104 protein-coding genes and 2 tRNA genes (1 of these 106 running past the window's edge) are annotated in these 115,343 nt (G+C 68.4%); 49 read left to right on the top strand and 57 right to left on the bottom strand.

All coding sequences use genetic code 11. The features are described 5' to 3' along the window. The 4 genes in view from R2910_08830 to R2910_08815 are tightly spaced (at most 1 nt apart) and all read right to left on the bottom strand, a layout consistent with a single transcriptional unit that may run on beyond the window. Positions 1-1,842, bottom strand: partial view of a PAS domain S-box protein gene (locus R2910_08830; protein ID MEZ4413072.1) — the 5' portion only. Its footprint begins 1,425 nt before the window's first position; only the first 1,842 of its 3,267 coding nucleotides appear in the window; the start codon lies at positions 1,840-1,842; the stop codon falls past the left edge of the window. Further along, positions 1,839-2,738: a diacylglycerol kinase family lipid kinase gene (locus R2910_08825; GenBank protein MEZ4413071.1), complete on the bottom strand. Its 900-nt coding sequence runs from the start codon at positions 2,736-2,738 to the stop codon at positions 1,839-1,841. The genes R2910_08830 and R2910_08825 overlap by 4 nt, the downstream gene beginning before the upstream one ends. A gap of 1 nt (position 2,739) precedes the next feature. Then, a complete protein-coding gene (locus R2910_08820; GenBank protein ID MEZ4413070.1) occupies positions 2,740-7,155 on the bottom strand; it encodes a translocation/assembly module TamB domain-containing protein in 4,416 nt (1,471 codons plus the stop codon). Beyond that, on the bottom strand, positions 7,155-9,269 hold the full coding sequence (locus tag R2910_08815; protein ID MEZ4413069.1) for a BamA/TamA family outer membrane protein: 2,115 nt from the start codon (positions 9,267-9,269) through the stop codon (positions 7,155-7,157). The genes R2910_08820 and R2910_08815 overlap by 1 nt, the downstream gene beginning before the upstream one ends. Before the next feature lie 155 nt (positions 9,270-9,424). On the opposite strand from R2910_08815, the gene R2910_08810 reads away from it, so the two are divergent. The 13 genes from R2910_08810 to R2910_08750 all read left to right on the top strand — a co-directional run bounded on the left by R2910_08810 (position 9,425) and on the right by R2910_08750 (position 24,190). Continuing rightward, positions 9,425-10,957, top strand: coding sequence for an ABC transporter substrate-binding protein (locus R2910_08810; protein MEZ4413068.1), 1,533 nt, complete (start codon positions 9,425-9,427; stop codon positions 10,955-10,957). After that, positions 10,954-11,874, top strand: a complete 921-nt coding sequence (locus tag R2910_08805; protein MEZ4413067.1) for an ABC transporter permease — start codon at positions 10,954-10,956, stop codon at positions 11,872-11,874. Before R2910_08810 ends, R2910_08805 begins: the two co-directional genes overlap by 4 nt. After that, positions 11,867-13,354, top strand: a complete 1,488-nt coding sequence (gene dacB / locus R2910_08800) for a D-alanyl-D-alanine carboxypeptidase/D-alanyl-D-alanine-endopeptidase (GenBank protein MEZ4413066.1) — start codon at positions 11,867-11,869, stop codon at positions 13,352-13,354. The genes R2910_08805 and dacB overlap by 8 nt, the downstream gene beginning before the upstream one ends. A gap of 1 nt (position 13,355) precedes the next feature. Continuing rightward, on the top strand, positions 13,356-14,744 hold the full coding sequence (locus tag R2910_08795) for an FAD/NAD(P)-binding protein (GenBank protein ID MEZ4413065.1): 1,389 nt from the start codon (positions 13,356-13,358) through the stop codon (positions 14,742-14,744). Next, positions 14,741-15,286, top strand: coding sequence for a cob(I)yrinic acid a,c-diamide adenosyltransferase (locus tag R2910_08790; GenBank protein MEZ4413064.1), 546 nt, complete (start codon positions 14,741-14,743; stop codon positions 15,284-15,286). Before R2910_08795 ends, R2910_08790 begins: the two co-directional genes overlap by 4 nt. A gap of 2 nt (positions 15,287-15,288) precedes the next feature. Beyond that, complete coding sequence (aroB, locus tag R2910_08785) at positions 15,289-16,380, top strand: 3-dehydroquinate synthase (protein MEZ4413063.1); 1,092 nt, start codon at positions 15,289-15,291, stop codon at positions 16,378-16,380. Between the two features lie 284 nt (positions 16,381-16,664). After that, positions 16,665-17,558 carry an RNA polymerase sigma factor RpoD/SigA gene (locus R2910_08780; protein ID MEZ4413062.1) on the top strand — a complete coding sequence of 298 codons (894 nt, stop codon included), beginning with the start codon at positions 16,665-16,667 and terminating at the stop codon, positions 17,556-17,558. A gap of 105 nt (positions 17,559-17,663) precedes the next feature. After that, positions 17,664-18,329 (top strand): LON peptidase substrate-binding domain-containing protein, encoded by a 666-nt coding sequence (locus R2910_08775; GenBank protein MEZ4413061.1) that lies wholly within the window; start codon positions 17,664-17,666, stop codon positions 18,327-18,329. Positions 18,330-18,331: 2 nt separating this feature from the next. Then, positions 18,332-19,741 carry an FAD-linked oxidase C-terminal domain-containing protein gene (locus tag R2910_08770; GenBank protein MEZ4413060.1) on the top strand — a complete coding sequence of 470 codons (1,410 nt, stop codon included), beginning with the start codon at positions 18,332-18,334 and terminating at the stop codon, positions 19,739-19,741. Then, the gene (locus R2910_08765; GenBank protein ID MEZ4413059.1) at positions 19,738-20,952 is read left to right on the top strand and encodes an FAD-binding oxidoreductase; all 1,215 of its coding nucleotides are present in this window, start codon (positions 19,738-19,740) and stop codon (positions 20,950-20,952) included. Before R2910_08770 ends, R2910_08765 begins: the two co-directional genes overlap by 4 nt. After that, positions 20,949-22,217: a heterodisulfide reductase-related iron-sulfur binding cluster gene (locus R2910_08760; protein MEZ4413058.1), complete on the top strand. Its 1,269-nt coding sequence runs from the start codon at positions 20,949-20,951 to the stop codon at positions 22,215-22,217. Before R2910_08765 ends, R2910_08760 begins: the two co-directional genes overlap by 4 nt. 9 nt (positions 22,218-22,226) lie before the next feature. Beyond that, the gene (locus R2910_08755) at positions 22,227-23,204 is read left to right on the top strand and encodes a hypothetical protein (GenBank protein MEZ4413057.1); all 978 of its coding nucleotides are present in this window, start codon (positions 22,227-22,229) and stop codon (positions 23,202-23,204) included. Further along, positions 23,201-24,190 (top strand): NAD-dependent epimerase/dehydratase family protein, encoded by a 990-nt coding sequence (locus R2910_08750; GenBank protein MEZ4413056.1) that lies wholly within the window; start codon positions 23,201-23,203, stop codon positions 24,188-24,190. Before R2910_08755 ends, R2910_08750 begins: the two co-directional genes overlap by 4 nt. 18 nt (positions 24,191-24,208) lie before the next feature. Here R2910_08750 and R2910_08745 read toward each other — a convergent pair whose 3' ends face one another. From R2910_08745 to sseA, 12 genes are all read right to left on the bottom strand, one after another. Then, the gene (locus R2910_08745; protein MEZ4413055.1) at positions 24,209-24,403 is read right to left on the bottom strand and encodes a hypothetical protein; all 195 of its coding nucleotides are present in this window, start codon (positions 24,401-24,403) and stop codon (positions 24,209-24,211) included. Positions 24,404-24,410: 7 nt separating this feature from the next. Beyond that, positions 24,411-25,070, bottom strand: a complete 660-nt coding sequence (locus tag R2910_08740; GenBank protein ID MEZ4413054.1) for a cytidylate kinase-like family protein — start codon at positions 25,068-25,070, stop codon at positions 24,411-24,413. Between the two features lie 23 nt (positions 25,071-25,093). Further along, the gene (locus R2910_08735; GenBank protein MEZ4413053.1) at positions 25,094-26,323 is read right to left on the bottom strand and encodes an MFS transporter; all 1,230 of its coding nucleotides are present in this window, start codon (positions 26,321-26,323) and stop codon (positions 25,094-25,096) included. Between the two features lie 19 nt (positions 26,324-26,342). After that, the gene (locus tag R2910_08730; GenBank protein ID MEZ4413052.1) at positions 26,343-27,806 is read right to left on the bottom strand and encodes a M48 family metalloprotease; all 1,464 of its coding nucleotides are present in this window, start codon (positions 27,804-27,806) and stop codon (positions 26,343-26,345) included. Continuing rightward, positions 27,806-29,911 carry a S46 family peptidase gene (locus R2910_08725; protein MEZ4413051.1) on the bottom strand — a complete coding sequence of 702 codons (2,106 nt, stop codon included), beginning with the start codon at positions 29,909-29,911 and terminating at the stop codon, positions 27,806-27,808. Before R2910_08725 ends, R2910_08730 begins: the two co-directional genes overlap by 1 nt. Before the next feature lie 59 nt (positions 29,912-29,970). Further along, entirely contained in the window at positions 29,971-30,531 is a 561-nt protein-coding gene (locus R2910_08720; GenBank protein ID MEZ4413050.1) for a hypothetical protein, read from the bottom strand. 78 nt (positions 30,532-30,609) lie between these two features. Beyond that, on the bottom strand, positions 30,610-31,122 hold the full coding sequence (locus R2910_08715) for an FKBP-type peptidyl-prolyl cis-trans isomerase (GenBank protein MEZ4413049.1): 513 nt from the start codon (positions 31,120-31,122) through the stop codon (positions 30,610-30,612). Beyond that, a complete protein-coding gene (gene dauA / locus R2910_08710) occupies positions 31,122-32,915 on the bottom strand; it encodes a C4-dicarboxylic acid transporter DauA (GenBank protein MEZ4413048.1) in 1,794 nt (597 codons plus the stop codon). Before dauA ends, R2910_08715 begins: the two co-directional genes overlap by 1 nt. After that, the gene (locus R2910_08705; protein ID MEZ4413047.1) at positions 32,912-33,445 is read right to left on the bottom strand and encodes a DinB family protein; all 534 of its coding nucleotides are present in this window, start codon (positions 33,443-33,445) and stop codon (positions 32,912-32,914) included. Before R2910_08705 ends, dauA begins: the two co-directional genes overlap by 4 nt. Before the next feature lie 17 nt (positions 33,446-33,462). Further along, positions 33,463-34,698 carry an aminoacetone oxidase family FAD-binding enzyme gene (locus R2910_08700; GenBank protein ID MEZ4413046.1) on the bottom strand — a complete coding sequence of 412 codons (1,236 nt, stop codon included), beginning with the start codon at positions 34,696-34,698 and terminating at the stop codon, positions 33,463-33,465. After that, a complete protein-coding gene (locus tag R2910_08695; protein ID MEZ4413045.1) occupies positions 34,695-35,234 on the bottom strand; it encodes a GNAT family N-acetyltransferase in 540 nt (179 codons plus the stop codon). Before R2910_08695 ends, R2910_08700 begins: the two co-directional genes overlap by 4 nt. After that, complete coding sequence (gene sseA / locus R2910_08690) at positions 35,231-36,079, bottom strand: 3-mercaptopyruvate sulfurtransferase (protein ID MEZ4413044.1); 849 nt, start codon at positions 36,077-36,079, stop codon at positions 35,231-35,233. Before sseA ends, R2910_08695 begins: the two co-directional genes overlap by 4 nt. A 77-nt stretch (positions 36,080-36,156) precedes the next feature. Between sseA and R2910_08685 the strand changes: the two genes are divergently transcribed. Beyond that, positions 36,157-37,752 (top strand): O-antigen ligase family protein, encoded by a 1,596-nt coding sequence (locus tag R2910_08685; GenBank protein MEZ4413043.1) that lies wholly within the window; start codon positions 36,157-36,159, stop codon positions 37,750-37,752. Between the two features lie 54 nt (positions 37,753-37,806). On the opposite strand, the gene R2910_08680 is transcribed toward R2910_08685, so the two are convergent. Beyond that, positions 37,807-39,912, bottom strand: coding sequence for an acetate--CoA ligase family protein (locus R2910_08680; GenBank protein MEZ4413042.1), 2,106 nt, complete (start codon positions 39,910-39,912; stop codon positions 37,807-37,809). Position 39,913: 1 nt separating this feature from the next. Continuing rightward, positions 39,914-40,423, bottom strand: coding sequence for a hypothetical protein (locus R2910_08675; GenBank protein ID MEZ4413041.1), 510 nt, complete (start codon positions 40,421-40,423; stop codon positions 39,914-39,916). Positions 40,424-40,707: 284 nt separating this feature from the next. Between R2910_08675 and R2910_08670 the strand changes: the two genes are divergently transcribed. Together R2910_08670 and R2910_08665 are read left to right on the top strand one after the other, a co-directional pair. Next, a complete protein-coding gene (locus R2910_08670) occupies positions 40,708-42,465 on the top strand; it encodes a hypothetical protein (GenBank protein MEZ4413040.1) in 1,758 nt (585 codons plus the stop codon). A gap of 114 nt (positions 42,466-42,579) precedes the next feature. Then, the gene (locus R2910_08665) at positions 42,580-43,503 is read left to right on the top strand and encodes a hypothetical protein (GenBank protein MEZ4413039.1); all 924 of its coding nucleotides are present in this window, start codon (positions 42,580-42,582) and stop codon (positions 43,501-43,503) included. Between the two features lie 55 nt (positions 43,504-43,558). On the opposite strand, the gene R2910_08660 is transcribed toward R2910_08665, so the two are convergent. Continuing rightward, positions 43,559-44,320 (bottom strand): TIGR00730 family Rossman fold protein, encoded by a 762-nt coding sequence (locus R2910_08660; GenBank protein MEZ4413038.1) that lies wholly within the window; start codon positions 44,318-44,320, stop codon positions 43,559-43,561. Between the two features lie 140 nt (positions 44,321-44,460). Here R2910_08660 and efp point away from each other — a divergent pair, with 140 nt between their 5' ends. The 5 genes from efp to R2910_08635 all read left to right on the top strand — a co-directional run bounded on the left by efp (position 44,461) and on the right by R2910_08635 (position 50,354). Further along, a complete protein-coding gene (gene efp / locus R2910_08655; protein ID MEZ4413037.1) occupies positions 44,461-45,018 on the top strand; it encodes an elongation factor P in 558 nt (185 codons plus the stop codon). Positions 45,019-45,116: 98 nt separating this feature from the next. Continuing rightward, a complete protein-coding gene (locus R2910_08650; GenBank protein MEZ4413036.1) occupies positions 45,117-46,892 on the top strand; it encodes a sodium:solute symporter family protein in 1,776 nt (591 codons plus the stop codon). After that, positions 46,889-47,698, top strand: coding sequence for a nucleotidyltransferase family protein (locus R2910_08645; GenBank protein ID MEZ4413035.1), 810 nt, complete (start codon positions 46,889-46,891; stop codon positions 47,696-47,698). Before R2910_08650 ends, R2910_08645 begins: the two co-directional genes overlap by 4 nt. After that, on the top strand, positions 47,695-48,978 hold the full coding sequence (locus R2910_08640; protein MEZ4413034.1) for a galactokinase family protein: 1,284 nt from the start codon (positions 47,695-47,697) through the stop codon (positions 48,976-48,978). Before R2910_08645 ends, R2910_08640 begins: the two co-directional genes overlap by 4 nt. A 20-nt stretch (positions 48,979-48,998) precedes the next feature. After that, positions 48,999-50,354 carry a Gfo/Idh/MocA family oxidoreductase gene (locus R2910_08635; protein MEZ4413033.1) on the top strand — a complete coding sequence of 452 codons (1,356 nt, stop codon included), beginning with the start codon at positions 48,999-49,001 and terminating at the stop codon, positions 50,352-50,354. On the opposite strand, the gene R2910_08630 is transcribed toward R2910_08635, so the two are convergent. Then, complete coding sequence (locus R2910_08630; protein ID MEZ4413032.1) at positions 50,351-51,013, bottom strand: copper homeostasis protein CutC; 663 nt, start codon at positions 51,011-51,013, stop codon at positions 50,351-50,353. The genes R2910_08635 and R2910_08630 overlap by 4 nt on opposite strands. Before the next feature lie 134 nt (positions 51,014-51,147). Here R2910_08630 and R2910_08625 point away from each other — a divergent pair, with 134 nt between their 5' ends. Beyond that, positions 51,148-51,708, top strand: a complete 561-nt coding sequence (locus R2910_08625) for a chalcone isomerase family protein (protein MEZ4413031.1) — start codon at positions 51,148-51,150, stop codon at positions 51,706-51,708. A gap of 100 nt (positions 51,709-51,808) precedes the next feature. Here the strand turns inward: R2910_08625 and R2910_08620 are convergent, their stop codons facing one another. After that, complete coding sequence (locus R2910_08620; GenBank protein MEZ4413030.1) at positions 51,809-54,961, bottom strand: protein kinase; 3,153 nt, start codon at positions 54,959-54,961, stop codon at positions 51,809-51,811. Between the two features lie 124 nt (positions 54,962-55,085). Between R2910_08620 and R2910_08615 the strand changes: the two genes are divergently transcribed. Together R2910_08615 and R2910_08610 are read left to right on the top strand one after the other, a co-directional pair. Next, positions 55,086-55,955, top strand: a complete 870-nt coding sequence (locus tag R2910_08615) for a protein phosphatase 2C domain-containing protein (protein MEZ4413029.1) — start codon at positions 55,086-55,088, stop codon at positions 55,953-55,955. A 72-nt stretch (positions 55,956-56,027) separates the two neighbouring features. Further along, positions 56,028-56,471: a hypothetical protein gene (locus tag R2910_08610; GenBank protein ID MEZ4413028.1), complete on the top strand. Its 444-nt coding sequence runs from the start codon at positions 56,028-56,030 to the stop codon at positions 56,469-56,471. Between the two features lie 72 nt (positions 56,472-56,543). On the opposite strand, the gene R2910_08605 is transcribed toward R2910_08610, so the two are convergent. After that, positions 56,544-57,554 carry a PDZ domain-containing protein gene (locus R2910_08605; protein ID MEZ4413027.1) on the bottom strand — a complete coding sequence of 337 codons (1,011 nt, stop codon included), beginning with the start codon at positions 57,552-57,554 and terminating at the stop codon, positions 56,544-56,546. Between the two features lie 172 nt (positions 57,555-57,726). On the opposite strand from R2910_08605, the gene R2910_08600 reads away from it, so the two are divergent. After that, the gene (locus R2910_08600) at positions 57,727-57,918 is read left to right on the top strand and encodes a type II toxin-antitoxin system Phd/YefM family antitoxin (protein MEZ4413026.1); all 192 of its coding nucleotides are present in this window, start codon (positions 57,727-57,729) and stop codon (positions 57,916-57,918) included. A gap of 69 nt (positions 57,919-57,987) precedes the next feature. Here R2910_08600 and R2910_08595 read toward each other — a convergent pair. Continuing rightward, positions 57,988-58,060: transfer RNA gene (locus R2910_08595), tRNA-Gln, on the bottom strand. A 37-nt stretch (positions 58,061-58,097) separates the two neighbouring features. Next, positions 58,098-58,170, bottom strand: a tRNA-Ala gene (locus R2910_08590). A 179-nt stretch (positions 58,171-58,349) separates the two neighbouring features. Here R2910_08590 and R2910_08585 point away from each other — a divergent pair. Beyond that, positions 58,350-59,858: a serine/threonine-protein kinase gene (locus R2910_08585; GenBank protein ID MEZ4413025.1), complete on the top strand. Its 1,509-nt coding sequence runs from the start codon at positions 58,350-58,352 to the stop codon at positions 59,856-59,858. A gap of 50 nt (positions 59,859-59,908) precedes the next feature. On the opposite strand, the gene R2910_08580 is transcribed toward R2910_08585, so the two are convergent. Then, positions 59,909-60,604 (bottom strand): DUF4397 domain-containing protein, encoded by a 696-nt coding sequence (locus R2910_08580; GenBank protein MEZ4413024.1) that lies wholly within the window; start codon positions 60,602-60,604, stop codon positions 59,909-59,911. 155 nt (positions 60,605-60,759) lie between these two features. Here R2910_08580 and R2910_08575 point away from each other — a divergent pair, with 155 nt between their 5' ends. Beyond that, a complete protein-coding gene (locus R2910_08575) occupies positions 60,760-62,262 on the top strand; it encodes a deoxyribodipyrimidine photo-lyase (GenBank protein ID MEZ4413023.1) in 1,503 nt (500 codons plus the stop codon). Here R2910_08575 and R2910_08570 read toward each other — a convergent pair. Both R2910_08570 and rnz read right to left on the bottom strand, forming a co-directional pair. Next, positions 62,180-62,752 (bottom strand): DUF2238 domain-containing protein, encoded by a 573-nt coding sequence (locus R2910_08570; GenBank protein MEZ4413022.1) that lies wholly within the window; start codon positions 62,750-62,752, stop codon positions 62,180-62,182. The two genes, R2910_08575 and R2910_08570, sit on opposite strands and share 83 nt — an antisense overlap. Positions 62,753-62,802: 50 nt before the next feature. After that, entirely contained in the window at positions 62,803-63,735 is a 933-nt protein-coding gene (gene rnz, locus R2910_08565; protein MEZ4413021.1) for a ribonuclease Z, read from the bottom strand. Positions 63,736-63,846: 111 nt separating this feature from the next. On the opposite strand from rnz, the gene folE reads away from it, so the two are divergent. Next, positions 63,847-64,437 carry a GTP cyclohydrolase I FolE gene (gene folE, locus R2910_08560; protein MEZ4413020.1) on the top strand — a complete coding sequence of 197 codons (591 nt, stop codon included), beginning with the start codon at positions 63,847-63,849 and terminating at the stop codon, positions 64,435-64,437. Positions 64,438-64,444: 7 nt separating this feature from the next. Here folE and R2910_08555 read toward each other — a convergent pair whose 3' ends face one another. The 3 genes from R2910_08555 to R2910_08545 are packed head-to-tail and all read right to left on the bottom strand — an operon-like array spanning position 64,445 to position 66,882. Then, positions 64,445-65,329 (bottom strand): MlaD family protein, encoded by an 885-nt coding sequence (locus R2910_08555; protein MEZ4413019.1) that lies wholly within the window; start codon positions 65,327-65,329, stop codon positions 64,445-64,447. Positions 65,330-65,335: 6 nt separating this feature from the next. Next, positions 65,336-66,088: an ATP-binding cassette domain-containing protein gene (locus R2910_08550; protein MEZ4413018.1), complete on the bottom strand. Its 753-nt coding sequence runs from the start codon at positions 66,086-66,088 to the stop codon at positions 65,336-65,338. Beyond that, positions 66,085-66,882, bottom strand: coding sequence for an ABC transporter permease (locus tag R2910_08545; GenBank protein ID MEZ4413017.1), 798 nt, complete (start codon positions 66,880-66,882; stop codon positions 66,085-66,087). The genes R2910_08550 and R2910_08545 overlap by 4 nt, the downstream gene beginning before the upstream one ends. A gap of 20 nt (positions 66,883-66,902) precedes the next feature. Here R2910_08545 and R2910_08540 point away from each other — a divergent pair, with 20 nt between their 5' ends. Then, complete coding sequence (locus R2910_08540) at positions 66,903-67,592, top strand: hypothetical protein (GenBank protein ID MEZ4413016.1); 690 nt, start codon at positions 66,903-66,905, stop codon at positions 67,590-67,592. 42 nt (positions 67,593-67,634) lie between these two features. Here R2910_08540 and R2910_08535 read toward each other — a convergent pair whose 3' ends face one another. Genes R2910_08535 through R2910_08510 form a run of 6 tightly spaced genes read right to left on the bottom strand, consistent with a single transcriptional unit; the run spans position 67,635 to position 72,856 of the window. Further along, positions 67,635-68,888 carry an aminotransferase class V-fold PLP-dependent enzyme gene (locus R2910_08535; GenBank protein ID MEZ4413015.1) on the bottom strand — a complete coding sequence of 418 codons (1,254 nt, stop codon included), beginning with the start codon at positions 68,886-68,888 and terminating at the stop codon, positions 67,635-67,637. After that, entirely contained in the window at positions 68,888-69,346 is a 459-nt protein-coding gene (locus tag R2910_08530) for a hypothetical protein (protein MEZ4413014.1), read from the bottom strand. Before R2910_08530 ends, R2910_08535 begins: the two co-directional genes overlap by 1 nt. Before the next feature lies 1 nt (position 69,347). After that, positions 69,348-69,788, bottom strand: coding sequence for a DUF2203 domain-containing protein (locus R2910_08525; GenBank protein MEZ4413013.1), 441 nt, complete (start codon positions 69,786-69,788; stop codon positions 69,348-69,350). Beyond that, positions 69,781-70,620, bottom strand: a complete 840-nt coding sequence (locus tag R2910_08520) for a patatin-like phospholipase family protein (GenBank protein ID MEZ4413012.1) — start codon at positions 70,618-70,620, stop codon at positions 69,781-69,783. Before R2910_08520 ends, R2910_08525 begins: the two co-directional genes overlap by 8 nt. Next, entirely contained in the window at positions 70,617-71,081 is a 465-nt protein-coding gene (locus R2910_08515) for an acyl-CoA thioesterase (GenBank protein MEZ4413011.1), read from the bottom strand. The genes R2910_08520 and R2910_08515 overlap by 4 nt, the downstream gene beginning before the upstream one ends. 11 nt (positions 71,082-71,092) lie before the next feature. Then, positions 71,093-72,856, bottom strand: coding sequence for an NAD+ synthase (locus R2910_08510; GenBank protein MEZ4413010.1), 1,764 nt, complete (start codon positions 72,854-72,856; stop codon positions 71,093-71,095). A 72-nt stretch (positions 72,857-72,928) separates the two neighbouring features. On the opposite strand from R2910_08510, the gene crcB reads away from it, so the two are divergent. From crcB to R2910_08495, 3 genes are read left to right on the top strand one after another with little or no spacing between them, the layout of a single operon-like run. After that, positions 72,929-73,318, top strand: coding sequence for a fluoride efflux transporter CrcB (gene crcB, locus R2910_08505; protein ID MEZ4413009.1), 390 nt, complete (start codon positions 72,929-72,931; stop codon positions 73,316-73,318). Positions 73,319-73,328: 10 nt separating this feature from the next. Then, complete coding sequence (locus tag R2910_08500) at positions 73,329-73,670, top strand: DUF190 domain-containing protein (protein ID MEZ4413008.1); 342 nt, start codon at positions 73,329-73,331, stop codon at positions 73,668-73,670. Beyond that, positions 73,667-74,143: a hypothetical protein gene (locus tag R2910_08495; GenBank protein ID MEZ4413007.1), complete on the top strand. Its 477-nt coding sequence runs from the start codon at positions 73,667-73,669 to the stop codon at positions 74,141-74,143. The genes R2910_08500 and R2910_08495 overlap by 4 nt, the downstream gene beginning before the upstream one ends. 768 nt (positions 74,144-74,911) lie before the next feature. Here R2910_08495 and R2910_08490 read toward each other — a convergent pair. Together R2910_08490 and R2910_08485 are read right to left on the bottom strand one after the other, a co-directional pair. After that, the gene (locus tag R2910_08490; protein ID MEZ4413006.1) at positions 74,912-76,531 is read right to left on the bottom strand and encodes a DUF4384 domain-containing protein; all 1,620 of its coding nucleotides are present in this window, start codon (positions 76,529-76,531) and stop codon (positions 74,912-74,914) included. 149 nt (positions 76,532-76,680) lie between these two features. Further along, on the bottom strand, positions 76,681-77,100 hold the full coding sequence (locus R2910_08485; GenBank protein ID MEZ4413005.1) for a nuclear transport factor 2 family protein: 420 nt from the start codon (positions 77,098-77,100) through the stop codon (positions 76,681-76,683). 55 nt (positions 77,101-77,155) lie between these two features. On the opposite strand from R2910_08485, the gene R2910_08480 reads away from it, so the two are divergent. Then, a complete protein-coding gene (locus tag R2910_08480; GenBank protein MEZ4413004.1) occupies positions 77,156-79,744 on the top strand; it encodes a hypothetical protein in 2,589 nt (862 codons plus the stop codon). Between the two features lie 38 nt (positions 79,745-79,782). Further along, positions 79,783-81,357 carry a tetratricopeptide repeat protein gene (locus R2910_08475; GenBank protein ID MEZ4413003.1) on the top strand — a complete coding sequence of 525 codons (1,575 nt, stop codon included), beginning with the start codon at positions 79,783-79,785 and terminating at the stop codon, positions 81,355-81,357. An 18-nt stretch (positions 81,358-81,375) separates the two neighbouring features. On the opposite strand, the gene R2910_08470 is transcribed toward R2910_08475, so the two are convergent. The 6 genes from R2910_08470 to R2910_08445 all read right to left on the bottom strand — a co-directional run bounded on the left by R2910_08470 (position 81,376) and on the right by R2910_08445 (position 86,476). Then, positions 81,376-82,731 (bottom strand): Nramp family divalent metal transporter, encoded by a 1,356-nt coding sequence (locus tag R2910_08470; GenBank protein MEZ4413002.1) that lies wholly within the window; start codon positions 82,729-82,731, stop codon positions 81,376-81,378. Next, the gene (locus R2910_08465; protein ID MEZ4413001.1) at positions 82,728-83,411 is read right to left on the bottom strand and encodes a metal-dependent transcriptional regulator; all 684 of its coding nucleotides are present in this window, start codon (positions 83,409-83,411) and stop codon (positions 82,728-82,730) included. Before R2910_08465 ends, R2910_08470 begins: the two co-directional genes overlap by 4 nt. A 169-nt stretch (positions 83,412-83,580) precedes the next feature. Next, a complete protein-coding gene (locus R2910_08460) occupies positions 83,581-84,153 on the bottom strand; it encodes a CoA pyrophosphatase (protein MEZ4413000.1) in 573 nt (190 codons plus the stop codon). A 10-nt stretch (positions 84,154-84,163) separates the two neighbouring features. After that, positions 84,164-84,649 carry a DUF4440 domain-containing protein gene (locus tag R2910_08455; protein MEZ4412999.1) on the bottom strand — a complete coding sequence of 162 codons (486 nt, stop codon included), beginning with the start codon at positions 84,647-84,649 and terminating at the stop codon, positions 84,164-84,166. 22 nt (positions 84,650-84,671) lie between these two features. After that, positions 84,672-85,511, bottom strand: coding sequence for an alpha/beta hydrolase family protein (locus R2910_08450; GenBank protein ID MEZ4412998.1), 840 nt, complete (start codon positions 85,509-85,511; stop codon positions 84,672-84,674). 2 nt (positions 85,512-85,513) lie between these two features. Beyond that, positions 85,514-86,476 carry an LD-carboxypeptidase gene (locus tag R2910_08445; GenBank protein ID MEZ4412997.1) on the bottom strand — a complete coding sequence of 321 codons (963 nt, stop codon included), beginning with the start codon at positions 86,474-86,476 and terminating at the stop codon, positions 85,514-85,516. A gap of 71 nt (positions 86,477-86,547) precedes the next feature. Between R2910_08445 and R2910_08440 the strand changes: the two genes are divergently transcribed. The 3 genes from R2910_08440 (at position 86,548) to R2910_08430 (ending at position 88,548) form a co-directional block, all read left to right on the top strand. Continuing rightward, positions 86,548-87,081: a hypothetical protein gene (locus R2910_08440; protein MEZ4412996.1), complete on the top strand. Its 534-nt coding sequence runs from the start codon at positions 86,548-86,550 to the stop codon at positions 87,079-87,081. Between the two features lie 5 nt (positions 87,082-87,086). Further along, the gene (locus R2910_08435; protein ID MEZ4412995.1) at positions 87,087-88,232 is read left to right on the top strand and encodes a glycosyltransferase family 2 protein; all 1,146 of its coding nucleotides are present in this window, start codon (positions 87,087-87,089) and stop codon (positions 88,230-88,232) included. A gap of 64 nt (positions 88,233-88,296) precedes the next feature. Next, positions 88,297-88,548 (top strand): hypothetical protein, encoded by a 252-nt coding sequence (locus R2910_08430; protein MEZ4412994.1) that lies wholly within the window; start codon positions 88,297-88,299, stop codon positions 88,546-88,548. Here the strand turns inward: R2910_08430 and R2910_08425 are convergent. Continuing rightward, positions 88,545-89,024 carry a Rid family hydrolase gene (locus R2910_08425; GenBank protein ID MEZ4412993.1) on the bottom strand — a complete coding sequence of 160 codons (480 nt, stop codon included), beginning with the start codon at positions 89,022-89,024 and terminating at the stop codon, positions 88,545-88,547. The two genes, R2910_08430 and R2910_08425, sit on opposite strands and share 4 nt — an antisense overlap. A gap of 159 nt (positions 89,025-89,183) precedes the next feature. Between R2910_08425 and R2910_08420 the strand changes: the two genes are divergently transcribed. The 10 genes from R2910_08420 to R2910_08375 all read left to right on the top strand — a co-directional run bounded on the left by R2910_08420 (position 89,184) and on the right by R2910_08375 (position 102,215). Further along, positions 89,184-92,207: a type IIL restriction-modification enzyme MmeI gene (locus R2910_08420; protein ID MEZ4412992.1), complete on the top strand. Its 3,024-nt coding sequence runs from the start codon at positions 89,184-89,186 to the stop codon at positions 92,205-92,207. 196 nt (positions 92,208-92,403) lie between these two features. Beyond that, positions 92,404-94,380 carry a DEAD/DEAH box helicase gene (locus tag R2910_08415; GenBank protein ID MEZ4412991.1) on the top strand — a complete coding sequence of 659 codons (1,977 nt, stop codon included), beginning with the start codon at positions 92,404-92,406 and terminating at the stop codon, positions 94,378-94,380. Further along, positions 94,381-94,671: a hypothetical protein gene (locus tag R2910_08410; protein ID MEZ4412990.1), complete on the top strand. Its 291-nt coding sequence runs from the start codon at positions 94,381-94,383 to the stop codon at positions 94,669-94,671. Positions 94,672-94,703: 32 nt separating this feature from the next. Then, positions 94,704-95,351, top strand: a complete 648-nt coding sequence (locus R2910_08405) for an HAD-IA family hydrolase (GenBank protein MEZ4412989.1) — start codon at positions 94,704-94,706, stop codon at positions 95,349-95,351. 111 nt (positions 95,352-95,462) lie between these two features. Next, positions 95,463-96,083 carry a DUF47 family protein gene (locus R2910_08400; GenBank protein ID MEZ4412988.1) on the top strand — a complete coding sequence of 207 codons (621 nt, stop codon included), beginning with the start codon at positions 95,463-95,465 and terminating at the stop codon, positions 96,081-96,083. 2 nt (positions 96,084-96,085) lie between these two features. Further along, positions 96,086-97,114, top strand: a complete 1,029-nt coding sequence (locus R2910_08395) for an inorganic phosphate transporter (GenBank protein ID MEZ4412987.1) — start codon at positions 96,086-96,088, stop codon at positions 97,112-97,114. Between the two features lie 43 nt (positions 97,115-97,157). Further along, the gene (locus R2910_08390; protein ID MEZ4412986.1) at positions 97,158-97,772 is read left to right on the top strand and encodes a nucleotidyltransferase family protein; all 615 of its coding nucleotides are present in this window, start codon (positions 97,158-97,160) and stop codon (positions 97,770-97,772) included. Beyond that, positions 97,769-99,295 (top strand): SRPBCC domain-containing protein, encoded by a 1,527-nt coding sequence (locus R2910_08385; GenBank protein MEZ4412985.1) that lies wholly within the window; start codon positions 97,769-97,771, stop codon positions 99,293-99,295. Before R2910_08390 ends, R2910_08385 begins: the two co-directional genes overlap by 4 nt. A gap of 33 nt (positions 99,296-99,328) precedes the next feature. Then, on the top strand, positions 99,329-101,011 hold the full coding sequence (locus tag R2910_08380; protein MEZ4412984.1) for an AarF/UbiB family protein: 1,683 nt from the start codon (positions 99,329-99,331) through the stop codon (positions 101,009-101,011). A 4-nt stretch (positions 101,012-101,015) separates the two neighbouring features. After that, positions 101,016-102,215 carry a 1-acyl-sn-glycerol-3-phosphate acyltransferase gene (locus R2910_08375; GenBank protein ID MEZ4412983.1) on the top strand — a complete coding sequence of 400 codons (1,200 nt, stop codon included), beginning with the start codon at positions 101,016-101,018 and terminating at the stop codon, positions 102,213-102,215. Here the strand turns inward: R2910_08375 and R2910_08370 are convergent. From R2910_08370 to R2910_08360, 3 genes are all read right to left on the bottom strand, one after another. Continuing rightward, positions 102,192-103,448, bottom strand: coding sequence for a patatin-like phospholipase family protein (locus tag R2910_08370; protein MEZ4412982.1), 1,257 nt, complete (start codon positions 103,446-103,448; stop codon positions 102,192-102,194). The two genes, R2910_08375 and R2910_08370, sit on opposite strands and share 24 nt — an antisense overlap. Before the next feature lie 11 nt (positions 103,449-103,459). Next, entirely contained in the window at positions 103,460-103,885 is a 426-nt protein-coding gene (locus R2910_08365) for a phasin family protein (protein MEZ4412981.1), read from the bottom strand. 67 nt (positions 103,886-103,952) lie between these two features. Next, a complete protein-coding gene (locus R2910_08360; protein MEZ4412980.1) occupies positions 103,953-104,435 on the bottom strand; it encodes a polyhydroxyalkanoate synthesis regulator DNA-binding domain-containing protein in 483 nt (160 codons plus the stop codon). Positions 104,436-104,656: 221 nt separating this feature from the next. Between R2910_08360 and R2910_08355 the strand changes: the two genes are divergently transcribed. Beyond that, positions 104,657-106,198 (top strand): hydroxymethylglutaryl-CoA reductase, encoded by a 1,542-nt coding sequence (locus tag R2910_08355; protein ID MEZ4412979.1) that lies wholly within the window; start codon positions 104,657-104,659, stop codon positions 106,196-106,198. A 7-nt stretch (positions 106,199-106,205) separates the two neighbouring features. After that, the gene (locus R2910_08350) at positions 106,206-107,222 is read left to right on the top strand and encodes an XdhC/CoxI family protein (GenBank protein ID MEZ4412978.1); all 1,017 of its coding nucleotides are present in this window, start codon (positions 106,206-106,208) and stop codon (positions 107,220-107,222) included. Between the two features lie 4 nt (positions 107,223-107,226). Here R2910_08350 and R2910_08345 read toward each other — a convergent pair whose 3' ends face one another. From R2910_08345 to R2910_08305, 9 genes are all read right to left on the bottom strand, one after another. After that, complete coding sequence (locus tag R2910_08345) at positions 107,227-107,592, bottom strand: hypothetical protein (GenBank protein MEZ4412977.1); 366 nt, start codon at positions 107,590-107,592, stop codon at positions 107,227-107,229. 30 nt (positions 107,593-107,622) lie between these two features. Next, on the bottom strand, positions 107,623-108,075 hold the full coding sequence (locus R2910_08340) for an arginine repressor (GenBank protein MEZ4412976.1): 453 nt from the start codon (positions 108,073-108,075) through the stop codon (positions 107,623-107,625). Continuing rightward, positions 108,072-109,469, bottom strand: coding sequence for an argininosuccinate lyase (gene argH, locus R2910_08335; GenBank protein MEZ4412975.1), 1,398 nt, complete (start codon positions 109,467-109,469; stop codon positions 108,072-108,074). Before argH ends, R2910_08340 begins: the two co-directional genes overlap by 4 nt. Then, entirely contained in the window at positions 109,466-110,461 is a 996-nt protein-coding gene (locus R2910_08330; GenBank protein MEZ4412974.1) for a M20/M25/M40 family metallo-hydrolase, read from the bottom strand. The genes argH and R2910_08330 overlap by 4 nt, the downstream gene beginning before the upstream one ends. A 58-nt stretch (positions 110,462-110,519) precedes the next feature. Continuing rightward, a complete protein-coding gene (gene argB / locus R2910_08325; GenBank protein MEZ4412973.1) occupies positions 110,520-111,455 on the bottom strand; it encodes an acetylglutamate kinase in 936 nt (311 codons plus the stop codon). After that, entirely contained in the window at positions 111,452-112,471 is a 1,020-nt protein-coding gene (locus R2910_08320; protein ID MEZ4412972.1) for an N-acetylornithine carbamoyltransferase, read from the bottom strand. The genes argB and R2910_08320 overlap by 4 nt, the downstream gene beginning before the upstream one ends. Continuing rightward, positions 112,468-113,616, bottom strand: a complete 1,149-nt coding sequence (locus R2910_08315) for an aminotransferase class III-fold pyridoxal phosphate-dependent enzyme (GenBank protein MEZ4412971.1) — start codon at positions 113,614-113,616, stop codon at positions 112,468-112,470. The genes R2910_08320 and R2910_08315 overlap by 4 nt, the downstream gene beginning before the upstream one ends. Continuing rightward, positions 113,610-114,638 carry an N-acetyl-gamma-glutamyl-phosphate reductase gene (gene argC / locus R2910_08310; GenBank protein ID MEZ4412970.1) on the bottom strand — a complete coding sequence of 343 codons (1,029 nt, stop codon included), beginning with the start codon at positions 114,636-114,638 and terminating at the stop codon, positions 113,610-113,612. The genes R2910_08315 and argC overlap by 7 nt, the downstream gene beginning before the upstream one ends. After that, positions 114,635-115,343: hypothetical protein (locus R2910_08305; protein MEZ4412969.1), on the bottom strand; the 709-nt coding region annotated here is incomplete at its 5' end. The genes argC and R2910_08305, both read right to left, overlap by 4 nt.

Below are 115,343 nucleotides of genomic sequence, written 5' to 3'. Positions count from 1 at the left end.
CCCCTCGGGGAGTGGCGTGGCCGTCACCACCAGCGACCGGCCGTCCGCCGACTCCAGCAGGGTGGTCACCCCCGAGCCCGTCTTCGCCGAGAGCGCGACGGGATCTTCCCGCGCTTCGTCGCCCTCGACAAAGAGCCCGTGAAACGACCGCCCGACAATCTCCGTCACGGCCACACCGGCCAGGTCGGCGACAAACCGGTTGGCCCGCGCGATCTGGCCCTGTGCGTCGAGGATGGCGAGCCCGGTGGCGGCGGCGTCAAAGGCCGTCTCCCACTCTCGCCGGCTGCGGCTGACCAGGTCGAAGAGGCGGCTCTTGCCAATGGCCAGCGCCGCCTGGTCCGCAAACGCCACCGCCAGGCGGCGTTCCTCCGACAGGTATTCCCGGGGCCGATCGTGAAAGAAGGCCAGTACCCCGATCGTCTCGTCGGCAAAGACCAGTGGAAGGAAGGCCACCGACGCGTACCCCTCCGCCTGCACCGCCGCCGCCATGGGCGAGGCGAAGTCGCTCCGGGCGTGCTCCACAAAGACGGGCCGCCCGTCGAGGAGGGTCGACGCGGCCGGCAGGGCATGGAACTGCCGCTCGAGCGCCTGGGCATACTCCGCGGAGAGGTTGATGCGAGCGAGGCAGGACGCCGTCCGCGCTTTCCTGTCGAGGAGGAAGACGGCGGTGCGTTCCGCGTTGAAGACTCGCATCCCCTCTTCCACCAGGAAGTGCGTCGTGCGGTCGGCGTCTTCCACGCCGGTCAGCGCATGGGCCACCCGCCCAAGCGCGTCAATCTGGTCGAGGCGCGTCAGGAGTTCGCCCCGGAGCCGCAATCCGCTGATGGCCGCCGCAACCTGGTCGCCCACCGCCTGAAGCAGCAGAAGCGCATCGGGCGATGGGATGGACCATGCCCCGTCGGGTCCCGACACCGTGAGGACCCCCGTGACCACGGAACCGAACCGCATCGGGACCATCGCTCCGGGCCGGTGTGGGCGCGGCCGCCGCGGGTCCGGCGCCGCTTCCGGCTCACCTTCGAGGTCCTCGCTCGAGCGGAGCTCGCCGCTGCGGGAGACGGCCACCTGCGGATCACGCTCGCCGAGGACGTCGCCGACCCGGTAGAGGCGCGCCTCCCGCCCGAGGGCGCCGAGCACGACCAACCCCGGCAACTGCTCGCCCGGCCGTCCGGCGATCATCGCCCCGGCCGCCTGCCCGATGGTGAGCGCCGCCTGCAGCCCACGTTCGACCATCGCGTCGAGGGTGCCGAGGGTGGAGAGGTCGTGGGCCAGGGCGCGGAGCGCCTCGCTGCCGGCGATCGTGGCCACCGCCATGGCCTCCGCGGCCCGGGTGCTGTCGACGGTGCGCGTCGCCTGGATGGCGATGGCCGCGTGTGCCGCCACCGCGGCCACCACGTGGACGGCGTCGTCGTCGTACGCATCGGCGCGGTACGATTGCGTGGACAGCACCCCGATCACGCGGTCGCCCAGCATCATGGGGGCATGCACGGCCGATTGACTCGGCTCGGCGGATCCGAATGCATTGCCCCGCGTGGCTTCCATGGCCTCGGGGCGCCCGAGCGCAAGCACTCGCCGGTGACGCACCACCCAGCTGGTCGGCCCCCGGCCGAGGGGCGCCTCCGAGGGAGGCAGGCGCTCCCCGCGATCGGTGTGCGCCACGAATCGGAGGCGCTCGGCGGCAGGTTCGTAGAGCGCCACGTAGAACGCATCGCAGTCCACGAGGCTGGCGACCTGCTCCCGCAGCACCTCATAGAGGGCCTCCGGCGGCAGCAGGCGCGCCGTCGCCTCGGCGATGGCGGCCAGCACCTCGACCGGCAGCGATCCGCCGCGATAGGGGCGGCTCATGCGGGCGCCGGCACCATGACGCGAATCGCGCCGGGGACCACCGTCGCCGTGAACGGCGTCTGTCCGCCGAGGTCGCCGTCGAGTTCCACCGGGACCACCGCGTCGGTTTCGATGTGTATCTCGCGCCCCCGCACGTGGCCGACCCGGGACTCGGGTCCGTCGGCGCGGCGGAGGAAGTGCCAGATCGCCTGGACCCCATCCGCCAGCCCGTCCGCGCGCAGCACGACCACGTCCAGCAATCCGTCATCGGGACGGACGCCCTCACCAAAGCGGAGGATCGGCGGCAGCACCTCGGCACAGTTGGCCACCATCACGACCGCCGCATTCGCCTCGTACTCCACCCCATCCACCCGGATGTGATAGCAATGGCTCCGCATCTGGCTGATCAGCCGCAGCGAGGTTGCGATGTAGGCGCCCACGCCCCAGCGCTGTTTCAGCGCGCTGGAGGTCTCCGCCATGATCTGCGCATCGAATCCGGCCCCGCACGCCACCGCGAAGTAATGCGGGACGCCGGTGGCGTCGTCGAGGCGTCCGAGGTCGAGCTGCTTCGAGACGCCCCGGACCAGCACCTCGGCCGCCCGACCCGCCACGAACGGGATGCGGAGGTTACCCGCGAGGAGATTGCCGGTCCCACCGGGGATGAGCGCCAGGGCAACGTCGGACCCCACCAGCGACGAGGCGGCCTGCATCGTCGTGCCATCGCCGCCGAACACCGCCACCGCGTCCATGCCCGCCGCCACCGCTTCGGCGGCCAGACGGCGGGCGTCGCCCGTGCCCCCGGTTGCCACCACCTCGGCGTGCCACCCGCCACGTCGCAACACGTCGCGCACGTCGCGCACGGTCTTCGGCTTGGTCCGCGCGGCGGCGGGGTTGGTGATGACGAGGGCACGTGGCACGCTAGAACTCCTGCTCCCAGAGGACGTCGAGACCGGCCTGGTACCTGTCGTTGGTGGAGAGCGGCGCCGTCTGCTGGTCGGCGGTGCAGGACGCCGACGGCTCGAAGCTCGCGAGGAAGCGAAAGCCACGCGCAAAGCGATACTCGAAGCTCGCCCCGATGTTCTTGTAGCTGGTGGCGCCGCCGGTCGTGCAGATGCCGGCGCTGAACGTGAGGAACGTCTTGCGACCGATCTGCCACCCGGCGGCCAGCTGGGTGGCGGTCGAGGAGCCGTAGGCGCCCCCGGCCGTGCCAGGCCGCAGTTCAATGTAGTCCACCGGCACCCGCAGGTCGGTCACGAGCGCCCGCTGGAGTTCGCTCGTCACGGCGCTCGAGAGATAGGCCAGCCCCAGGTTCAGCGCCTGTTGCTGATCGCCGGGCGCGCCCCCGGTGGTCTGCAGCGTCGAGGCCGGCCGGCGGAACATCAGATAGGAAACCAGGTTCGTCTCGGAAATCGGCGGCAGGATCGTGGACGTCAACTCGAGCTTGGGCTCGAGCAGCGTCCCGGTGATGTTGGCGATGACGGGCACATCCTGGCTCCCGTCGAGGGGCCGCACGGTGTGCTCGGCCTTGATGTTGAGGTCGGCGTTCAGGTCCGGCGTGCCGAGGAAGCGCACCTGCCCCTGCTGCACCTTGAAGTCGCGCCGCACCGGCCCGATGACCAGCGTGTAGTTGCCCCGGAGCGCGTCCATCCGCCCGTCCACCCGGTACTCGCGGCGGAGCTTGTCCACCCGGACCTGGCCCCCGAGCTGGATGTTCGCCTCGTTGGAACGAAGCCAGAAGGCGTCGCCCACCCGGACGGTGAGGTTGTCCACCCGCAGCGAATCGATGAACCGGTTGCGGGTCGTGTATCCGCGCTGCAGCATCCGCTGGAACCGGGCGTCGAGCAGGTCACGGAACTCGGGATCGTCGAGGTCGACCACGTCCTTCGAGACGAGGTCGGCAAAGTACAGGGCGCCGCTGTTGGCGGTCACACCGCCCGTCAGCGTCGGTGAACTGAACGGGCCGGTCAGGCGCATCCGGCCCGAGCCATTGAGCGTCAGGAAGCCGCGGATGTCGGTCGCCAGGAAATCGGCCGCCAGCAAACGAATGTCGAGGACCGGGTTTGTCAGCGGCCGGAAGCGAACGCTGCCGCTGGCACGCAGCGACCCGTCGTTGGGAGCGCTGCGGAGCAGGAGGGAGTCAAGGGCGAGCGAGTCGCCCATGAACCGGGCGTACCCCACGATGCTCGAGTATCGCACACCCAGGCTGGGCACCGAGCCGCGCCCGTTCCGGATATCGAGGAACCCGTCCAGGGTCGGCGCCTCCCAGGTGCCCGCCACCCGGACGTCGGCGCTCATCACTCCCGACATGCTGCGGACACGGGTCGTAAACGCCTCGAGCGTCCCGAGGTCGAGGCTGTCGGCGCGCGCACGAATCATCAGCGGGCCGTCGATCTGACGCCGCGGGACGGCGGCCAGCGCCAGGTCGAGGGGCAGCGCCACCTCGATGCCAAGGATCCGCTGGCCGGTCTTCCAGATGGAGAGGTTCCCCTCGAGACGACGATTCTCGTAGTGCAGGATTCCCTGGATGAAGGGAGAGCGGAAGTCGCCGAACACCGCATCACCAAGGGACGCGGTCCCCTGGATGACTGGCGAGAGGCGCGTGCCTGCCACTTCAAGGTCGGCGCCGATGGAGCCGGACACGCCGGTGGTGTCGCCCCGGAAGAGTCCCGAGACATCGCGAAGATCCAGACCGTACGCGTCGAGACGGAGGTTGCCCGGCAGGTCGCCGGGGATAGTCCCGGACATGTTGATCGCGCCGGAACCGTCCGCCGTCTCGAGCCGGACCGGCGACAACGACTGCCCAGAGTCGGTCGAGCGCACCACCACCGGGGCGAGCAAGTTCCAGCGATGGCCGGTCAGCGCCATCGACATCGAGTCAATCGTCGTGATCCGCGTGTCGCCCGTGGCGACATGACTTCCGCGCGCGCCGACCGCCGCCCCTTCGCCCCCCTCGAACGACCCCGACCATTCCAGGGAGTCGGTCCAGCCGACGGTTCCGATCCGCACGTTGCTCGTCACCAGCCGTCCGAACGAGATGGTGTCGGCCAGCATGGTGAAGCTCAGCGAGGTGCGCGCGCCGCCCATCCAGCCGAACGTGGCGGAAAGCGAGTGGAGCCGCCCGCCGCGAAAGGTGAGATCGGAGGCGTCGGCAAATCCGGACGCCGTGAGCGAGTCGAGCGACCCTGAGAGGGAAAAGTCCAGCCGACCGCGACCGGCGAGCTCGGCTCCGGCAGAATCCGGCCCCAGTCCCAGTTTCGCCACGAGCAGGGAGTCGAGGCCCTGCAGGCTGTCGAGCTGTACCGTCAGCTCCATCTGCCCTTCATGCGGCGCCGTCCATCCGAGCGAGCCCCCGGCCCCCAGCTGGCCACCGCGCCAGTCGACACCAAGGGTGTCGACGACGAGGACGCTGTCGCGCACCGCGATCCGCGCCATCGCAGTGTCGATCCGGAACGCGTCGAACCGACCCGGCCCGATTGCCCCGGCAATTGAGCCTTCGGGCGCCACCAGCGTGTCGATCGTACCGGTGATCAACACGCCACCGGTGAGGTCGGAAGTCGGACCGGTGCCCCGGAGCGCGTGCAGGTCGAGGTGGCGGAAGTCGATCTGGAGCGAGTCGCCACCCCAGCGGGGAGGCGTCACGGTCGCCGGCCCCACCACCCGGAAGTCGCCGATCTCGCCGCGGACGCTGGCATCGAGGTCCATCCGCTCCATGGTCCCTGCCAGGCGCACCTGCCCGGTGATCGAGCCCAGGCTGGGCAACGTCGGATAGCCGGCACGAATCCCTTCGAACGACAGGGTGTCGAGCCGCAGATCGCCGTCGAACGCGGTGACCAGTGTGCGCGTATCGAGGCGGACCCACCCGTCGACGACGCTCACGGGGCGTTCCCCGTCCCGGTGCCGCATCCCGCCGGTGAAGAGCACGTTCCTCCACGGGCCGTCGAGGGTACCGGCGAGCTGGGCGCGCCCCTCCAGCGTGACGGTGGGCGTCATGAGCTGCACCGTCCGCAGGTCGACGTCGGAGGACGCGAGGGCAAAGTTCCGGAAGGTCAGCCCGTCGGCGTTCCCGGTGAGGATGCGGCCCTCTCCCTCGAAGCTGCTCGTTGCGCCGCCGGGCACGCCGATGTCCGTGACCTGCACGTCGAGCGACAGCTGGAGGTTGGACAGCAAACCGGTGCCGGCCACCCGCCCCGAGATGCTGCCGCGGAGCGGCAGGGTGTCGAGGTAGGGCCGCGCGGCCTCTAGGTCGAGGCGCTCGATCGTGAGGTCCATCCCCCGGACGCCGAGGCCCCGCCGCACGTCCGTGAGCACAACCAGCTGTCCGTCAATGCGGGTGGTGTCGTTCTCGAGGTGGAGGTTCGTCAGGTCGAAGCTGGCCCGATCCGCGTCCTGCGACTTGCCAACCACGTCGGCCCGGCCATGCAGCGCGGGGAAGTCGGGGGAAATCCAGCGCAGGTCCACGAGGTCGAGCGCACTGAATCGCATGCCAAAATCGAGCAGCAGCGGTCCCTCGGGAAAGGTCACCACGCCGGCGCCCTGAAAACGGGAGCCTGGCAGGGCACCCCGCGTGATTTCGAAGATGAGGCTGTCCCGGTGCACCCGGGCTTGGCCGCGCACCTGCTGGACCCGGACCCGGGGATCGCTGACCCGCGCGCCGAGGGTGTCGATGACCATCGAGAGGGGATCACGATTCGGGGTGCTGACGGTGAGGCGCGCGAGCCTGAGGTCGAGGCTGTCGAGCCGTCGGACCTGTTCGAGCCCTTCGTCTCCCTCCACGATGACTCGCCCAGGGAACGCGCGCTCCGCCGCGAGGACCGAGTCTCGCGCGCTGGCGCGGATTCGACCCGGGGGATTCCAGGGCAGTCGCAGGGTGAGGGTGCCGCCATGGATCTCGAGGTTGTGAAACTCGATCAGCGGGGGTTGGCCGGTGCCGGCTCCCTCGCCGAGGTGCAGCACTTCCTCGTAGTTCATCCGGCCATTGCGACGGCGGACCAGGTCGATGACGGGCGATTCGGCGCGCAGCGAGGAGAAGTCGAACCGCCCGGCCAGGAGGTTCGGGAGCTGGTAGCTGATATCCAGCCGAGGGAATTGCGCGACCACCGCGCCGCTGCTGTCCGTGAGGACCACCCCGCGCAGCGAGAGCCGGGTCAGGAAGTTGCCCGACACCTCGCCGATAGTGAGGTGGCCGCGAAAGATCCGGTCCGACAGGTCAGTGACCGTCCGCGCGAGCAGCCGGCGGCCCGGGGGTGCCACCGTCAGTGCGGCGAGCAGGCCTACCACGAGCGCGACCGTCCCGACCCCGGTCACGAACACGATGTGGGCGAGCCGGCGACGCATCAGAACGGCTGCCCGACGGCAAAGTGGAACACGAACCGATCCGGATTTCCCGAGGGCGTGTAGCTGTCGCGGATCCGGACCACCGCATCGTTCTGGCTCAGGTAGAGCGCGCCCGGCTGCTGGGAGTATCCATTGTACCCGACGTCGAGCCGGACCGGCCCGAGGGGAGTGACGAGCCGGATCCCAACGCCGGGCGTGACGCGAACCTCCGGGGTGTTCTGGTACCGATCCCAGAGCACCCCGGCGTCGACGAACATCACCCACCGGAACACCCGGCCCAAGATCGGGGAGGGGAGCCGCAGTTCGACGTTCCCGACCCCAAGCATGTTGCCGCCGATCGGCGAGTAGCTGACCTGGCCGTCAGGGATCGGCGTATTGCCGGGGTTGGTGGTGTCGATCGTCGCAGAGTCGTTGACGATCAGGTAGTTGATCGGTCCGAGTCCGTTGAGCTGGTACCCGCGGACGTCGTTGGGTCCGCCGGCATAGAACCGGTTGGCCGGCGGGATGTAGTTGGACTGCTCCACCCCGCTCAACGAGGTGAGGGGCGCCCACATGGCGCCGGCGCGCAGCCGGAAACTCAGCACCGCCTGCCGCGACAGCGTCCGGTACCAGGCGCGATTGGCCACCAGCTGGACAAACTGCTGCGATTCACTGGATCCGAGGAGCTGGGCGCTCACCGTCGCCTGGACGGTGGTGCGATGGCCGCGAGTCGGGTTGATGGGATTGTTGACCGACGGGAAGGTGGCCGACGCGCTCAGCGCGCCGAGCCCCTGGTTCGAGCTCAGTTGCGCGATGTCCTCGGCGCTGCAGACCAGGAGCGACACGCAGAAGCTCGCGGGGCTCGCCTGGGTATTGCCGTAGGTGAAGGAATAGGTCAGCGAAAGCTTCGCCTCGCGGAGGGTCTCGCGGTTGAGGCTCACCCCCGCACCCACCTCCTGTCGCAGGTACACCAGGTAGTCGGAGCGCCGGTCGGCAAAGACCGTGGTCGAGAGCGTGTTGTGCGGCGACAGGAACGCCGGCCGTCGGAGGGAGGCGGCCAGGCTGTAGTTCACCTGGCTGGAGCCGAGGGTGTCGGGCTTCAGCTGGGAGCACAGGAACCCGTCCTGCATGCCCCAGTCCGTCGGTGAGCCGACGCCGATTTTTGAGAGCCGTCCGCTGAGGTCCAGCACCCGGCCGCCGCCCAGGAAATTCCGGAAGGTAATGCCGGCGCCGACACGGAAGCAGTCATCCGTGGCGTAGCCGACACTCCCCCGCGCCCGCCGCGGCTTGCTCTCCGCCACCCGTACGGTGAGCGGGACCGAATCCGAGGCCGGGTCGTAGGCCGCACTGTCGATCCCCACGGCGGCGAAGCTGAAGAGCTCGGAGCGGTAGAGGTTGCGCTGGCTCCGATACAGATCCTCCTGCGAAAACTGCTGGTCGGGACGGGTGGCGAGGAGCGAGCGCACGACGTCCGGCGACACCCGCTTCGTGCCTGTGATGGCGATGCTGCTGACGTCGGAGAGCGGCCCGGTCTGGAGGTCGATCGCCGCGTTGGCGCTCAGGTCGGTCTTGTCGCGCTCGAAGCTCTGGAAGGCGATCGCATCGGGGTAGCCCCGGTCCCGCAGCCGGCGCACGAGGGTGTCGGACGTCGCATCGAGGAGGATGCGACTGAAGGGATCGCCCGCGCGCAGCGGGAGATCACGAACGATGAGCGCCGGCTTGGCGACGGAGTCCAGACCGAGGACCCCGAGCGAATCGAGAATGACCGGCGGCCCCTCGTCGATGAGGAAGGTGATGTAGATGTCCTTGTCGGTCCGGCGCACCGCGGTGTCCACCACGGCGTTCATGTACCCGCTCTTCCGGTACAGCAGCGTGATCCGAAGGACGTCGCGGTCGAACTCGACCTGGTCGAAGGTCCGCTTTTCCCCGAGGCCGATCCAGCGCACGAGTCCCGAACGCGCAAACCAGGAAGAGTTCGTCGTCGAGATGGCGGCCGAAAGTTGCAAGGCGTCCAGCGCGTGATTGCCCTTGAAGGACAGCTCGCGCACGATCAACGGCTCGTCTTGCGCGCGGAGTGGCGCGACGGCGAAAAGGGTGGCAACCACCACGAGGAGCGCGCCTCGCGGCACGCTCACGCGGCGTCCCCCTCTGAGACGGGGGCGCTCATGATTGACGGCATGCTGTAAGATGCCTAGTTTCTTCACCTTACGCCACAGCGGAGGAGCCCCCCGCTCCCCCCTCCTTCCGGTGCGCGGACCACCCGTCTCCAACCCGGCCTGGCCACCTGCCAATGACGCGCTTGCTGCTCGCCGCCGTGCTGGTCCTGACCGCCTGTGGCGGTGAGGGGGGACCCCGTTCGATTACCTACTATTTCACCGCCGACCCCCGGTCGCTGGACCCCGCCTTTTCGACCGATGTGCCAAGCGGCGAAATGATCGCGATGCTCTTCGACAACGTGACCCAGTTTAACGCCGCCGGGCGGCTGGTCCCCGGTATTGCGGCCCGCTGGGAGGCGGACTCCAGCGGCGCGGTGTACACCTTCCACCTGCGGACGGACGCGGTCTTTCACGACGGGACGCCGATCTCCGCGCAGACGGTCCGGGCCTCGTTCCGGCGCGTGCTCTCCCTGGCGTCCAAGGGCGCCCGCACCTGGACCCTCACGCCGATCAAGGGCGCGGCGGCCTTCGCGGCCGGCGCCACCGCCGACATCGAGGGGATCGCGGTCCCGGACGATTCCACCCTCGTGATCACCCTCGAGGAACCGCTGAACGTCTTCCCGAAGCTGCTGGCCATGCCCGCCTCCGCCATCGTGCCGGAATCGATCGGGCCCGACTTCAGCGAGCGCCCCGTCGGGAGCGGGCCGTGGCGCTTTGTCGAGTGGTCGCACGACGACGCCCTGCTCCTCTCCGCCAACGAGGAGTATTGGGGAGGGCGGCCCCGCTCCGACACGCTCCGGGTCCGCATCATCCCTGAGCCGCTTACGCAGGCGGCGGAGTTCGAGTTCGGGCAGCTGGCGGTGGTGGAGGTGCCCTTCAGCGAGACGGCACGATGGGAACGGGAACACAGCGCGGAGCTGCAGCGGCGCCCGGCCCTGCGGGCGCTGTACGTGGCCATCAACACCCAGCGCGGCCCCCTGCAGGATGTCCGGGTGCGGCGGGCGCTGAACCTGGGCGTGGACGCCGGCACCATGCTCCGGACCATCATGGCGGGGCGCGGGGTCCGGGCCGCCGGGGCGATTCCGCCGGGGCTCGAAGGCTACGACAGCACCCGCCCCCCCTATGCCTACGACCCCGCCGCGGCGCGCGCACTCCTCGCCGACGCGGGCTACCCCGACGGCATTACCCTGAAGCTCTGGCGCACGCAGCGCTCCGAGCTCGCGCGCATCGCGCAGGCCATCCAGCAGAGTCTGGCCCTGGCGGGAGTGACGATCGAGATCGTCGAACGTGACGCGTCGAGCGCCCGCGCCGCCTCGTCCAAGGGCGAGGCCGACCTCTTCCTCACCGACTGGTACGCCGACTACCCCGACCCGGAAAGCTTCAACTACCCGACGTTTTATTCGAAGAACGCCGGCAGCGGCGGCAACCGGGCATTCTACGCCGACCCGACGACCGACCGGATGATCATGCTGGCGCGAAGCACTCCCGACCTGGAGCTGAAGGACAGCCTCAGCCGAGCCATCGACCAGCGGATCTTCGAGGCCGCGCCCTGGATCTTTCTCTGGTTCCCGGTTGACCTCTGGGCCGAGCGCGCCGACGTGACCGGCTGGGAAATTCCGGCGATCTTCAATGGGCAGCGCTGGCGGAACGTGGAGCGCGTCCAGTGACCCGGTTCCTGGTCTGGCGCCTGCTCGTCGTGCTGCCGACGCTCTTCGGCGTGCTGGTGGTGGCTTTCCTCCTCCTCCACGTGGCCCCGGGCGACCCGGTGCAGGCGATGGTGGGGGAACGCGCCGATTCCGCCACGATGGTGCGCCTCCGCGCCGAGCTGCACCTCGACGAGCCGCTGCCGAAGCGGTTCGTCCTCTACACTGCCGGCATCCTCAAGGGCGACCTCGGCAAGAGTTACATCACCGGCCGGCCGATTCTCGGCGAACTGCTGCACCGCTTCCCGTACACCCTGCGCCTCGCCCTCGCCGCCATGCTCTTTGCCGTGACCACCGGCCTGATCGTCGGGATCTTCGGTGCCTGGCGCCCCGGCAGCTGGTTCGACCGGATCATGACCCTCGGCGCCTACCTCGGCGTCTCCTTCCCGGTGTACTGGGTCGGCCTGCTCCTGATCCTGATCTTTGCGGTGCAACTCCACTGGCTCCCGCCCTCGGGGTCCGGCGGCCTCGCGTTCCTGGTCCTCCCCGCCCTCACGCTGGGCATGCGGTCGGTGGCGGTCATCGCGCGCATGACGCGCGCCGCCATGCAGGAGGTGCTGCAGGCGGACTACATCCGTTCGGCGCGGGCCATCGGCCTGGGAGAGTCGCGCGTCGTACTCCGCCACGGGCTCCGGAACGCGCTGCTCCCGGTCATCACCGTCATCGGCCTCGATTTCGGCAGCTACCTGACTGGCTCTATCTTGACGGAGACCATTTTCTCGTGGCCGGGGGTGGGACGGTATGTCCTCACCGCCATCAGCAAGCGGGATCTCCCCGCGGTGCAGGGCAGCATCCTGTTTCTCAGTGTCGTGTTCGTCCTCGTCAACCTCATCACCGACCTCGTCTATGCCAAAGCCGACCCCAGGATCTCCTATGACTGAAGTCTTTCGGCGTGTTTGCGTGCTCGTGGCGTTGGCCGCCCTCATCGCGGCGGGCCCCGCCGGGGCACAGTCGCTCTCGAAGCGTATTAACACCCGCCTCGCAGCGCCTCCGCTTGACCACAATCTCTGGGGCGTGATCCTGGTGGGTGCCAACGGCAAGGTGATGTACGGCCAGAACGCGGACCGGATGTTCATCCCGGCCAGCAATACCAAGCTCGTGGTGAGTTCGGTGGCGGCAGCGCTCCTTCCTCCCGACTGGACGGTCAACACGAGTGTCTATGCCGACGGCTCGATCCGCGACGGCGTCGTCGAGGGCGACCTGATCCTCTACGGGCGCGGCGACCCGACGATGAGCTCCCGCTGTTACGCCGTGGACACCACCGCGCCGGGCGCCTGCGACACCGACTCGTTTCTCCGCCTCCGCGACCTGGCGGGCCAGCTGCGGGCCCGGGGCATCACCACGGTGCAGGGCGACCTCGTCGGCGACGGGAGCTGGTTCGACGACGAGATGGTCAACGGCGACTGGGAGATCTACGACCTCAACTGGTGGTACGCCGCCCCCGTGTCCGGCCTGGGGTTCAACGACAACAGCATTGACTTCACCTACGCCCCGGGCCCGTCCGTCGGTGGGCCGGCCACCATCTCCTTCACGCCGGACTTCGGCACCGTCGCGTTCGAGAACCGGACACGCACGGTGCCGGCGGGCCAGCCGACCACCATCGACTTCTTCCGTGAACCCGGCACCATGCACGTCTGGGCCGAGGGCGACGTCGCGCTCAGCTCCCGCGGCGGCAAGGAATACTTCGCCCTCCCCGACCCCGACCTGTACACGGCGTGGGCGTTCCGCGCGGTACTGGCGGACAGCGGCATCGCCGTCCTGGGGACCACGCGCTCCACGCGGGATTCCACCGAGTTCCGGCCCGCACGACAGGGCGCCGCGCTCGCCGAGGCCGCGTCGCGGCCGCTCAAGGACTGGATCTTTCCGATCCTGAACACCAGCCAGAACTGGTACGCCGAGATGCTGCTCAAGCAGCTCGGACGTCAGTTCGGAGACGGCGGGTCGTGGAAGGGGGGACTGGAGGTCGAACGGCGGTTCCTGATCGACTCGATGCACGTGGATTCGCTGCAGTTTTCGCTCAGGGACGGCTCCGGCCTCTCCAGCTCGAACCTGGTGTCGCCGCGCGCCTTCGCGACGCTGCTCGCCTGGATGCGCGCGCATCCGCGATTCGCGTCGTTTGCGGCGGGGCTCCCCCAGTCCGGTCAGCGCGGCTCGCTCAAGTCACGGTTCATCGGCACCCCGCTCGAAGGCCAGGTGCACGCGAAGACCGGCAGCATCAGCCGGGTGAACACGCTGTCGGGATACATCGAGCAGCCGGGGCGCACCCTGATATTCTCGGTGGAAACGAACAACCACACGTTGGGCAGTCGAGTGATGATCCCGCAGATCGACAGCCTCGTGGTGCAGATGGGGAAGAAGTAGCGTGACTGCCGGTCCATTGCGCATCGCCATCATCGGCGCCGGACCTTCGGGGTTCTACGCCGCGGATCACCTCCTCAAGCAGGACCGCCGGATCGAGGTGGACCTGTTTGACCGGCTCCCGACGCCGTTCGGGCTGGTGCGGGGGGGCGTGGCGCCGGACCACCCGAAGATCAAGTCCGTCACCCGGGTGTACGACAAGGTGGCGGCCCACCCGGCGTTCCGTTTCTTCGGCAACGTGACCGCCGGTCGGGACCTGTCGGCCGGCGAACTCCAGCGGCACTACCACGCCGTCGTGTGGTCCGTGGGCGCGGAGTCGGACCGCACCCTCGGCATCCCGGGCGAGGAACTGCCCGGCAGCCACACCGCCACCGAGTTCGTCGGCTGGTACAACGGGCATCCTGATTTCCAGGACCGCCGCTTCGACCTGACGCAGGAAGCCGCGGTGGTGGTTGGCGTCGGGAATGTGGCGATGGACGTGACCCGGATTCTCGCGAGCGATCCCGACGACCTCGCCAAGACCGACATCACGGCCTCCGCCCTGGCGGCACTGCGCGCCAGCAAGGTGCGGACGATCTACCTCCTCGGCCGCCGGGGACCCGCGCAGGCGGCGTTCACCAATCCGGAACTCAAGGAGCTCGGTGAGTTGCCGCTGACCGATGTGGTGGTCCGGCCCGAGGATCTCGAGCTGGACCCGGCGACGGTCGCCTCCCTCGCGGCGACGCCCAACCGGGAGGCGGAGAAGAACCTCAAGACCCTCCGTGGCTTCCTCGAGCGCGGCGTCGAAGGCCGGCCCCGCCGCATCGAGCTCCGGTTCTCGACCTCGCCGCTCCGCATCGAGGGAGACGGGCGTGTCGAGCGGGTGATCGTCGGCGCCAATCGCCTTGAGCCGGGGCCACGCGGCGTGCAGGCCGTTGCCACCGGAGAGGAAACCTCCCTGACGGCGGGCCTGGTCTTCCGCTCGGTCGGCTACCGCGCGCTCCCGGTGCCCGGGGTCCCGTTCGACGAACGCCGCGCCGTGATTCCCAACCAGCATGGACGCGTGCTCGCCGCCGCCGACGGCGCCCGGGTGCCAGGTTTCTACGTGGCGGGGTGGATCAAGCGGGGACCAAGCGGCATCATCGGCACCAACAAACCCGACGCGGTTGAGACGGTCGGCAGCCTGCTCGAGGATGCCGACGCCGGCGCGCTCCCAGAACCGGCCGTGGCCGACGGTAGCGCCATCCTGGCACTCCTCGAGGCCCGCGGGGTACAGGTGGTTCGGTGGGGCGACTGGCAGGCACTCGATGCGCACGAGTGCGCGGCCGGCGCCGTGCGCGGAGCTCCGCGGGAAAAAGTCACCGATACCGGCGAGATGCTCGCCGTCATCCGTCGCGCGAGACAGGGAACATGAAGATCTACACACGGACAGGTGACCACGGCGAAACCGGCCTCTTCGGCGGCGGGCGGGTGCCGAAAGACCACGAGCGCGTCGCGGCCTACGGTGACGTGGACGAGTTGAACGCCGTTCTCGGCGTGGCGCGGGCCGCCGCCCCCGACGCCAGCTTCGACCCGCTCCTCGAAACCGTGCAGAGCGACCTCTTCAGCATCGGCGGGTACCTGGCCACCCCGGATCCCGCCAAGGTCGAGGCCGCGCTGGCCAAGGCGGAGCTCCCGGCAACGCGAATCGGCGAATTCGAAGCCGCGATGGACGCGGCGGATACCGAGTTGCCACCGCTGCGCGCCTTCGTCCTCCCGGCAGGGACGGCGCAGGCCGCCGCCCTCCACCATGCCCGGACCGTATGCCGGCGGGCGGAACGCAGCGTCGTCCACCTGTCGCACAGCGCTGCCGTTCCCCCGCTCCTGATCACCTACCTCAATCGTCTCTCCGACCTCCTGTTCACCCTGGCGCGCCTGGCCAACCATCGGGCCGGCGTGGCCGACAAGACCTGGTAGCCGTGCCAGACTTCAGGGTGGCGCACGCCCTCGGGGAATACACCGTGACGGTCCGCGCCGGGGTGCTGGACGAACTCCCCGCGCGCATCGAATCGCTCTGGCCCGGCCGGCCGGTGGCGGTCATCACCGACGAAACCGTCGGCGCCCTGCTGGCCGATCGCCTGGCCACGGGCCCTTGGGCGCTGACGCTCACCGTCCCACCCGGCGAATCGTCGAAGACGCGGGCCCGCTGGGAAGCGCTCACCGACGCCCTCTTCTCGGCGGGGCTGACCCGCAACGCCGCCATCGTGGCGCTCGGCGGCGGCATGGTGGGAGACCTCGCCGGCTTCGTGGCCGCCACCTACGCGCGAGGCATTCCCTTCCTCCAGGTACCCACCACGCTCCTCGCCATGGTGGACTCTTCCGTTGGCGGGAAGACCGGAGTCGACACGCTGCTGGGGAAGAACCTGGTCGGCGCCTTTCACCACCCCGCCGCCGTCCTCGCCGATCCCCTGCTCCTGCGCTCGCTCCCGCCGCGGCACCTCCGCTGCGGGCTCGCCGAAATGGCAAAGCACGGCATCATTGCCGACGAGGCCTACTGGACCGAGCTGGGGACGCACGCGGAACCACTCCAGGCGAGGGACCCGGAGATACTCACCAGGTTCATTGCGCGCAGCGTCGAACTGAAGGCGGCGGTCGTGATGGAAGACGAGCGCGAGACCGGTCGCCGCGCGACCCTGAACGCCGGGCACACCGTGGCGCACGCCGTCGAGCACTCCTCGAACTTCACCGTCTCCCACGGCGATGCCGTGGCCATGGGCCTGGTGGCCGAGGCCCACCTGGCCGAGGCGATCGGCGTGGCCGTCCCCGGTCTGGCCGACCAGATAACCGCCGGTTTGCGGCTGCTCTCCCTTCCGACCCGGCTCCCCGTCGAAATCGACGCCGTCGAACTCTTCGAGGCGATGCGCCTCGACAAGAAACGCTCCAAGAACGAGCTCCGTTTCTCCCTTCCCCACGACATCGGCACCATGGCACGCGATGGAACGCAGTGGACCATCCCGGTGCGCGACACGCAAGCGATTGTGCACGCCCTCCGCGCCACCGGCGCCGCCTGAACCCACAGCCCTCCACAAATCCGCAATTTTATGTTGATTTGTAAGTGACTATTTAACAGTCACTTACATGAAATTGTCCACCTTTGTTGGCAACTATCATTCAGGGGAAGTGGACGGAATTTCCAAGTCGTTACAGGATGTGATTTTGTGATGTGGAAAGAAAATTTTGCTTGACCAGTTTCTAGTCGTGTCCTATATTCGCACACCTGATGGCTCGCCGCGCGCCGTCGGCTCCTACAACAATTCGCTGTATCCTGCTCGCGCCACGACCCACGGGGATCGCCATGGCTCACGGTAGTGCCACCAAGCCCAAAGCCCTCTTTCGCGCCGTACCGACCGGGGCATTCGACCAATACCTCCACGACATCCAGAAGCTCCCCATGATTTCGGACCCCGCCGAAGAGAAGCGCCTTGCGCGGCTGGCCCAGGATGGGGACGCCAAGGCGGCCGAACGCCTGGTGACCGCCAACCTCCGGTTCGTGATCTCCTACGTGAAGAAGTACCAGGGGCACGGGCTCGATCTCTCGGAGCTGGTCGCCATCGGCAACGAGGGGTTGCTGAAGGCGGTGCGGAAGTTCGACCCCGATCACGGCGTCAAGTTCATCTCCTACGCGGTCTGGTGGGTGCGTCAGGCCGTGCTCAAGGCTCTTGCTGAACAGACCCGCAGCGTCCGTATTCCCCTCAATCAGAATTCTGCCCTCATCAAGATGTCGCGTGCGGAGAGCTTCCTGGCGCAGGAAATGGGTCGGGAGCCGACGGACCGGGAAGTGGCCACCGCCCTGAACGAAACGGTGGAGAATGTGCGGCTGGCGCGACGGATGAGTTCTGGAGAGATGTCACTCGACGCCCCCGTGGAGCGGACGGACCGGGGCTCGAGCACCTTCGGCGACCGGTTCCAGGGTTCGGGAAGCGCCGATATCGAGGAGCAGACCGATGCCCGGCTCACCCGCGAGTTTATCGACCGCCTCTTCGATCAGTACCTCACCCCCCGCGAACGCAAGATCCTCTATCTCTACTACGGACTCGAGGAAGGCTCCGACGCCCTCACCCTGGAGCGCATCGGCGAGCTGCTCGGCGTCACCCGCGAGCGGATTCGCCAGATCCGCGAGCGCGCGTTCGAGAAGCTCCGCCAGGCTCCGGACGTCAAGGGCCTGAACGGCATGTGGGGCGCCGCCTAGGGCGGACACCGCCCGGCATTCTGGGGAGACCGCGGTGCGGCCTCCCCATGGCCGCACCGGGTCGGGCGACCGTCCCCTGCAGCCGGAAATGCGCTACATTCCTGCATGCCATCCCGGCTCCCGCTCTTCCCGCTCGAAGTGGTGCTGTTCCCCGGGACCCCGCTCCCGCTCCACATCTTTGAGCCCAGGTACCGTACCATGCTCACCGACTGCCTCGCAGCCGACGAGCGGTTCGGGCTCCTCCCCCCCTCGCGCGATGGTGGCACTCCCCGGTCCGGCACCGTCGGGTGCATCGCCCGCATCCGCGCGTCGCACCAGCTTCCCGACGGCCGCAGCAATATTGTCGTGGTGGGCGAGCGGCGGTTCCTCCTCCGGCAGACGCTCGCCGCGGAGACGCCCTACCTGATCGGTCTCGTGGACACCTTCGAGGATCTCGCCGGGCCGGACGTGCCCGAGGAAGCGCTGACCGCGCTCCGGGAAGTGGCGACGAGCTACCTCGCCGCGATGGATCTGCTCGGGGGAAGCAGCGAGCACTCCCCGTGGGCGGAGCAAGCCGAGCCGCTCTCCTTCCAGGTGGCGGCCGCGGTGGATTTCGAGTTCGAGGTGAAGCGGAGGCTGCTGGAGTTGCGCACCGCCTCCGAGCGGATCGCCCTGCTGCTGGAACTCCTGCCGCCCCTGGCCGCCGAGGCCGCGGTTCGCGCCAGGGTCCACTCCCGCGCCCAGACCAACGGGAAGGGCGGGCCTCACCCCGACATCGCCATCGCGCAGTGAGCGTGGCGCTCGCCACCGAACTGGGCCGGATTGTCGGAGCCCGCTGGGTCCGTGCCCGCCCCGCCGAGCTCGCCGTCTACGAGGCGGACGGCCTCCCCACCCACGCTTCCCGTCCCGCCCTCGCCGTCCTACCCGGCACCCGACAGGAACTCATCGAGGTCATCCGCCTCCTCCACCTCGCCAGTGTGCCCTTCGTGGCGCGCGGCGCCGGCACCGGACTCTCCGGCGGGGCCCTGGCGGGGAAGGAAGCGGTACTGGTGGTCCTCACCCGGCTCAACCGCATCCTGCAGCTCGACCCGAAGCACCGGCGCGCCGTGGTCGAGCCCGGTGTGGTCAATGCACGCCTCTCGGAGGCGGCGCTGCCGCATGGCCTGCACTACGCCCCCGACCCCTCGAGCCAGAGCGCATGCACGCTGGGCGGCAACGTCGCAGAAAACGCCGGCGGGCCGCACTGCCTGAAGTACGGGGTCACGACCAACCATGTTGTGGAGCTCGAGGTCCTGCTGCCAAACGCCGAACTGGTGCGCATCGGCTCCTCCAGCAGCGACGCCTGGGGCCCCGACCTGGTCGGGCTCTTCGTGGGAAGCGAGGGCATGTTCGGGATTGCAACCGAGATTACCCTCCGGCTCGAGCCGCTCCCCGCGGCCGTCCGTACCCTCCTCGCCGCCTTCCCGTCCATCCGCGCCGCGAGTGAAGCCGTGAGCGCCATCATCGCCGACGGCATCGTCCCCGCCGCCATGGAGATGATGGACCAGGCCTGCGTGCGCGCGGTGGAGGCCTCGATCTACGCCGCGGGCTATCCAGTGGAGGCCGCGGCCGTCCTCCTCGTCGAGCTCGACGGGACCGCGGAGGCCGTCGCCGCCGAGGCGGCACAGGTGGATGCCCTGCTCCGGTCGCACCAGGCCACCGAGGTCCGCACGGCATCGACCGCCGCCGAGCGCGCGAAGCTCTGGCAGGGACGGAAGAAGGCGTTCGGGGCCATGGGGCGGATCTCCCCCGACCTCGCGGTCCAGGACGCCGTGGTGCCGCGGAGTGCCCTCCCCGATATCCTTGACCGGGTGGCGGCCATCGCGGCGCATTACCGACTCGACGTCGCGAACGTGTTCCACGCCGGCGACGGCAATCTCCATCCGAACATCAGTTTCGACGGCCGCGACCCTGACATGGTCGCCCGTGTCCATGCCGCCAACCACGACATCATGCACGCCTGCCTCGCGGTCGGCGGAAGCATCACCGGCGAGCATGGCGTCGGGTCCGACAAGCTGGCCTATATGCCGGACGCCTTCGATGCGGAAACGCTCGGCGCCATGCGAGCGGTGCGGCTCGTCTTCGATCCGGGCGCGCGGGCCAACCCGGGCAAGGTCATTCCCTATCACGCCTGTCGCGAGTGGCGCCGGGGAGGTACGGTATGAGCCATGACGTTCTCGATCGCCTGCGGGCCCTCCTCGGCGCCGCGGCGGTCAGCCGCGATCCCGACGGGATTCCGCGGGCGGTCCCCGATTCCACCGACGCCGTCGCCGCCACACTCCGGTTGGCCGAGTCTTCCGGGTGGCGCGTCCGGCTGGAAGGGCATGGGAGCTGGGTGCCCGCCGACGCCCCGGCCGACCTCGCCCTCACCACGCGCGGGCTCGACCGCCTCGTGACGGTCCAGCCCGCTGACCTCGTCGCGACCGTCGAAGCCGGCGTGTCGATGGACGACCTGCAACGGCGCCTGGCAGCCGAGGGGATGTGGCTCGCCATCGATTCCCCCGGTCGCCCGGAGCGGACCGTCGGCTCGATCGTCGCCACCGCGACAGCCGGCGCGCTCCGGGCCGGTTTCGGCCCCGTGCGTGATCACATCCTCGGGTGTACTGCCGTCACCGGCGACGGACGAGTCGTCCGCCCGGGCGGCACCGTCGTCAAGAACGTGGCGGGCTACGACCTCACCAAGCTGCAGGTCGGCGGGTTCGGCGCCTTCGGCGTGCTCACGACGCTTCACCTCCGACTCCGCGCCCTTCCGAATGCGGACACCACGCTCGTGGCGCGCGCCCCGCGCGATCACCTGACCAGCGCGGCGCGCGACCTGGCCGACGCCGGAGTCCAGCCACAGGCCCTGGAACTCCTTTCCCCCGCCGTGGCCGCGGACTCGGACTGGATCCTTGCCGCCCGGTGTATCGGTTCCGAGGGAGGCGTCGCGGGAGACACCGCCCGAATCCTCGATGCCGCCGATCTCGCCTGGAACCGCCTGGATTCCGACAGCGCCCATGCCTTCTGGCACCTGGTGACCCACGCCGGCAGCGGCGCGACGATGACCGTCCGCCTCGGTGTGCTGGCCCCCGGCCTCGACGACCTGCTCGATCTCGTCGGCCAGCATCTCGATGAAGGGCTTGTCTGGGCGGGGGCCTCACAGGGCGGAATGCGCTGGGCCGGCGATGCCACGGCGGACAGCCTGCGCACCCTCAGGCGTCTCGCCGCGGAGCGCGAGGTGCCGCTCACCCTCGAGCGCGCGCCATGGCCCCTGCGCCAGGCGGTGGGGCACTTCGGTGCATACCGGGAAGGCGTCGGGCCCCTTGTCACGCAGTTGCGCGACGTGTTCGACCCCGGTGGGCGGCTTGTCGTCGCGCTGGACGGGGCGGAACCGTGAAGGCCGAAGCCGCCACCGGGATCCTCGAGCCACTCGCGCCGTGCGTGCACTGCGGGTTCTGCCTCCCGGCCTGCCCCACCTACCTCGTCACGGGAGACGAGAACGACAGCCCGAGGGGACGCATTGTCCTGATGCGCGCCCTTGCCTCCGGCGCGCTCGCGCCCACCGATCCCTCGCTCGGCAATCACCTCGACCGCTGTCTCGGCTGCCGCGGCTGCGAGCCCGCCTGTCCCTCCGGCGTCGCCTATGGCGCCGGGCTGACCGTGGCGCGGAAGCAGCTCGCCGAAGCCAGGGGCCTCCCGTGGGTGGCGCGGATCATCCTGCGCATCTTCTCCACCCCGTTGCTCTGGCGCCCCCTGCTCACGATGGCCCGGTGGTTCCGGGCCACCGGCATCCCCCGCGCCCTCTCGGGGGCCGGACGGCTCTCCTTCTCGATGGGCATGCTCGCCGCCACTTCGCCGCCTCCCGGCCCCCCCGTCTCCCTGCCGCGCCGCCGTCGGGCATTGCCCGACGGGCCGACCGTCGCGCTCTTCACCGGCTGCGTGATGGACACGCTCTTTTCACATGTGCACGACGCCGCGCGGCGGACGCTCGAGGCCAACGGCTATCGCGTGATCGAAGTCCGGGCACAGGAATGCTGTGGCGCGTTGCACGAGCACGCAGGGGATCACGCGGGCGCGGTCCGGCTCGCGCAGCGGAATCTCGCGGCGTTCGGAGACGCCGCGGACCTCATCGCGATCGACAGCGCCGGCTGTGGCGCGCTGCTCAAGGAGTACGGTCACCTCCTCGGAGGCGAAAAGGCCTCGGCATTCTCGGCACGGGTGAGGGATGTGACGGAACTGCTGGCGGCCAGGGGCCCCCGCCCCGCTGGCCCGCTGGCGGTGGACGTCGCGTACGACGCCCCCTGCCACCTGCAGCACGCGCAGGGCGTACACGCTGCCCCGCTGGCGGTGCTGCGCGCCGTCGAGGGCCTGGGCGTTCGTGAACTGCCTGGCGCCGATCGATGCTGCGGGAGTGCGGGCATCTACTCCCTCCTGGAACCCTCGCTCTCCCGCGATGTCCTCGCGACCAAGCTCGCCGCGATTCGGGACGCCGACCCGGTGCCCGCGGTGGTCGCGACCGGCAACCCCGGATGCCTGATGCAGATCGGTGCCGGCCTCATCGCCGAAGGCCTGGCCGTGCGAATCGCCCACCCCGTCGAATTGCTCGACGCGGCTTACCAATCGAGCGGCATCTACGAGCCGCCCGATCCCGCGTCCCGCTAGGTTTCACGCATGATCACTGTTGCCCTCCCCGATTTCCAGCGGCTCCACCTGCTGCGCGGTGGCGCCATCGTCGCGGGCGCCCCTGCCGCCGTCTTCCGCATTACAGGGGCCGGAGCGCTGACCTGCCTTCAGGGGCTCTGGACCAACGACCTCGTCGAACCCGGTCAAATGTCGGTCACGTACGGCGCGCTGCTCACCCCGAAAGGGATGATCATCACCGACGGCTGGGCGCTTCGCACCGGGGAGGCGGTGGACCTGATATTCCCGCCGCAGGCACGCGACGCGGTGGACCAGATCTTCCGTCGCTCCCTTCCGCCGCGACTGGCCACCGCCACCGACCTCTCCGACTCCGTCGTCGTGACACACCTCCTCGGAGATGCCGCCGCGGAACGCTGGCCGGTGGTGCCGTTAGGCCGCCTTCCGGACGCGGGGATGGTATCGCGGTGCGAGGTTGCCGAAGGGGAATTGCTGGTTGCGACCCCGGTAGCCGGACCGTTCGAGGGACTCCTGATCGGGCCCCGCGCAGCAATCGGGGGCGCGGAGGCCTTGCTCGAGGTCGCGGGAATGAAGGCCGGAGATGATGCCGACCGGGAGACGGCGCGGATCCTCTCCGGCTGGCCGGCGGTTGGCGCCGAAATCGAGGAGCGCACCCTCCCGCAGGAAGTCCGGTTCGATGAACACGCCGGCGTGTCGTACACCAAGGGCTGCTATACCGGCCAGGAAACGGTGGCACGGCTGCACTTTCGCGGACACGCCAACCGGGTGCTGCGCGGCCTCCGCTGGATCGGACCGCCGGCGGACGGAGACGAGATCCGTGCCGGTGAGAAGCCCGTGGGCCGTGTAGGCTCCCTCCTGAGGCTGCCGGACCGCGCCCTCGGCCTCGCGGTGCTCCGTCGCGAGGTTCATCCGGGCAATCGGGTCACAATCGGGGGCTCCCCCGCGGTCGTCACGGAGGTGCCGTTCGGGCCCGAGGATATCGAAGGGTGAGGGTACTCGTCACGGGGGGAACCGGCCTGGTCGGCGAACCCGTGATTCAGGCGCTCCTGGCGCGGGGAGATTCCGTCGTCGCCCTGGTCCGCAGCCGTGAGGCCGCCAAGCGGGTGGCCGCACTCGGCGCCTCACCGCTGCCCGGCACCGTCGAGGATCCACGGACCTGGGAGGCGATCAGCGGGATCGACGGCATTGTCCACTCGGCAGCGCTGGTGGCCGCGCGCACCCAGTGGCAGAATTTCTTCCAGGTCAACGTCGAAGGCACCCGCCTGGCCGCCGCCACCGCACGCCGCCTGCGTGTGCGGCTGGTGCATATCTCGTCGGTGGCCGTGTACGGACGGCAGGCGGCCGATGAGCCGCAGGGCAGCCGCGGCGAGCACGCGCCCTTCGGTCCGCTCGAGGAGCACGACTTCTACGCGCGCAGCAAGCGGCTCGCCGAGGAGATGGTGCGTTCAGAGGTGGCGGTGGGGCTGGAGGCGGTCATGCTCCGGCCCTGTGTCGTCTATGGAGAGGGCGATCGCCTCTTCCTGCCAAGGATGGCGAAAGTGGCCCGGCTGGGCTGGCTTCCCCGCATCGGTGCCGGCGATCAGGCAATGGCTCTCGTCCACGCGGAGAGTGTGGCGGATGCCGCCGTGCGGGCCCTCGACACCCCCCGCGCCGCGAGCCGCATCTACCAGGTGACCAACGACGGCGGCATCACGCCGCGTGCGTTCGTGGCAGCGCTCTCGGAGGGCCTCGGACGGCGGATCAGGACGGTGCCCCTGCCGGAACCCGCCGCCCTCGCCCTCGCGCACGGCGCGCAGGCCGTGCTGCGCGTGGTGGGCCCCGGTCTCTATCCCGGTACCATCACCAGCGCCGTTCGCTTCTGGCGCGGCGGCAATCCCTACACCTCGGCTCGAGCCGAGACGGAACTCGGTTGGAAGCCAACGGTCCCGCATCAGGCGCGGATCGCCGCACTCGCGCGCCGCTACGCGACGGCCTGACCGTCCCCTCCCGTACCCTTACATCGTCCGGGCGGTGTCCCGGGCCATCACGGAGTCCGCAAGCGGACTTTCCTTCGCTCCCGGCGCAGGCGCGGTGCTGTCCCGGACCGGAGCCACCACCGTGGTGTCCGTCGGGGCGCCGCCGGTGCCGGGCTGTTCGCGCGTACAGGCGGACAACAGCACCAGCGCCGCGATCCCAATCAGCGTTCGCATCCCGTCCTCACTTTCCTGAATCGTTCGGCGTCACGGGGGCCACGGTCCACCCCAGGCGCCGCGCCCGATCAACGATGACATCCCCCGCCCCGTCATATCCCAGTAATCCGGTGTTCAACACCAGGTGAAAATGCGTGGGGTCGGCCCAGTCACGGTCGTAGTACTCGCGGTGATAGCGCTTCCTGTTCTCGTCGGTGTCGTCCATCAACCGTTCCGCCTCCGCGGGCGCCAGGCGCTGCCGGGCCATGACAGCGCGGATCCGGTCGGCGCGTGGCGCCACGACCCGAACGTGCAGGCCGTCCTCCTTGCGCGCCAGCACTGCGGGTGCCGCCCGCCCGACCAGGATTACCCGGCCTTCATTGGCGAGGTCCGCCACGACACCCTCCGTCACCTTCACCAGCGCGGCCTCCTCGAGTTCGGCGGGCCGAAGCGGCGACGGCGGCGTGATCAGTTCGGGGGCCGCGCGGGACAGCGCGCGCAAGAGCCACTCCCGGAATCCGGGCGCCCGCTCATCCCGCATCGCGACCATGGCCTCCGGCAAACCGGCGCGCGCCGCCACCCGTGCCACGAAGTCGTTGTCGACCAGACGCCACCCGAGCGCGCGCGCGACCTGTTCCGCCACGAGTGAGCCGCCGGCCCCGAATTCACGAGAGATGGTAATCAGCATCGCCGCTCCATCCAGAAGGGAGTCTACGCCGCCGCCGGTGCCGGTGGCCGGCGCGTGCTCCGCCAGGCGAGCAAGGCCGCGATCGAGCAGACGGCGCCGCCCACCGCAAGCGACGTCTGCACTCCGAAGTGTTCCGACACCCAGCCGGCCTGCAGGGCGCCCAGGGGCGCCATGCCAACCACCATGAAGGAATAGAACCCCATGACGCGACCCCGGAGATGATCGGGGGCCTTGGTCTGCAGCAGGGTGTTCGTGAGGATGCTGGTCAGCGCCCAGGCGCATCCCGCGAGGGTGAGCAGGGCGAGCGCCGGGGCAAAGTGACCAACCGTGCTCGTGATGACGAGCACCGCGCCAAAGAGGGTTCCGAAGACAAACACCCGCCCTTCCTGCTGGACCCGGTGCCCCATGGCCGCCACGAACAGCGCCGCCGCCGCGGCACCGACGCCGACGCCGGACATGAGGATACCGTAACCGGTGGCGCCGGCGCCCAGCACTTGGGAAGCGTACACCGGAAGCATTGGGGCAAAGGAGAACCCGAAGACGCTGAACGTGATGGTCAGCATCGTCAGCAGGCGCGGCTCCGCAGTGTCAGCGATGTAGCGCCAGCCATCCCGGAAGGTCGACCGGCCGGTCGGCGCCTCACTCGCCCCGAGGAACGGGGGTCGCATGATTGCCAGCATCCAGAGAACCGCCAGGTAGCTCGCCGCGTTGACGAAGAAACAGGCAGCGATACCGATCGCGGCGATTACCACGCCGGCGACGGCGGGGCCGATGACCCGCGTGACGTTGAAGACGGATGAGTTGAGGGCGATCGCCGTCATCAGGTCTTCGCGCCCGGTCATCTCGACGAGGAACGACTGCCGTGCCGGAATTTCGAACGCCGCCAGCAGTCCCTGCGCGGCCGCCAGCACCATGACCCACCCGACGGTGACGCGCCCGGTGGCGGTCAGCAGTGCGAGTGCGAGCGCCTCGAGCAGCATCAGCGACTGCAACACGAGGAGGAAGCGCCGCTTGTTGACCCGATCGGCCACCACGCCGCCGTAGAGGGTAAAGAGGAGGACCGGCAGGGTGTTGACGGTGGTGACAAGCCCGACCTGGAAGGCGGAGTGGGTCAGCTGGAGCACCAGCCACCCCTGCGCCACGGTTTGCATCCAGGTGCCGCTCAGGGAGACGAACTGCCCCCCAATGAAGAGGCGGAAGTTCCGGTGCCGAAGGGCCCCGAAGGCGGGACGCGGGACCGCGGCGGTGCTCACCGCGAGGCGGCCCGCACGCCTACTTGACCACCCGCTTGACGAGCTTTCCTGCAGGGAAGCTGCCGTCCACCGCAACGCCGTTGAGCAACGCCACCTGCCCGATCGGCACCGTGGAGGGGTACTTGGCGTTGAACGCCGACACCGTCATCGGGGCACTGAGCTTCACGATCCGGATGCGGGCGGGGCTGACGTTGAGCCTCGCCGCGTCCGTGAGGGGACGAAAACTGCGGATCCAGCCCTGGATGATCGGGTCGTAGGCCGCCGCCTGCGCCTCCTTCGCAATGCCCATCAGGCGGTAGCTCCGGCCGCCGTAGCTGAGAATCGCGATGCGACCGCGGACAGGGGATCCGTCCTCGAGGGTCGCGCTGAAAGGCGCGGAGACCGCGGGAAGCCCGTTGATCGATGCGCTGCTGGTGCTGCCCGGCGTGACCCCTGGCTGGGCCAGGAAGGCCTGCAGCTGCGTTGCGATCGCGTCCGTGCTGCCGAGCTCGAGCTGCAGGAGCCCGTCCTGCTGCTCCGCCAGGCCCGTCACCGCCGAAAAGCCGTTGTTGGTCCGCCAGCCGGCAGGAAAGAGCAGCTGAAGCTTCAACTCCGGATGGTAGAACGCCTGGCCATCGAAGTACCCCTGACGGGGATCGGCGCCGTACACCATCCCGTCAAGCTGCCGGACGTACGTCTCCCGGTTCCAGATCAGCCCCGTGGAGCTCACCTTGGCGCTGTCGAGCATTCGCTGCGTCTGGGCCAGGCGGTTCTCCGGGTACGGGTGCGTCACGGCCCAGGCGGGAAGCCGCTCCTGCCCGCTGGCTGATTCCACGCCCTCGAGCATGGTGAACAGGTCGAGCATCGCATGCGGATCGTACCCCGAGCGCAGCGAGTACCGAAAGCCGAGCATGTCGGCCTGACTCTCGTCGTCACGGGTGTACTTCAGGAAGAGGAGTTGCAACCCGGCGCCGGCCACTCCCATGTACTGCTGGAGCTCGGGACGGAGGACGGCGCCGAGGCCCAGGCCCAACTGTGCCAGTTGGGCCCGGCTCATCTGGGTGGCGGAGTGACGCGCGGTGACGTGCCCGATTTCGTGGCCGAGCACGCCGGCCAGCTCGGCCTCCGAATTCATGTTCGCAAGAATACCGCGGGTGATGTAGATGAACCCGCCGGGCAGCGCGAAGGCGTTGACCTGCGGGTCGTCCACCACCGTGAACTTCCAGGGAAGTTGCGGCCGCTCCGAGCTGGCGGCCAGCTGCAACCCCAGTTTCGAGACGTACGGCTGCCAGACCGGATCCTCGTACGGCCCCATCTGGACGGCCACCTGCTGGGCCGCCTCCATCCCCATCGCGACTTCCTGGCTCTCCGACACCAGGTTGAACTCGTTCTGGCCGGTGGCCGGGTTCATGGCACAGCCGGCCACCAGGACCCCGGCCAGCGCCACCGCGAGGCGGCGGCGACCGAGATCCGTGATGCGCGCCTGGGGCGCCGTCTGCTTCATCAGTTGCCGGTCATCTCGTCGGCGAGCGGCCCGGCGCCGTACACCTGGCGTAGCGCCTCGATGATCGCACGGCTGTCCACCCAGACGGCTCGCGCGACCCGTTCGGTGTACAGGAACCGGTTCGGGAGCATCTCGATGTTGCCGTCGAAGATCAGCCCGACCACTTCGGCGTTCTTGTTGATGATGGGGCTGCCGGAGTTCCCGCCAATGATGTCCACCGTGCCCGCCACGTTGAACGGCGTCGCCAGGTCAAGCGCGCCGCGGTTCGTCACCCACCGCGAGGTGAGGTTGAACGGCGGGACACCGTTGAAGCCGGCCGACCGGTCGTACAACCCGTAGAAGGTGGTGAACGGCTGGGCGATGGTGCCGTTGTAGGGATACCGGAGGATCTCGCCATCGGAAATGCGGAGGCTGAAGGTCGCATCGGGGGCGACGCTGTTCCCGTACACCGCCAGCAGTGCGCGCGCCACGAGCTCGTCCTGCTCGGCTTCACGGTCGGCCAGGTCGGCCCACTTCGTCTGCACCGCCCGGTCAAGGGGATCGATCGTGACGGCCAGCTTGATGAACGGGTCGTTCGACGCCGCGATGGCCGATGCGCCGCCCGCCATCAACGCCTCACGCTGTGCGGCCGTGGAAATTTGGGAGCCGCGGACCATCGCCGCCGCCGCGTCGGCCGGTGTGCGGCCGGCCAGCGCCGCCTTCAGGACCGGATCGGTCGCGGGGAGCGCCGCCTGCATGGCCTCAAACCACTGGGCCAGGAGCAGACGCTCCTGCAGCGTGTCGATCGGGGTGGTCGAGCTGATGGCCCGGTCGCGCATGGCTTGCCGGGAGTCCTGATAGAGCGGCATCCGGGCGGAGTCGGGCTTCGCCGCCTCGGCGGGGGCCCGGACAATGAGCCCGGCCAGCTGCAGGAGGCGGGTGCCATACGCGTTGTACGAATAGAACTGGCGCTGTGCATCGAGCTTCCGCATCGATGCCCGCGCCTGCTCGATCTCCTTCCAGGGGTCGCCGTACGCCTTCTTGTACGCGGCGTTCGCGTTCACCGAGTGGCGGAAGTTGGTCTCCCACGCGGTCTTCTGGCTCATCAGCTTGGGATCGAGCAGCCCCGACTGATACCCACCCACGGCCTTCTGTGAGTTCTCAAGCCCAAAGATGGTGTTCCGGAGCGCCAGGGCCCGGGTCGAATCCATGGCGGACAGCTGGTGATACACGGCGATGCGCCGCTTGTAGCCGTCGAGCAGGCTCGGATAGGTCAGGTCACGCAGGAACTCGATCTGCGCCATCGTGTTGAGCCGCCCGGTCGAGCCGGGGTTGCCGGTCACGAAGACCAGGTCCTTCTCCTGGCTCCCCGTCTTGGCCCACTTGAAGTACTCGGTGCTGGCGGGCTTGCCGTCCACGTAGGCCCGCACCATCGACATGTCGAGGTCGTAGCGGGGATAGGTGAAGTTGTCGGGATCGCCGCCGAAGAAGGCCGTCTGGCTTTCCACCGCGAACACGAGCCGGAGGTCGTTGAACCGGTGGAAGCGATACAGCATGTACTTGCCACCCCGGTACATCGTGACCACCTGGCAGTTCACGTCGGCTGCCCCTGCCTTGCAGGTCGACTCGATCCGGTCAATCGCCTCGGCGCGCTTCGCCGCGGCGACCGTCGGTGAACTCCCCGCCGGGACCGCCTTCGTGACCTCCGCGGTGACGTCGGTGATCGCCTGCAGCTGGTCGGCCGTCATCCCCTGGCAGACCCGCTCGTCTTCCCGCCGCGCCGCATAGAAGCCGTTGCCGAGCAGGTCCTCGCCCGGCTTGGTCGCGGACTCGACACAGGCGCGAGCGCAGTGGTGGTTGGTCATGATCAGGCCGTTCGGCGAGACGAACGACGCCGAACAACCCGGAATCCGCAGCGAGCTGAGCCGCACGTGGTCGAGCCACTGCGGGGTGGCGTTGAAGCCGTAGCGCTTGGCCCAGTAGGCGAGCGGCGGCTGGTCAAAGGTCCACATCTTCCCGGTCTCGAGCCCCGGATATTCACTCGGGGCCCAGGTGTCCTGAGCGGTCAGCGGGGCGGCCATCAGGAATCCGATGACAGCCAGCAGCGGAAGGAAACGGCGGGACATGGGCAGCTCCACGACGAGTTGAAAGGGGGCCGCCAAAGGGCAGCCGAAGACTGGACAGCTCAGCGGGGCCAGAGCCAGCCAAACACGCCGGCAGTCAGCAACCCGAAGACCAGCCCATCAAACATCTCGCGGGCGGTGCTCCCCCACGAGCGCGAAAACCAGATGGCCCCGGGCACCAGCGCGGCCGCATAGGCCAACGTGGCGACCGTGCCGACCACCCGGAATACGGGAAGATAGGGTGCGCCGGCGGGCAAAGTGTGAGAAGCGGCATAACCAACTATGAAGGAAACGCCGAGGGTGTACAAGAAGTATTGCCCCAACGACTTACCGATCCTTGGCCGACCCGGCGCCCCGAGAATCAGGAACCCCATCGGCCCGGCCTCCGCCTTGGCCAGCCAGGCCGGGTCCCTCGCCGCATCCCGGGAATCACAATGCGGGAAGTTGTACTGACCGACGCCCGCCCCCGACTTCCGCAGGGCGGCGAGCACTCCATCCTCATCCGGGAGCTTCTTCCAGTCGCCGCGATGATGCGGCAAGACCATCCACATGACGAACCCGCCGACGTGGATGAGGACCGCGGCGAGCAGGATCGGGAGCCAGAGATCAAGGAGTGAGACCACGTAACCTCCAGGGGCGGCGGGGGAGGGCCAAGGTAGGCATCCCCCAACGATCCGCTTGGGGGGAAATGCCGCAAGGGGTCACTTGCCGCCCCGCACCTCGAGCAGCTCGACCTCGAAGACCAGCGTGGCGTTGCCGGGGATCATCGCCCCAGCTCCACCCGACCCGTATCCAAGCTGCGGAGGAATGACGAGGAGCCGCTTCCCGCCCACCCGCATGCCGGCCACCCCCTCGTCCCACCCATCGATCACCTGCCTCCGTCCCAGCGCGAAGGAGAACGGCCTTCCAGCGTTCTTGCTGCTGTCGAAGAGGTTGCCGTTGGCCAGCCAGCCGCTGTATTCCACCACCACCGTCGACCCGCGCACCGCCTCCGCGCCGGTGCCCTCGGTCAGGTCTTTCCAGTAGAGGCCGCTCTCCGTTCGGGCCATCATGTCGATATCGACGTTCAGGCTCGGAGCATAGGTCAGCGTTTCGGGCGCTCCCACCACGGCGCTCTTGGCCTGGGACTGCGCACCGAGCGGTCTGGAGCGGACGGCGTCGAGCGAACAGCCGGTGAGCACGGCGAGAATGAGGCAGAGAGCGGCGCGGCGCATCAGGAACTCCTTGAGAGATGGGCGCGGGCGAGGGAAAGACCCTCCTCCAGCGTGGCGGCGAATGCGAGCCGCCCGGGCGAGTGGACGATGCCCACCCGCGTCAGGAACTTTGCGGGCTGGGCCTGTACCCGCACGAGAATCACGAGCGTGTGGTCGCGCGCCAGGCGTGCCAGCGCCGACTCCAGATTGACCATCCCGGTCGCGTCGATGACCGGTACCGCCCCCAGTTCCAGCAGAACGACGCCGGCCTCGCCGGCGCTCGCGTGCAGCGAGTCCATCGCCTTTTCAGCCGCGCCGAAAAAGAGCGGCCCTGCAATTTCGTACAGCACCACGCCCGGGGGAAGCGGCTCCCGCAGCGCGAGGTGCTGACCGTCCTCCACCAGCCTGGTTCCCGAAAGATCGGCCATCCGGCGCATGAAGAGCACGGCGGCGAGCAGGACGCCCGCCGTGACCGCCACGGTCATGTCGAAGATGACGGTCAGGAAGAAGCAGGTCAGGAGGACAAGGGCATCGCTGCGGGGAGCCACGCGGAGGACCCGGAGCACGTGGGGAAGGTCGCTCATGTTCCAGGCGACCAGCAGCAGCAGCGCGGCCAGCGACGCCATGGGGAGCGCGCCAAGCAGCGGAGCCAGGACGAGCATGGCCGCCAGCACCACGACACTGTGGGTGATCGCCGCCACCGGGGAGCGCCCCCCGGCCCGGAAGTTCGTCGCCGTCCGGGCAATGGCGCCGGTCGCCGCGAACCCGCCGAAGAACGGGGCGATCAGGTTGCCGGTTCCCTGCGCGACCAGCTCCGCGTTGGGATCGTGTCGCGTCCCCGCCATTCCGTCCGCCACCACCGCGGAGAGGAGCGACTCGATGGCGCCCAGCATCGCGATGGCAAAGGCACTCGGCAGCAGGTCCTGCAGCAGGCCGAAGGAGAGCGTCAGTGGCTCCGCTCCCGCGCCGGGCATCTGCCAGGGGAGGATCGGCATCGGCGGCAGCCGCGGAATCCCGGTGCGGACCACCCCATCCACTACGTACTGGAAACGGCTGCCGATGGTGGCCACGTCGAATCCCGGGACAACCCGCCGCAGGACCTCGACCGCGACCGCCACGGCGACCAGGGCGACGAGCGGCCCGGGGAGCTTGGTCCGCAACCGTGGCCAGAACACGAGGATTGCCAGCGTCGCGGCCCCGACGACTGCCTCCTCCCAGCGCGCGGTCGGCATCGCGGCAACCAGCCCGCTGACCCGCTCCACAAAGTGCTCGGGAGCCCCCTCCGGGGTGAGGCCGAAGAAGTCCTTCAGCTGCAAGACCGCGATCACGAGCGCAATGCCCGCGGTGAAGCCGGCCGTCACCGGCAGCGGGATGAACTGAATGAGCTTGCCCATGCGCGCGACGCCGAATCCCACGAGAATGGCTCCCGCCATCATCGAGGCGATCAGGAGGCCGCCGATCCCGAACCGATGGACGATCGGCACCAGGATGACGACGAACGCCGCCGTAGGACCGGAGACCTGCAATCGAGATCCGCCCAGCGCCGCAATGACGGCGCCGGCGACGATCGCGGTATAGAGGCCGTGCTGCGGGGGGACGCCGGCCGCGATGGCGAGCGCCATCGAAAGCGGCAGGGCAACGACGCCGACCACGAGGCCCGCCAGGAGGTCGCTCCGGAAGCTCTTCCGTGAATAGCCCTCGCTCAGGACTTCGCGAAGCGCCGATGCGGGACGAAGCTTCAGCTCGGGCAGGATGGCGCGGGCCTGCCGGAACCGCGAGCGGTGGAAGCCGCCGGGATCGTCGGGCATGCTCATGATGACGGGAAGCCGGCGGCCCGACGGATGCGCCGGACCTGCCTGGCATGGTGCCGAATATGAGCGGTGTAGAACGCCACGCCTGTTCCGACCGACACCCATCCCCCGATCGGATGCCGGAAGCGGGCGGTCCGAGCCTCCGCCGCGGTAACCGGCTCGAGAACCTGTTGCAGACCTCGCCTCGCCTCCCCCCAGCGCGTCTCCAGCTCCGCCAGGGAAACGGTTCCGGTGGGAAGCACGCGCGCCACCGGCACCTTGACCCGGAGGTCCGTCCGCATGACCAGGAGCACCATCGCCATCCGGACCCGCGCCACCGGCGTGATCGTGGTGCCGGGCGGCGGTCCTTTCAGAATGCCGAGGAGACTCTTCTCCTCGGCAAGGACGAGGTGCTCGGTCACGTCGAGCATCGACCAGGCCCCTGGCGCCGGACGAAAGGACCGTTGCTGGTCGGTTGCAGCGCGGATCGGCGCCAGAAACGCCTCCCGCGCCGCGTCCAGCGTCGCCAACCGGTTCGAAAGATCGGGGAGCATGCCCATCGTCTCGCTATTCAGGATGTCAGGCGCCGGCGCGCGCCAATGCCGGCCGCCCTGCCCGTCGCCCACGCCCAGTGAAAGTTGTAGCCACCGATCGGCCCAAAGGCGTCCAGCACCTCGCCGCAAAGAAAGAGCCCCGGTGTCCGTCGGCTCTCCATGGTGACCGGGTCGATGTCGGAGAGCGCCACGCCGCCTCCCGTGACTTCCGCCTTGCGATACCCCTCGTCCCCGGTGACCGGAAGCGGCATCGCCGTGAGCGCCGTCAACAGTGACGCTCGCTCCTCGCGCCGCAGCTGCGCCAGCGTGCGATCCGCCGGCACTCCCGCCTCCTCGAGCAGCGCCAGGGCGAGCCGTTCCGGCAGCGCGCGGCGCACGACCGTCGCGACCTGCAGGCGTCCACCCGCGTTGAACTCGCGCTCCCAGTCTCCCCGTTCCAGCGCCCCCCACCGGGCCAGGATGACCGGGCGGGGCCCCGCCCGCGGTCGCGAAACGACATGCGAGATGTTGAGGACGGCCGGTCCGCTGAATCCGCGGTGGGTGAAGAGTAATCCCTGTGGGAGCGAGTAGCGCGGCGTCTCGGGCGGCGCCGTCAGCTCGGCATCCAGCGACACGCCGGACAGATCCGTCCACCGCGCCACATTCGTCGTCAGCGGCGTCAGCGCCGGATAGGTTGGATGTATCACATGCCCGAGCGCGCTCATGAGCTGAAGCCCCGTCCCGTCGCTTCCAGTGTTGGGCACACTGAGGCCGCCGGTTGCCACCACGACCGTCCGGGTCTGCAGCACCTCACCCGTTTCAAGCCCGACTTCCCACACCACACCGGACGGCGTCAGCCGGGTCACGCTGGAGCTGAAACGAATCTCCGCGCCGGCCCCGCGCGCATGCTCGATCAGCCGGTCGCGCACATCGCGCGCGCGGTTCGAGGCGGGGAAGAGCTTGCCGCTCTCCTCCTCGAGGACCAGCGGCAGGTGCAGCTCTTCCTCGAAGAAGCGCCGCTGGGCGGGAAGCGGCCAGCCACGAAGCATGTTGCGGAGCGAGTTCGGGGAGGAATCGGTGACGAACCACTCGGCCCGCACCACCGAAGGGAGGATGTTGCAGCGCCCTCCGCCGCTGATCAGGATCTTCCGCCCACCGTCCCGGGTCCGCTCGAGGAGGATGACGCGGCGCCCGTCGCCCGCCGCGAAGGCCGCGGCGAGCAGCCCCGCCGCCCCCGCGCCCACCACCACGGCATCAACAGGTCCCTGGGTCATTCCGACAGCACGGCATATACCACTAGGTCCTCGAACACTCCCCACTTGAGCGTGTGTTCCCGCAGGACCCCCTCCCGCTGCATGCCGAGCTTCTGCATCACACGGCCAGACGCGGGGTTGCGCGCCATGTGGCGGGCCATGATGCGATGCAGGCCGAGCGACGTGAACCCGAAGTCGATGATCGCCCGGCTCGCCTCGGTCGCGTACCCGAGGTTCCACCAGGGGGTCCCGATCCAGTATCCGAGTTCGGCACGGCGGTCCGCCATGGCCAACGCCAGCCCGACCGCGCCCACGAGTACATCGTCGCCGGGTGTCGTGACGGCGAGCGTCAGCACGTCCTTTGCCGCCCACCCGGCGGCATGCGTGGCGATCCACTCCTCGGCGGCCCCGTCCGGATACGGATGCGGCACCGTGAGCGTGTTGGCGGCGACCTCCCGTTCACCCGCGAGTCGCTGCACTGCCGGCGCGTCGTCAAGACGAAACGGCCGGAGCACGAGGCGCGGCGTGCGCAGGGTCGGCATCGGTGCGTCGGTCATGAGCGCTCCACCGGCAGATCCTCACGCCCGCCCCATTCCGTCCAGGCGCCATCGTAGAGCGCACCGGCAGGTGCGCCGACCACCTCCAGCGCCAGCAACACGGCGCAGGCCGAGGTCCCCGATCCGCAGGTCGCGACGACCGGCCGGCGCAGATCCACGCCGCTCGCGTGCAGACGCTCGCGAAGCGCATCGGGGGAGCGGAGGCGCCCGTTCGCATCGACCAGGTCGGCGTAGGGAAGGCTGAGGGAACCCGGCATGTGCCCGCTCCGCACCCCGGCGCGCGGCTCCGGGTCGATGCCCCTGAAGCGGCCAGCCGGCCGGGCATCCACCACCTGCGCCGACCGGGAGGCCACGATGGTCTCCATCTCTAAGAGCGATCGGACGTGACCGGGCTGGAGCACCGCGCCAAAATCGCCCCGGGCGCGGGGCGGCGGCGCACCGACTTCCAGCGGACGTCCCTCACTCCGCCACGCCCCGAGCCCGCCATCGAGCACAGCGACACGCTCGTGACCAAAGGCGCGAAACATCCACCACACCCGCGCGGCACTGAGATTCACGCCGGATCCGTCGTAGACCACCACGGAGGACGCCGCCGAAATCCCGAGCTCGCGCGCCACGGCTTCGAACGCCTCGGCCGTCGGCAGCATGTGCGGCAACGGCGTCGTGTGGTCGCTGGTGGCGTCGAGGTCGAAGAACCGGGCTCCGGGCAGATGCCCGGCAAGGTACTCCGCATAGGCGTTCCGGTCCGAGTTCGGGAGATACCAGCTGGCGTCCAGCACCGCGAGCGTGGGGTCCCCGAGGCGGCCCTGCACGGCAGCGGTGTCAATCAACGGCGGAAAGGACATTGTCAATCTTAGTTTCCCCCGACGGCGGGTCACAATACTATTCCCCGTCCCACTTCCCCGTACCTGGAGTCCATGACGTGCAAGCCAGCCGTGCCGAGCGACTCGCCGCCGCCATCCTGATCCTGGGGGCGTTCGCGGTCGTGCTGGCTGTGGTCCCGCACCGGAGCTTCGAACTCGACCGGTTCTTCCTGCCGAAGGAGGTCATCCTCCACGCGACGGCGCTCCTGGTGGCACTGCTCGTCATTCCGGGGCGGCGAGAATGGACGTGGAGCCGCGTGGACCTTTTCCTCCTCGCGTACCTCGGCCTGACGATCATCTCCGCCGCGTTCGCCACGAACGGATGGCTGGCCATCCGGGCGGTGGGAATCACCTGGTCAGGGCTTCTCCTGTTCTGGTCCAGCCGGGAGCTCTCGCGTGCCGGGCTCGGGCGGATGCTGACCGTCGGACTCGCCGCGGGGGCGGTGTTGGGCGTGCTCACCGCCATCGGCCAGGCCTACGGCCTGCTCGACTCCGACCTGTTCAGCCTGACTCGCGCCCCCGGTGGAACCTTCGGCAACCGCAACTTCGTGGCGCACTTGTCGGCGATCGTCCTTCCGGCGCTGTTCGCCGTCGCCCTCACTGCCCGAAACCGGTTTGGATACCTTCTTTCCGTCCTCGCCACCCTGCTGACCGTCGGCCTGCTCGTGCTCACCCGTTCGCGTGCCGCCTGGCTGGCCACGGCCCTGTCAGGGTCCGTCTTCGTGCTGCTCGCATTCTTTCCCGGCGGCCTCTGGCGCGACGCTGTGGTCCGCCGACGGCTGCTCGGCCCGTTCCTGGCCGTGGCGGCCGGCGCACTCCTGGCGCTCAGCGTACCCAATGCGCTCGATTGGCGGAGCGACACTCCCTACGTCGACACGCTGAAAGGCCTGACCAATTACCAGGAGGGCAGCGGGCGCGGGCGGCTGCTCCAGTGGAAGAACAGTCTGTCGCTGGTGCGTGCCGACCCGGTGCTGGGGGTCGGTCCCGGCAACTGGGCGGTGGAGTATCCCGCCGTGGTCACGCCGGAGGATCCCTCGCTCGACAGCGAGGGCATGGCGGCCAATCCTTGGCCAAGCAGCGACTGGATGGCGGTGCTCTCGGAGCGCGGGCTCTTCGCCTTCCTGTTGCTCACCTGCGCCGGAGGGCTCCTCTTCCTGACCGGAGTACGCAGCTGGATGGCGAGCCCACGCGGCGTGCAGGATCTCGCGCCGCTCGTCCTCGCGAGCACGGTCGCCGCCACGGCAGTGGTGGGTGCATTCGACGCCGTTCTCCTGCTCCCGGTGCCGGCGCTCTACGTGTGGAGCCTGGCGGGTAGCTTGTTGCCGGTGGAGCCCTTCCCGGAACGGCGGCCCGCGACGTGGCAGTCGCGGGTGGCCGTGGCCGCCCTGGTGCTGACCGTGGGAGCGGTCGTCACCTGGCGGAGCGTTCAGCAGGTGCGGGCAATGGAGTTGCTTGCTGTCTGGGGGCGGTTGAGCACACGGGCGGAAGCGGCTGCCATGGATCCCGGGAGTTACCGGATCCAGGTGATGGTGGCCCAGTCGTACCGGCGGCGCGGGCGGTGCAAGGACGCCATCCCCTTTGCGCAACAGGCCGCGCGCCTCTTTCCGGAGGCGGCGGAGCCGAGGGCCATCCTGCGGGCCTGCGGACAGCGCTGAACAGTTCCGACCGGATCGGGGAGGTCGACCTCGGGAAGCGCCGCCAGGCGGAGCTCAGGACCCGAGCAGTACCCGGCCGTCCACCGCCACCGCGCGGTCGGGAAACGCGAGGAGCGGGTTCACGTCGAGTTCGGCAATCTGGGGAAAATCCTCGGCGAGTCGTGACAAGCGGAGCAGGACTTCCTCGATCGCCACGCGGTCGGCGGGGGGGGCGCCGCGCACCGGCCCGAGCAGACGCGCCCCGCGCAGGCCGGCAATCATGTCCGACGCCTCGCGCCGGTTGATCGGCGCCACCCGGAAGACCACATCCCGCAGCACTTCCACAAAAATGCCGCCCAGCCCGAACATGACCAGCGGACCGAAGGAAGGATCGCGCGTCACGCCGGCGATCGTCTCACGGCCGCCGTGCACCATCTCCTGGACAAGGACACCGTGGATGGTGGCGTTCGGCACCGCGCGGCGCGCGGACGCGACAATCTCGTCATACGCCGCGCGCACATCGGCGGCACCTTCGACGCCGACCTTCACGCCGCCGACGTCGGTCTTATGGACGATTTCGGGCGACACGATCTTCATCGCCACGGCACCACCCGTCGCTGCGGCGAGCGTGACCGCCTCATCCGGGTTCCGCGCCAGGCCGGCCGCCGCGGTGGGAATCCCGTAGGCCCGAAGCAGCGCGAGCGACTCGACCTCTCCCAGCCGTGACAGTCCCGCCGCCTCTGCGTCGGCGAGCAGGCGTGCCGCCGTGTCGCGGTCAACCTCGAGCGTCTCGATCGGCGGGACCGGCCGCTCCATCCACTCCCGCTGGCGACACAGCGCGGAAAGCGCCCGCGCCGCCGACTCCGGGAAGATGTACGCCGGAACACCGACCTCATGCAGCTCGGCCTTCCCCTGCGGCAACCCCTCGCGACCCATCAGGACCGCGAGCACCGGCTTGTCGGGATGCGCACCCGCCACCGAGGCGATCGCCTCGGCGACATCCGCCTGCTTGATCCCCAGCGGCGGGACAAAAATGGCCAGGGCAGAATCGACGTTCGGATCGTTGAGCAGCGCATCCAGTGCCGCGCGATACCCCGGCGGCGTGGCGCTCGCAATCATGTCGAGCGGATTGCGCAACGACGCTTCCTCGGGAAAGAGCGGCTTGAGCCGCGCCACCGTCTCCGGCGCGAGTTCCGGCAGTTCCACCTGGACGCGCTCCAGCGCGTCCGCCGCCAGGATCCCGGGGCCGCCCGAATTCGTCACCACGGCGGTCCGCCGCGACCGCGGTGTCCGCTCGTCGGAGAACGCCATGGCGAGGTCGAAGAGCTCTTCCACCGTCTCCGCCCGGATCACGCCGGCCTGCGAGAGCATCGCGTCCACGAGCGTGTCGCTGGCGGCCAGCGCGCCGGTGTGCGACGAGGCCGCGCGTGCGCCGACCTTCGACCGGCCCGACTTCACCACGATGATCGGCTTGGTGCGCGTCATCCGCCGGGCAATCTCCAGGAACTTCCGCGGATTGCCGAAGTTCTCGACGTACATCAGGATCACGCCGACCGAGGGATCCTGCTCCCAGTGGAGCAGGAGGTCGTTGCCACTCACGTCGGGCTTGTTGCCCATCGAGACGAACTGGTTGATGCCGATGCCGTATTCCTTGGCGTAGTCGAGGACGCTCAACCCCATCGCGCCCGACTGCGACACAAACGCCGCGCGGCCGAAGGGGGGCATGCTTGGTGCAAACGTCGCGTTCATCGACACCGCGGGATCGGCATTGAGCACGCCCATGCAGTTCGGCCCGACCATCCGCATGCCGTACTGCCGGACGATTTCCATCAACTGGCGCTCACGTTCGACGCCCTCGCCGCCGACTTCCCGGAATCCCGCCGAGATGACGGTCAGCCCGGGCACGCCCGCCTCGCCGCACTCGCGGGCGACGCCGAGCACGTGCTGCTTGGGAACCGTGATCACCGCCATGTCCACCGGATCGGGGACGGCGCCGATGGTCGGGTAGGTCTTGAGGGAGTGAATCGAGTCGGCCTTCGGATTCACCGGGAAGACCGTCCCGGTGAAGCCGTAGTCGACGAGGTTGGAGACGATCTCGTTGCCGATCGTGTTCGGGGTGCGCGAGGCCCCGATGACTGCGACGCGGCGCGGTCGAAGAATGCAGTCCAGGGACGCGGTCATCCTAGCGCCGGCGTGCACCGCCGCGGTCGTCGTCCCGGGGACGGGACTTCGCGCGCTCGGCGGCGTCCTTTGCGGCCTGCCGGAGCATCTCCTCGGGGGATTTCGGATTGGCCCCCGGACGCGGGGCGCCGGACTTGAGAGTGATGGTCCCGTCGTCGTTGCCAACGGTGAGAGGACGCCCGCCACGCACCTCATACGCACCCACCACGTCCTCACCCATGAAGGCGGCGTTCTTGATGCGCTCGAGGAGCGCTTCGCGCGTCGGCAATCCCTCGCACGACGACAGCGGCGTCCCGCTCGCGGAACTCACGCGAATGACGATGGCGTACTTGGCGCCCGCCAGATCCTTGGTGGAGCGGAGATCCGTCGCCGCGGCCTCCCGCGCCCAGCGCAACGCCTCCTGCTCCTGCGCACTCAATCCATCAGCGGTCTCCGCACCGGATCCGCCTCGCTTGCTCTTGCCCCTGCGATTCTGCCGGAGACGCTGCAAATACATCGGTTCGTCGCTCATGCCAACCTCCCTGCGCCTGAAGAATGCTGCTTGGTGGCGGCAGGATAAGCTGTTACCCCAAGAGACACAAGGACTTGCAGACCCGTGGAGCCCGCGAATCAGTGAGGCCGCCAGGCCACGCAGCCTGCTTCGCCGGCGCGACAGCACTTGCACATCGCCGCAATTAGTTGACAGCGCAAAATGCAACTTGTTGTAAATAAACGTCTTAAAACTGGCCTGACTGTTGCTTGTGTTGACAGCGGGCAATTGTTGTCGAGCGCCCGCCGATTCTCCTTGGGGGCAGCATGTACCGTATCCGACTCGTCACTGGCAAGGAACAGGTCTATCCGTCAATCCAGGAACTCACCGCTGGCGTGCAGCGCGGCGAGGTCACGGCGGATGCCGAGATTTATCACCAGCGGAGCGACCGCTGGCTGTCGATCGAAAGCCACCCCCACTATCGGATGGCCGTGGAGGGTGGCACGGCCACCCGCACGTCGCGCTTGAAGTTCACCCGCCCGTCCAGCCCGACCTCCACGCCACGCGTCTTGCCAACCCCGGTGGCGCAGAAGCCCGACCAGGGCGACCTCGAAGAACTCAACCGCCTGCTCGTCCTCCTCGACCCGCTCCCCACCCCGGCACAGCGCGCCGAGCCGGAGCCGCCGCCCGCGCCGGCGACCCCCGAGCTGACCCTCGTCCGCCCGGAACCGGTGGACGCGCCAGAGATGTCCGAGGATTCCGAACCAGTCTTCGGAACGATGCTGCGGCTGGAGGACCTGGAGAGCGCACCGGACGCCAACGACGCCGACCCGACCGAACCACCATTCTCGACGATCGAGCCGGTGGCCGAGCGTGCCGAAGAACTCGCCCCCTCCGACCTTGGTCTGCCGGTCGAGATCCATCTCGACGAGATCCCGGTCGTGGCGGAAAGCGAACCGGTGGCAGTGGAGATGGCGGAACCGCAGGCCATCGACGCCGAGCTGCCGGTGGAAGATGCCGTGGCCGACGACCTCGAGCCTGTGGTGGTGGCTGCCACGGCAGCGCTCGAACCAACGGTCGAACAGGAAGTCGCCGCCATCGCGCCGACGTACATGGACGACCAAGCGGTGCCCACCCCGCCGATGCGCAAGTTGCGGCCGATGCTCTTCGTTGCCGCCGCCGCGCTCATTGCAGCCGTCATCTTCGCGTTCACTTCCGGTGGGGATGACTCCGACCAGGGCATGGTCACGCTCGCCTCGGCCACCGCGCCGGCCGCCGCGGCCACCCCCGCCCCCGCCCCCGTTGCCCCTCTCGACTCGGCAACGGCCACGCCGGCCCCGAGCGTCGGCTTTCCGGTGGCAACACCAACGACCAGGTCAGAGGCCGCCGACGCGCCCAGCGCCCTATCCCGAGACAGCGTCAGGGCCGACGGGATTCTCCCGAGCGCTCCGACAATCGACCTGCCGAGCGAGGGCACCGAGGCACTGAGCGCGGGCACCGCGCCGGCGCACGTGTCTTCCGACGGCGGCGCGGCGTTGGCCAAGGGGTACGCAGCGTCGTATGGGATTCTTGGTCGTGAATTCTCCGCCCAGATGGACCGGGCTGGTCTCGTGCGCCTTTTCAGCCAGACGCAACTCACCACGAACGACGGCCTTGCCGGAGCGCGCCGCGCGCTGGACGCCGCCACCAGCGCCGTGCGACAGTATCACGTCATGGAAGGGGTGATCGAGAAGGCCTACCAGGATTCTGCGCGCACGCTGGAGCGCAGCGGGGAGTCGCTGCGCGACTGGCTGACGCATCCGTCGCTGAAGGAATCCAAGGAAGCGGCGGACGAAGGCACCCGGCTCCTCGGGCAGATCGACGCCGTCTTCGCGCTGCTCCAGGCGAAGTCCGGTCGGTACCAGGTTACCGGAAGCACGGTGCACTTTGACGACGCCGACGCCGGCGCCCGATACGCCGAACTGCAGGGCTGGATAACTCGCCGCCTCGAACACTGGTCCGGACAGCCCACGTCGTCGGTTCCCACGACGGTCAAACCGATCCTCGAGGGGATCGGGCTCACCCGACTCCCAGTCTCCCGCTGATACGACGGCCGCCTCCGGGCGGCCGTTCCGTTTCCCCCCCGACTCTTGCGCGCTGCCGTCCGGGAGGTTTCTATCTAGGGTTGCAATGGACGTAACCCGTTACAGGAGATTGTGATGCGCATCACGTTCCAGCCCCGCGTGGTGGGATTTTTGGCCTTGGCAGCTCTGACATTCAGCGCCTGCACATCCCCCGCCGAAAAGAAGAAGCAGCAGGAAGAACTTCAAATGCAGCTGGATCAGGTCACGGCCCTCTCGGCGGAGAAGGACACGCTGCTGCAGGCCGTCGCCGAGAATGCGCGCCTGATGAACGAAATCAACGCCGAGATGGCCAAGGTCAAGAATCTCAAGGCGGGCGTCTCGCCGGTCGTGGGCTCGGAGGGGGGCCAGCAGCCGGAGGCCAACCAGCGCGCCATCGTCCTGGCGCGGGTCAAGGAAATGACCGAGCGGCTGAACGACGCCGAAACGCGGCTCGCGGCCAGCCAGGCGCGGATCCGCCGGCTCAACAAGCAGTCGGACAGCATGAAGACCGATCTCTCGTCGCTGGAGACGGCCGTTGCCGAGTACCAGCAGATGATCGCCACGCAGCGGGTCGAGATCGCCACGATGAGCGAGCAGCTGGCCACCAGCCAGCAGGAAGTGGCCGCCCTCTCGGTTGAGAAGAAGGAACTCATCGACACCGTCACGGCAATCACCGACCGCAGCAACACGGTCTACTACGTGATCGGCACCAAGGACTCGCTCAAGGCCAAGGGAATCATCGTCGAGGAGGGCGGATCGAAGATCCTCTTCTTCGGCAGCAAGGCCCTGCAGCCGGCCCGCGTGCTGAACGAGGCGGACTTCACCGCCGTCGATCGGCGGGTCGTCATGGAAATTCCGTCGCCGATGACGACCGAGCGGTACAAGATCGTCTCGCGGCAGAACACCGACTACATCGAGAACAAGCCGGACTCGAAGGGCCGCGTCACCGGCGGCGTGAAGATCGCCTCGCCCGAAGGGTTCTGGGCGCCCTCGAAGTTCCTGATTCTCGTCATCGACTGACAACGGGCAGGCGCAGGCGACGGGGCGCGGAGCAGTCCGCGCCCCGTTTGCGTACCTACCGCTCGAGCAACAGCCGGCGCCGCTTCGGCGGGACCCACGACTTTGGCAGGGCGGCGACCCCCCGCTGGATCGCGGCCACCGCCTCGTCGAGCGAGTCAGTCACCGTCAGGAGGTCGAGGTCGGCCGCCCCCACCATGCCCCTGGCTGCCTGCGTGTTCCGCATGAAATCGCACAGCGGCCGCCAGTACTCCGTGCCCATCAGCACCACGGGATACGCCGCAATCTTGCCCGTCTGGACCAGCGTCAGGGACTCAAACAGCTCATCGAGCGTGCCGAAGCCCCCAGGCATGACAACGAAGGCGACGCTGTACTTGACCAGCATCACCTTGCGGACAAAGAAGTACCGGAAGGTGATGAACCGGTCCACGTAGGGGTTGGGGCGCTGCTCGTGTGGCAGTTTGATGTTGCAGCCGATGGAGCGGCCTCCCGCCTCGTACGCCCCGCGATTAGCCGCCTCCATGATGCCAGGGCCGCCGCCGGTCATGACGGTATAGCCCAAGTCGGCCACCCGGGCTCCCACCGCACGGGCCAACTGGTAGTGAGGATCGTCCGCGCGGACCCGGGCCGAGCCGAAGACTGTCACGCAAGGGCCCACGAAGTGGAGCGCCCGGAAGCCGCGGAGAAACTCCATGGCGATGCGGCCGATGCGAGCGAGCTCGCTGAGCCGGGATCCCGGACCAGCCAGCCAGTCGCGGATGTCGGGGAGGCCGGGGCCGGTCGGCCAGGGGCCGTTGGATGGTTCGTTGGGGTCGGTCATCCCGGGAATCTCCCACGGGGCCGCCCCCCGGCGCAAACCCTCGCCCCCTCCTCCATCCCCGCCTCCCGGTGTATCTTGGGGCCCGGCAGCACGGCCCGCCGACCGGGCCGGCATACTCCAACGCAGGGAACGCAGATCTCATGAAGGCAACCGATGTCCGCAAGGGCCACGTCATCCTGATCGACGGGCAGCCGTGCCGCGTGATGGACTTCACGCACCGCACCCCCGGCAATCTCCGCGCGTTCGTCCAGGTGCGGTTTCGGAACCTGATTTCCGGCAACACCTTTGACACCCGCCTGAACGCCTCGGACTTCGTCGACCAGGCCCGGCTCGACACCAAGGAAATGCAGGTGCTCTACCAGGACGCACAGGGCACGCACATCATGGATCAGGACACCTTCGACCAGGTCACCCTGGACCAGGAAGTGACCGGCGACATGACCCCCTGGCTCCAGCCGGAAATGAAGTTCATGGTCGAGTGGCTCGGTGGAAAGCCGATTGCCATCAACCTGCCGACCACCATCGAACTCGAGGTCGTCGAAACCGCGCCGGCCATGAAGACGGCCACCAAGAACGCGAGCAGCAAGCCGGCGGTGTTGAGCAACGGCGTGACGGTCAACGTCCCCGAGTTCGTCAACCAGGGCGAGCGGGTCCGCGTCAACCCGAACACCGGCGAATATCTCGAGCGCGCCAAGTAGGCGTCAGCTCCCCGAGCCGCTCGCTCCAAAGGCCTCGCACCCCGGTGCGGGGCCTTCTATCTTGAGGGACCTCCCCCTCCCGACACCGGAGCCGCTGCATGCAGTTGGTGACGTTGGACTGGGTCATCGTCGTCCTCTCGCTCGCGGTCGCTTTCCTCCCTGCTGTCCTGCTTGCCCGCCGGGCAGGCTCCAGCACCGCCGAGTTCTTCACCTCCGGACGCGCCGCGCCCTGGTGGCTGATCGGCGTTTCCATGGTGGCCACCACGTTCAGTACCGACACCCCGAACCTGGTGACCAACCTCGTGCGCGAGCACGGCGTGGCCAACAACTGGCTCTGGTGGTCGTTCCTGCTGACCGGCATGGCCACCGTGTTCTTCTATGCGCGGCTCTGGCGGCGCTCCGGCGTGCTCACCGATCTCGAGTTCTACGAGATTCGCTACGCCGGACGTCCCGCCCAGCTGGTGCGGGGCTTCCGCGCCATCTACCTGGGCCTCTTCTTCAACTGCGTCATCATGGCCACGGTCAACCTGGCCGCCGTCAAGATTGCCAACGTGATTCTCGGCTGGCCGATGTGGCAGACGCTGCTGGTCTGCGCCGGCCTCAACATCGCCTTCGCCGCCACCGCCGGCCTCTGGGGTGTGCTGGTGACCGACCTGATCCAGTTCGGCATCGCCATGGCCGGTTCCTTTGCCGCCGCCTACTTCGCCCTGCAGCAGCCGGAGGTCGGCGGGCTCAGCGGGCTGATGACCCGCCTCGACCCCGGCACCCTCCAGCTGCTCCCCGACTTCGGCGACTGGCAGCTCGCGCTCTCGGTCCTGATCATCCCGATCACGGTGCAGTGGTGGAGCGTCTGGTACCCCGGCGCCGAGCCGGGCGGCGGGAGCTACATCGCGCAGCGCATGCTGGCGGCCCGCACCGAGCGCGACGCGATGGCCGGCACGCTGTTCTTCAACGTCGCCCACTACGCGCTGCGGTCGTGGCCGTGGATCATCGTCGCCCTCGCCTCGCTCCTGGTGTATCCCCAGCTCAGCGACATCGCCGTCAGCTTCCCGAACGTCGACCCGGCGCTCATCGGTCATGACATGGCCTACCCCGCCATGCTCCGGTTCCTCCCGGTCGGGTGGCTGGGCATCATGGTGGCCGGCCTGCTGGCCGCCTACGTCTCCACCATCGCCACGCACCTGAACTGGGGCACCTCCTACCTGGTGCACGATCTCTACCGCCGCTTCATGCGGACCGACGCGAGCGAGCGTCACTACGTGATGATGGGCCGCATCGTCACCGCGGTGCTCATGCTGCTGGCGGCAGGGCTCACTTTCGTGCTCGAGACGGCCAGCCAGAGCTTCCAGCTCCTCCTCTCGATCGGGGCGGGCACCGGCCTGCTCTACCTGCTCCGGTGGTTCTGGTGGCGGATCAACGCCTGGAGCGAAGTCAGCGCGATGGTGAGTTCCTTCCTCCTTGCGGCCGGCTTCCTCTACGGACAGAAGCATGGCTTCCCAATGGACGCCACCGCCCAGCTCCTCCTGAGCGTCGGCATCACGACCGTGGTCTGGGTCACCGTCACGCTCCTCACCGCGCCAACAGAGCGGAGCACGCTGCTCAGTTTCTTCAGGCTCGTCCGGCCGGCCGGTCCCGGCTGGCGCTCCGTGCAGGCGGAGGCGGGCGTCCCCCCGTCTCCGGACAGCCTCCCGATGGCGTTCCTCGGCTGGGTGCTCGGCTGTACCGCGGTCTACTCGGCGCTCTTCGGCGTCGGAAGCCTCCTCTACGGTCGAACACCGCAGGGGCTCATCTTCATGGCCGTCTTTGGTCTCGCGTCGTGGTGGCTGGCCAGGCTGCTTCCCGCCATGTGGGGTGGGGCGGGCCAGGCGGAGTGAACCGCGCCGTCATCCTGGCCCGCGGGCTCGGCCGCCGGATGCGGCAAGCCGTGTCCGGTGCCACGCTCGAACCCGAACAGAGCGCCGCGGCCGACCAGGGGATCAAGGGCATGATCCCCGTCGGTCGGCCCTTCCTCGACTTTCTCCTCTCCGCGCTGGCAGACGCCGGCTTCACGGAGATCTGCCTCGTGATCGGCCCCGAACACCACTCCGTCCGCGACTACTACGGCGCACCGGGCCGCCTCCACCGTGTCAACCTTTCCTTCGCCGTGCAGGCCGAACCCCGCGGCACCGCCGATGCCGTGCTCGCAGCGGAACGCTTCGCCGGCGGCGAGCTCTTCCTGGTGTGCAACGCGGACAACTACTACCCCGCCGACGTGCTGGCGGCGCTGCGCGCGCTCGAGGGGCCCGGGCTGGCGGGGTTCGAACGTGAGACGCTGGTCGAGCGCAGCAACATCCCCGCCGACAGGGTCAACCACTTCGCACTCCTCGCCGAGGGACCCGAGGGTCAGCTCGTCGACATCGTTGAAAAGCCCGATGCGGCCACCGCCGCGCGCCTCGGTCCCGCCGCCCGGGTCAGCATGAACGCCTGGGTCTTCGGCCCGGACATCTTCGAGGCCTGCCGTCGTGTGACCCCCTCGGTCCGCGGCGAACTCGAGATCCAGGATGCGGTGCGCTACGCCATGCAGACCCTCGGCACCCGCTTCGCCGTCGTCCCGGTGCAAGCCGGCGTCCTCGACCTCTCGAATCGCGGCGACATCGCCGCCGTGGCGGATCGCCTCAAAGACACCGAGGTGCGGCTCTGACGGGCACCGACCTCCGCGATCGGGTCCGCGCCGCACTCGACGCGGGTGCGCGGGAGCCCGCGCTCTGGCACGTCCCCGGCCGAGTGGAGCTGCTCGGCAAGCACACCGACTACGCCGGCGGCCGGAGCCTCCTCTGCGCCATCGATCGCGGACTCGTCATCGGGATGGTGCCCCGCGACGACGACACCGTGACCTTCCTCGACTCCACGAGCGGCGCACGCGCGGCCTTCCGACTCGAACCCGAACTGGTGCCCCTCACCGGACGGTGGGCCGGCTTTCCGATGACGGTGGCTCGGCGGATCGCGCAGAACTTCCCCGGCGCGCGCCGGGGCGCCGATCTGGCACTCGCCAGCAACCTCCCCTCCGCTGCGGGGATGAGCAGTTCCAGCGCGCTCATCGTCGCAACTTTTCTCGCGCTCGCCGAGGTGAACGAACTCTCCTCCAGTGAAACCTGGCGCGAGCATCTCTCCACCCCGGAAGCGCTGGCGGAGTACCTTGGCTGCATCGAGAACGGCCAGAACTTCGGGCCGCTCGCGGGCGACCGCGGAGTCGGGACGTTTGGAGGGAGCCAGGACCACACCGCAATTCTCTGCTGCAAGGCGGGGCGTGTCAGCCGCTACTCCTTTGCCCCGGTCACCTTCGAGGAAGACATCCCATGGCCCGACGCAATGGCGCTCGTCATTGCCGTCAGTGGCGTCCGCTCACGGAAATCTGGGCCGCAGCGCGAGGCCTACAACCGGCTGTCGCTGGCCGTTCGGACTATCCTCGGCCGCTGGCGTCAGGCGTCGGGGTCCGCTGCCGCCACGCTCGCTGCCGCCGCCGCGGAGCCGGGAGCGCGCGAGGCGATCCTCCAGCTCCTGCTTGGGCAGGAGGAAGATGAACCGGGATTCCCGGCCGGCTTCCTCGCCGGGCGGTTTCGCCAATTCACGACCGAGAGTACCGAGATCATCCCGGACGCGTCGCGCGCGCTCGAAGTTCGCGACTTCCGCCGATTCGGGGAGCTCGTCGATCGCTCGCAGCTCGGTGCCGAGGAGGGGTTGGAGAACCAGGTGCCGGAGACCGTACACCTGGCCCGCCGCGCCCGCGCCCTGGGGGCGCACGCGGCCTCGGCGTTCGGCGCGGGATTCGGCGGCAGCGTCTGGGCCATGGTCGACGCCGACGCGGCCGATCGGTTCGGGAGAGATTGGATCGGAGAATACCGCCGCGCCTTCCCCGGCGCGGCCCGAAGGGCGGAGTGCTTTCGGACGGAGCCAGCGCCCGGCGCCCGGCGCATCGACTGACCACAGGAGTGGGGTGAACCATGCATGACTCCGATGATCGCAGCGTCTCCCGCCGGGACTTCCTCGGCGCTGGCGTGACGGCCGCCGCGGCCGTCAATCTCCTCCCCGGGACCGCATTGGCAGGCGACGCCGGCCAGGCAGACCGGATGATCGGCGTCCCCTTCGCGCCTCGCGATGTGGTCCGCGTCGGCCTCATCGGCGTCGGCGGGCGGGGACGCAGCCTGCTGCGGGACCTGCTCGCGATCGACGGAGTCCAGGTCACAGCGCTCTGCGATCTCGTGCCGGCGCATGCCGCTCGCGGCGCCGAGATGGTCAAGGAGGCTGGGCAGGCAACGGCGCCGGCCATCTTCGACGGCAGCGACAGCATCTGGGAACAGCTCGTGGTCCGTGACAACATCGACATCGTCTACATCGCCACGCCCTGGAACTGGCACGTGCCGATGGCGGTCGGGGCCATGCGACAGGGGAAGCACGCCGCGGTGGAGGTCCCCGCCGCCACGACGCTGGACGACTGCTGGACGCTGGTGAACGTCTCCGAGAAGACCCGGCGGCATTGCATCATGCTGGAAAACTGCTGTTACGGATACAACGAGATGCTGGTGCTGAACCTCGTGAAGGCCGGCAAGCTCGGCCGCCTGACGCACGGGGAGTGCGCGTATATCCACGATCTCCGCGAACTGCTGCTGAGCGACGAGGGGGAGGGGCTCTGGCGGCGGTACCCGCACCTTCAGCTGGATGGCAACCTCTATCCCACACACGGCCTCGGGCCCGTGGCCAACTATATGGCCATCAACCGGGGCGACCGGTTCGACTATCTGGTCTCGATGAGCAGCCTCGAGGCGGGGCTCACGGAATATCGCGATGAGCATTTGGACCCGACCGACCCGAAACGGCGGGAACGGTACCGCACCGGCGACATGAACACCTCGCTCATCAAGACCGCCCTCGGACGCACCGTCATGCTGCAGCACGACGTGGTCAGCCCCCGCCCCTACAGCCGGATCAACCTGATCTCCGGCACGCGTGGGATCTTCGCCGACTATCCCGCCAGGATCATGCTCGAGGGCCAGCCCGAGGGCGATGCATGGACCGGCCTGGATGGCTACAAGGCGGAATACGAAAACCCGCTCTGGACGCGGGTGGGAGAGCTCGCCCGCAAGCTGGGCGGGCACGGCGGGATGGACTTCATCATGAACTACCGGATGGTCCAGTGCCTCCGTGAGGGCCTCGTCCCCGACATGGACGTGTACGACGCCGCCGCCTGGAGTGCGCCCGGACCCCTCAGCGTCGCGTCCGTGCAGAAGGGGAGCAAGCCGGTGGACGTCCCCGATTTCACGCGCGGCGCGTGGCGCACGCCGCGCCCGGTGATGGGTTAGGCGCCGTTCGCCGCGGCGACCAGCGCGCGGACCGCGACCGGATCCTCCGGCGTCCGGCTGTGGATCTCGGTCACGCCCGTGGCCCGCACCAGCGCGCCGGCGTTGTGCGCCCGGATGGATCCGCCCGCCAGGATCCCGATCCGGCCTGCCGCCCGCTCGACGAGCACCTTGATCCTCCCCGCACCCTGGGCCGCCATCGCGGCCCCCCCCGACGTCAGCACACGCCCCACTCCGCACCGGGCCAGGACCTCCACCGCCGACAACTGGTCCGCGGCGGCGTCGAATGCGCGGTGGAAGGTGACGGACAGCGGCCCTGCCGCGGCGAGGATGGCCTCGAGGGCGGGCTCGTCGACCGTGCCCGCCGCGGTAAGCGCACCGGCCACCACCCCGGCAGCCCCCTGATCGGCGGCGTGCCGGATATCCTCGAGCAGCCTCGCGAGTTCCTTCCGGGAGAGGACAAACGGCCCCGGAACCGGGCGCGCAAGCACAAACACCGGTATGGAGAGGCGACGGACGCATTCCTCGACCAGGGCGACGGAGGGCGTCAATCCCCCCACCTCCAGGGATGCGCAAAGTTCGATGCGTCCTGCCCCGCCCTCTTCAGCCGCGAGGGCGCCGGCCAGGGTCTCGACACAGGCTTCGAGGACGATCGGAGGCATCAGGACAAGATCGCTCCCCATACCCCGGATCGGCACCCCCGGCCACCCTTCCCTCCGCGCGTCGCGCACTGCATCTTCAAGGGGTCGCCGGCGGCGTGGTCGCCGGCCCGTGATTCACCCACTGGAGGAAACCCATGCTCAGTCTCACCCTGCTGGCCCTGGCCGGCAGCCTGACCGCCGCACCGGCGGACACGACCTACAACAAAGTGACCCTGCCCGGCACCGTCGAGGTCGCCGGTCAGACCCTGGTGCTGAACGGCGTGGCCCTCCGGAAGAAGGCCATCTTCAAGGTCTACGTCGCCGGCCTCTACCTCCCGGCCAAGTCCAACAATCCCGATGCGGTCCTCGCGGACGACACGAATCGGGAGCTGGTCATGCAGTTCCTGCGGGACGTCGGGAAGGACAAGATGTGCGAGGCGTGGGATGAGGCGCTCGAGAAGAACACGCCCGACGCCTCCGAGCAGTTGAAGGCGGAGTTCGTGACGCTCTGCGGCTACATGGAAGACATCAAGAAGGAACAGCAGTTCGTCTTCACGTACATCGCGGGGACCGGAACGGAGATCAAGGTCAACGGCGTCCTGAAGGGGACCATCAAGGGCAAGGACTTCGCCGACGCGCTCTTCAAGGCGTGGATCGGTCCGAACCCCGGGCCGGGCACTGGCTTCCGTGATGACCTGATGGGAATCAAGAACTAGGCTCGGAAGGGCGGCGGGGAGGCGGCAAGTCAGAGCGGGCGCACCGAGGTGCGCCCGTTCGTGCTTCTGCCCCCCGGCCCAGCTGCCGACCGGCCGCCCCTTACTTCTCTCCCGCCAGCCCCGCCATCCGCTCGCGAACTTCCTTCACCTGCGGCTGGAGCACGGCATCGGCGTCCCGCCAGAGATCCACGAAGTCGCCATAGTACTTGAGCGCCTTGGCGCGGTCGTCCCTCGCTTCGTACATCTCTCCGAGGTGCCGGTACGTGGGGCCAAGCGTGAAGGAGGCTTCCGAATCGCTCACACGGGCATCGGGCAGGGTGACGGAGGCCTCGTAGCGGGCCAGCGCCGAATCGGGCTCACCGGCGAGCTCCCACACCTGCGCGGCATCGACGAGATCGCAATTGGGGCATCTGATCTTGACTCGGTGTGCGTCAAATGCCATCGCGGCATCCCGCCACCGACCCTCGCTTCGGGCCACGAGGGCATCCCAGTAGATCGAATCCGCAGCTGAGCGCTGTTCGGCCGGACGGGTGCGAGTCCAGTCAGCACGGAGCCGCTTGACGTCGGCAGGCCGGCCCGCCAGCGCATAGGGGTAGGCGAGCCCCATGTACGGTCGCTGCGGCTCCGGAAGGGCGTTCATCGCCGTGGGGGAATAGACCGAATCGGTGAGGTCGACCAGCTGCTTCCACTCCCCGAGGAGGTTCGCTCTCTGGACCGCCGGCATCAGATCGAGGTACAGCACGGTCCCCTGTTGACCCAGGGAGGCCATGGTCGTGGCAAGCTCTGCCGCGACACGATTGGCTTCGTCCAGCCGTCCCAGCGCCGTGGCGACCCCAACCCGCTCCCACTGCTCATTGATACGGTCCGCAGGCGCGGTCGGCTGGATTCGCGCCGGGTCCCGAAGGAGTGAATCGGCCGCACGGAAATCGCGTCGGATATACGCAGACCCTCGAACCATCTGGTCCGCGCGGGGTGAGGTCGGGTTGCGGCGGCGCAGCTCAGCCAGTGCCGAGTCGGCCGCTGCATTCTTCCCCTGTTGCGAGAGCGATTGGATCAGATTGATCAGTCCACTCTGAATGTCGGAGGTGGCCACCAGATGGCGGAGGAGCACCTCGGCCTCTGGCGCCCGGCCTTCCTCGTTCAATTTCAGGCCGAGATTGTTGAGCGCCGTCGGCTCGTCGGGGTTGACCGCCAGCACCGCCCGGTATGCCGCCTCGATCTTCTCCTGGTCTCCCGTCACTTTTTCGTGATAGTAGGCCTCGGTCAAACCTCGTTCGACGGGAGGGAGCCGATCGCGGTACTGGTAGGCCCGTTTCGCCGCTTCCATCGACTCCTCGTTGCTCCCCGGGAGTGCCTGCGGCAACACCACTGCCAGCTTCCGCCACGCCATCGCGAAGGTGCTGTCGATCGCCACCGCCTGGCGAAGGAGCGGGATGGCACCCTCCGAATCCCCGTGAGCGTGTTTCTCGGTCGCCTCGGTGTAGAGTCGAAGCGCTTCGAACGAAGATGTAGTCACCTGCTCCAGTCGGTCGCTGCCCCGGATGCGGCCCAGCGACTCTCCAACCTTTTCGCGCAGCGCCTTCGAAAGCCGGTCCACCGCCGAAATGAGCTGGGAGGCGTCGTTCGCCGTCTCGCGGATCGGCACCAGCGTCTCGCCGGTGTTGGCGTCGAGCACCCGTGCCGCCAGCGAGTAGCCCGATCCCAGCTGGGTGATTTCCCCGGTGATGATGGCCTTGATCCCCTCGCGCCGCGCCACGTCGCTGGCCAGCGCCTGGTCGACCCTGGCATCAGCCGGCTTCCCCATGCGGAGCAGCGCCGCCTGCAGGTCGCCCGTCTCCACCAGCCGCATCACGTTCGACTGGCCAAGGTCGATGCGGAGCGCCTCGGTCACTGACGCGCCAAGAGTGGAATCGCTGGTCCGGTTGTCGAACTCGACCAGGATGATCCGGTCCTGCGCCGCCAGCACCCCGGCGCTCATCAGGGTGCTGCCCGGTCCGACGCCCAGCTTTCGCGAGATCAGAAAGCCCGCGCCCAGGAGCACCACGAGACCGAGCGCCATCCACCCACCGATGATGGTGCGGCGCCAGGTGAACCAGCCGTGGTGTACCGGCTCCGGCTCAAAACGGAGGGTGCCCATGGTCATCTGGACCGCCCGCTTCCGTTCCACCCGCCCGGTGTAGGCAATGATCGGGAGCCCGATGGCCATCGCCACGGCCGCCCCCTCCCACACCCAGTCCGGCAGGTCGAACAGGCGCGTGAGTCCAAACGCCAGGCCCACCACGACGAGCGACGCAAAGAGAAACAGGCCCAGGACTCGGCCGGGTGCGTAACGCTTGACGGCGGCGAGGGCATCCTGTCGTGCCGTGGAAACCGGCTCCGTGGAAATCGGCGTGGTGCCGCCCGTCGGCGTCGCCATCGCGGTCAGCATCGCCGCGATTTCATCGGCGGTCTGGATCCGGTCCGCCGGATTCTTCTCCAGGCACTTCAGCACCAGCTCGTTCATCGCGGTGGGGATGGTGTTCCGGTACCGGGCTGGTGGCTCCGGCCGTTCCGCGATGTGCGCCGCCAGCATCCCCTGCGGAGTAGGAGCCACGAACGGCGTGCGGCCGCAGAGCATCTCGTACGCCATGGCGCCGACGGCGTAGATGTCCGCGCGCTGGTCCACCCGTGGATCGGCCGCCGCCTGTTCCGGGCTCATGTACGCCGGCGTGCCGAGCGCAATGCCAAGCGAGGTCAGGTTGGTGTGCCCGTCGCCGCTCGAGGCGCTCACCGCCTTGGCCACGCCGAAATCGGTCACCAGGGCGTGCTTGCCGGAAAGCATCACGTTGTCAGGCTTGATATCCCGATGCACCACGCCGTGGTGGTGGGAGTAGGCCAGCGCATCCACCACGTTGTGGAGGATGCGGAGCACCTCCGCCATCGGGAGGGCGCCTTCGCGAGCCAGCCGGGCGCGGAGCGACTCGCCGTCGATGAACGGCATGACGTAGTACGCCAGGTCGGCATTGGCACCGGCCGTCAGCAACTGGACGATGTGGGGGTGCTGGAGCGAGGCGGCGAGCTGAATTTCCCGCTCGAACCGCTCAGCGTTGACGCCGGCAGCCATGTCGGGGGGGAGCACCTTGATCACGACCCTGCGCCCGAGCCGCACTTCCTCGGCGAGGAAGACACGGCTCATCCCGCCGCCGCCGAGTTCCCGGAGGATGCGATAATTGTCGCCGAGGGCCGCGTGCAGGCGGTCCGACAGTTCGGCCATGCGTGCTCCGGAGAGGGGAATCCCGCTAATAATGGCCCCAAACGGCCCGACAGGGAAGGAAGCCGCCCCGGCGGCTTGCCAAGCGGCCGTCGGGAGCGGATGTTGGAGCCAGAGGAGATACTCGATGCCCGATTCCGGTTCCCATCCGCAACACCCCACCCGGCAGGACGTGGACATCTTCGGGATGTGCCACCTGGGACTGGTCCGCAAGGAAAACCAGGATCACTTCCTGGTGGCCAGCCTCCACAAGTCGATGCACCTCCACCAGACCACCCTCCCCAACGAGGGACTGGGATCGCTGGTCAGCGGCGCACGGGGGTATGTCTTCCTCGTCGCGGACGGCGTCGGAAGCACCCCGTGGGGAGAGCAGGCCAGTGGGTCCGCGCTCCGTGCCATCGCCGACTATGTCATCCACGGAATGGATGTGGAGGCGATGCCCGATGAGGACCATGACCACCGGGTCGTCGATCGGCTCCGCCGCTCGGTGGAGCATGGGCACCAGGCCATCAAGGATGCCGGCGAGGCCGAGGGGAAGCGTGGCATGGCCACGACGCTCACCATGGTGACGATCCACTGGCCGCGCGCCTACGTGATCCACGTCGGCGACAGCCGGGGGTACCGTCTGCGCCAGGGGGTCCTGACGCAGGTCACCAAGGACCAGACGATGGCCCAGGCGATGATCGACGCCGGGGCGCTCACACCGGCCGCCGCCGAGCAAAGTCGACTGAAGCACATTCTCTGGAGCGCCCTGGGCGGCAAGGAGGCGACGCCGGAAGTGTCGACCCTCGACTGCGAGTGGGAGGATGTGATGCTCCTCTGCAGCGACGGACTCACGAAGCATGTCTCCGACGAGGAGATCCGCCAGGAACTCCTGCGCTCGACGTCGGCGGAACAGAGTTGCCACACCCTGATCGACCTGGCCCTGTCACGGGGCGGCAGTGACAACGTGACCGTCGTCATCGGGCGGCTTCGGGGCCCGCGCCCTGCAGCTTGACCACCCGCGCCGGGCCCCAGCGGTGGCCTCACCGAGCCCGACACTCCTGAGCCCATTCCTCCTGAGGCGCACATGCACCACCGACTGCTCGCCCTTGCCGTCGTCTCGCTCGTCGCGGCACCGCTCGCCGCCCAGGAATCGGCTTCCGCACCGGCGCCAGTGACCCGGCCCGATTCGGCCGCCACCCTTGCGGCCGGCCGGACGTACACGGAGTGGTTCTATGCCGATCAGGGCGACAGCATCATTGCCCACAGTTCGGCGCAGGTGAAGGAGAAGGTCACCGCGAGCCAGCTCTCGGACATCATAGGGCAGCTCCTTTCCCAGGCCGGCCCCGAGGTTTCGGTTCTCTCGGAAACCGTAGTGCCGAGGGACTCGCTCTCGGCCTACATGCGCGAAGCCAAGTTCGAGCTGATGGATGAGCCGCTGATCGTGGTCTTCGTGCTCGGGGGGCCGAACGACATCTACGGTTTTCGCATCTTTCCGAAGAGCCAGCTGCCACCCGAACTGGCTCAATAGTCGCGCCTGAACGTCAGAGCGGGGGGGCGCCGTCACCGGCGCCCCCCCGCTCTGTGCGTTCTGGAGTTCCGGTCAGGTGCGAGCGACTGGCGGGACCGGGGCCGCAGGGGCCGGCGCGACCGACGCGGGAGCGGCCGGCGGGGCCGGCGGCGGGGTCTTCACGCGCACCTTCGGCATTGCGCCCGGCGCGACCGGCGCCCCCGGCGCGCGGGGAGGCGTGACGCCCTGCCAGTTCATCGGGCTGCGAATCCGCATGCGCTGCCTGGCCGGCACCGTCCACGAGACGGTCGTCTTCTTCTTCATCCGCATGATCTCAAACTTCGCGACGTCACCGCTGTCATAGCTGCCGAGAATCCGGCGGGCCTGGCCGACATCGGCGGGGGCGCGGCCGTCGATGGCAAGGATCACGTCACCCGCCTTGAGCGGCATCGTCGAGTCGGAGGGGTTTTCGAGAATCAGGATCCCCTTGGAAGTGCCGAAGTATTCGCCCAGCCCGGTGTTCATCTCCGCCATGTCGAGGCCGAAGGCCCCGCCGCCGACCCGGACGGTGAAATTGCGGCCCATCTCGCCCATTGCGCGATTCATGTCGACGATCGCCAGCTCACGGTCCGCCATCGCGCGTGCCCGCTCCTTCATCAGCGGCGCCATCTCGACCATGTAGTCGTTGCCGGGGCCGCTCCGCCAGGCGAACGACGATCCGCCAAGGTTGGCGGCGACGATGGTGGCGGTCCGGCTCGCGGTGCCACGGCGGTATTCCACCTGCACGGTGTCACCAGGTGAGAGGGCCTGCGCCAGCTCGACGAGCTTCTGCCCCGGGGCCTCACCACCCAGCGAGGTCCCGCCGAACTTGGTGATGATGTCGCCGGCCTCGAGCCCCGCCTTGGCCGCGGGGCCGTCCGGCGTCACGGACTTGATGGTGGCACCGAGCTTGTTGTTGGCCTCACTGGCGCTGACATCCACCAATACCCCGATGCGGGGACGGCCGGGGGCGGCGAACACCATCACGTTGTCTTCCTGGGCGGTGGCGGGCGAGGGGACGAGCAGCAGGGCGCCAAGAGCCAGGGGAATCCACGAACGCATCATGTGCCTCTCCATCCGAAGGTGTGGGTTACGGGGAAGTAGATGCGGCGCAGGTGGGGATGGTCGCGAGAGGAAGTTAGGAGGCTAGAAATTTACGAATTGACGTCAATGGAAAAAGATTGTACGTTTAGTACATATTGTACGTTATTTGGAAATTTCGGCCGTGGGAGGATCCATGGACAGGACGACCCTGCCCGTCTCGATGGCGAGGAGCAACTTCTCGGATCTGCTGAATGAGGTGCTGATCTACGGAGAGAGGGTCGTGCTGGAACGTCACGGAAAGCCGGTGGCGGCCCTCGTGTCAGTGGCAGACTTGGAGCGGCTGGAAGCGATGGCCCTGGAAGGCGGGGGCCCCGCGAGCACCTGATGTTCTGCCTCCCGGCCTCGCTGCCCCAGTCCCGCCAAAGAAAAAGCCCAGGGCTGTGAACCCTGGGCATTGCCCCGCTTGGGATCGAACCAAGACTCTCCTCATCCAGAGTGAGGCGTGTTGCCAGTTACACCACGGGGCAGTGATGTCCTGCGGGCGAACCTTCCGTCCACCCAATATGGAGCTGAGGGGGATCGAACCCCTGACCTCTGCAGTGCGATTGCAGCGCTCTCCCAGCTGAGCTACAGCCCCCAGCGAGCCGGAGTAAACTAGTGGGCCGGAGGGTGGAGGTCAACGCGAGCTGGCGGGGCAGACGGGCAGCGGGGCCGTGGTCGGACTCGATTACAATTCTGACTTCGGGAGGATTCGCCTCAAGGCACCGGAGCCGTTCCGGCCGCCCTGCCTCCCTGCCCCGCTGCCCCGCCTTCGACATGCCCGACTTCTCCACCCAGCTCGCCGACGCTCTCGCCCCCGACTACACCCTCGACCGGGAACTCGGCCGCGGTGGCATGGGTGCCGTCTTCCTGGCCCACGACACCAAGCTCGACCGGCAGGTGGCCATCAAGGCCCTCCCGCCGGAGCATGCCGTCCGCCCGGAGCTTCGCGAGCGCTTCCTCCGCGAGACCCGGACGGCCGCCTCCTTCTCCCATCCGAACATTGTCCCGGTGCACGGGGTCGAGGACCGCAACCAGATCCTCTGCTTCGTGATGGGCTTCGTCGACGGGGAAACCCTCACGCAACGGGTCCGGCGGGCCGGCCCCCTCTCGGCCTCCGAGGCCGGGCGCATGATGCAGGAAGTGGCCTGGGCCCTCTCCTACGCCCACGGGCGCGGGGTCATTCACCGCGACGTGAAGCCCGACAACATCATGCTCGAACGCGCCACCGGACGGGCCGTCGTCACCGACTTCGGCATCGCTCGCTCCAATGCGACCAGCGGTTTGACCGCTGTCGGAGAGGTGATCGGTACCACCCACTTCATGAGCCCGGAGCAGGCGGCCGGAGAGACCCTCGACGGGCGCAGCGACCTCTACTCCCTCGGCTGCGTGGCCTTCTTCGCTGTCACCGGCCACCCTCCGTTCGACGCGCCAAACACCACCGGTCTCCTGGCGCTGCACCTCACCCAGCGCCCGCCGGCGGTGCTCTCCAAGCGCCCCGACCTTCCGGCGTCCCTCGCCAAGGTGATCGACCAGCTCCTGGAAAAAGAACCCGACGCCCGGTTCGGGTCTGGTGAAGAAGTGGTCACGGCACTTGAGACACTTCGAGCCGGACGGCCAGAGATCGCGCCGGCCCTGCGGCTGTTTCATCAGCGAAGCGCCATGACCCTGCGCGGATTCTTCATCGTACTTGCCTTCGCTCCCTACATGATCTCCCGGGCCCGGCATCCTGGTGACGCCATGGTCATCACGGTGGTGTTCCTGGCGGCGGTCGGCATGATGGTCACCGCGATCCTGGAAAACGCCCGGCAACTTATCCGGCACGGATTCCAGTACTCCGATGTGTCGGCGAGTGCCACGGCCATGAGCGCCGAACAGGAGGAGGCGGCTGCAGCGCTACAGGCGTCGGTCGACTTCTCCGGCCGGGCAAGGCGCAGGACCATACGGGGCGTGGCGCTCGTCCTCAGCGCACCGCTGCTGTTCGCCCTCGCCACCCTCCGTCTGAGGCATGAGGTTGACGGCGTTTCTGTACTCGGATTCCCGGGGATGGTCCTCATTGCCGTCGCCTCTGTCCTCTTCGTGGTTGGTGTGGCCACGCTGGCCAATGACGAGCGGCGCCAGCTTCGCGTCGAACGGCGACTCGAACGGCTCTGGACCGGAAAGTTCGGCGCCGCATTCTTCCGGATCGCAAACCGGGGAGTCGAGCGTGAACGGGCGCGGATGGCGAAGCGGAAGGCGAGGCTCGAACGCGAACTGCGCACCCTTGATGGGCGCTCGGAGAAATAGAAAGGGCCGGGAGGAGCAATCCCCCCGGCCCATTTCCATCAGAAGAGCAGTTAGTTCTTGTCGGCGAGCACGATCGCGCCGAACGGAGCGCCACCGCCGACCGCGTCGAGCGCCACGCCGGTGCGGATCTGACCGGCCGCGAGCGCCAGGTCGCCGGTGTCCAGCGCGACCGTCTTGGTGCCGGTCGGCGTGATGCGGACCTGGTAGGTACCAGCCGGGACCTCGAGGTAGGTCGAGTACCCGCGGAACGGCACCGCCGTGAGCGTCGGCGCCATCATGCTGATGTCCGCGCCAGGAGCCGTCACATAAATGTCCACGGTCGGCGCGCTCGGAGCGGCGTGCACCAGCTGGACCTTCACATTGCCAGCCGCCGGGTTGGTCAGGTCATCGGTCAGGACGAGCGGCTCAATGCTCGCCACCGGGCCGGTGGCCATTACGGTGTAGTAGGTGCCGGCCGTGAGCGGGACGTCCGCGTTGATCACGGTGGTCGTGGTCCCGGTAGCACGGACCTGCAGGTTGCGCGTGCCGGCGGGCACCGGCAGGTACCCGGAGAATGCCTGGTACGGCACGTTGGTCAGGGCGACGGTGCCATCCACCAGCACGTCGACGTTGGGCGCGTCCGGTGAGGCGTGCACGACGCGGACGTAGGAGTCGGAGACAACAGGAGCGGTCGTCTCGTCATCGCTGCAGGCAGTGCCGGCAATGCCGACAGTCAGCGCCAGGGCGAGCAGGTTCGTGAACTTCATTGGTCGATCCTCCAAGGGTCTGTGGTCAGGGATACAGCCGGCCAGCCAGCGGCCTCGTGCACCTGATACACCCAGTGTTTGTATAGGTTCCAAGCCCAAAACCATGAACAACTCACCTTGGGCGAACCCCACCCCGTTCGGGGGGTATTCTGCGCATGGCCCCGGCTCCCCCCCCGACTGACCCCCGGCTGCATCCCGGTTCCCGCACGCGCCCCGTCGCGGGGGACTACGTCCTCTATTGGATCCAGGCGACCATGCGGGCCAGACACAACCCGGCCCTCAACTACGCGGCCCAGGCCGCCAACCAGCTCGGGCTGCCCCTCGTGGTGTACCAGGGCCTCCGGCCCGACTACCCATGGTCCAGCGACCGGTTCCACACCTTCATTCTCGAGTCCGCGGCCGACATGGCGGCCGACTTCGCCGGGCGGGGGATTCCCTACGGCTTCTACCTTGAGCCCCACCGCCGGCTCATCGGTGAGCCCCGTCCCCCCTCGCCCCTCGAGACGCTGGCCCGGCACGCGGCCCTCGTCGTCACCGACTATTTCCCGACCTTCATCGTCCCGCGCCAGACTCGGCGGCTCCGGGAGCGGGTCGACGCCCCGGTGATCGCCGTGGACTCGTGCACCATCGTCCCGATGTCCTATATCAGCCGGGCACACCCGACCGCGCGGGGGTTCCGCACCGAGGCCCTCGCCGCGCTCCCCCACTTCCTGCACCCCGTGGGCGACGTCGAGCCCCGGATCACGAGCTCCTTCGAGTTTCCCTTCGATTCGGCCGTCCCGTCCGCCGGTGACTTCGACGCCGCGACACGCGCCGCGTCCTGCGACATCGATCACACCGTCCGGCCCTCACCGACCATCCGGGGCGGGCAGCGAGCCGCGCGGCAGCGGCTCGAGGAGTTCCTCGCGACCGGCCTCCGGCGCTACGCCGAGGACCGCGGCGACCCCAACCACCCCGAGGCGGTCAGCGGCCTCTCCCCCTACCTGCACTTCGGCAACATCAGCCCGCAGGAGGTCCTCCTCGGCGCCCGCGAGGTGGCCCCCCCGGACCAGTATGCTCGCTTCCAGGATGAGCTCCTCGTCTGGCGCGAGCTGGCCCACAACTTCTGCCACCACGACGCGAAGCACCGAACCCTGGAGGCGGTGCCAGCCTGGGCCCGCAAGGAGCTGGACGACCACGCCGACGACCCGCGGCCCGCGCTGTATTCGATCGAGGAGATGGAACGGGGTGAGACGGAAAGCGCGCTATGGAATGCAGCGCAGCGGTGCTACGTACGGGACGGCACCATGCCGAACTACCTGCGGATGCTCTGGGGAAAGGCCATCCTCCACTGGAGCCCGGATGCCGGCACCGCGCTCCGGACCATGGAGCACCTCAACAACAAATACGCCCTCGACGGCCGCGACCCGAACAGCTACGCCGGCTTCCACTGGATTCTCGGGAAGTTCGACCGGCCATTCTATCGCCGACCGGTATTCGGGACGGTCCGCTACATGTCACTCAAGGCTGCGGAGAAGAAGTTTGACGTGAAGCGATGGCTGGCCAGCGAGGCGGCCCGGGAGACCGCCAGTGACCTCAGTCCGTCGGTGCAACCAGCACCGCGAGCTGGCGGTCGTGCACCCGCGAAAGCGTCAGCAGGGCGGTCACGGCGCCGATGAGCGCCAGGAACATGTCCCACTGCGTGTCCCACACATCACCCTGCGTGCCGAGGAAGGCCGTGGCGGAATCGCCGGTGGCCACGGCGGTCCACCACTCGATCAGTTCGTAGAACGCGCTGAAGGCAAGGCAGAAGGCGATCACGACCGCCGGCAGCCAACGGCTTCCCTTGAGGGGCGATGTCCGTACCAGGATTTCCCTTGCCAGAATCGCCGGCACGAACCCCTGGGCGAAGTGCCCGAGCCGGTCGTAGTGATTTCGCGCCAGGCCGAGCGCCTCACCGACCCAGAACCCGATGGGGACCTCCGCATAGGTGTACTTCCCGCCGACCATCAGGATGGAGGCGTGAACGGCGAGAAGGACATAGAGCAGCGGCGTTAGCGGAAATCGCCTGCGGGTCGCAAGCACGATCGGCAGCCCGACGAGGACCGGCGCCACCTCCAGCACCCAGGTGAACCTGTCGTGGGGAGCGAGACCCGACCAGACCAGCACGCCGAGGACCGCGACGAGCAGGACGACTGGCAGGGGACTTACGGTGCGCGTCAGGCTGCGCTCTCGGCGTCAGGAAATGGCACGTCGATGATGAGCCCGTCGCGGGCGACCATGGACTCTGGGAAGATGGCCTGTGCCTCGGCCACCAGTTCCGGCGCCTCACGCGTGTAGCGCGCCGAGATGTGGGTGAGCACCAGGCGCCGGACACCTGCGTCGCGCGCGAGCGTGGCGGCTGCGGCGGCCGTGCTGTGCCCGGTCTGCTCCGCCTTCTCGGCATCCTCTTCCGAGAAGGTGGCCTCGTGGACCAGCAGGTCCGCACCGCGCGCCGCCTGGGCGATTGCCGTGCTCGGACGGGTGTCGCCAGAAATGGCCACCTTCCGGCCCGGACGCGGGGGCCCGACCAGGTCCGTCGGCCCAACGCTCCGCCCATCCGGCAGCTGAACTGTCTCCCCCCGGTGCAGCCGCCCCCACAACGGTCCCTCCGGCACGCCAAGCTCCCGAACCCGCTCGGGCTGAAAGCGGCCAAGCCGAGTGTGCTCGACCAGCACGTAGGCGAGCGACGGGGCCCGGTGATCGGCCTCGACGGCCACCACGTCGTACTCCGGCCGGCTGACCTTGTCGCCCGCGGCAAGTTCCTCGATCTGGACCGGGAACTTGTTCCGCTCGATGCCGACGGTCAGGGCGTGTTCCAGCACCCGCTTGGCCCCGCGCGGGCCGTAAAGACGCAGCGGATCAGTCCGGTCCTGCAGCCCGAGGGTCCGGACCAGGCCGGTCAGGCCGAGGAGGTGATCGGCGTGGAAATGGGTGAAGAAGATGTCCCGCATGGAGAAGCTCACGCCATAGCGCATCATCTGGCGCTGCGTCCCCTCGCCGCAGTCAAACAGCAGCGTTTCGCCCTCGCGGGCCAGCGCGAGGGAGGCGACGTTGCGGTCCAGGGAAGGAATCGCGGCGCCGGTGCCGAGGAAGGTCACGGTGAGGGTCATGGCGGGTTCAAGATAACCCTGTGGGTCGGGGGTGGGAGCCGCCGGGGGAACCTTTTCCCGGTGCTCCGGGTTATCAGGAAACCAACTCAACTTCCGATCCCGGAGCATTCCATGTCCGTCGCCCGGTTGCCCTGGTCCCCCCCCGTCGCCGAGACCCGATTCCAGTCGGCGGTCCGCGACATGCTCGAACTTGTCGGCGAAGATCCCGACCGCGACGGCCTGCTGAAGACGCCGGAACGGGTCGAGCGCTCGATGCGCTGGATGACCCGCGGGTACGGCCTCGACGCTGCGGAGGTCATCGGCGACGCGCTCTTCGAGGAGACCCACCAGAACATGATCGTGGTCCGGGACATCGAGTTCTATTCGATGTGCGAGCACCACATGCTCCCGTTCTTCGGCAAGGCCCACGTCGCCTACATACCCGATGGCCGGATCGTCGGGCTCTCCAAGGTGGCACGTGTCGTGGACGTCTTTGCCCGACGACTGCAGGTGCAGGAGCGCCTGACCGACCAGATTGCCGAGGCGCTCGACGACGCCCTCGCCCCGCGCGGGGTGGGGGTGGTGCTCGAGGCGTCGCACTTCTGCATGATGATGCGCGGGGTCGAAAAGCAGGGCTCCCGGACACTCACCAGCGCGTTGCGCGGGGTGTTCCGGGAGGATGGCAGCACGCGAGACGAATTCCTGCGGCTGGTGCAGCGCTGAGGCGCGCCTAGAACATCTTGACCTGGACGGTGAGCTTGCCGGGCTTGGCCTGAATGGAGTCGATCAGCGCCTGCATCGACTTCATGGTGGCGGTCAGCTGATCGTAAAGCGCGGGGTTGGTGGCCAGCTGTCCCATGGTCCCCTTCCCCGCGTTCATGTTGAGGACCAGCGTGTCCATCCGCGCGGTGGTGGCGGTGAGCTGGTTGGTCAGCCGTGTCAGCCCGGCGGTGGCGCTGTCCATGTTCTCGATCGTGCGGCCCAGGGCCGGATTCGCCAGCGTCGAATCGAGGCGCGCCGAGACCGATTGCATCGACGCCATCAGTCGGGTCATCTCGGCGGTCGGCCCGGTCCGGGTGTCGGCGTACACCGCCATGAGCCGCTCCATCGCCTTCAACGTCTGGTGCAGGTCGTCGGCCATCCGTTGGTTGAGGAACAGCTGCGCGCCCTCCATCACGGCCCGGGCCTGCCCACCCAGTTCGTTCACCATGCCCTCCATCCCCGGCGCCGCCTTTCCCTCCAGCACCTCGCCGGGCGCGAGGGGCACGCTGTCTGTCCCCGGATCCAGCACGATTTCGACGTCTCCCAGCACCCCGACCGCCTCGATCGTGGCGGAGGCGTCCCGCGCCAAGGGCACATGCTGGGTGAGCGCCAGGTCGACGCGCACGCTGCCGACTCCCTCGAACGTGATTCGGTCCACCTTGCCGACCTGGACGCCGGAGACCTTGACCGGAGTGCTCGACTTGACGTTGCCGATGTTGGTAAAGCGAACCGGGATCAGGTCCTCGCGGCCGAAGCTCTTGCCGCCGAGCCACATCGTCCCGAGCACGAAGACCGCCGCGCCGGCAAGGACGATGGATCCGACGAGCGCTTCACGCTTGTAGTGCAGGTCCATATGGCCTCAGGCCGCGAAGGAGTGTTTTTCGAAGTCCCGCTCAAGGAACGCCTTGATGCGCGGGTCCGCGGACGCCAGGAATTCTTTCGGTGTGCCCTGAAGGACGATCTTCCCTTCACTCAGCAGTGCCACCCGGTCAGAGACCCGGAAGGCGCCGCGGACATCGTGCGTCACCATGACGCTCGTCACGCCCAGCGCCGTGGCGAGATGCTTGACCAGGCTGTCGATGATGTCGGCGTTCACCGGGTCGAGCCCGGAGGTCGGCTCATCGTACAACAGGTATTTGGGCCGGCCGGCGATGGCCCTCGCGATGCCGACCCGCTTGCGCATCCCGCCGGAGAGTTCGGCGGGGAACTTGGCCGCCGTCTCCGGGGCGAGGTTCACGAGGGCCAGGCACTCCGGCACCCGCGTCGCGCAGTAGTCCGCGTCCTGGTTGCACTTCTCGTCGGTGATCCCGAGGCGGATGTTCTCGAAGACGTTCATCGAGTCGAACAGCGCGCCGTTCTGGAACACGTATCCGATGGTGGTCCGGAGGGCCGCGAGTTCCTTGCGCCCGAGGGTCGCCACGTCGAGATCATCGACCAAAATCGTGCCGCTGTCGGGATGAATAAGCCCGATGATGTGCTTCAGCAGCACGCTCTTGCCCGTGCCTGACGGACCCAGGAGCGCCACGGTCTCCCCCTCCTCCACCGAGAAATTCACCCCGTCGAGGATGACCTGCTGGCCGAACCGCTTGTGCACATCGCGAAGTTCGATCATGGGTGCAGCAGCAGCTTGGCGAGCAGCGTGTCGAGGAGGAGGATGGTCACCGACGTGGCGACGACCGCGGTGGTGGTGGCCTTCCCGACCCCCTCGGCCCCCTGCTGCGCGTTGAAGCCCATGTAGCAGGGGATCAGCGTGATGGCCCCGGCGAAGAAGAACGCCTTGATGATCGAGTAGTACGCGTCAAACGGCCGCCAGAACATCTGGGCGCCGTAGGTGAAGTCGGCGTTGCCGATGGGAAGGACCTGCTTGGCGGACCACCACCCCGCCAGGACGCCGATGGCATTGGCGAAGACGGTCAGGATCGGGATCATCACCAGCCCTGCGAGTACGCGCGGGATGATCAGGTGAGACATCGGCGACCGCCCGAGGCTCTCAAGGGCATCGATCTGCTCGGTGACCCGCATCGTGCCGAGTTCGGCCGCGTATCGCGCGCCGATGCGCCCGGCGAGCACCAGCGCCGTGAGGACCGGTCCGAGTTCGAGGACGATCGATTCGACCACCAGGGTGCCGACCACGTAGTACGGCAGGTTGCCCTGAAACTGGTAGCCGGTCTGGAGGGCCGTGACGGCGCCGGCAAACCCCGAGACCAGGAGCACGATGAAGAGACTGCCGGCGCCGATGTTCCGGGCTTCGTCCATCGTTCTCGGCAACCAGATGCGCCATTCCCCGATGGCCCGGAACAACTCGGCCACCATCAGGCTGAAACGTCCGACGTGTGCCAGGGAGCCGATGACGGATCGGCCCACGGCGCGTGGAAGGCTCAGAATGGCGGCTTGTGCGTTCGGCATCGCTATTATCTTGCCCTCCCATGCCTGCGAAGTCCACCCCGAATCGCCCCCCGGAAGCCGCCCCCGAATTCCGCCGTCGACTCCTGCGCTGGTTTCGACGGTACGGCCGCGACCTCCCCTGGCGGCGCACCCGAGACCCGTACGCGGTCCTCGTCTCCGAATTCATGCTCCAGCAGACCCAGGTCTCGCGAGTCGAAACCTATTGGCCGCGGTTCCTGGCCAGGTTCCCGACCGTCGAGGCGCTCGCCGACGCACGGCCGGCGGCGGTGCGCGAGAGCTGGGAGGGGCTGGGCTACTACCGCCGTGCGGCGAACCTGCATGCGCTGGCGCGGGTGGTCACGAAGGAACAGGCGGGCGCGATCCCCTCGGACACCGCCGCCCTTCGGCGCCTCCCTGGTATCGGCCGCTACACCGCCGGCGCCGTGGCGAGCTTCGCCTATGAGCGCGCCGAGCCGGCCGTCGACACGAACGTGGCCCGCGTGCTCACGCGCGCGTTCCACCCCCGGGCGCGCGGCGCCGCGGGGGACCACAAGCTCTGGCGCACCGCTGCGGCGCTCCACACCCGGAACGGCCGCTCGGCGTGGGCGTTTAACCAGGCGATCATGGAACTGGGGGCGCTGATCTGCACGGCGCGCGTGGCGAAGTGCGGTGAGTGTCCGGTGCGGGGCGTGTGCAAGACGGGCAAGAAGGGACTGCCGAAGTCAGACTGAGGGCTGGGGGCCAGTCCGCCGGCCATCGGCCCCCGGGCCGTGCTACTGGTTCCTGGCGATCTCCCCCACCATCCCCACCACCCGGTCCACCTCGTCGGGATTGTTGTAGACGTGGGTCGACAGCCGCACATAATCGAGGTTGTTCTCGGCAACGTGGCGGACCCTGACGGGGCCCATTTTCCAGAGCTGCCGCACCACGTCGGTTCCCGCCATGCCATCCACCTGGAACGAGACCATCGCGCTACGGACCTCTGGCGCCGAGGGCGACACGAGGCGCACCCCGGGCTGGGCGCGGAGCCCCGCGTCGAGCTGGGTGGCGAGACCGCGGCTCCGCCGCTCGATGCGCTCGGTCCCGATCGCGTTGTGGAACGCGAGCGACGCCTGGAAGCCAACGAGCAGGCTGTCGTTGCGGGTGCCGACGTGGTCGAAACGATCTCCCTTCAAGGCCAGGTCGTTCCAGCCGCCGCTCGCCACCAGCGGCCAGAGTCGGTCGATCCACGCCGGGCTGATATAAAGAAAACCCGACCCCTTCGGGGCCAGCAGCCACTTGTGGGGACTGGAGGCGTAGAAGTCACAGCCAAGGTCCGTGACGTCGAGCGCGAGCATGCCCGGGGGATGGGCGCCGTCCACGGCGGTGATGATGCCGCGGGCACGGGCCCAGTCGGCGAGTCGCCGGACGGGCTGGATGGCGCCGGTGCTGAAGAAGACATGCGAGATACTCAGCACGCGGGTGCGGGGTGAAACCGCTGAGGTCCACGCCTCGAACAGCGCATCCTCGCTCGGCGCCGGCACCGGAGGCTCGAACTCGCGCAGCACGAGTTTGTGCCGCGCGGCAACCAGCTCCCAGCAGCAGCGCCCCCCGATGTGTTCCTGCGTCGTCGTGAGAATTTCATCGCCCGGCGCGAGGTCGAGCCCGCGCGCCACGGCATTCATCCCCTCGGTGGTATTGCGCGTGAAGGCGAGCGTCTCCGGTGGGACACCCAGGAGGGCGGCAAGCTGTCCGCGGAGGGCGTGCGCATCGAAGGGAAGCTGGTGGAAAACAGTCTCGAACGCGCGCATGTGCGCTTCGATGGCCTCGAGCACCGGGAGCGGAAGGGCGCCCCACGTCCCGGTGTTCATGAAAATGCCGTCGGTGATCAGGAACTGCCGGCGGATCTCGGCCCAGTACGCCTCGTCGTCCGCGGCGCGGGGGATTGGCCGGGTAATGGCACCCGCCTCGGCGACGGACGGGATCCGGGGCAGCCAGGCCGCCGCAGGAAAGAGCGCCGCCGCACGAAGCAGGTCACGGCGATGCATCAGCGCAGGGGAAAGCTCGCGGCCACGAGGGCCAGGAGACCCAGCGTGCCGGAGACGATCGAGATGGCGACGTGGCGACGCCGGATGGCCTGGTAGAGCGGCGCGGTCGGTCCTTCGGGTGACACGCGGCCAAGTCGCGCAATCGTGGGCATCCCGAACGCCAGCACGATGAGCGCGCCGAGCAGGCCGGCGCCCTGCATGACCATCATCCACACTGTGGGTGCCATGCCGCTCATCGCCGAGCCGTACATCCGGAGTGACAGCATCACGCCAGACAGGATCATGAGGAAGGCGCCGGGGCCGATCAACAGCTTGTGCACCGCCACCTGCCCGCGGGCGATGGCGCCAAGCACCGCGCCGGACTCCTTCTTGCCCACGATGCCGTACACCATCGAACCGAGGCCTGCGCCGAGCCACAGCACCTGCCCGAAGAAGTGCAGGAAGAGCCAGATTCTCATGTCAGGTCATTTCCGAGAAGAGGTGAGAGTCAATCGGATGGCGTCCACCGAAGCCACCATCGATGTCGTGCCAATGGGAGACGCTGTCTTCCCCATGCTTCCAGCAGAGGTACACCGGGTGGTCGTCGCGGAGCGAAAGGAAGTCCACCAGGCCTCCCTCGAACCCCTTGAAGCTGCAGCCGAGGGCGGCCAGTTCGCCCAGGAGTTCCTGGATCCGAACCGCATGTGCCTCGGCCTCCATCCGGGCCGCCAGGGCGACCGGTGACTCCACCGGCGCCGCCTCGGTCGGCGTCCCGGGGTCGATCGCGATGGCAAGCTCGAACTGCTCGACCGCATGACGCCACTCGGTGTGCACCGCCAGCAGATCGCGGACGATCGGCCGGACCAGTGGCAGGACACGGTTCGCCTCGTCCACCGTGAAGAGGCGTGGTGCGTCAGTCATGATGTTGCTCCTGCGCCAGTGCTGCGCGCGTCGTGTCATAGCCCGCACGCTCAAACTCCAGGAAGAGTTCGGCGGCAAACGTGGCGCGCCGCGGAAGCGGCGGCCTCACGTGAATCAACCGGGGGCGGCCCGGGGCCATTCGCCAGCGGGCGAGCGCATCCTGCGCCTGCTGCGCCATCAGCGCGCCCTCCCCCATGTCGTGCGCGAGCAGGAGGCCGGGGGCGCGCACCCGCTGCGTCGGCGGCGGTTCATCGAAGCCAGGTCCGACGTCCACCGCCACGACGAGGTCGGCATCGAACTGCGCCGCGATGTCGAGCGGCAGCACGGCCCGGAGCCCGCCGTCGACCAGCCGCCGCCCGGCGGCCTCCATGGGGGGATAGTACACCGGCAGCGCCGTCGTGGCCGCAAGCGCATCCTGCAACGGGAGGTCCAGGCCGCCGTCTCCCAGCGTCAGGAGCTCGCGCGTGTCGGCGTCCACGGTGGTGAGGGTCAGAGGATGCCTCAACTCCGCGAAGGTTTGCTGCGGCACCAGCCGATGCAGCGTTGCATGGAGGGGCTCCGCCCGAAGGAGGGAGCGATACCAGAGCCCCGCCAGTGGTGCAAAGGCCCGTGGCCGGGCGACCTGGGTCACCTTCACCGCACGAAAGCGCTGGGACAATTCGGCCGCGGAGGCCCCGGACGCTGCGCCCGCGGCAATCACCCCGCCCATGGAGGTTCCGACATACCGCGTCGGGGCCAGGTTCGCCTCTTCCAGCGCGCGCAGCGCGCCGATCTGGGCCGCCGACTTTGCCCCGCCGCCGCCAAAGACGGCGGTGATCCGAGTGGCGGTCATGAGCGTTTCACGCTCTCCCGATGCCGGCGCGCGGCCTCGTAGCGAGCCTGTTCCTCGGGGGTCTCCGCCACCAGGCGCGGCACTCGCGTCGGCTTTCCGTCGGCGTCGATGGCCACGAAGATCACGTGCGCAGTGTTGGTGTGCCGACGCTCACCGGTGCTGACCTTCTCGGAGTACACCTCGACGGTGATGTCCATCGAACTGTTGCCGACGTAGTCCACCGTCCCGCAACAGGTGACGAGCGCGCCAATGGGGATCGGCTCGCGAAACTCGACGCGGTCGATGACGGCCGTCACGACCGGCCCGCCGGCATGACGGATCGCCGCGACCGCGGCCGCCTGGTCGACCATCGACATCAGTTCGCCGCCAAAGAGGTTGCCGAGCACGTTCTGCATGTGCGGCATGATGAGCTTCGTCAGCTCGGACCGCGAGTAGGACATCGGGCGCGATTCAGGCGGCATGCGTCAGGTCCTCAGTAGTCGACGGGGCGGAGGTAATACTCCCCGATGGCCGTCTGGCTCAGCATCGCCACGGTGGGGAGGCGCCGCTTCCAGTGGGTGCTGTCGAGCCGGGACCGCACCAGCTCCACTTCGGCGGCGGTGTACCCGAGCAGCACCACCTGCTCCGGACGGTACCCCGAGAGCAGCCAGTGAAGGATGCCGTCGGCCCGCTGATAGGTGATCCCGAAATCGCCCTCGTCGGTCTGGCCCTCGATCAGGTCGGCGCTCGCCGGCTTGTCCAGGATGACCTCGGGCACCCCGACGTGCCTGGCCAGTGCCCAGACCTGCGTCTTGAACAGGTCACCGATCGGGTTGACCGGTGGCGAGTCGTCGGCGTGCCAGGTGAAGTACCCGAAGAGCCGTTCCGTCTTGTTGCCGGTCCCAACCGGAAGCGCGCGGAGTCGCGCCGAAAGGTCGAAGAGCGTGATCATCCGCATGCGCGCCATGATGTTGCCGAGCGCAGCTGGCGAGGCCGGCTCCCCGATGGCCCCGGCGATCCCGTCCACCCCTGCGGAGATGTCCACGGTACGGCTTGGAATGCCAAGGGCGTCGATAACCAGCTGGGCGTGGGCCAGACTGTCCGGGCTGGAGGTGCGATACGGCATCCGCACAGCCGTCACATGCTCCTTGCCAAGGGCCTCGACGGCCAGGTAGGCCACGAGGGCGCTGTCCACTCCGCCGGAGAGTCCGAGCACTACCCCGTCGAACCCGCGCCGCCGCTGCACCTCATCGCGGATGAACTCCACCAGCCACCGGCGGGCCAGAGCCGGGTTGATCACCAGGGGATCCGACGTCGGAGGCGACGTGACGACGTCCGGACGAACCCGCCCCGCGGCGCGCCCCTCCCAGGTGGTGCTGGCCAACGCGGCGCCAGGCGTGCGGCCCAGCTCCGCCAGGAGCCGAGGCAGGCGGTTTCGGAGATCGGCGAGCAAGGGTTGATCGGCGCGCGCGCGGGTAATCGCATCGAAGTCGAGATCGACCCGTATGATTCCCGACTCGAAGAGCGGTCCCCTGGCCAGGACGTTGCCAGACGGTCCGGCCACGACCGATCCGCCGGCAAACGCCTTCCCTCCCTCGAAGCCGACCAGCTGCGCCACCGCCACGTACAGCCCGTGTTCCGAGGCCGAGTCGACGGCCAGGCGTTCCCACCGCTCCAGGTTCGCCGGGGCTTCGGGGCTGTCGAGTCCCCGGGCCGGGGTGGCGCTGACCACCAACAGCACCTGCGCCCCGTCGAGGGCGGCGAGCGTCGGCATCAGGGAGTGCCAGGCATCCTCACAGACCAGCATCGCGGCGCGGCCCCATCCGGTGTCGAAGGCGCGCACCTCCGCCCCTGCCTCGACGAACCGCTCCTCGTCGAACACGCCATACGTGGGGAGGAAGACTTTCCGGTGGACGTGACGGATGACCGGCGCACCCGCGCCGAGCGACAGGTAGAGACAGCTGTTGTAATGGCAGTTCCGCCAGAGTTCGTAAAACCCGATGGCCAGATCGACCGGAGGGGCGCCCGAACGGCGGTGGGCGGCGGCGATGTCCTCCGCCGCCTGCTCCGCCGTGCGCGCCTGCTCGCGCACCCCGCCCTCGAGGAAATAGCCTGTGAGGGCCGCTTCGGGCAGCAGAAGCAGATCCGGTGGCTCGGCGCCGGCGCCCGCCTCCTTGAAGCACGCCTCAAGCTGCGCGAGATTCTCGGCATAGGCACCCTTGCGGGGCCGAAACTGCACTATCGCGAGGCGAAGCATGCGGGTAATCTAAGGAGTCGCGCGGGGCAGGTAAGGCCGCACCCGAAGTCGGGACCGATCAGAGGGCATGGGATGATCTACTGGATCGCATTTGGCAGCGCCCTCGGGGGCGCCGCCCGGTATTCGCTCGGCGGATTGGTGCAGCGCTGGGCGCCGGGTGAATTCCCCCTCGGCACCCTCGCGGTGAACATCATCGGCTCGCTGGTCCTCGGCTTCCTCATTCGCTATACCCTTGAGACACCGGCGGTGAGCGCGGAGGTCCGGGCCTTTCTCACCATCGGATTCTGCGGCGGGTTCACCACTTTCTCCACCTTCAGCTTCGAGACTGCGACGATGCTCGAGCGCGGCGAGTGGTCTCGCCTGGCAATCTATGCCGGGCTGAGCCTCCTGCTGACCGTCGCGGGGGTGCTGATCGGAGCGGCGCTGGCAGGGCAGGCGCTCACCCTCAGGCGCACGATCTAGGAGACCGGCTATGCACGGGCTGAGCGGCGAGGGCACCCTGATGCGCATCCACATCGGTGAGCGGGACAAGCACGAAGGGAAGCCGCTCCATGCGGCGATTGTCGAGCTCCTGCGCTCCCGCGGGCTGGCGGGGGCCACGGCCACGAGGGCCATCATGGGGTATGGGGCAAACGCCCGCCTCCATACCGACTCCGTCCTCCGGCTTTCGCTCGACCTCCCGATCGTGGTCGAATGCGTGGATACCGAAGAGAAGATCCAGGCGGTCCTGCCGGACATCGATGCGATGATGGAGGGCGGCCTGATCACGCTTGAACGCGTCCGCGTCATCGCCTACCGCAGTCACGAGTCGTGAGCAACGACGCCCTCCTCGCGGCCGTCACCGGGATCGCAAACGCGTGCGGCCCGCTGCCGGGCCTGGTTACCGGGGGCCAGCCGACCGATGCCCAGGTGCGCGCCGCGCATGCGGCGGGGCTGACCACCCTCCTCGATGTTCGCGATCCGATGGAACCACGGCCCTTTGACGAGCCCGCGCTCGCCGCCGCGCTCGGACTCCGCTACGAGAACATCCCGGTCTCAGGCGCCACCCTGGATGACTCCACGATGGCACGGATCCTCTCGGTCCTCCGTGACGCAACGGCCGCACCGGTCTTCTTCCACTGCGGCAGCGGCAACCGGGTCGGGGGCGCGTTGATTCCCTACTTCATGCGGGACCACGGCATGGACGAGGACGACGCCATCGCCTTGGCGATGCGCGTCGGACTCCGTGGCGCGGACTTGTTGCAGTGGGGACTGGACTACGCCCATCGGCACCCCTCCTCCCCCTGATACCTCCGCATGCCAGATGCACAACGGGGCCCCGACAGAAGTCGGGGCCCCGTACTGCACTCTTTCTTGGTGCACCCTGCACAAAGCGGTTACCACTCTCGAATACCACTCCGCGCACCGCCTGTCGATTTCCCACCCCCACCGGTCCCCGTCGTGACGGTTCCTCCGGACGACCGCCCCCCTCCGCTCGCGCTCCCAGTGGCAACCGAACTCGTCCCGGAGTAGGGACGCGCGCTGCTCGGACTGCCGCCTGGTGGATTGGCTGCTACCCTCGCCCTGGCAGCCTTCGCCTCCGCCATCGCACGACCCCGCCGATAGCCGACATTGTACTGCAGCTCCTGACGCGTATCGAGGTTGAGCCGGTACGCCATGTAGTCCTGACGATCCCACCCGAGCGGTGCGCCGATGGCCCACACCGTCTGAATGCAAGACTCGTCCATCCAGAGACAGGGGACCGGCGCCGGTGCCACGCCCGAAAATGGCCTGCTGGCGATCGGAAGCGCCTCTGCTCCCATCTCCACCGCCGGGGTCTCAACGACCTCGACCTTGATGCCCGCGGCCAATACCGGCTCGAAGTCCGTGCTCGGCGGTGGTTGGAAGCCTTGCGTCGCCGAAGTGGGTGCCTGGACCAACATGAACGCGAGCAGCAGCGGAGCGGTCATTGAGTGCCCCCAAGGGTATTCCGAGACAATGGGACAATTAGCAGAAACCCGCAAGAGCGGGAAAAGCTGCGCCCCGGAGCTCGTGCCCCGGGGCGCTGCTCATATCCTACCTGCCCCGCCGCCCGCCGCCACCGCCGCCGGAGGGAGCGCTCCCGCGGGCGGCACCACCGCCGCCAGACCGACCACCGCTCCGCGCTGCAGGCGGGCTGGACGGACGGGACTGAGGTTGCGCACTGGGCCGGCTGCCTCCCGATGAGCGGCTCGGCGGCTGTACGCTCGGCCGACTGCCGCCCGAAGCCGACGGCTGGCGGGAGGGGGTTGCGGCCCTGCCGCTGTTCCTTGGGCTGGCAGCCGATCCAGCAGTAGTGCGACCAGCCGACCCGGCGGTACTCCGACCACTGGAAGGTGCCGTCGGCGAAATCCTGGGCCGACCCGACACCGCCGGGCGCTCCTGTCCATCAGATGTCCATCCACGCGCCCGGGTGCTGTTGGAAGACGCACCCGTGCTGGACCGGGCCCTGGGCGCGGCACCCGACGTCCCTGTCGTTGGACGCCTGGTTCCGCCCGTATTCGGCGTCGCAGCCGCCCCAGACCCGCTCCCACTCGACGGCCGCCGAGCAGTACCTCCGGTGGCGCCCCGATTCGTGCCACCCAACGATCTGCCGATGGTCGAGCCGCGCTGTCCGCTCGGATTGGGCTGTGCGGACGGCCGGGCGGCAGGGCGCCGACCCGCCTCGGCACGACCGCTGATCGTTGCCGCGTCCGTGGTCAACCGGCCAGTTCCTGACATGCCATAGGTCGGCCGGTCACGGTAGGTGGTCTGGAACACCGACGACCTCGGCGCGAAGGCGTCGCCACGCGGGCGGTAAGGATTGCCCGCAGTGGTGATGGTCCCGCCGGGCTTGAAAGTGTAGGGGCGGTATGCCGGATAGCCGGGGCCGTACCCCGGGTAACCGTACCCGTAACCTGGATATCCATAGGCCGGATATCCGTAGCCGTAGGCCGGATACCCCCAGCCATACGCCGGATAGCCCCAACCGTAGGCGGGATAGCCCCAGCCATACGCCGGGTAGCCCCAGCCATAGGCGGGATAGCCGTACCAGCCGCTGTAGCAGCAGGGCGAACCGAACGAGATCCCGACACTCCAGCCGCCAGTGTAATAGGTCGGCCACGGCCAGCCGGTCACCCCGATATAGGTTCCGCCGCCGCCGCCGGTGACGACTTCCGAATAGGAGTAGACGATGTACCGGTCAATCGCGTAGTCGAACCCCTGGGTGGTGAAATTCAGGACGAAGTCGGTGAGTTGGCTTTCGGGATCGTCCGCGGCGTTGTACTGGTCGAAGACCGAGTAATCCCAGTGATCGCCCCGCACGAACTCGGTGAACTGGAAGGGTGACTTGGACCAGGCTGCGTAGACCATTCCGCTGGCCCCGGCCTCGTCGAGGTAGAAGGACCCCCGGTTGTCGCGCCCGACGACCTTGTAGGTCTTCCCGCCCCGGATGAAGTTGTCGTCGCCCGGGTCAAGCGGAAAAAGGACGCGAATGCGCCCGTTCTGGTCGGTCTGGAGGAGGAGGACGTAGCCGTCTGCGCTGGCCCGGAACTGGGCCTGGGCATAGTCGCCGCGGTTGTACTCGCCGCCGCTGTTCAGCGAGACGGTGATAGGCGGGGGCGGCCCGTCGGCGAGGGACGCCGCGACCGCGATCGACGCGAGCAGTGTGGTAAGCATGATTCCTCCTGGCAGTACCGACGGGGCGATTTTGCCCACTTGCAATCGCCCACATTAACAGCGAGGGTCGTGCCAAGATCTAACCGATTGCAGCGCAACGCTTTACGAAAATAGGCCTCCACGAATCCGTCCGCCGCTGGGGACGCCTTCTACCCTTCCCGTCCCCCGGCCCATCGATGCCAGTACATCCGCAGCTCGGAAATCTTGTCGCCGCTGGTCTCACAGAACATCGCGCCGCGCGCCTCAACCCATTCACCGGTGCGCCGACGGCGGAACGTGACCTTGTACTCGGCGGAAAACCACGGCCCAACCACGAAGATCTCGCCGCTCGAAAAGGTGACTTCCGCCTGGTGGACGGGTACGTCCCGCCAGTACTGGAGGATCGCTTCCCGCCCCTTTCGCGGCGCGCTGAAGGGCGTCTCGATGAAGACGGCATCGTCAGTGAAAACCGACATCAACAGCGGCACGTCCCCCTTGGCCCAGCCCTTGCCAAAGGCATCCACCAGCCGGCGACCCAGCGCCCCGGTGTCCGGGGACGCGCTTGCCGCCGACGCCGCAGGGTCCGACATTGAGGTTGTATCCATGGCATCAAATCTACTACTCAGGTACCGGGGTTGCACCCTCGTGGCGCTCGCGCTAGCCCTCGGCACGGGGTCGGCCTCTGGCCAGGAGGCCTGCGCCACGGCCGCGGCCGACCTGGCGAGTGGATGGAATGCCTACCGGCAGGACTCCCTAAACGTTGCGGCGGATCGATTTCGACGGGCGGCTACCTGCGGGTCGGCGGGGGCACTGGCCGGGCTCGGATTCATCGCCCTGCGGCAGGGCACCCTGCCGGCCGCCGACTCGCTGTTTGCTGCCGCGTTGGCCCGTGATCCGCGGTCGGTCGACGCCTGGGAAGGGACGGCCCGGGTCGCCTGGCGCCGCGGGGACCATGCCGCCACCGCCGACGCCGCGAGGCGGGCGCTGGCGCTAGCGCCGGAGCGCGCCGACCTGCGGGAACTGCTCGTTGCAGCGGCACCCGACTGGGACCGCCCACCGCTTCCTCCGAAGCGCCGGCCCCGGGGTTTTTCCCTCGTCGCCCAAACCGCCGGCACCGGCTTCGAAGTCCAGGATTCCACGGGTCGCTGGGTGCCGTTCTACATGCAGGGCGTAAATCTCGGTGTGGCACTCCCCGGGCGGTTCCCATCGCAGTTTCCCACTGACTCAGCGCTCTACGCGGGTTGGCTGGACACGCTCTCCGCCATGAACGCAAACGTGCTTCGGGTCTACACCATCCTCCCGCCACAGTTCTACCGTGCGCTCCGCGCCTGGAACCTCGCCCATCAGACCCGGCCCCTCTGGCTGGTGCATGGCGTCTGGACGGAACTCCCGCCCGGGCATGATTTCGATGACCCAGACTGGAAAGCCGGCTTCCGGGCCGAGATGCGACATGTTGTCGACCTGATCCATGGTGCCGCCGAGCTTGGGCCGCGTCCGGGCCACGCATCCGGCCGATTCGACGCCGACGTGTCGCGCTGGACGGCGGCCTACATCATCGGTCGGGAGTGGGAGCCGTTCGCGGTGAAGGCGTACGATTCGCTGCACCCCGGTCCCCGCGCTTACGCCGGCCGATACCTTGCGACGGACGCGGCGCCGGCCATGGATGCCTGGATGGCCGAGCAGTGTGACTACCTCCTGGCCTACGAAATGGATGAGTGGAATGCGCTGCGGCCGATCGCGTACACGAACTGGCCCACGCTGGACCCGCTCCACCATCCGACGGAATCGAGCACCGCCGAAGAATCGGAATGGCGCCGGCGTGCCGGACGACCGGTGGCGGGCAACAAGCTGGAATACGAGAATGATGCCATCGGGCTCGACGCCAACCTGATCCACCCCACGGCCCGGAACCCCGCCGGCTGGTTTGCCAGTTACCATGCCTACCCGTACTATCCGGACTTCATGCTGTACGACCCTGGATACCTCCAGGCGGAATCGAGCGAGGGCCCCTCCACCTACTTCGGCTACCTGAGCGACCTGCGCCGGCACCATTCGGACATACCCTTCGTCATCTCGGAATACGGCGTCCCTTCGAGCCGAGGGAATGCGCACCTGCAGCCGCAGGGATGGAATCACGGGGGGCACAGCGAGACGGAAATGGCCGCCATCGACGCACGGCTCACCCGTGAGATTCGGGAAAGCGGCGCGGCAGGCGCCATCCTCTTTGCGTGGATGGACGAGTGGTTCAAGAAGAACTGGATCGTCATCGACTTCGAGCAGCCGGGGGACCGGAACCGGCTCTGGCTGAACGCGATGGACGCGGAGCAAAACTACGGCATTCTCGGCCAGTACCCCGGACCTGCGAACAACCGCCCCGTGCTCGGCGGCGATCCCGGCCCGTGGCGTCGGATGGCACCGGTCCAGGCAGGCGATGGCATGATACGGACGATTCGGGCCGGGAGTGACGAGGGCTATCTCTACCTGGCACTCGAACTCGCATCGGGAAGCGTCGACTGGGCTCGTTCGCGCGTCCGCGTGGCGTTGGACACGTACCTCCCCCGTTCCGGACAGACGAAACTCCCGGACCTGTCCCTGCGGAGTGAAATCGGGTTCGAGTTCCTGCTTGAGCTGGACAACCCCGCGCAGGCGGCGCTCAGGATACTGCCATCGTACAACCCGTATGTGGGTACGACCGCGATCCAGGGGGGCGACGACTTCGGTCAGTTCTACCGGCGGCCGGCGACCATCGGCATCGAAGCGGATGGCCGGTTCGACCCGATGTTCGTGATCACCAACCGGGCCCGGTTTGGACGAGACGGCACCTTCTTTCCCGCGCAGGGCTACGACCGCGGGCTGCTGAAGTTTGGCCGGGAGGAGGAGAGCAGCCTCGCCGACTGGTACGCCGACACGGCCGCTGGCCTCATCGAGATCCGGCTGCCGTGGGGGCTCCTGAACGTGACCGATCCCTCGAGCAGGACAGTACTCTTCGACCGGGACGGGCAGTTGATAGGAGAATTCGGCACGGCCATCACCGACGGGATCCGGATTGGCGCGCTCGTCTACGGGAGGGACGATCCCTCGCGGCTCCTCTCGGCGCTCCCGGCCCCCCGGGGCAGCACGTGGCGAGCCGACGACTTTGCGCTCTGGCAGTGGGGGCGCTGGGAGGAGCCCACCTCGCACAGCCGCCTCAAGCCGGCCTACGATTCATTGCAGGCCACATGGAGGAGCCGGTGATGCCGGCCCACCACATCCCTCAAGGTCCTGGAGTCGACGTGACTCGTGCCTGTTCGGCAGTTCTGCTGGTCGGAGCGCTGTTGTTGATCCCGGTCGTCGGAAGGGCCCAGGTCGTCGACGCCGACGCCGCCTGGAACCAGGGCCGCTATGGCGCCGCCCGGGAGGCCTACCTCCGGGCGCTCACCCAGGACCCGGCGTCGGTGCGCGCGAGCTATCGCCTCGGGGTCCTCGCCGCGTGGGACGGCAATCTCGACTCCGCGCTCACCTACCTTGCCCAGGCACGCACCGCCGACCCGGCGGACCCCGACGTTCGCGCGATGCAGGCGACGGTCCTCAGCTGGGCCGGGGAGTACTCCGCATCGCTGGTGAAATGGGACAGCCTGATTGCGCTGTACCCGGAGCGCCTCGACGGTCTCGTCGGCAAGGCGCGCACGCTGTCGTGGGACGGCCGCGAGCGGGAGGCCGATTCCCTGTACCAGGTGGTGCTCCGGCGCGACCCAACCAACGCCGACGCGCTGAACGGCACGGCGCAACTCGCCTACTGGGGTGGACGGTCGACCGAGGCCATCGCGGGGTACCAGCGAGCGATATCGTACCGCCCGAGCGATTTGACCGCGCACCTTGGGCTGGCCCAGGTGTACCGCTCGGTCGGGCGCCAGCACGACGCGCTTGCCGAGGCGGACAGCGCATTGGCGCTGGCGCCGACCAACAAGGAGGCAATGCGGGCCCGGACGGACATCGTACGCACGGTCCAGGCAGCGGTCGATGTCACGCTCGGCTGGAGCGACGACTCCGACGACAACGAAATGTGGTGGCAGACCGTTTCCGCCTCGACACCGGTGGCAAACCGGGTGCGGGGCTTTGGCTCGGTGGGCGCGTATGAGGGGAGCAGCACGCCGGACATCACCGCCACCCGCGGGACTCTCGAAATGGGAGCAACCTATACGCAGGACACCTGGCAGCTGACCGGCGCCCTCGGCGCGCAGGGGCTCTGGCCGGATTCGGGAGTGTCCCGGACGGTACCGACGGCCAGGCTGGGGGCCACCTACCGGGTCCAGCCTGCGCTGGGCCTCGGCGTGAGCTATGCGCACTTTCCCTTCGCCGAAACGGCGTCACTGATCGGGGCCGATGTCGATGTGGACGCGGTGGACGCCTCGATGGATGTGACAGCAGGCTCCGGGGTGTCGCTCGGGGCGGGAGGGGGCGCCGGGTGGTTCAGCGACGGCAACGTCCGGACCTCCGGAGTCCTTGCCGCGACCAAGCAGCTCCCGCACCATCTCTTCGTGGGGGGGATGGCCCGCATGGTGTGGTTCCGCGAAACGGTCCCGACCTACTTCTCACCCGATCGCTTCACCGTCGTGGAGGCACGCGGCGGCTACGTCCGCACGGGCACCGACTGGGAGACGCGGATCGGGGGCGGCGCCGGCGTTCAGCAGATCGCGAACACCGGGCCGTGGCAGTTCGAGGGGCACATCGAGGGGCGGGCGTCGTGGTGGTTCTCCGAGCGGAACCGTCTCGAAGTGTTCGCGGGAATAAGCAACAGTGCCTACGTCTCGGCTACCGGCGCCTATCGCTGGGGGACGGCGGGCCTCGTCATCCGGCTCGGCCTCTAGGGCCGCACAAGCCCGGGGTCAGAGCCAGCCGCGAAGTGTCTCGATGAGCAGCCAGGCGTTGAGCGCGCCGATGACCCCCGCAATCAGCCAGGCGAGCACCTTCAGCCACGGCGGATTCACGAACACTCCCATCTTTGCCTTGTCGCTGGTGAACATCACCAGCGGCACCACGGCGAACGAAAGTTGCATGCTCAGGATGACCTGACTGAGGATCAGCAACTGGCCGGTGCCCCGCTCGCCTGAAATGGCCGTGACGATGACGGCGGGCACGATGGCAATCAGTCGCGTGATCATCCGCCGGAGCCACGCCGGCAGCCGGATGTTCAGGAACCCCTCCATCACGATCTGGCCGGCGAGCGTGCCGGTAATCGTCGAGTTCTGCCCCGAGGCCAGCAGCGCCACCGCGAAGAGCACGCTGGCCATCGTGGTGCCCAGGAGCGGCGCGAGCAGCTTGTGCGCGTCGCCGATGTCCGCGACGCCCTGGTTGCCCGTGGTGTGGAACGTGGCCGCCGCAAGGATCAGGATGGAGGCGTTGATGAAGAAGGCGAAGAAGAGGGCCAGCGTCGAGTCGATGGTGGCGTACTTGATCGCCTCGCGCTTGCCCGCCACCGTGTCGCCGAAGTTCCTCGTCTGCACGATCGAACTGTGCAAGTAGAGGTTGTGCGGCATGACGGTGGCACCGAGGATCCCGATCGCGATGTAGAGCTTGGCCGAATCGGAGATGATCTCCGTCGTGGGGATCAGTCCGCGAAACAACTCCCCGAGCGCCGGCTGGGCGAGCACCAGTTCAATGGCGAAACAGGCGCCGATCGTGGCCACCAGGACGATGACAAAGGCTTCGAGCCACCGGAATCCGCGGTGCTGCAGCAGCAGGATCAGGAGCACGTCCACCGCGGTGATGCAGACGCCCCAGAGCAACGGAATGCCGAAGAGCAGGTTCAGGGCGATGGCCGAGCCGATGACCTCCGCCAGGTCACAGGCGGCGATGGCGACTTCGCACAGCAGCCAAAGCACGAAGTTCACCGGCCTGGAGTAGTGGTCGCGACACGCCTGGGCCAGGTCGCGGCCGGTTGCGATGCCGAGCCGCAGCGCGAGGGCCTGCAACAGCATGGCCATGATGTTGGAGAGGAGAATGACGCTGAGCAGCGTGTAGCCGAAGCGCGAACCGCCGGCGAGGTCGGTCGCCCAATTGCCGGGATCCATGTACCCGACCGCGACCATGTATCCCGGGCCGGCGAAGGCGAGCATTTTCCGCCACCAGGGGGCGCCGGCCGGGATGTTGACTGTGCGGAACGACTCGGGAAGACTCGGCGAGATGCGTGCGTGCCGCCATCCCGCGGTCAACTCCTCGATCGGGGGCCCGCTGGAGCTCATTGGGCCTCTCCGCGGGAGCAGAGCAGGATGCCGGCGAGTTCGGCCCCGAGCAGCTGCTCATGGGTTCCGGCGCGGACGGTCATCGGCCCGCCGAAGGGCTGACGGCTGACGACCACTACTGCTGCTCCGGGTACCAATCCGTGCTCGGCGAAGTACCGCAGGCGATCCGCCTGACCCGTCTCGACCCGCCGCAACTCCACCGCTTCCCCGACCGGCACTTCCGACAGCGGCGTGTACACGAGTTCGACCATCGACCCGTCCGGGGCCGGGATGGGATCGCCGTGCGGATCGACGCTCGGGTTTCCCAGCGCGGTGGCCATCCGCTCGATCAGGCGGTCGGAGACGGCGTGCTCCAGATGCTCCGCTTCCTCGTGCACGGCATCCCAGGTGTAGTCGAGGAACGCCACGAGGTACGACTCCAGGATTCGATGCCGCCGCACCATCTGGAGCGCCGCGCGCCTGCCCACCGCCGTCAGTTCGACTCCCTTGTATGGCACGTGCTCAAGCAGCCCCTGTTCCGAGAGCCGCTTGACCATGCCAGTCACGGAGGCCGGGGCCAGCTCAAGCAGATGGGCAATCTCGGTGGTGCCGGCAGGCGTTCCACCCAGCGACAGGTGGTAGATGGCCTTGAGATAGTCCTCGACAGAGCGAGTCAGGGTGGGTGACGAACTGGGGGCCATGGTCCGAGCCAAAATTAGGGTTGCCTAATTTTAATTTACTGCCCACCTAAACACAACAGCCCCTAATCGGGGCTGGGCGGTCAGGCCTGGGTGGGGTCTTCACGATCAGGACAGCTCAACGCAGAGGCACAAAGAGCCTCGAATGGAGCGATGGAAGTCCGGGGCGGACTTACTCAGCGGACAACAGGGCGACCAGCGGGGCGAGGATGCGCTCGGTCATGCCCCAGATGGGGACCGGAGTGACGTGATAGGCAGGGAACTCGCGAATGGTATCGCCGAGGCGGATGCCGAACGGTCGATAGGAATCGGGATGCACGAGCGACTCCCATGCAACCCAGAGGTAGTCGGCGACCTCGATGTTGGGTATGACGGAGGGCCTCTCCGCGAGCATGAATACAAAGGGCCGGACCATCAACGGCGGGAGGTGGGGCGACCGGGGCGCCAGGTCGTCGAGCATGCCGGTCAATTGGCCGGCCGACAGCGCAATGCCGACCTCTTCGTGGGTCTCGCGGATGGCGGTCTGGAGCAGATCCGCATCCTTCGGTCCGCTCCGTCCGCCGGGAAGCCCCATCTGCCCGGACCAGGGATCCCCGGCGCGCTCGGCCCGACGGATCAGGAGCACCGCGTCGGGATCGGGCACCACCACCAGTGCCACCGCCGCCCGCGACAACCCAGGGTCTTCCACCGTCCTCGGCGCCCGCCCAGCAAGGTATCCGGCGATCCGCTCCTGTAACGGTGTCATCCGGGGTCTATCACAAGTTGTCGAGGCGAGGCGCCGAATCCGGATTTCCGCCGTCGAAGACGACCTTCCAGCTTCCGTCTGCCTGTTTCCGCCAGATCGTGACGTACTTCCCGGTCGCGACCGCCGCCTTCCCTTCGGCGTTGTAATGCCGGCTCTGCCAGACACCCAGCGTGTAACCGAGGTCGCCCGCGGCGCTTGCAAAGGCCATCGTGGGCCGCCAGGTGAGGCGGAAGGTGGTGTCGGCGAAGGCGGGAGCCATCGAGGCGCGAATCGCCCCGATCCCCGGTGTGAACCGCACGTCGGGCTCCATCTGAATGGCGGAGCTGTCGAACGCCGCCATCCATCCCTCCAGGCCGCGCTCGGCGGTCGCCGCGGCGAACGCCTCATCGGCGGCCATCAACGAGGCACGCACCGCGTCTGGATCGGGAAGCGGTGGAGCGGCGGGTGCGCAGCCGACCAGAGCAAGCGTCGCGGCGATAGCGAGTTCGATGCGCATGGGCCCTCCAAGGCGCGGAAGACTACGTAAGAAGGTGCTTCGCGAAGAAGCGGATGGAGGCATCGGCGACGCCGGTGAACTCGGGCGTGGGACCCTGCCAGGGGTGGACGGCGCCGAAGGTATGGCCGGCGCCGGGGACCGTGAGCAGTTCCGTCCCCTCCCCACCTGCCGCGTGCAGCGCCTCGGCCTCGGCCAGGGGGACGACGGCATCCGCGGTGCCATGCACGATCAGCCACGGTGCGCTCATGCGGGAGGCGGCTGCTCGGATGTCCAGGGACGTCTTGCCGTGCGCCATCGCGTCGTCCAGCGCATCGGTGTACATCGGCAGCACCTGGCCGGTGCGCGAGTTCACGATGTCGACCTTGCCGGTAGCCCGCCATGTCGCAACCTCTTCGAGCGAATACCGGTTGACGCTGCTGATGGCGGCCCATGTCACCAGCGCGGCGACACGTGAATCCGCCGCGGCCGCGAGCACGCCGAGTCCGCCGCCTCGCGAGTGGCCGAGAAAGCCGATCGACGTCGGCGGGGCGGCATCCAGCGCACCGGTCGCGACGGCCTCGATGACCCGACCGATGTCCCCCAGGTCTCCACTGAACGTGGCCCGCGCGAACCGGTCGGGAAAGACGACATCGCCGGTGTCGTCCACGCCGCTGCCGCTGAGATTGAAGCTGACGGTCGTGAACCCGGCCTTCGCCAGTCGTTCGGCGAACGGGGGAAACATCCCCCAGTCCTTGAATCCCTTGAACCCGTGCAGCACCAGCACGGCGGGCCGGGGGCGGGATCGATCGCCGGTGCGGACGTCGATGAGAATCTCCCCGAGGTACCCGGGCAGGCGGTGACGAGTCAGCGAGGGCGTTGCCACGCCTACCTCACCGCCCCGTCGAGGATTTCGACTTCGCCCGCGGTCGCGTCCAGACGGACGTCCACGCCAAGCGGGAGCGTCCACTGATCATCGACGTGTCCGATGGGGAAGCCGTAGGCCACGGGGACCTGGAGGGGCGCAAAGTACGTGGTCAGGACCTCGTCGAAGCCGAGCGCACCGTCGCCAGTGCCCCGCTTGAGTTCCGTGAACTGCCCGACGATGATGCCGGCCACGCGCTGCAGCGCGCCGATGGAGCGCAATTGCGCAAGCATGCGATCGACGGAATAGAGGTCCTCGCCCACATCCTCGATGAACAGGATCTTTCCGTCCAGTTTCGGGAAGTAGCGGGTCCCGACGAGGCAGATCAACAGCGTCAGGTTGCCACCGACGAGCTGGCCCGTGGCCTGCCCAGGAATGAGCGTCACGATCCGATGATCGGTGGGCACGAGCACATCGGCGGGTGGAGCCACCCGGCCGAGGCGACCGGCGGCATTCACCGCACCGAGAACCCGGTCGAAGTGCCAACGACTGAACGGGGTCAACGGGGAGCGGGCCATCGGGCCGTGAAAGGTGACCAGCCCCGCCTCCACCTGCGCCGCATTGAGCAGCGCCGTGATGTCCGAGAACCCGATGATGGCCTTGGGCCGTCGCTTGAGCGGACTGAAGTCCACGCCGTCGAGGATGCGGGTCATGCCGTAGCCGCCACGGAGGCACCAGACGCCGTCGATGCGCGGATCGGCAATGGCGGCGTTGAGGTCGCTGAGGCGCTGTTCGTCCGTACCAGCCAGGTATCCGTAGTGCCGGTAGGCATTCGGCCCAAGCACCGGTTCGAAACCGAGCGCCCGGCAGAGTTCCTCCCCGCGCAGCAGGTCATCGTGCTCCAGCAGCGGGCCGGCCGGCGCAATGAGCGCCACCCGGCTTCCGGCGGCCAGCACCGGCGGTCTGACGAAATCCTTTGACCCCATTTGGACTCCCGTACTAGATTGAAGGCGTCACTTCCAGGAGGAACGCACTGCGCGCTTCCCATCCGGCCCTGTTGGCCGCCAGCCGCGTCATTTTCGACCTGCGGGACGACATGGTTTCGCAGTGGGCCGACTGGCTCGGCGACCGCATGCAGACCTCCACCACAATACCTCGCCCGGTCATCGAGCGGGAGTTGCGGCTGATCATCGAGCTGCTCGGCGAGATGGTCGGGCCGGTCCGGCGCGAAATCAGGCCGGTGTGGTACCATGCGTGTGAGCACTTCGGGCGGGTGGCCGCGGCGCGCGGCCTTGCCGCCGGCGAAGTGGTGGACGAAATGCAGTTCCTGCGCGAGCTCCTGATCCGGAACCTGGCCCCGATCCTGGCCGCCATGCGGCCCATCCGGGCCATGGCCATCATGCTCCAGTTGAACCGGGTGCTCGACAAGGGGATCAGTGTGGCGGTTGTGGGGTATACCGACGCACTGGTGGCTACCATCTTCGCCCAGAACGGCGTGCCGAGCGAGGGCACGGCGGTGGACGCGGAGGAAGTCGGCCGTCAGCTCGAGCAGCTCGAGGGCGAGCTCGCCGCCGTCACCCGCAACCAGTAGGTCCCGTGGTCGAATCGCCTGGCTTCTGGGCCGTCCTTCCCTGGGCGGCTCCCTTTCTTGCCTTCATCCGTCTCGCCCGCCACCGGCCCAATCTGGCCGACGCGCCGCTCGCCGGCGGCCGGCTGGTGTCGGTCATCGTGCCGGCGCGCAATGAAGAGGGCAATCTTCCCATCCTGCTGGACTCACTCCTGCAGACCTCCTATTCCCCCGTGGAGATTCTCCTCGTCAACGATCGTTCGACGGACGGCACCGCCGCCGTCGCCCGGCAGTACGTCGAACGGGATTCGCGGGTGCGGTTGGTCGAGGGGGAGGAACTCCCGACTGGATGGTTCGGGAAGCCATGGGCGTGCGTGCAGGGCTACCGCGCGGCTCGGGGCGATCTGCTCCTGTTCACGGACGCCGACACCCGGCACGCGCCGGAGCTGCTCGGCCGCGCGGTCGGGGCCCTCGAGTCGGAGCGGCGAGACCTGGTGACGGTGATCGGCCAGATGGTCTGCGGCTCGTTCTGGGAACGGGTCATCATGCCGATCATCAGCGCCCTGCTCGCCATCCGGTTTCATCCGACAGTCGTCAACCAGGCGCGGCGGGCGAGCGAAGTGATCGCCAACGGCCAGTTCATCCTGGTGACACGGGAGAGCTACGAGGCGGTGGGGACACACGCGGCGGTGAAGCATGAGGTGGCCGAAGACCTGGCGATGGCGCAGCTCTACTTCCGCGCCGGCCGGCCGCAGCTCTTCACCTTTGGCCTGACGCTGCTCGGCACGCGGATGTATACGAGCCTGGCGGGCCTGATCGAGGGATGGTCCAAGAACGTGTATGTGGGAGGCAGACGCTCGTTTCCTGACGAACCGGTGCGGCGCGCCCTCATCCCGTTCATGTTCAGCCTGGGTGCGCTCTTCTGGCTGCTGCCGCCGGCGGTGCTGCTGCTGGCCCTGCTGGGGGTGACGCCGGGGTGGCTGGAACCGGCGGCCTGGGCCACCGGGCTGAGTGCGCTCTTCTGGGTGCTCTTCGACACCGGGTTCAGGATCAACCCGCTCTACGGCCTGACCTACCCCTTGGGCGTCGTCATGACTGGCTGGATCTTCGCCCGCTCGACCCGGCGTGGCGAACGCCGGATTGAGTGGCGAGGCCGCACCTACTCCGCGGAGTAGGCGGGCGGTTGCGCCGCTCGCCCGCCCGGAGAATCTTTCCCCGACACCACTTCTCGGAGATGCCATGCGCCTGACGATTACGGAAGAGATGCTGGAGGCCCTCGAGCGGGCCTCCGACAAGCCGGACTGGCTCATCGAGCAGGTGGAGCGGATGCGCTCCGAGGGCGCACCCTATATCCTCCCGCTCGGCTCCCAGCAGAGCACCGCGCTCGAGGAACTCTGTGCCATGAACATCCGCTTCACCCCGGACGGCAAGGTCAAGCCGGAGCACGCGGCGCTCGATGCCCTGTCGACGCTGGTGCTGGAGAACTACTAGGGCACCACCGCCATGCACTCCACCTCCGTCCGCGCCCCGAGCACCAGCCCGCTGCTCCCCAGCGCGCTCCGCGCCGGATACGGCGGCGAGAACACCTCCCGATAGACGGCATTGAAGGCACCCCACTCGCCGATATCGGCGAGGAAGATGGTGCATTTCACCACGTCCTTGAGCGACGCACCGTGCCGCTCGAGGATGCCGCGGATGTTCTCCAGCACCTGCCGTGACTCCGGTCCAATCCCCCCGGGTACCAGCTCCAGCTTGCCTGGCACATTGCCGATCTGCCCTGACACGATCAGCAGGTTGCCCACCTGCACCGCCTCGGAGAACGGCATGCCCCGGAGGACGGAATCGCCCGCCAGGTAGAACTGCGGAACCGCGGCAACCGGCGGCGAGGTGGGTGGAGGGGGCGCCTCGCAGCCGAGGAAGGAAGCGGCAAGCACGGCGAGGGGCAGGGCGCGCATCGCAAGACTCATGGGGGACTCTCCTTGTGAAGGCCAAATAGACCACGCGATTGCGCAGACCGCCACCCGCCATTGCGGCGCATCTTCATTTGGGCTAGTGCCACGTTCGAATGATGCTCCTCCGCCCTCCGCCTCGTCGCATCCTGGATCACACACTCCGGGAATGCGCACGTGCACTCAGGCCACGCCCTGCAATCCATCCTCGCCCTTCACGACCTGCCGCACCTCGTCGCCTCCTTCGGCCACGAGCCGCTGTGGGAGCCGCTGGATGTGGCCGGCCTGGACCTCGGCCGCCGATCCGACCCGCCACTGGAGGCCGCGATCGTGGGCCGGCTTGGCAGATTCACCTGGTACGCGGTGGCATCGAACAACCCGGCACAGCAGGCCTCCCGGATGGCACGACGGCTGGCCGAACGCGGACGAATGTGCGGTGTGCTTGGGCTGGACCACGCCGAGCGGAAGCTCGCCGTGTCCGTCGCATTCGACGAGACACCGACCCTTGTAGTAGACCTGGCGCACCCCAGCCAGCTGGCCACCTGCTGTCTTGCCCGCATCGGCGCCGCCCAGTCCGGCGGTTGCCTCGGCATTGCCTCCCGCACGGCGGAGGCGCTCTCCGGCGCCAGCGTCGGCAGGCAATTCTTCGCTGCGTTCCGTGCAACCCTCGACCGCCTCATGGGCGCGTTGCCCACCGCGATGCCGGAGCGACACCGCCACGAGTTGGGGCTGCTGCAACTCACCCGGGTTCTCTTTCTCTATTTCGTGCAGGCGAAGGGGTGGCTCGACGGCTCCGATCATTTCCTGCGCAGGCACGTGGACGCCTGTCTGTTCCACCGGCGATCGATTCACCGGCACCTCCTGCGGCCACTCTTCTTCGGCACCTTGAACCAACCGTACCATCGGCGACATGCCACGGCCCGTGCGTTCGGACGGATCCCGTTCCTGAACGGAGGCCTGTTCGAACAGCATCCCCTGGAGAGGCGGCACCGGCCCGACATCCCGGACGGCATCTGGCGAGACGCCTTCGACACCCTGTTCGAACGCTATCACTTCACAACTTCCGAGGAGGCTCCGGGCGCGATCGCGCCGGACATGCTGGGACGGGTATTCGAGGGGGTGATGGAACCAGGCGCCCGAAAGCAGAGCGGAACCTTCTACACCCCTCGGGCTCTCGTCCGCGGCGTGTTGGACGCCGCGCTTGCCGGTTTCGTCGGCGGACGGCTGGGCATTCCGGAGGCCGAAGCGCTTCGACGACTCGAAACGGGGGAGGTGCGCGCGGTTCAACTGCTCGATGACATCACCATACTTGACCCCGCCGCAGGCTCAGGTGCCTTTCTCCTCGGCGCCCTGGAGCGACTGACCGCGCTCCACTCCGGGGCTGGGCGGGCCGTGTCCCCACGGCAGATCGTCGCACGCAACCTGTTTGGCGTGGATCTCAACCCGGCGGCCGTTCGCCTCTGCGAGCTCCGCCTCTGGCTGGCAATTCTCAGTGCGGAGCCCGCCGGCCCCCCGGATCAGGTCGAGCCGCTGCCGAATCTCGACGCCTACGTCCGGCAGGGTGACAGCCTCGCCGATCCCCTCCGCCTGATGTTGCGGCATCCACTGCGCGCGTCTCGCCAGGCAGCCGCCCTCGAGGCGGCGCGGCGTGCGGCCGCCGTCGCCAGCGGCGTTCCCAAGCGCGACGCATTTCGATTGCTCCGCCGCGTGGAGCGCGACGCTGCGCTGGAACGACTTGACCAGGCCATCCTCGAACGAGAACGGGAGGTGCACCGACGGCTGGACGCGGCCCGAGCCCCCACCCTCTTCGGAGAACGGCAGGGCCTGGATCGACGCGCCCGCCGCCTGCTTGGCGCTGCGCGCACCGAACTCAAGGCACTCCGCGTATCGAGGCGCCGGCTTCGGGAGGATGGAGTTGCCCCATCGTTCGACTTCGACGTCCACTTCGGCGATGTGACGGCGCGGGGAGGGTTCGACCTCGTGGTTGGCAACCCGCCCTGGGTCCGCGCCGAAGCGTTGCCGCCCGGCACTCGCGCGGTCTTGCGAGAGCGGTTCCGCTGGTGGCGCTCCGGGCGCGGACCCGGCTACGGCCATCAGCCCGACCTCGCCGTGGCGTTTCTTGAACGCGGATGGGAATTGACCCGGCCCGGCGGTGTCATGGCGATGCTGGTGCCGGCCAAGATCGCGACCGCAGCCTATGGCACGGCGGCGCGCGCCGCGCTAGGCGAGCACGGCACCCTGCTCTCGATCACCGACCTGACCCGGGATCCTGCGGCGGCGTTCGAGGCGACGACCTATCCGCTGGCCATTGTCGCCCGGGCAAGTCCGGCGCCCGCCGGCCACACTCCGCAACTCGGGCTGCACCCCGGAGCCCGAACCCCGTCGCCGCCCGCCATCCATCCGGGGGCGCCGTGGATACTTCACACGGCCGGGCTCCAGCAGACGCTCACGCATCTGAGGCAGCTGCCCCAGCTATCTGAGTCGGTTCGGATCCGGCTGGGAGTCAAGACCGGTGCGAATCATCTCTTCCTCTCCCCGGACACAGAGATTGAGCCGGAACTGGTGAGGCCGGTCCTGCGCGGCAAGGACCTCCGTCCGTTCAAGGGGAGTCCTTCCAGCCACATGATCTGGACGCATGACACGCTGGGCTCCGTGCTCCCCACCCTGCCACCCCATGCGGCCCGCCACTTCGCTCGTCATCTCGTGGCGCTGCGCTCCCGGTGCGACGATGGCGGTCGAGTGCCGTGGACGCTCTTTCGCGCCATCGCGGGCGGGCGGGTACCACGCGTGGTGTGGCCGGACCTCTCCCTCCGCCTCGAAGCAGCCTGTCTGGTGAGTGAGGACGAGCTTCAGTGGGTGCCCTTGAACAGTTGCTACGTGGTGCTGACCAAGTCCGCAGAAAACGCGCTGGCGCTCTGCGGCTGGCTCAACTCAACCTGGGCCAGGGCGGTCGCCCGGGCGACGGCCGACCCTGCCAGCGGAGGATACGCGCGGTTCAATGCCCGAGCGGTCGGAGGCATCCCGCTGCCACCGGAGGCACTGCTGGATGAACGGCTGGCGATGCTCACAAACCGAGGCCGCGCCGGGAAGGAAGTTCAGGGTGAAATCGACGACGTGGTCGCGGAATGGTTGCAGCTTCGTCCGCACGACCGAAGGGTTCTCTCCGAGGTGGTGGGCGTGGGCTCCACGCGTCGTCGCTGAAGAGCTCCGACCGCTGACCGATCCGCTTCCCGGGCTGCTCGTTCCTGGGCCGGCAGCCCCGCCCTCCGCCGTTGCTCGCGCCATTTCCGCGACGCTGGCGCCCCCGCGTGCGGCAGATGACGCACCGCCCTGGCTGGACCCGTCGCAAGCGGATGCCTTCCAGATCCTCCTGGAGGCAATCAGGAGTCAAGGCGCGGTGCTCTGCGCCGATTCGGTCGGCAGCGGCAAGACCTTCCTCGCGCTCGCCATCGCACAGACGATCGGTGGTCACTCGACCGTCTGCGTCGTTCCTCCGGCGCTCCAGAAGCAATGGCAGGAGACCGCGAGACGGCTCGGCGTGGCCGTCACCCTCTGGTCGCATTCCCGGCTTTCGCGTGGGCTCACCCCGCCGGGAGAGCCCAGTGTTGTCGTCGTGGACGAAAGTCATCACTTCCGCAACCCAGGCATCCGCCGGTATCGCACCCTTGCGCCATGGCTGATCGGCCGACAGGTGCTGCTGCTCAGCGCAACCCCGATCGTCAATCGCCCGCGTGACCTCTTCCACCAGTTGCACCTCGGCCTGCCGGACGATGCCCTGGCCGACGACGGCACCGTCTCGCTCCGGACGGCGTTCAATCGTGACGCCATCCCTCCTGCGCTTGGGCGGTTCGTCATCCAGCGAAGCTTCACACCAGCCACACCACAGCGCCGCGAGCAGTCTGCGGTGCTCCAGAGCGGCGCCGTTCCGCTTCTGCCAGCACTCGATGGACTCAGGCTTTCCACCCACCCCGAGGTGGCCGCGCTGGTGCGTACCGTGTTGTTGCACGCCGCCGCCTCGAGTCCCGGCGCGCTGGTCGCTGCGCTCCAGCGCTACCGGCTCCTTCTCCTCCAGGCACAGGACGCGCTTGCCGCCGGAATTCCACCAGATCGACGTTCCCTCCGGCGGGTACTCGGACATTCACACGAGCAGCTCATGATGTGGTCGCTGTTGCCCGGCGCCGATGCGGCGGGAGAGCTCTGCCTGGATGACCTCATGGCGCTCACCGGCCTCCTTGCGAGCGCGCGGGAGGCCGCGAATCGACCCGACGCAAAGTCGATCGAGCTTGCAGAGGTGCTGCACCGGGATGTGCCGACACTGGTCTATGTCACCGCGCGGGAAACCATCACCTACCTCCGCCGCCACCTGCCAGACCGCTGGCTGGCCTGGTGCAGCGGGCAGCGCGCCGGGATCGGCGCCACCACGCTGCCGCGGGAGGAGGTGCTCCGCTGGTTCCGCCCGGACGCCCCGCCTCACCCGCCTGGCGTCCCCGGACGACCGAAGACGCTGGTGACGACCGACGTCACCGCCGAGGGACTCGACCTGCAGGGGGCAGGGCGCGTCGTGCACTATGACTTGCCGTGGACCGACGTCCGCCTCGCCCAGCGCGACGGCCGGGCGATTCGCCGCGGGTCCACGCATGCCGCGGTAGATGTCGTTCGGTTCCTGCCTGACCGCCGTATCGAGCGCCGATTGCGCCAGATGAGCTGCCTGACACGGAAGTCGGCGCTCCCCGCTCAGGTCGGCCTGGGGCCCGGCGGCCGCTCCAAGTGGCTGTGGCGTGGAGAACTCGCCGAATCGCTGACGGGGGTGGCGGTCGAAGGGGTCTGTGCCGTCCGGGCGTCCAGCGCAGGCGCCTTGGCAGGCGTCTCACTGGAGCGCGAGGGCCGGCCGGCGGCATCCGCTGTTTTCGCCAGGACCGAGGGCTCGTCATGGAGGCTGGATGCCGAAGAGATCCGGGCACGCCTCCACGAGGCGGGGGCGGGCATGCCGCTCTCCCCGCCTTCGCGGATGGAACTCGACGAGTGCCTCGCCACGCTTGCCCCGCATATTCGCTCGCTGCTGCGCGGCGCATCCCAAGTGCGGGTCGGTGGTCTGCCCCTTGGGGCAGCGGCGCTGGCGCTGGGCAAGCGACTTCGGCGGTTGGCCGCAGAGGCCGCTCGGCAGCGAGACGCCGATCTCCTCGGCGTGCTTGAGCACGCGCTCGGATTCTGTACCCGAGGTCATACGGCGGGGGAGGCAATGCTCATCGAATCCCTGCTGTCCCTCAGTAGTTCAGCGCTCCTGGCCAGGTTGGAGCACCTGCCGCCCGCGCCGACGCCCGCACCGCCGCTGCGGCCACGATTGACGGGGCTGATCGTATTTCGGAGAACGTAGGTGCTGCAGCGAAGGCGTCCGGTTGCGCCGGCCCTCCCGCGGGTCACGGCCGTCGATGGCGAAGAGTTCGAGTTGACGGATCCCCAGGCGCACAACGACACACTGATCGGCGAGTCGGTGCCGGAGGAGATCTGGACCTACATCGCGCTCACGGATATCACCCGGGTGGCGATCAAGAAGATGGGCGCGCTCCGGACGGCGGGCGCCGCCGCGCTGATGGCCGGGCTGGTCACCGCCATCGTGCTGCTCTGCGACGACCCGGAGCCGTGCACCGACGCGACCGAGGAGTAGTCTCCCCTTCCCACCCCTGCTACCTTCTCCGGATGCCAGCTCTCAAGACCGTCCTGTTCGACCTCGACGGGACCCTCATCGACTCGATTCGCCTGATCATCGACTCCTATCACCACACCCTTGAGGTGCATGGAATCCCGCCCAAGACCGACCAGGAATGGCTCGACGGGATCGGCACCCCGTTGCGGGTGCAGTTTGCCGAATGGGCACACGACGAGGTCCAGATGGAGGCGCTGATCGCCACCTATCGGGACTACAACATCCACCACCACGACAGCCGCGTGACGGTGTATCCAGGCGTCGTGGAAATGGTGCGGGCCGTGCGGGCCGCCGGGTGCCGGACCGGGATCGTCACGAGCAAGAACCGGGTCGGGGCCTATCGAGGCCTGCGGCTGGCGGGACTGGATGAAGCGATGGATGTCGTCGTCGGCGCGGACGATGTGGTCAATCCGAAGCCGCATCGCGAGCCGGTGGATCGTGCCGTGGCCCACCTCGGGGCGGATCCGGCCTCGACTGTGTACGTGGGCGACAGCATCCACGACATGCATTCCGGACGAAGCGCCGGGGTGCGGACCGCCGCCGTCCTCTGGGGGCCGTTCGGCCGGCCTGACCTCGAAGCGGCCGACCCGGACCACTGGCTCCAGCACCCGCACGAATTGGTAACTCTTCTCACCGCTTAGCCTTACACAGCGACCTCCGACACGGCGTGGCCGGCTCATCTTGCGGCGGTCGCCGCCCACCTTATCTTCCGCCCGGGCAGTTCGTTACCAGAACTTTACCGGGATGTTGCAATGCGCCTCCTGCCGCGGGACGAACGATTCTTCGATCTCTTCACCAAGGTCGCCACCCTCAACGTCGAAGCTGCCAAGCAACTCAAGGTCTTGCTGGGCACCGAAATGGACCGGCGACTTCCCATCGTGGAATCGATCAAGCGGCTGGAGCATGAGGCCGACCTGGTCACGCACGAAGTCGTCACCCGCCTCGACCGCTCCTTCATCACCCCCCTCGACCGCGAAGACATTCACACCCTGGCCTCCCGGCTCGACGACGTGATGGACCTGATGGACGGCTGCGCCCGCAAGGTGCAGGTGTTCCACGCCGGCGACGCCCCCAAGGGGGCGATCCTGCTGGCCGAGACGATCGTCGGAGCCACCGAGCAACTGCTGGTCGGGGTCAAGCACCTGGACCGGTCCAAGAACAACGAGGTCCTCGAGGCCTGCATCGCCGTGAAGGGGATGGAGGAAGACGGCGACGCGATCTACCACCACTGGCTCGGGGAGTTGTTCAAGGGGCATCCCGAGCCGCTGCTGGTCATTCGCTGGAAGGAGATCTACGACACGCTGGAGAAGACCCTCGACTATGCCGAGGATGTCGCCAACGTGCTCGAGTCCATCTTCATCAAGCACGCCTGACCATGGAGCCCTCGGTCGGGTTCGTCCTCGCCATCATCGGGGTGGCGCTGGTCTTCGACTTTATCAACGGCTTTCACGACAGCGCCAATTCGATCGCAACGGTCGTCTCTACGCGGGTGCTCTCCCCCGGCGTGGCGGTGGTCTGGGCAGCGTTCTTCAACTTCGCGGCCGCGTTCATCGTCGGCACAGCGGTGGCCAAGACCATCGGCAAGGGGCTGATCGACCCCTCCGTGGTCGATGCCAACGTGGTACTTGCAGCCCTGCTGGGCGCCATCGTCTGGAACCTGATCACCTGGTGGCTGGGGCTTCCCAGCTCGTCGAGCCACGCGCTTCTCGGCGGGTATGGCGGCGCGGCCGTCGCGAAGGGCGGCGCGGGCGCCCTCATCGCGGCGGGGTGGGTCAAGCCCATCCTCTTCATCGTCATCTCGCCGCTGCTGGGCATGGGGCTTGGCCTGGGCCTGACCGTGTTGCTCTCCTGGGTGCTCCGCCACCAGAGCCCGGGTCCGATGGACAAGTTGTTCCGGCGCCTGCAGCTGCTCTCTGCCGCGCTCTACTCGCTCAGCCATGGCGCGAACGACGCCCAGAAGACGATGGGGATTATCGTGGGCCTCCTCGTGGCCACGCAGGCGCTCTTCATGGAGCAGTCCGGGCTGCTCCACATCTTGTATGTGCCCACCGCAGACACCATTCCTCTCTGGGTCGAGATGGCCGCCTACTCCGCCATCGCCCTCGGGACCGCGATGGGCGGCTGGCGGATCGTGAAGACAATGGGCACGCGGATCACGAAGCTTCGCCCGTTCGGGGGATTCTGTGCCGAGACTGCCGGGGGAATTTCCGTGCTGATCGCGTCCTCGATGGGAATCCCGGTCAGCACCACGCACACCATCACCGGGGCGATCGTCGGCGTCGGCTCGGCCAGCCGGCTGAGCGCGGTGCGGTGGGGCGTGGCCGGCACCATCGTCTGGGCCTGGATCCTCACCATCCCGATGAGCGCGGCCATCGCCGGGCTCACCTACCTGGCGCTTCGCTGAGCGGGGCCGCGCAGGATCGCGCGGCTCCCGGCTATTCTTCTGCATGCGTCCGCATGCGCTCCTCCTCGCAGCAGGCTCCTCCACCAGGTTCGGCAGCAACAAGCTGCTGGCGCTCTGGCGCGGGCGGTCGGTGCTCAGCCACGTCATCGCCACCATGACCGCACTTCGCGACCGGGGCGTCGTGTCCGGCGTCACCGCCGTGGTTCAGGACGGCGACGAACGTGTCGCGGGCCTGCTCCGGCAGGCGGGAGTTCGGGTGATCTGGAACGAGCACGCCGATCGGGGGATGGCCGGCTCCCTCCAGCTTGGCCTCCGCGCCCTGACGATTCTCCGCCCACAGCCAGAGGCGGCGCTCATCTTCCTTGCCGACCAGCCCGCCGCGCCTGCCGAGGCGGCCGAGGAGGTTGTCCGCGCCTGGGAACTGGGGGGCAGCGCCGTGATCCGGCCCCGATACGCCGCGGCGCCGGACGAACCCGGTCATCCGGTGCTGCTCGACCGCGACGCCTGGGGGCTCGCCGAACGCCTGACCGGAGACGAGGGCCTCGGGCGCGCTCTGTCGCGGACCCCGGAACTCGTGGTGCACGTGGACGTCGACGGGGCGAACCCCGACGTCGACACGCCCGCGGATCTCTCCCGTCTCGAGTCATCCCAGCAATGATCTTCGAATTTGGCGGCTCGCCCGAGCTCGGCTCCCCGCGGGAGGCGGTCTGGCGGCACCTCCAGGATGGCGACCTGATGGCGGCCTGCACCCCCGGCACCGAATCATTCGAAGTGCGCGGGCCGGGACGGTACACGGTCAAGTGCAGCGTGGGGTCCGGCCTGGTGCGGGTCCATGTCGTCCTCGAGGCCGAATTGCACGACCTCCAGCACCCCGACAGCCTCCGCCTCCGCGCCACGGGCACCGCGCCCGGCTCGACCCTGGATGTCGACACCCTCGTGCGCCTCGAGTCGCTCGATGCGCAACGGACCCGGCTGACCTGGAGTTCGGTGACCGGGGTCCACGGCATGCTCGCCGGATTCGGACGGGGAATGGTCGAAGATGTGCTTCGGCAGTTTACGGAAAAGTTCTGGACCAACGTCGCAGCGCACATCGCGGCCGCCCCTCGCAGCGGCGCCTACCTCCTCGACTCGCCTGCGCTCCGCGCGCTCTCGCCCGACGTGATCGAAGGGGCTGTCCTCCTTGCCTCCTTCCCAGTTGGGGAACGGACGTGGGCAAAGGGCCATCGACTCACCGGCGCCGAGGCCGCCCTGCTGCACGATGCCGCGGGGGCCGGACTTTCCGGGCCAGTGCGCCTGGCCTGGATCGGTGCCCACGAACTCCACGAGGCGGAGGCGGCACGCCTGCTTGCCACCGCCGCAGCCGGGCCCGGCATCGCCGCCAGCCCGGTGCATCAGGGGCGGATCGACCTGGTAGCCACGCATCGGGGCGTCCTGACAATCGTGCTCGAGGGGCTGGAACGGATCAATGCCATCGACCCGCTGGAACTCTTCACCCGCTGGAACCACCAGCCGGTTGAGGTCGGGGAGTTGGTGGCGAGTGTCAAGACAGCCCCCCACATCGTTGCAGCGGACGCCGTCACCGAGGGGGTGCGCCTGGCCGGAGAGCATGGCCCCCTCCTCTCCGTGCGACCGTACACCGGGGTCACCGTCGCCGCCCTCGCGGCGGAATCGCTCCCGGCCGGCGCCCTTGAACGGTTCGTGGCGGCCTCGCGGCTACGGGCGGAATCACTGGGGGGAAGCTTTCTCGGCGTCCGAGCGATCCCGTCGGATGGATCCACGGACGCCGTCGACCACGCTCGGGCCGCCCTGGAAGATTTGGCCGTTCAGCAGCGCACCGGGCTGGTCCTGATTGGCGGCGTCTCGGCCGGTGACCCCCTCGCGCCCTTATTCGAGGCCCTCGAGGGGTTGGGTGGTGAGGTGTTTCGGCACGGCGTGCCGGCGCATCCAGGGTCGATGCTCTGGCTCGGGCGCCTCGGAGCGACCCAGCTGCTCGGGCTTCCCCGGTGCGGCGCCTTCAGCATGGCGACTGCCGCCGACCTCCTCCTCCCGCGCCTCATGGCCGGCGAGCAGTTCACTCTGGCATCGATCGCCTCCCTCGGCCATGGGGGGCTGCTGGGACGTGAGATGCGCTCCCGCTTTCCGGCCTATGCCCGGGAGTTGCCCGAACCCGCCGCCTCTTGACCTCCCCCTCGTGAAGCGGGTTATTAGAGCCTGATGCCGCCTTCCTCCGTCGCCGACGAACCCCGAACCGTCGCCTCCTTCGAGGTGTACCAGACCCTGCCCAGGCAGAGTCTCTTTCGGCGTTTCCTGACGACCCAGCGCCACCTGTTCGGGCTGGTGTTCGGCGCGCTGTCGGTGGACGTCGACAAACGGAGGGGCACGCCGCGGGGACGAGGCCTCGGCTTCTTCCTCGAGCGGATGCTGAATGTCCTCACCCGCCCCTTCCTCGACCGGAAGCTCCGGGATCTTCCCTTTCCGGTGCAGCTCCGTCGCCGGCTCGAAATGCTCGGCCCGACCTACATCAAGCTCGGCCAGATCCTCAGCCTGCGCGAAGACATCCTGCCGAAGTCGATCACCGAAGAACTGAAGCACCTGCTGGCCACCCTTCCGGCGGTTCCCTACCCGGTGTTCTGCGAGTTGATCGTGCGCGGTCTCGGCCGGCCGCTCGACGAGATGTTCCTGAGTATCGACGAGGTCCCGCTCGGGTCGGCGTCCATCGGGCAGGTGCACCGCGCCACCACACGAGACGCCGATCCGGTCATCATCAAGGTCGTCAAACCCGGCATCCCCGCCATCCTGCGGCGCGACGCGAAGTTGCTCGGGATGGCGGGGTGGATGCTGGAACTCGTCTTTCCGCAGTACGGCCCCAGGCGTATCATCCGCGAATTCTCCGAGTACACCCTGCGCGAAGTGGACCTGCGGCGGGAGGCCGACAACGCCGAGACGTTCGCAGCCAACTTCACGGACGAGCGCGACATTGTGTTCCCGAAGATCTACCGGGAGTTCAGCGGCGAGCGCGTCCTGACGATGGAGTTCTTCGACGGGCTCCGGCCCGACTCGCGGAAGGTGCAGGCGATGTCCCTGGAAGACCGCGAGCGCCTGGTGGACCTGGGCGCCGAAGCGATCATTCGGATGATCTACAAGGATGGCTTTTTCCACGCCGACCTTCATCCGGGGAATCTGATCGTGTTGCCGGGACCGCAGGCGGGGTTCATCGACCTCGGCATGGTGGGGCGGATGCACGATGAGCTCCGGCGCACCCTCCTCTATTACTACTACGCGCTCGTCATGGGCGACGCGGAGAACGCGGCACGGTACCTCTCGGCGGCGGCCGAACCGGGCCGCGGCGGGGACCCCGCCGGGTTCCGCCGGGATGTGGCCGAGGTCTCCACACGCTGGCGCCGCAACGCGAACTTTGACAGCTTCTCGCTCGGCCAGCTGATTCTCGAGTCGGTCAGCCGGGGCGCGCAATACCGGATGTTTTTCCCGGTAGAGATGGTGCTGATGGTCAAGGCGCTGGTGACGTTCGAGGGCGTGGGACAAATGCTGCTGCCGGGCTTCGACGTGGCGGAGGTCTCCAAGCGGCACGTTCGGCGCGTCTTCATCCAGCAATTCAGCCCCGTGCGGCTGGCGCAGGAGGGCCTCCGAGGCGCCCCGGACCTGGTGGACGCGCTAGTCAAGATGCCGCTCCTGATCACCGAAGGCCTCCGGGTGATGGAGAAGACGGCCAAGCGGAGCAGCGAGAACCCGTTCGCGGGGCTGCGTGGCACCCTGATCGCCGGATTCTCCCTGGTGGCCGGCGCGATCATTCTTGGGTTCGTCGGCCCCCAGGCGTGGATGCTCTACGTCCCGTTCTTTGTGATCGCCTTGATTCTCGCGGTCCGCAAGGGAAATTGACGACATGCGCCCGCCCATGCCATCGCCCGCCGAGCCGCCGACCGAGCCCCCGGAACCGTGGGAGCCGTTCGAGCCGGAATTCAGCCGGATGATGATGGACGATGTGCTTGGCCCGATGCTGGACCACTATTTCCGGCCCGTCATCTTCGGACGGGAGAACCTCCCGAAAGAGGGGCCGGTGGTCCTCGCCGCGAACCACAGCGGCAACGCCTTCCCCTATGACGCGATCATCCTCGACGCGACGCTCTGGCGGGACGACGGCTACAAGGCCAGCCACAAGCTCCGGTCGGTCTACGAGAAGGAGCTCTCCTACACCTGGTGGATGCGGCCGTTCGGGCTGGACAATTTCTGGCGGCGCGGCGGCGGTGTGGACATGCTCTTCGACAACTTCGACCGCCTGCTCGCGCGCCGGGACCGGATCCTCTACTTCCCGGAGGGAGTCCCCGGGATCGGCAAGGGATTCAACCGCCGGTACCAGCTCCAGCGCTTCAGCACCAGCTTCGTGCTCTTGTCAGCCAGGCACCAGGCTCCCGTCGTTCCGGTCTACATGATCAACGCGGAGTGGATCAATCCGTTCGGGTATGTCTTCCCTCCGCTCGACCGGCTCATGCAGCGCTTCTTCGGGGTCCCGTTCCTGCCGCTGCCCGCCGGGATCCTGGCGATCATCTTCCCGTGGATCTGGTATCTCGCCTTCCCCGCGCGAACGATCTTCGTCCTCGGAGAACCACTCGACATGCGCGAGTATCTCCGGCAGGCCGGGCTGACGAACCTCGAGGAGCCGGATCGACCCACGCTGCAGCGGACGGCGGAGCGGGTCCGGCAGGAGATGCAGGAGCAGCTGGATGCCCTGGTCGAGATACACGGCCGCCGTCCCTTTGACGCGCCGCACCTCTGGGAATCGCTCAAAGCGGGATGGGGGAAGTTGCGGTGGGTGTTGCCGACCGGGTGGCCGATTTCGTTCGTCCGGCGGTCCCGCGATCTGTACCGGCCCCCCGCGCGCAATGCCCTCCACCGGATTCTGCGCGACTGGGACCTGATTGGTTTCTACCTGCCGTTCGGGTGGCCCCTCCTCACGCTGACCCGGATGTTCCGCCGGCCTCCGTACGGCTATCGCGGCATCCCACGGGCAAAGCGGGCGGAACTCCAGGGGGCCTTCATGTGGCGGCTGTCGGACCGGCCGCTACCTCCGCGCCCGCCCGCCTGAGGCGGGTGCCACTGGCATCTCGCTGGTCACCGCGATTTCGAGTTCGTCGAGCGCGGTCGAAAACTGGCTGGTGACCGGGTCCCGCGAGCTGAACTGATCCAGCCCCACGCTCGTCCAGATGTCCCGCGGTTCATCCAGCACATCCTCGCGCAGCGTGATACCATACGGCTTCAGCATTGGCCCGATGGTCTTGCGCCGTGCCCGCAGGTTCCGGCGCGTGGCATCGTACGCCAACTCGCAGACCCGGCGACGGGACCGGAAGCTGAAGATGTTACTGAAAAAGAGATCAAACTCATTCCGGTCAGGCTGGAAGAGCAGGACCTCGGAGTCGGGGAAGCGGGTGGTGTAGGCCGCCATGCCGACTTCCAGGCGTGAATTGATGAGCGTGCGCACCGTCTGGCTCAACACGGTGGCGAGCCCCTTCTTGAGCAGCGCCCCTTCCTTCAATTGCCCCGAGCCCACCGCGTCGCGCAAATCAGCCGGCACGAGCGGATTGACGCAGAGCAGGAGATCGACTCCCTCCTTCAGCGCCACGGAGGCGTGCAGTGTCTTCAGCAGGATGCCGTCGACACAATAGCGCCCCTCGATCTTGACCGGCGGGTAGAACCCCGGCACGGCGGTGCTGGCCTGCACCGCGGTGGAAATCGGGACGTGATCCCAGCCGGGGTTGCCGAAGAGGATCGGACGACCGCTCTCAAGATCGGTCGACACGACGATGAGCCGCTGGCGAAGTTCCCGGAAGTCGTCGCTCCGGCCCTTGATGCTGAAGGTCCGGTGGAGATAGCGGCGAATCGGCTCGTTGTCGAAGAGCCCGACCGGCAGGGCACGGGCCAGTTTGGTCAGTGACTCAAAGAGGGTCTGCTCTTCGGGACCGCGCCGGAATTCGAGCATGGCGTCGGCAAAGAGCCGGGGCAGCATGAGGCTCCGCTTGGCCCACTCGCGATAGTTTGGCGTGAAGAATGTCTGCGGGACGAAGGGGTGTTCCCCTGCTTCGTGCTTGACCAGGGCGCGCACCATTTGCGCCGTGGTCAGGTCGTTGGTGAGCGATGCGGCGATGAACGCCCCGGCGCTCACGCCGACATAGATATCGAGCTCGTGCAGGTTGAGTCCGTCGAGAGCTTCGTCGAGCGCCCGGAGCGCGCCGATTTCATAGACGGCGCCCTCCGGGCCGCCGCCGGCCAGCGCGAGGCCGATCCGGCGGCGTTTCCTGCTGCGCCGTGCCTTGGCGGGCATGGCGCGACCCCTTACTTGGCCGTCCGACGGGTCGCCTTCTTGGCGGCGCGACGCTTGGCCGGCTGCTTCTTGGCCCCCTGGACCGTGCGGGTCAACTCTTCGACCCGGCGGGTCAGCGCCAGGATTTCCTTGCGGGTCGGGATACCGAGCTTGTTCAGCGCGGTCGAGACACCGGCGTCAATCGGCGCGGACACCCGGCCGATGGCGCCTTCCGCATCGCCGCGGAGCGAGCGGGCGCGTCCCTGCGCCTTGGCCAGCACCTTTTCGAGCCGTGCGCGGCCGGTCTTCTCCAGCTTGGCGCCCTTCTCGACGAGATCCTCGAACACCCGGTTGCCCTCTTCGCCGGCAGTGGCCAGCGCGCCGAGACCGGCGAGCCAGATGTGCTGCGCGTTGTCCTTGACCATCAGGGCCGTGTTGCTGCGGTTGTTGCGTGCCATAACTTCCTCCTGAGTTCAGACCGCGGAGCGGTCCGTTGGTTCGTGTGAGATTCTGCCTGCGTACGCTCTATCCTTCAGCCCGGCCACGCCGGGCGCCGTGTCCTGACTTGCGCTTCCTCGCTTTCGGCTTCGCGGCCGGCGCTTCCAGATCCCGGAGCGCCTGCTCGAGTCCGGCGATCCCTTCCCGCAGGGCCTCCATCTCGTCCCGCGCCCCCCGGACCGGCGGGAGATGATCCACCGAGGCCTTTACCAGCCGATCCACGCCCTCCTGCAACTGCTCCACCCTGGCGTGGAGGGCCGCTTCGCCCCGCCGAATGACATCGTGGAAGAGGTCGACCGAAAGCACGGACTTGCCCTGCTTCTCGCCGTCGAGGATAATCTGCGCCAGTACCTGCCGCGTGACATCCTCGCCGCTGCCGCTCTCCAGCACCTGCACCTCCTGGCCCTCGCGCACCCACCCCGCCACCTCCTCGAGCGAGACGTACCGGCTCTCCTCGGTGTCGTAGAGTTTGCGGCTCCCGCCGCCATAGCGCTTGACCAGTCGAACCACGTGTCGCCTCCTGAAGTGACCGGAATATACCGCACTGCGGCACAATGTCAACCCCGTTTTGCCGCACCGCGGCATTGCCGGGCCCCTCGCGCCCGACCGGCCTCCCCATCCCCCCTTCCCCGACCGCCATCGGCGCGTCTGGCGAAGTCGTTGAATTGGTGATAGATACAGGGTGTTCAGCGACCCGTCCCGGCCGGCCCAGACCCTGGAGAAAGCCCCGTATGTTCATCCCGACCCTCCTGCTCAAGAAGCTCTACACCCTCGGCAGCCTGACGAACGTCGAGCAGGGCGTCCGGTTCGGCATCAAGAACCGCCTCAGCAACGTCGAGATCACCGCGGTGCTGTCGGTCTCCATCGACGGGGTGGCCATCCCGCTTGACCAAGTCGCCATTCACCTCCCGGGCGGCCGGATCCTGACCGCCGACAGCATCGCCGGGGGCGCCCCGATCGAGTTCCCGGTCGGGATGATCCTCTCGCTGGTCGCCAGGCACCCGGCGGTCGGGCCCGGCAAGCACACCATCGCCCTGGCGGTCAAGACCAAGGGGTTCGGCAAGCTCAGCTTCGACGTCGAGGACTCGATCCAGGAAGGGGGCCACACCCTCGTCCGCATCCCCCGCGACGCGGAGGACGACTACAGCGAGGCCGCCATCCGGGCCCGGCAGGCCTTCATCGAGAAGGAGACCGGCGCCACGCTGGCCCACATCGGGAAGCACTCCTTCGACCCGCACCTGACCAAGGGCAACTGCGAACATTTCATCGGGGTTGCGCAGGTGCCGATGGGACTGGCCGGGCCGATCACCATCAATGGCGAACACGCCAAGGGCGACTTCCTGGTCCCGATGGCGACCTCCGAGGGCACCCTGGTGGCCTCGTACAACCGCGGCATCAAGGTGATCAACCTGTCCGGCGGCGCGCGGTGCACCGTCGTCGGGGACGCGATGCAGCGCGCCCCGGTTTTTGTTTTCGAGGACGCGCGGTCCGGGCGTGAGTTCGTGAAGTGGGTCGCGGACCAGATGCCGAGGATCCGGGAGGAGGCGGAGGCGACGTCGAGCGTGGCCAAGCTGCAATACGTTGATCCGTACCAGTCCAACAAGTTCGTGTTCCTGCGGTTCAACTACAGCACGGGGGACGCCGCGGGCCAGAACATGGTGGGCCGGGCCACCTTTGCGGCCTGCAGCTGGATCCTGGACAACTATGCCGGGATCGCGCATTTCTACCTTGAGTCGAACTTCGCCACCGACAAGAAGGCGTCGCAGATCAACGTGATGCGCACCCGGGGCAAGCGCGTCACCGCGGAAGTCACCGTCCCGCGCGATGTCCTGATCCAGCAGATGCGGGTGGAACCGGAGAGTTTGGTGTACCACCACGGCGTCGCCAACGTGGGCGCCTTCATCAGCGGGGCCAACAACAACGGCGCCCATTCCGCCAACGGCATCACCGCGCTCTTCATCGCCACCGGCCAGGACGTGGCCAACGTTGCCGAATCCTCCGCTGCCATCCTCTACGCGGAACTGACGAAGAACCGCGACATGTACCTCTCCATCACCATCCCGTCGCTGATCATCGCCACGCACGGCGGCGGCACAGGCCTGCCGACCCAGGCGGAATCGCTGGAGATCCTGGGCTGCCGTGGACGGGGGAAGGTGAACAAGCTCGCGGAGATCATCGCGGGGGTCGTGCTGGCCGGCGAGATCTCACTCGCCTCGGCCATCTCGTCCTCGGACTGGGTGTCCAGTCACGAGCAGTACGGCCGGAATCGCTAGCGGCGGGATGCGGGCCCTCCTGGAGGCGTACGCACAGATGCAGGCGGGCGGCCCGGTCGGCCGCGCGGTGGTTGTCTCGGTCTGGGGCTCCGCGCCCCAGGCCGAGGGGGCCACGATGCTGGTCGACGGCCGTGGCGCGATGGCGGGGTCGGTCTCGGGAGGGTGCGTCGAGACGGCGGCCGCTGAGGAGGTGCGGGCCGCGATGGAGCGCGGCGCACCCAAGCTCGTCCGCTACGGCATCAGCGACGCGCGCGCCTGGGAAGTCGGGCTCTCCTGCGGCGGCACGCTGGAACTGCTGATCGAGCCGGCGGTGCCGGAGGAGGTACTGGCGGCGGCGAAGGGAGCCGGTGGCGTCGTGGTCGCCACGGTGCTGGATGGCCCCGAGTTCGGCCGCCGGTTCACCGTCGACGACACCGCCGGGGCGGGGGCTTCCCCGCTCTCCCGCGCGGCCGCCGAGGCGCTCCGGAGCGGGCGCTCGCGAAAGGCAGCGCTGCAGCTCCCCGGCGGGGACGCGGTCGTCTTCCTGGAGGTGTTTCCACGCCCACCGCGACTGGTGATTTTCGGGGGCGTGCACGTGGCCGCCGAACTGGTGCCGCTGGCCCGTGCCCTCGGATACCGAACGATCGTGGCGGATGGCCGCCCGGCATTCCTCACCCGGGAGCGGTTCCCCACCGCCGACGAGCTGATCCTCGGGTGGCCGGACGTGGCGCTCGCCCAGGCGGGCATCGACGCCGCGACCGCGGTTGCCGTACTGACCCACGATCCCAAGTTCGACGATCCCGCGCTCCTGATCGCGCTCCGGTCCCCGGCCATGTATGTCGGGGCCATCGGGTCGAAGAAGACACAGGGGGCGCGCCGGGAGCGGTTGCGCGCGGCCGGGCTGACTGAGGCCGAGTTGGGGAGGCTGTTCGGGCCGATCGGGCTGGACTTGGGGGGGCGGTCGCCGGCGGAAACGGCGCTGGCGATCCTCGCGGAGATCACCGCGGTCCGCTACGGGGGCGGCGTCACACGACCCACGGAGTGACGCGTCAACTCTGGGCGATCAGGAACTCCTTGGCCGCCTCGAGGTCACTGAACGCAGGGATGTTTCGCTTGGAAAACCGCATGACGGTCGTATAGACCACTTTCTGCAGCCCTGACAGTCCCACCACCGCCCCGGCAATGACGTAGGGCCTGTTGTTCACGGCCAGCCGCTTGATCGCTTCCAGCACTTCACCGTTGAACCGACTCCCCGCCACATAGGTCAGCGTACGAACGCTTCGAAAGGGCTGTGCCTGCACCAGCTGCGCCGCCTCCTCGATGGCCGTCAGCGCCTCCTCGGTGGACTGTACATTGGCAAAGTCAAGAAACGCGATCTGGACTCCTTTGTGATCGATAAACGTCGTGCTGGCCATGGGAGCTCCGGTCGATAGCGCAATCGGCGTTCAGGGCAGTGCGGCAACCTTACGAAGTTCGCGCAGGACCGCTCGCTGGGCGGCGGCGTCCCGCACTGCCACAAAGATAGTATCGTCCCCGGCGATCGTCCCGACCACACCGGCCCAGGAGAGCCGGTCGAGCGCCGCGCCGACGGGGCTCGCCTCGCCTGGCGGTGTCCGCAGGACCACCAGCGCGTCCCCAGCGGTCTCCACCCCGATGAGGGCCTCGGCGATGCGCCGGAGGTCGGGATCGTCGACCGGCTTGGCGACCACCACGGGCCGGCGATAGACGCCGTTCACCTTGACGAGCCGCAGTGCGGCGATATCCCGGCTCACCGACGACTGGGTGACGGACCACCCCTCGCCCGCCAGCGCCGCCGCCACCTCTTCCTGCGTGCGCAGCGACTGCGTGCTGATCAGTTCGAGGATCTTCATGTGACGCTTCCGACGATCGGTGCTCACAATTTCCTCTCCGGGCCCCGGCCGGCCAGCCGCCGAAGCGCCTGCTCAAATCGTTGCCGCTCGCGTCGGCTCCATTGACGCCGTGCCCGGACACGGGCGCGCACCACCGACAGCCCAAGATTCCCGAGGCCCCCTGTGGAACCGCGGCGGGCGAGGATCTGCCGGCGGGTTGGCGGCGGGAAGTGCCCGCCGGCCTTGAGCTCCGCGGCCACCTCCCGGTACGCGCGCCGGAACCGCACCCCCTCCTCCACCCTGCGCATCACCTCGTCGGTGGCGAGGGCGTCACCCGCAATGGCTTCGGTGCAACGCGTCGCGTTGACACCGAGCGACGGGATGGCCACCGTCAGCATCGCGAGCATCTCGCGCGTCCGCTGCAGGCCGCGGAAGAGCGGTTCCTTCAGCAACTGAAAATCGCGATGGTACCCGCCGGTCAGGCGGGAGGCCACGTGGAGGAGCGCGGCATGGTCGCCGTTCACGGTGGCGGCGCGGGCGCGCGTCAGCTCGAAGAGATCCGGATTTCGTTTGTGCGGCATGATGCTGGAGCCGGTGGCGAGCCGCGCCGGGAGTACGAGATAGCCGTATTCCTCCGCGCTGAACAGGATCACGTCAGAGCTGAAACGGGCGAGGTCGTGGCCCAGTTCTCCGCACCAGGCGAGCACGGCCGCCTCAAGCTTGCCTCGACCCAGCTGCACCGCCGCCACGTTGTGCTCCACGGCGGCGAATCCGAGCGCCCGCGCCGTCGCCTCCCGGTCGAGCGGCAGCGGGACCCCGTACCCGGCGGCGCTCCCGAGCGGGGAGCGGTCCACGCGCGCCCAAAGCGCGGGCAGGGACTCCAGGGTATCGAGCAGCCCCTCGGCATACGCGGCAGCCCAGAGTCCAATCGACGACGGCATCGCCTTCCGGGAATGCGTGTATCCCGGCCACAGCTGGTCGCGATGGCGCGCGGCAAAGTCGAGGAGCGCCATGGCCACGTCCTCGGCGGCCTCGTGCAGCTCGAGCAGCTGGTTCTTCAAGTAGAGCCGGAGGTCGCAGGCCACCTGGTCGTTGCGCGACCGACCGGTATGCAACTGCTCGCCGGCCGCACCGTGCCGCCGGGTGATCCAGTCCTCCACCGCACTGTGCACGTCCTCGTGCACCAGATCGATCACCAGCACCCCGTCCTCGACTTCGCGCAAGGCGCGGCGGAGCACCGTCCGCAGTTTGCGGTGGGCATTGGCCGACAGGAGCTTTGACGCGCGCAATCCCTCCACGTGCCCCAGGCTTCCATACACGTCCCATGGCAGGAGGCGCATGTCCCAGAGCCGGTCCTCACCGATGGTGTAGTCGAGCATGAGACGATCGGGATCGTCGGCGGGCGACCAGAGGGTTTGTGGGGATGAGCGACGAGGGGTCATTGCAAATACTCCCCTGCGAGATCGGCGTAGAATCGACGGGCGGCAGACACCTGATCCAAATCTACGCATTCGTCCGCGGTGTGCGACCGCCGGCTGCTGCCGGGTCCGCACTTGACCGCGTCGAGGTGCCGGAGGAAGACCCAGTCGCTGCAGGTCGGGCTCCCATACCGGGTGGCCGCGGGACGTACCGATGCGCAGGCCGCCAGCAATGCCGACCCCGGCGGGGTTTCGCAGGGCACCAGTCGATCCGAGGTGACGACCACCTCGCTGGCGAGCGCAGCCCTGAGGCCGTCGGCGAGTTCCTCGTGCGTCCAGGCCGGCGTGCTCCTGACGTCCAGTACCGCCTTGGCCGACGGCGGCGTGACGTTTCGGCTCACACCCGCCGTGACCATCGTCGCGGTGACGGTGGGATGCCCGAGGATCGGGTGCGGCCGATCCGTGAAGAGGGTTTCGAGCTTGATGAGATCCCGCGCCAGCGCCGTGAGCGCGTTGGTAAACGCACCATCTTCGTTGACCCGACCGGCGTGGCGCTGGTCGCCGCGGGCTATCAGGTCCACCATCATGAGCCCGCGCTGGGCGACGGCAAAGTCGAGATCGGTCGGCTCGCCCACGATGGCGGCGTCGACCGGACCGGCGCGACCCACCAGGTCGGGCATCGAGGTGTTGCGGGTCTCCTCACCCAGCCCCAGGAGGACCAGCAGATCGCCCCGCGCCGGACCACCGGCGGTCGCAATATCGTGCGCGGCGCAGAGCATCGCCGCGACGGAGGCCTTTGCGTCGCCCGAGCCCCGCCCGAAGAGCCGGCCCGCTTCAATGACAGGGGTGAACGGGTCGCGAGTCCAGCCGGACCCGGGCGGCACCACGTCGAGATGCGACACAAGGGCAAGCGTCGGTCCGGGCGCCTTGCCGGAGACGCGCACAGACACGCCCGCTGCGTCCCGGAGGACGGGGAGCCCCCAGCGCCGCGCGGTCTCCTCGACCAGACTCGCCACCGCCGCCTCCTCACCACTGACGGAGGGGATAGCGACGAGCTCGCGGAGGAGCTCGACTTCAGTCGGCCAGGTCGACGCCGAGATAGGTCGCCTTTTCCTTTCGACCGACGATCATGGTGCCGCATCCGGCACCGGTGAAGACCTCGAGGAGAAGCGCGTCCGCCACACGACCGTCGATAATGTGGGTCCGCTCGACACCGCCGGTGGCCGCACGGATGCACGCCTCCACCTTGGGGCGCATCCCGCCGGCTACCGCCCCGCTCGCGAGCAGACCGGCCAGGTCATCCGGATCGGCAAACGCGATCAGGCTCGACGGATCCTCCCGGTCACGGAGCACGCCGGGTGCGCCAGTCAGGAAGATCAGCTTCTGCGCCCGCAGTGCCACGGCCAGCGCTTCCGCCACCGTATCGGCGTTGACGTTGAAGACGTTTCCGTCTCCGTCCCCGGCCAGGCTCGCCACCACCGGCACGAACCGCGCATCGAGGAGCGTGCGCAGCACCCGGGGGTCCACGCGGTCGAGATCACCGACATGCCCGTAGTCCACGGTCTGCGACCTGCCGTCGTCGTCCACCACCTTGACCGGGGGCCGGCGGTGGGCAGTGATGAGATCGGCGTCCACGCCGCTCAGTCCCACGCCTTGCGCCTCGTGCGCGCGGAGGGAGGCGAGGAGGTCGACGTTGAGCTGCCCGGCGTACACCATCTTCGCCACGGCCAGCGCGTCGTCATCGGTGACGCGGCGGCCGGCCACGATCCGGGGCTCGGCTCCCATGCGCCGGCTGAGTGCCGTGGCCTGGGGTCCGCCCCCGTGCACCACAACCAACTGGATGCCAAGGCTGTTGAGGAGCGACACCTGCGCCGCGATGCCGTCCACGGCTCGCGGGTCGGCGAGGACCTCGCCCCCCAGCTTGACCACGAAGACCTGGTCCCGATAGGCGCGCACGTACCGCAGGGCACCCTTGAGGCCCGCGATTCCCTTCGACGTATCAATGCTCACTGCGTGCTCCCGATCATCGTGAGAAGGAGCGCCCGCTGCACATGCAGCCGGTTCTCCGCCTCGTCCACCACCACTGAGTGCGGGCCGTCGAGCACGGCATCATCGATTTCGACGTTGCGGCGCACTGGCAGGCAGTGCATCGCGATGCCCTTGCCGTTTCGCGTCGTCGACATCTGCTCCGCCGTGAGCCGCCAGTCGCGGTACCGGTCGAACCAGGGCCGCTGCACGTCGGCAGATCCGTACATCGATACCGGGCCCCAGGACTTGGCGTAGACCGCGTCGGCTCCGGCGATGGCGGCGCCCTGATCGTGCGCGAATGCCAGCTGGCCGCCGCCGGCCTCCGCCCCCAGTTCGCGAATGCGCCGCACATCCTCGGGGTCGAGGTCGCAGCCCTCGGGCGCGGCAATCGTGACGTCCATGCCCATGCGTGCCGCCGCCAGGGCGGCGCTTACCGGTACCGCCGTCGGGAGCGCCTTGGGATGCCAGGCCCAGGTCAGCACGAACTTCTTTCCCCTGGTCTCGCCAAGCTTTTCCCTGAGCGTGAACGCATCCGCCAGCTCCTGGCAGGGATGACGACGCGACGACTCGAGATTGATGACCGGCTTCTCGCAGTGTCGGGCAAACTGCCGCAGGATCGTGTCCTGGCGCGCGGTGGCCCATTCACTTCCACGGGGAAAGGAGCGAACCGCCAGTGCGTCGGCGTACCGGCCGAGGACTCGGGCGGCCTCGGTGACGTGCTCCACGGTGTCCCGATCCATCACGATGCCTTCTTCCGTCTCCAGTGCCCAGCTGCCCTTGCCCGGCTCGAGGACGACGGCGTGCCCCCCATGGAGAAACATCCCCGTCTCGAAGCTGGTGCGGGTGCGGAGGCTCGGGTCGAGGAAGACCATCGCGAGCACCTTGCGCTCGAGTCCCCCGAGGATCTGGCCACGCTTGACCCGGGTGGCCAGCGCCAGCACCGACTCGATCTCGGCAAAGGACCAGTCTTCCACGGCGAGAAAATCGCGTTTGGTCACGTCAGCACCTCGCGGAGTCCGGCCAGGAGCACGTCGGCTTCCTGAACCGTGAGGGTGAGCGGCGGCATGATGCGCAGGATGCGGGGATCGGAGGAGGTGCCGGTCAGGATCCGGCGGGCAAAGAGGGCCTGCTGGAGTTCCCTGGCCGGACGCCCGAAGTCGAGGCCCCGCAGCAATCCCCGCCCCCAAACCTTCTGTGCGCCAAGCGCGCGGGCCCCCGCCTCGATGTGCGCACCGACCCGCGCCGCATTTCCCGCCAGGTCTTCGTCGGTGATGACGGCCAGCGTCGCCAGGCCGGCCGCGCAGGCGAGGGGACCGCCCCCGAAGGTGCTGCCCAAGTCGCCAACGCCGACGCCATCGGCCAGCATCGGTCCGGCGACGACGGCCCCGAGCGGGTAGCCCGAGCCGAGTCCCTTGGCCATGGTGAGCCCGTCCGGCACCACACCGTAGCTCTCCGCCGCGGTGAAGGTCCCGCTCCGTCCTACCCCGCACTGCACCTCATCAAACAGAAGCGCGATGCCCCGTTCGGTGCAGATCCGGCGCGCCTCCCCGAGGAACTCGACGCTGCAATCCCGCGCCCCCGCCATGCCCTGCACCGGCTCGACGAGGAGCGCGGCCATCGAGTCGTCGAGGACCGCGTCGAGGGAGGCCAGGTCGTTGAAGGTGACCCGCGAGGAGAGCGCCATGCCGGCCCGGAGCGCCCCGGCTTCATACGAGGCGCCGTCGCAGCAGGCGAGCGTGGCCACCGTGCGGCCGTGCCAGCCACCGGTCACGGAGGCGACGCCTGACCGCCCCGTCGCTTTCCGCGCGAGGTGCAGCGCGTTCTCGTTGGCCTCCGCGCCGGAATTGCAGAAGAAGACCCGCCCGAGGTTGCCCGGGCAGCGGGCGGCGAGTTCGGCCGCCAGCTCAAGGCGCAGGGGATACGGCACGGCCGTGGAGTAGAAGACCAGGCGTTTGGCCTGCGTGGCGATCGCCTCGACCACGCGCGGATGACTGTGCCCGGTCGACGCCACCGCATGCCCACCATAGGCGTCGAGCCATTCCGCGCCATCCTCGTCCACCAGCCAGGCGCCCCGGCCGGAGACCGGCCGGATCGGCATCTGCGCATAGACCGGGAGGAGGGCCTGCTCGCCGGCGCTCAGCATGGGAAGGGCGCCGCCAGCCGAAGGCCGGCAGCCTCGTCGAGTCCGAGCGCGAGGTTCATCCCCTGCACCGCCTGTCCTCCCGCCCCCTTGATGAGATTGTCGAGCACCACCATCGCCTGCACCTCGCCGGTGTCAGCGTTCCCGACGGCATGGATCAGCGCCTGGTTGGTGCCGACGACGTGGGTGAGCTGAGGAGGCGCGTCGACGACCCGGACAAACGGGCGTCCAGCATAGGCGGTCGAAAAGAGGCTGTCGATGCGCGCCGCGTCCCCGGGCGCCACCGTGGCGTGCAGGGTCAGATGAATCCCCCGCACGAAGGGGCCGGAGTGGGTCATCAGGCGGGCCGTCGCCGTGGGGGATTCCATCCAACCCCGCCACGCCTGCAGCACCTCGGCGTCGTGCCGATGGTTCAGCACGGAATAGGCGAAGAGGTTGTTGGCGCGGGCCGGATGGTGCGTCGTCGGCTTCGGATGCACGCCGGCGCCGCTCGATCCGGTCACCCCGAAGAGCGCGGGAATGCCGACGACGCCGAGCGACCGCAGGGGATAGAGGGCCAGCTGCGCCGCCGTCGCAAAACAGCCCGGCGCAGCGAGTGCCTCGGCGCCGCGAAGTTCGGAGCCGCGCACGTCCGCCAGGCCGTAGGTGAACCGCGTCACCAGCTCCGGGGCCGGATGCGTGCCGTAGTACTGCTCGTAGAGTCGAAGGTCGCGCACCCGGAAATCTGCCGCGAGATCAACCACCAGCCCGGGGCCTGCGTCGAAGACCTCCCCGGCCACCTTGGACGATTCCCCGTGCTCCAGCGAGAGGAAGACGACGTCCTGCCCGCGCGCGGCCTCACCGGCCGTCAGCCCGGCAAACCGCGCCTCCGTGAGCGGGGCGAGCGCGGGGTGCACCTCCGCGATCGGTCGGCCGGCCTGGCTCCGGCTGGTTGCCACCACCTCCGAGACGTCCGGGTGCTGGAGCACGAGCCGCAGCAATTCGCCCCCGACGTACCCGGCGGCCCCGACGACCGCGACCTTCACTGCGACTCCAACGCCGTGGTGACCACGGTGAGCAGTCCATCGGCGTCGCGCAGCGCATTGTGCGCCGGAATGCCGAGCGAGGCGCTGATGTAGTCGCGGCCAACCTGGTTGTCGGTGGCCGGCCCGGTCAGCACCGTGATGGGGAGCCCGTAGGTTCCCCGCATGAGCTGATCGGCGCCCCAGCAGCCCACCGGATCGGGGGCGGCCATGACCCAGGCGCGCCCAGCGCCCGCCAACTCGGGATCCCGGAGGATGTCCTGCACCCCGTACTCCCCGAGGATGCCGTCGCCGAGTTCCGCGACGATCACATCGGGCCGGACGGTCTGCTGCAGGTGGTTGAAGAGTCCCTTGGCCACGGCGACGGTCATGCCGGCATGGGTGCTCGCGGCGCCGGCGTCATTGAACGTGACCGCCGCCACGGCGCCTGCGTCCTGCATGGCCAGGGTATCGCGCATCAGGCTGACGCCGGTGAGCTTGGACGCCGCGACGCGCAGCCCGCGACGCGAGAGCCCGCGCACCAGTTCGGTGGCGGCCACCGTTTTCCCCGCGTTCATGCAGGTGCCTGCGATGTAGACGACCGGCGCCTCGAGCTCGAGGGAATCGCTGGTGGGAATGGCCCCGTCCCGGATGTGCGCCGGCCGCCCGACCCGGTCGCCGAGGGCCGGAAAGGCGAGCACGGCGCCGAGCACCTCCGCCGCGAACGGT

Source organism: Gemmatimonadales bacterium (genome assembly GCA_041390145.1).
Classification (GTDB): Bacteria; Gemmatimonadota; Gemmatimonadetes; order Gemmatimonadales; family GWC2-71-9; genus SPDF01.
Note: the sequence above shows the minus strand (reverse complement) of the source record. Positions and strands in the feature narration are given on the sequence as shown.

Bases quoted from the DNA above. Each gene is read 5' to 3' on its own strand.
- R2910_08820 (MEZ4413070.1), bottom strand. From the start codon at position 7,155: ATGCGTCGCCGGCTCGCCCACATCGTGTTCGTGACCGGGGTCGGGACG.
- R2910_08810 (MEZ4413068.1), top strand. From the start codon at position 9,425: ATGACGCGCTTGCTGCTCGCCGCCGTGCTGGTCCTGACCGCCTGTGGC.
- dacB (MEZ4413066.1), top strand. From the start codon at position 11,867: ATGACTGAAGTCTTTCGGCGTGTTTGCGTGCTCGTGGCGTTGGCCGCC.
- R2910_08790 (MEZ4413064.1), top strand. From the start codon at position 14,741: ATGAAGATCTACACACGGACAGGTGACCACGGCGAAACCGGCCTCTTC.
- R2910_08780 (MEZ4413062.1), top strand. From the start codon at position 16,665: ATGGCTCACGGTAGTGCCACCAAGCCCAAAGCCCTCTTTCGCGCCGTA.
- R2910_08775 (MEZ4413061.1), top strand. From the start codon at position 17,664: ATGCCATCCCGGCTCCCGCTCTTCCCGCTCGAAGTGGTGCTGTTCCCC.
- R2910_08765 (MEZ4413059.1), top strand. From the start codon at position 19,738: ATGAGCCATGACGTTCTCGATCGCCTGCGGGCCCTCCTCGGCGCCGCG.
- R2910_08755 (MEZ4413057.1), top strand. From the start codon at position 22,227: ATGATCACTGTTGCCCTCCCCGATTTCCAGCGGCTCCACCTGCTGCGC.
- R2910_08745 (MEZ4413055.1), bottom strand. From the start codon at position 24,403: ATGCGAACGCTGATTGGGATCGCGGCGCTGGTGCTGTTGTCCGCCTGT.
- R2910_08740 (MEZ4413054.1), bottom strand. From the start codon at position 25,070: ATGCTGATTACCATCTCTCGTGAATTCGGGGCCGGCGGCTCACTCGTG.
- R2910_08730 (MEZ4413052.1), bottom strand. From the start codon at position 27,806: ATGAAGCAGACGGCGCCCCAGGCGCGCATCACGGATCTCGGTCGCCGC.
- R2910_08725 (MEZ4413051.1), bottom strand. From the start codon at position 29,911: ATGTCCCGCCGTTTCCTTCCGCTGCTGGCTGTCATCGGATTCCTGATG.
- R2910_08715 (MEZ4413049.1), bottom strand. From the start codon at position 31,122: ATGCGCCGCGCCGCTCTCTGCCTCATTCTCGCCGTGCTCACCGGCTGT.
- dauA (MEZ4413048.1), bottom strand. From the start codon at position 32,915: ATGAGCATGCCCGACGATCCCGGCGGCTTCCACCGCTCGCGGTTCCGG.
- R2910_08705 (MEZ4413047.1), bottom strand. From the start codon at position 33,445: ATGCTCCCCGATCTTTCGAACCGGTTGGCGACGCTGGACGCGGCGCGG.
- R2910_08700 (MEZ4413046.1), bottom strand. From the start codon at position 34,698: ATGACCCAGGGACCTGTTGATGCCGTGGTGGTGGGCGCGGGGGCGGCG.
- R2910_08695 (MEZ4413045.1), bottom strand. From the start codon at position 35,234: ATGACCGACGCACCGATGCCGACCCTGCGCACGCCGCGCCTCGTGCTC.
- sseA (MEZ4413044.1), bottom strand. From the start codon at position 36,079: ATGTCCTTTCCGCCGTTGATTGACACCGCTGCCGTGCAGGGCCGCCTC.
- R2910_08680 (MEZ4413042.1), bottom strand. From the start codon at position 39,912: ATGACCGCGTCCCTGGACTGCATTCTTCGACCGCGCCGCGTCGCAGTC.
- R2910_08675 (MEZ4413041.1), bottom strand. From the start codon at position 40,423: ATGAGCGACGAACCGATGTATTTGCAGCGTCTCCGGCAGAATCGCAGG.
- R2910_08670 (MEZ4413040.1), top strand. From the start codon at position 40,708: ATGTACCGTATCCGACTCGTCACTGGCAAGGAACAGGTCTATCCGTCA.
- R2910_08665 (MEZ4413039.1), top strand. From the start codon at position 42,580: ATGCGCATCACGTTCCAGCCCCGCGTGGTGGGATTTTTGGCCTTGGCA.
- R2910_08660 (MEZ4413038.1), bottom strand. From the start codon at position 44,320: ATGACCGACCCCAACGAACCATCCAACGGCCCCTGGCCGACCGGCCCC.
- efp (MEZ4413037.1), top strand. From the start codon at position 44,461: ATGAAGGCAACCGATGTCCGCAAGGGCCACGTCATCCTGATCGACGGG.
- R2910_08650 (MEZ4413036.1), top strand. From the start codon at position 45,117: ATGCAGTTGGTGACGTTGGACTGGGTCATCGTCGTCCTCTCGCTCGCG.
- R2910_08635 (MEZ4413033.1), top strand. From the start codon at position 48,999: ATGCATGACTCCGATGATCGCAGCGTCTCCCGCCGGGACTTCCTCGGC.
- R2910_08630 (MEZ4413032.1), bottom strand. From the start codon at position 51,013: ATGCCTCCGATCGTCCTCGAAGCCTGTGTCGAGACCCTGGCCGGCGCC.
- R2910_08625 (MEZ4413031.1), top strand. From the start codon at position 51,148: ATGCTCAGTCTCACCCTGCTGGCCCTGGCCGGCAGCCTGACCGCCGCA.
- R2910_08620 (MEZ4413030.1), bottom strand. From the start codon at position 54,961: ATGGCCGAACTGTCGGACCGCCTGCACGCGGCCCTCGGCGACAATTAT.
- R2910_08615 (MEZ4413029.1), top strand. From the start codon at position 55,086: ATGCCCGATTCCGGTTCCCATCCGCAACACCCCACCCGGCAGGACGTG.
- R2910_08610 (MEZ4413028.1), top strand. From the start codon at position 56,028: ATGCACCACCGACTGCTCGCCCTTGCCGTCGTCTCGCTCGTCGCGGCA.
- R2910_08605 (MEZ4413027.1), bottom strand. From the start codon at position 57,554: ATGATGCGTTCGTGGATTCCCCTGGCTCTTGGCGCCCTGCTGCTCGTC.
- R2910_08600 (MEZ4413026.1), top strand. From the start codon at position 57,727: ATGGACAGGACGACCCTGCCCGTCTCGATGGCGAGGAGCAACTTCTCG.
- R2910_08585 (MEZ4413025.1), top strand. From the start codon at position 58,350: ATGCCCGACTTCTCCACCCAGCTCGCCGACGCTCTCGCCCCCGACTAC.
- R2910_08580 (MEZ4413024.1), bottom strand. From the start codon at position 60,604: ATGAAGTTCACGAACCTGCTCGCCCTGGCGCTGACTGTCGGCATTGCC.
- R2910_08575 (MEZ4413023.1), top strand. From the start codon at position 60,760: ATGGCCCCGGCTCCCCCCCCGACTGACCCCCGGCTGCATCCCGGTTCC.
- rnz (MEZ4413021.1), bottom strand. From the start codon at position 63,735: ATGACCCTCACCGTGACCTTCCTCGGCACCGGCGCCGCGATTCCTTCC.
- folE (MEZ4413020.1), top strand. From the start codon at position 63,847: ATGTCCGTCGCCCGGTTGCCCTGGTCCCCCCCCGTCGCCGAGACCCGA.
- R2910_08555 (MEZ4413019.1), bottom strand. From the start codon at position 65,329: ATGGACCTGCACTACAAGCGTGAAGCGCTCGTCGGATCCATCGTCCTT.
- R2910_08550 (MEZ4413018.1), bottom strand. From the start codon at position 66,088: ATGATCGAACTTCGCGATGTGCACAAGCGGTTCGGCCAGCAGGTCATC.
- R2910_08545 (MEZ4413017.1), bottom strand. From the start codon at position 66,882: ATGCCGAACGCACAAGCCGCCATTCTGAGCCTTCCACGCGCCGTGGGC.
- R2910_08540 (MEZ4413016.1), top strand. From the start codon at position 66,903: ATGCCTGCGAAGTCCACCCCGAATCGCCCCCCGGAAGCCGCCCCCGAA.
- R2910_08535 (MEZ4413015.1), bottom strand. From the start codon at position 68,888: ATGCATCGCCGTGACCTGCTTCGTGCGGCGGCGCTCTTTCCTGCGGCG.
- R2910_08530 (MEZ4413014.1), bottom strand. From the start codon at position 69,346: ATGAGAATCTGGCTCTTCCTGCACTTCTTCGGGCAGGTGCTGTGGCTC.
- R2910_08525 (MEZ4413013.1), bottom strand. From the start codon at position 69,788: ATGACTGACGCACCACGCCTCTTCACGGTGGACGAGGCGAACCGTGTC.
- R2910_08520 (MEZ4413012.1), bottom strand. From the start codon at position 70,620: ATGACCGCCACTCGGATCACCGCCGTCTTTGGCGGCGGCGGGGCAAAG.
- R2910_08515 (MEZ4413011.1), bottom strand. From the start codon at position 71,081: ATGCCGCCTGAATCGCGCCCGATGTCCTACTCGCGGTCCGAGCTGACG.
- R2910_08510 (MEZ4413010.1), bottom strand. From the start codon at position 72,856: ATGCTTCGCCTCGCGATAGTGCAGTTTCGGCCCCGCAAGGGTGCCTAT.
- crcB (MEZ4413009.1), top strand. From the start codon at position 72,929: ATGATCTACTGGATCGCATTTGGCAGCGCCCTCGGGGGCGCCGCCCGG.
- R2910_08500 (MEZ4413008.1), top strand. From the start codon at position 73,329: ATGCACGGGCTGAGCGGCGAGGGCACCCTGATGCGCATCCACATCGGT.
- R2910_08490 (MEZ4413006.1), bottom strand. From the start codon at position 76,531: ATGCTTACCACACTGCTCGCGTCGATCGCGGTCGCGGCGTCCCTCGCC.
- R2910_08485 (MEZ4413005.1), bottom strand. From the start codon at position 77,100: ATGTCGGACCCTGCGGCGTCGGCGGCAAGCGCGTCCCCGGACACCGGG.
- R2910_08470 (MEZ4413002.1), bottom strand. From the start codon at position 82,731: ATGAGCTCCAGCGGGCCCCCGATCGAGGAGTTGACCGCGGGATGGCGG.
- R2910_08465 (MEZ4413001.1), bottom strand. From the start codon at position 83,411: ATGGCCCCCAGTTCGTCACCCACCCTGACTCGCTCTGTCGAGGACTAT.
- R2910_08460 (MEZ4413000.1), bottom strand. From the start codon at position 84,153: ATGACACCGTTACAGGAGCGGATCGCCGGATACCTTGCTGGGCGGGCG.
- R2910_08455 (MEZ4412999.1), bottom strand. From the start codon at position 84,649: ATGCGCATCGAACTCGCTATCGCCGCGACGCTTGCTCTGGTCGGCTGC.
- R2910_08445 (MEZ4412997.1), bottom strand. From the start codon at position 86,476: ATGGGGTCAAAGGATTTCGTCAGACCGCCGGTGCTGGCCGCCGGAAGC.
- R2910_08430 (MEZ4412994.1), top strand. From the start codon at position 88,297: ATGCGCCTGACGATTACGGAAGAGATGCTGGAGGCCCTCGAGCGGGCC.
- R2910_08425 (MEZ4412993.1), bottom strand. From the start codon at position 89,024: ATGAGTCTTGCGATGCGCGCCCTGCCCCTCGCCGTGCTTGCCGCTTCC.
- R2910_08405 (MEZ4412989.1), top strand. From the start codon at position 94,704: ATGCCAGCTCTCAAGACCGTCCTGTTCGACCTCGACGGGACCCTCATC.
- R2910_08400 (MEZ4412988.1), top strand. From the start codon at position 95,463: ATGCGCCTCCTGCCGCGGGACGAACGATTCTTCGATCTCTTCACCAAG.
- R2910_08395 (MEZ4412987.1), top strand. From the start codon at position 96,086: ATGGAGCCCTCGGTCGGGTTCGTCCTCGCCATCATCGGGGTGGCGCTG.
- R2910_08390 (MEZ4412986.1), top strand. From the start codon at position 97,158: ATGCGTCCGCATGCGCTCCTCCTCGCAGCAGGCTCCTCCACCAGGTTC.
- R2910_08385 (MEZ4412985.1), top strand. From the start codon at position 97,769: ATGATCTTCGAATTTGGCGGCTCGCCCGAGCTCGGCTCCCCGCGGGAG.
- R2910_08380 (MEZ4412984.1), top strand. From the start codon at position 99,329: ATGCCGCCTTCCTCCGTCGCCGACGAACCCCGAACCGTCGCCTCCTTC.
- R2910_08375 (MEZ4412983.1), top strand. From the start codon at position 101,016: ATGCGCCCGCCCATGCCATCGCCCGCCGAGCCGCCGACCGAGCCCCCG.
- R2910_08370 (MEZ4412982.1), bottom strand. From the start codon at position 103,448: ATGCCCGCCAAGGCACGGCGCAGCAGGAAACGCCGCCGGATCGGCCTC.
- R2910_08365 (MEZ4412981.1), bottom strand. From the start codon at position 103,885: ATGGCACGCAACAACCGCAGCAACACGGCCCTGATGGTCAAGGACAAC.
- R2910_08355 (MEZ4412979.1), top strand. From the start codon at position 104,657: ATGTTCATCCCGACCCTCCTGCTCAAGAAGCTCTACACCCTCGGCAGC.
- R2910_08350 (MEZ4412978.1), top strand. From the start codon at position 106,206: ATGCGGGCCCTCCTGGAGGCGTACGCACAGATGCAGGCGGGCGGCCCG.
- R2910_08345 (MEZ4412977.1), bottom strand. From the start codon at position 107,592: ATGGCCAGCACGACGTTTATCGATCACAAAGGAGTCCAGATCGCGTTT.
- argH (MEZ4412975.1), bottom strand. From the start codon at position 109,469: ATGACCCCTCGTCGCTCATCCCCACAAACCCTCTGGTCGCCCGCCGAC.
- R2910_08315 (MEZ4412971.1), bottom strand. From the start codon at position 113,616: ATGCTGAGCGCCGGCGAGCAGGCCCTCCTCCCGGTCTATGCGCAGATG.